This window comes from Pseudomonas sp. FW300-N2F2, assembly GCF_017351655.1.
Classification (GTDB): Bacteria; Pseudomonadota; Gammaproteobacteria; order Pseudomonadales; family Pseudomonadaceae; genus Aquipseudomonas; species Aquipseudomonas fluorescens_AA.
Genome location: NZ_JACNDQ010000001.1, coordinates 1,480,395 through 1,594,824 on the forward strand (window position 1 = coordinate 1,480,395; position 114,430 = coordinate 1,594,824).

General features: G+C 61.2%; 101 protein-coding genes, 1 other RNA gene and 2 pseudogenes (2 of these 104 only partly in view). 50 read left to right on the forward strand and 54 right to left on the reverse strand.

Annotation, left to right across the window (positions count from 1 at the left end):
• From J4E63_RS06720 to ffs, 6 genes are all read left to right on the forward strand, one after another.
• Positions 1-93: the end of a GntR family transcriptional regulator gene (locus J4E63_RS06720; protein ID WP_207281440.1), read on the forward strand. It extends 567 nt beyond the left edge of the window; 93 of the gene's 660 nt are visible here — the last part of the coding sequence; the start codon falls outside the window, past its left edge; it ends in the stop codon at positions 91-93.
• Between the two features lies 1 nt (position 94).
• The gene (gene smc / locus J4E63_RS06725; protein WP_207281441.1) at positions 95-3,583 is read left to right on the forward strand and encodes a chromosome segregation protein SMC; all 3,489 of its coding nucleotides are present in this window, start codon (positions 95-97) and stop codon (positions 3,581-3,583) included.
• 258 nt (positions 3,584-3,841) lie between these two features.
• The gene (zipA, locus tag J4E63_RS06730) at positions 3,842-4,687 is read left to right on the forward strand and encodes a cell division protein ZipA (RefSeq protein WP_092166671.1); all 846 of its coding nucleotides are present in this window, start codon (positions 3,842-3,844) and stop codon (positions 4,685-4,687) included.
• Between the two features lie 132 nt (positions 4,688-4,819).
• Positions 4,820-7,183 carry an NAD-dependent DNA ligase LigA gene (ligA, locus tag J4E63_RS06735; RefSeq protein ID WP_207281442.1) on the forward strand — a complete coding sequence of 788 codons (2,364 nt, stop codon included), beginning with the start codon at positions 4,820-4,822 and terminating at the stop codon, positions 7,181-7,183.
• Positions 7,184-7,402: 219 nt separating this feature from the next.
• Positions 7,403-8,563: a putative zinc-binding metallopeptidase gene (locus J4E63_RS06740; RefSeq protein ID WP_207281443.1), complete on the forward strand. Its 1,161-nt coding sequence runs from the start codon at positions 7,403-7,405 to the stop codon at positions 8,561-8,563.
• A 298-nt stretch (positions 8,564-8,861) separates the two neighbouring features.
• An RNA gene (gene ffs / locus J4E63_RS06745) (signal recognition particle sRNA small type) lies at positions 8,862-8,958 on the forward strand.
• Positions 8,959-9,139: 181 nt separating this feature from the next.
• On the opposite strand, the gene J4E63_RS06750 is transcribed toward ffs, so the two are convergent.
• Positions 9,140-9,646, reverse strand: a complete 507-nt coding sequence (locus tag J4E63_RS06750) for a DUF4823 domain-containing protein (RefSeq protein WP_207281444.1) — start codon at positions 9,644-9,646, stop codon at positions 9,140-9,142.
• Positions 9,647-9,845: 199 nt separating this feature from the next.
• Complete coding sequence (locus J4E63_RS06755) at positions 9,846-10,160, reverse strand: helix-turn-helix domain-containing protein (protein ID WP_053120652.1); 315 nt, start codon at positions 10,158-10,160, stop codon at positions 9,846-9,848.
• A 338-nt stretch (positions 10,161-10,498) separates the two neighbouring features.
• Between J4E63_RS06755 and J4E63_RS06760 the strand changes: the two genes are divergently transcribed.
• Entirely contained in the window at positions 10,499-12,247 is a 1,749-nt protein-coding gene (locus J4E63_RS06760; RefSeq protein ID WP_207281445.1) for a bifunctional diguanylate cyclase/phosphodiesterase, read from the forward strand.
• Here the strand turns inward: J4E63_RS06760 and J4E63_RS06765 are convergent.
• Positions 12,193-12,963 (reverse strand): ABC transporter substrate-binding protein, encoded by a 771-nt coding sequence (locus J4E63_RS06765; protein WP_207281446.1) that lies wholly within the window; start codon positions 12,961-12,963, stop codon positions 12,193-12,195. The genes J4E63_RS06760 and J4E63_RS06765 overlap by 55 nt on opposite strands.
• Before the next feature lie 142 nt (positions 12,964-13,105).
• Between J4E63_RS06765 and dnaX the strand changes: the two genes are divergently transcribed.
• From dnaX to recR, 4 genes are all read left to right on the forward strand, one after another.
• Positions 13,106-15,181 carry a DNA polymerase III subunit gamma/tau gene (gene dnaX / locus J4E63_RS06770; RefSeq protein ID WP_207281447.1) on the forward strand — a complete coding sequence of 692 codons (2,076 nt, stop codon included), beginning with the start codon at positions 13,106-13,108 and terminating at the stop codon, positions 15,179-15,181.
• Positions 15,182-15,245: 64 nt separating this feature from the next.
• Complete coding sequence (locus tag J4E63_RS06775; RefSeq protein WP_003183512.1) at positions 15,246-15,584, forward strand: YbaB/EbfC family nucleoid-associated protein; 339 nt, start codon at positions 15,246-15,248, stop codon at positions 15,582-15,584.
• Between the two features lie 275 nt (positions 15,585-15,859).
• A complete protein-coding gene (locus J4E63_RS06780; RefSeq protein ID WP_207281448.1) occupies positions 15,860-16,894 on the forward strand; it encodes an NADP-dependent oxidoreductase in 1,035 nt (344 codons plus the stop codon).
• Between the two features lie 66 nt (positions 16,895-16,960).
• Entirely contained in the window at positions 16,961-17,563 is a 603-nt protein-coding gene (gene recR / locus J4E63_RS06785) for a recombination mediator RecR (protein ID WP_060743061.1), read from the forward strand.
• A gap of 126 nt (positions 17,564-17,689) precedes the next feature.
• Here recR and J4E63_RS06790 read toward each other — a convergent pair whose 3' ends face one another.
• The 18 genes from J4E63_RS06790 to ccoN (J4E63_RS06875) all read right to left on the reverse strand — a co-directional run bounded on the left by J4E63_RS06790 (position 17,690) and on the right by ccoN (J4E63_RS06875) (position 34,159).
• Positions 17,690-18,238, reverse strand: a complete 549-nt coding sequence (locus J4E63_RS06790; protein WP_003183509.1) for an adenine phosphoribosyltransferase — start codon at positions 18,236-18,238, stop codon at positions 17,690-17,692.
• Between the two features lie 76 nt (positions 18,239-18,314).
• On the reverse strand, positions 18,315-19,049 hold the full coding sequence (fnr, locus tag J4E63_RS06795; protein ID WP_060738437.1) for a fumarate/nitrate reduction transcriptional regulator Fnr: 735 nt from the start codon (positions 19,047-19,049) through the stop codon (positions 18,315-18,317).
• Between the two features lie 94 nt (positions 19,050-19,143).
• Positions 19,144-20,526 carry an oxygen-independent coproporphyrinogen III oxidase gene (hemN, locus tag J4E63_RS06800; RefSeq protein ID WP_207281449.1) on the reverse strand — a complete coding sequence of 461 codons (1,383 nt, stop codon included), beginning with the start codon at positions 20,524-20,526 and terminating at the stop codon, positions 19,144-19,146.
• 182 nt (positions 20,527-20,708) lie between these two features.
• Entirely contained in the window at positions 20,709-21,392 is a 684-nt protein-coding gene (locus tag J4E63_RS06805; protein WP_060738435.1) for a sulfite exporter TauE/SafE family protein, read from the reverse strand.
• Positions 21,385-21,603, reverse strand: coding sequence for a cbb3-type cytochrome oxidase assembly protein CcoS (gene ccoS, locus J4E63_RS06810; protein WP_060738434.1), 219 nt, complete (start codon positions 21,601-21,603; stop codon positions 21,385-21,387). The genes J4E63_RS06805 and ccoS overlap by 8 nt, the downstream gene beginning before the upstream one ends.
• 24 nt (positions 21,604-21,627) lie before the next feature.
• Positions 21,628-24,078, reverse strand: coding sequence for a heavy metal translocating P-type ATPase (locus J4E63_RS06815; protein WP_207281450.1), 2,451 nt, complete (start codon positions 24,076-24,078; stop codon positions 21,628-21,630).
• Between the two features lie 179 nt (positions 24,079-24,257).
• The gene (locus J4E63_RS06820; protein ID WP_207281451.1) at positions 24,258-24,797 is read right to left on the reverse strand and encodes a FixH family protein; all 540 of its coding nucleotides are present in this window, start codon (positions 24,795-24,797) and stop codon (positions 24,258-24,260) included.
• An 11-nt stretch (positions 24,798-24,808) separates the two neighbouring features.
• Complete coding sequence (gene ccoG, locus J4E63_RS06825) at positions 24,809-26,224, reverse strand: cytochrome c oxidase accessory protein CcoG (RefSeq protein WP_207281452.1); 1,416 nt, start codon at positions 26,222-26,224, stop codon at positions 24,809-24,811.
• Between the two features lie 205 nt (positions 26,225-26,429).
• Positions 26,430-26,852: a type II toxin-antitoxin system VapC family toxin gene (locus J4E63_RS06830; RefSeq protein ID WP_060738430.1), complete on the reverse strand. Its 423-nt coding sequence runs from the start codon at positions 26,850-26,852 to the stop codon at positions 26,430-26,432.
• Complete coding sequence (locus tag J4E63_RS06835; protein ID WP_060738429.1) at positions 26,852-27,106, reverse strand: type II toxin-antitoxin system Phd/YefM family antitoxin; 255 nt, start codon at positions 27,104-27,106, stop codon at positions 26,852-26,854. The genes J4E63_RS06830 and J4E63_RS06835 overlap by 1 nt, the downstream gene beginning before the upstream one ends.
• A 149-nt stretch (positions 27,107-27,255) precedes the next feature.
• Positions 27,256-28,239 (reverse strand): cytochrome-c oxidase, cbb3-type subunit III, encoded by a 984-nt coding sequence (gene ccoP, locus J4E63_RS06840; protein ID WP_060738428.1) that lies wholly within the window; start codon positions 28,237-28,239, stop codon positions 27,256-27,258.
• Positions 28,236-28,421, reverse strand: a complete 186-nt coding sequence (locus tag J4E63_RS06845; RefSeq protein WP_003183474.1) for a CcoQ/FixQ family Cbb3-type cytochrome c oxidase assembly chaperone — start codon at positions 28,419-28,421, stop codon at positions 28,236-28,238. The genes ccoP (J4E63_RS06840) and J4E63_RS06845 overlap by 4 nt, the downstream gene beginning before the upstream one ends.
• 5 nt (positions 28,422-28,426) lie before the next feature.
• Positions 28,427-29,035 (reverse strand): cytochrome-c oxidase, cbb3-type subunit II, encoded by a 609-nt coding sequence (gene ccoO, locus J4E63_RS06850; protein WP_053120680.1) that lies wholly within the window; start codon positions 29,033-29,035, stop codon positions 28,427-28,429.
• Positions 29,035-30,477, reverse strand: coding sequence for a cytochrome-c oxidase, cbb3-type subunit I (ccoN, locus tag J4E63_RS06855; RefSeq protein WP_053120682.1), 1,443 nt, complete (start codon positions 30,475-30,477; stop codon positions 29,035-29,037). Before ccoN (J4E63_RS06855) ends, ccoO (J4E63_RS06850) begins: the two co-directional genes overlap by 1 nt.
• A gap of 482 nt (positions 30,478-30,959) precedes the next feature.
• A complete protein-coding gene (gene ccoP, locus J4E63_RS06860; RefSeq protein ID WP_103308821.1) occupies positions 30,960-31,913 on the reverse strand; it encodes a cytochrome-c oxidase, cbb3-type subunit III in 954 nt (317 codons plus the stop codon).
• Positions 31,910-32,110: a cbb3-type cytochrome c oxidase subunit 3 gene (locus J4E63_RS06865; RefSeq protein ID WP_060743060.1), complete on the reverse strand. Its 201-nt coding sequence runs from the start codon at positions 32,108-32,110 to the stop codon at positions 31,910-31,912. The genes ccoP (J4E63_RS06860) and J4E63_RS06865 overlap by 4 nt, the downstream gene beginning before the upstream one ends.
• A 5-nt stretch (positions 32,111-32,115) precedes the next feature.
• Complete coding sequence (gene ccoO / locus J4E63_RS06870; RefSeq protein WP_053120686.1) at positions 32,116-32,724, reverse strand: cytochrome-c oxidase, cbb3-type subunit II; 609 nt, start codon at positions 32,722-32,724, stop codon at positions 32,116-32,118.
• 10 nt (positions 32,725-32,734) lie between these two features.
• Complete coding sequence (gene ccoN, locus J4E63_RS06875; RefSeq protein WP_060738426.1) at positions 32,735-34,159, reverse strand: cytochrome-c oxidase, cbb3-type subunit I; 1,425 nt, start codon at positions 34,157-34,159, stop codon at positions 32,735-32,737.
• 96 nt (positions 34,160-34,255) lie between these two features.
• Between ccoN (J4E63_RS06875) and J4E63_RS06880 the strand changes: the two genes are divergently transcribed.
• On the forward strand, positions 34,256-34,942 hold the full coding sequence (locus tag J4E63_RS06880) for an alpha/beta family hydrolase (protein ID WP_207281453.1): 687 nt from the start codon (positions 34,256-34,258) through the stop codon (positions 34,940-34,942).
• Positions 34,943-35,110: 168 nt separating this feature from the next.
• Here J4E63_RS06880 and J4E63_RS06885 read toward each other — a convergent pair whose 3' ends face one another.
• From J4E63_RS06885 to acnA, 3 genes are all read right to left on the reverse strand, one after another.
• Positions 35,111-36,676 (reverse strand): PAS domain-containing methyl-accepting chemotaxis protein, encoded by a 1,566-nt coding sequence (locus J4E63_RS06885; RefSeq protein WP_207281454.1) that lies wholly within the window; start codon positions 36,674-36,676, stop codon positions 35,111-35,113.
• A 77-nt stretch (positions 36,677-36,753) separates the two neighbouring features.
• A complete protein-coding gene (locus J4E63_RS06890; RefSeq protein WP_207281455.1) occupies positions 36,754-37,542 on the reverse strand; it encodes a CPBP family intramembrane glutamic endopeptidase in 789 nt (262 codons plus the stop codon).
• Positions 37,543-37,972: 430 nt separating this feature from the next.
• A complete protein-coding gene (gene acnA / locus J4E63_RS06895; RefSeq protein ID WP_207281456.1) occupies positions 37,973-40,714 on the reverse strand; it encodes an aconitate hydratase AcnA in 2,742 nt (913 codons plus the stop codon).
• 173 nt (positions 40,715-40,887) lie between these two features.
• On the opposite strand from acnA, the gene rlmM reads away from it, so the two are divergent.
• Both rlmM and tusA read left to right on the forward strand, forming a co-directional pair.
• Entirely contained in the window at positions 40,888-41,961 is a 1,074-nt protein-coding gene (gene rlmM / locus J4E63_RS06900) for a 23S rRNA (cytidine(2498)-2'-O)-methyltransferase RlmM (protein WP_207281457.1), read from the forward strand.
• A 184-nt stretch (positions 41,962-42,145) separates the two neighbouring features.
• On the forward strand, positions 42,146-42,397 hold the full coding sequence (gene tusA, locus J4E63_RS06905) for a sulfurtransferase TusA (RefSeq protein ID WP_003183455.1): 252 nt from the start codon (positions 42,146-42,148) through the stop codon (positions 42,395-42,397).
• Here the strand turns inward: tusA and J4E63_RS06910 are convergent.
• Positions 42,394-43,797: an MATE family efflux transporter gene (locus tag J4E63_RS06910; RefSeq protein WP_310650695.1), complete on the reverse strand. Its 1,404-nt coding sequence runs from the start codon at positions 43,795-43,797 to the stop codon at positions 42,394-42,396. The genes tusA and J4E63_RS06910 overlap by 4 nt on opposite strands.
• A gap of 218 nt (positions 43,798-44,015) precedes the next feature.
• On the opposite strand from J4E63_RS06910, the gene pdxB reads away from it, so the two are divergent.
• A complete protein-coding gene (gene pdxB, locus J4E63_RS06915) occupies positions 44,016-45,158 on the forward strand; it encodes a 4-phosphoerythronate dehydrogenase PdxB (RefSeq protein ID WP_207281458.1) in 1,143 nt (380 codons plus the stop codon).
• Between the two features lie 182 nt (positions 45,159-45,340).
• Here the strand turns inward: pdxB and J4E63_RS06920 are convergent, their stop codons facing one another.
• A complete protein-coding gene (locus tag J4E63_RS06920; RefSeq protein WP_003199629.1) occupies positions 45,341-45,520 on the reverse strand; it encodes a PA1571 family protein in 180 nt (59 codons plus the stop codon).
• Positions 45,521-45,778: 258 nt separating this feature from the next.
• Between J4E63_RS06920 and J4E63_RS06925 the strand changes: the two genes are divergently transcribed.
• Positions 45,779-47,551, forward strand: a complete 1,773-nt coding sequence (locus J4E63_RS06925; RefSeq protein ID WP_207281459.1) for an ABC transporter transmembrane domain-containing protein — start codon at positions 45,779-45,781, stop codon at positions 47,549-47,551.
• Positions 47,552-47,706: 155 nt separating this feature from the next.
• On the opposite strand, the gene J4E63_RS06930 is transcribed toward J4E63_RS06925, so the two are convergent.
• Complete coding sequence (locus tag J4E63_RS06930) at positions 47,707-49,635, reverse strand: transglycosylase SLT domain-containing protein (RefSeq protein ID WP_060738417.1); 1,929 nt, start codon at positions 49,633-49,635, stop codon at positions 47,707-47,709.
• 214 nt (positions 49,636-49,849) lie between these two features.
• Between J4E63_RS06930 and J4E63_RS06935 the strand changes: the two genes are divergently transcribed.
• On the forward strand, positions 49,850-51,766 hold the full coding sequence (locus J4E63_RS06935) for an ATP-binding cassette domain-containing protein (RefSeq protein WP_192259800.1): 1,917 nt from the start codon (positions 49,850-49,852) through the stop codon (positions 51,764-51,766).
• Between the two features lie 168 nt (positions 51,767-51,934).
• On the opposite strand, the gene J4E63_RS06940 is transcribed toward J4E63_RS06935, so the two are convergent.
• The gene (locus J4E63_RS06940; protein ID WP_060738415.1) at positions 51,935-52,375 is read right to left on the reverse strand and encodes a universal stress protein; all 441 of its coding nucleotides are present in this window, start codon (positions 52,373-52,375) and stop codon (positions 51,935-51,937) included.
• Between the two features lie 101 nt (positions 52,376-52,476).
• Here J4E63_RS06940 and J4E63_RS06945 point away from each other — a divergent pair, with 101 nt between their 5' ends.
• From J4E63_RS06945 to J4E63_RS06975, 7 genes are all read left to right on the forward strand, one after another.
• Positions 52,477-52,914, forward strand: a complete 438-nt coding sequence (locus tag J4E63_RS06945) for a hypothetical protein (protein WP_207281460.1) — start codon at positions 52,477-52,479, stop codon at positions 52,912-52,914.
• Between the two features lie 571 nt (positions 52,915-53,485).
• Positions 53,486-55,633: a fatty acid oxidation complex subunit alpha FadB gene (gene fadB / locus J4E63_RS06950; protein ID WP_207281461.1), complete on the forward strand. Its 2,148-nt coding sequence runs from the start codon at positions 53,486-53,488 to the stop codon at positions 55,631-55,633.
• Between the two features lie 30 nt (positions 55,634-55,663).
• Positions 55,664-56,839, forward strand: a complete 1,176-nt coding sequence (gene fadA / locus J4E63_RS06955; RefSeq protein ID WP_060738412.1) for an acetyl-CoA C-acyltransferase FadA — start codon at positions 55,664-55,666, stop codon at positions 56,837-56,839.
• 108 nt (positions 56,840-56,947) lie between these two features.
• Positions 56,948-57,184 carry a DUF1653 domain-containing protein gene (locus tag J4E63_RS06960; protein ID WP_060738411.1) on the forward strand — a complete coding sequence of 79 codons (237 nt, stop codon included), beginning with the start codon at positions 56,948-56,950 and terminating at the stop codon, positions 57,182-57,184.
• Positions 57,185-57,299: 115 nt separating this feature from the next.
• Positions 57,300-59,912 carry a type I DNA topoisomerase gene (gene topA / locus J4E63_RS06965; RefSeq protein ID WP_207281462.1) on the forward strand — a complete coding sequence of 871 codons (2,613 nt, stop codon included), beginning with the start codon at positions 57,300-57,302 and terminating at the stop codon, positions 59,910-59,912.
• A 237-nt stretch (positions 59,913-60,149) separates the two neighbouring features.
• Entirely contained in the window at positions 60,150-60,674 is a 525-nt protein-coding gene (locus J4E63_RS06970) for a DUF6586 family protein (protein ID WP_207281463.1), read from the forward strand.
• Between the two features lie 106 nt (positions 60,675-60,780).
• A complete protein-coding gene (locus tag J4E63_RS06975; RefSeq protein ID WP_003183419.1) occupies positions 60,781-61,014 on the forward strand; it encodes a hypothetical protein in 234 nt (77 codons plus the stop codon).
• Between the two features lie 71 nt (positions 61,015-61,085).
• On the opposite strand, the gene sulA is transcribed toward J4E63_RS06975, so the two are convergent.
• Together sulA and lexA are read right to left on the reverse strand one after the other, a co-directional pair.
• Complete coding sequence (gene sulA, locus J4E63_RS06980) at positions 61,086-61,559, reverse strand: SOS-induced cell division inhibitor SulA (RefSeq protein ID WP_060738408.1); 474 nt, start codon at positions 61,557-61,559, stop codon at positions 61,086-61,088.
• A gap of 10 nt (positions 61,560-61,569) precedes the next feature.
• Positions 61,570-62,178: a transcriptional repressor LexA gene (gene lexA / locus J4E63_RS06985; RefSeq protein ID WP_207281464.1), complete on the reverse strand. Its 609-nt coding sequence runs from the start codon at positions 62,176-62,178 to the stop codon at positions 61,570-61,572.
• A 241-nt stretch (positions 62,179-62,419) separates the two neighbouring features.
• On the opposite strand from lexA, the gene J4E63_RS06990 reads away from it, so the two are divergent.
• Positions 62,420-63,127 carry a TetR/AcrR family transcriptional regulator gene (locus J4E63_RS06990; RefSeq protein ID WP_013692622.1) on the forward strand — a complete coding sequence of 236 codons (708 nt, stop codon included), beginning with the start codon at positions 62,420-62,422 and terminating at the stop codon, positions 63,125-63,127.
• A gap of 183 nt (positions 63,128-63,310) precedes the next feature.
• Entirely contained in the window at positions 63,311-64,309 is a 999-nt protein-coding gene (nagZ, locus tag J4E63_RS06995) for a beta-N-acetylhexosaminidase (protein ID WP_207282460.1), read from the forward strand.
• Positions 64,310-65,030: 721 nt separating this feature from the next.
• Here nagZ and J4E63_RS07000 read toward each other — a convergent pair.
• The 3 genes from J4E63_RS07000 to mfd are packed head-to-tail and all read right to left on the reverse strand — an operon-like array spanning position 65,031 to position 71,762.
• Positions 65,031-67,724, reverse strand: coding sequence for a DEAD/DEAH box helicase (locus J4E63_RS07000; RefSeq protein ID WP_060738406.1), 2,694 nt, complete (start codon positions 67,722-67,724; stop codon positions 65,031-65,033).
• An 11-nt stretch (positions 67,725-67,735) separates the two neighbouring features.
• Positions 67,736-68,302, reverse strand: coding sequence for a CsiV family protein (locus J4E63_RS07005; protein ID WP_060738405.1), 567 nt, complete (start codon positions 68,300-68,302; stop codon positions 67,736-67,738).
• A gap of 10 nt (positions 68,303-68,312) precedes the next feature.
• A complete protein-coding gene (mfd, locus tag J4E63_RS07010; protein ID WP_207281465.1) occupies positions 68,313-71,762 on the reverse strand; it encodes a transcription-repair coupling factor in 3,450 nt (1,149 codons plus the stop codon).
• Positions 71,763-71,930: 168 nt separating this feature from the next.
• Between mfd and J4E63_RS07015 the strand changes: the two genes are divergently transcribed.
• Positions 71,931-73,394 carry a glyceraldehyde-3-phosphate dehydrogenase gene (locus J4E63_RS07015; protein ID WP_060738403.1) on the forward strand — a complete coding sequence of 488 codons (1,464 nt, stop codon included), beginning with the start codon at positions 71,931-71,933 and terminating at the stop codon, positions 73,392-73,394.
• A gap of 167 nt (positions 73,395-73,561) precedes the next feature.
• Here J4E63_RS07015 and J4E63_RS07020 read toward each other — a convergent pair whose 3' ends face one another.
• Positions 73,562-74,860 (reverse strand): MFS transporter, encoded by a 1,299-nt coding sequence (locus J4E63_RS07020; RefSeq protein ID WP_192259813.1) that lies wholly within the window; start codon positions 74,858-74,860, stop codon positions 73,562-73,564.
• A gap of 227 nt (positions 74,861-75,087) precedes the next feature.
• On the opposite strand from J4E63_RS07020, the gene J4E63_RS07025 reads away from it, so the two are divergent.
• Both J4E63_RS07025 and sthA read left to right on the forward strand, forming a co-directional pair.
• The gene (locus J4E63_RS07025; protein ID WP_207281466.1) at positions 75,088-76,077 is read left to right on the forward strand and encodes an FAD:protein FMN transferase; all 990 of its coding nucleotides are present in this window, start codon (positions 75,088-75,090) and stop codon (positions 76,075-76,077) included.
• Between the two features lie 214 nt (positions 76,078-76,291).
• A complete protein-coding gene (sthA, locus tag J4E63_RS07030) occupies positions 76,292-77,686 on the forward strand; it encodes a Si-specific NAD(P)(+) transhydrogenase (RefSeq protein WP_003183399.1) in 1,395 nt (464 codons plus the stop codon).
• A 42-nt stretch (positions 77,687-77,728) separates the two neighbouring features.
• Here sthA and J4E63_RS07035 read toward each other — a convergent pair whose 3' ends face one another.
• The gene (locus tag J4E63_RS07035; RefSeq protein ID WP_092197333.1) at positions 77,729-78,451 is read right to left on the reverse strand and encodes a glycerophosphodiester phosphodiesterase family protein; all 723 of its coding nucleotides are present in this window, start codon (positions 78,449-78,451) and stop codon (positions 77,729-77,731) included.
• Positions 78,448-79,044, reverse strand: coding sequence for a PilZ domain-containing protein (locus tag J4E63_RS07040; protein WP_207281467.1), 597 nt, complete (start codon positions 79,042-79,044; stop codon positions 78,448-78,450). The genes J4E63_RS07035 and J4E63_RS07040 overlap by 4 nt, the downstream gene beginning before the upstream one ends.
• A 94-nt stretch (positions 79,045-79,138) precedes the next feature.
• On the opposite strand from J4E63_RS07040, the gene J4E63_RS07045 reads away from it, so the two are divergent.
• The 3 genes from J4E63_RS07045 (at position 79,139) to J4E63_RS07055 (ending at position 82,388) form a co-directional block, all read left to right on the forward strand.
• Positions 79,139-80,389: a lipoprotein-releasing ABC transporter permease subunit gene (locus J4E63_RS07045; RefSeq protein ID WP_092166585.1), complete on the forward strand. Its 1,251-nt coding sequence runs from the start codon at positions 79,139-79,141 to the stop codon at positions 80,387-80,389.
• A gap of 7 nt (positions 80,390-80,396) precedes the next feature.
• Entirely contained in the window at positions 80,397-81,080 is a 684-nt protein-coding gene (gene lolD, locus J4E63_RS07050) for a lipoprotein-releasing ABC transporter ATP-binding protein LolD (protein WP_162843734.1), read from the forward strand.
• 63 nt (positions 81,081-81,143) lie between these two features.
• On the forward strand, positions 81,144-82,388 hold the full coding sequence (locus J4E63_RS07055; RefSeq protein WP_072407805.1) for a lipoprotein-releasing ABC transporter permease subunit: 1,245 nt from the start codon (positions 81,144-81,146) through the stop codon (positions 82,386-82,388).
• A gap of 181 nt (positions 82,389-82,569) precedes the next feature.
• Here the strand turns inward: J4E63_RS07055 and J4E63_RS07060 are convergent, their stop codons facing one another.
• The gene (locus tag J4E63_RS07060) at positions 82,570-83,922 is read right to left on the reverse strand and encodes a heavy metal sensor histidine kinase (protein ID WP_207281468.1); all 1,353 of its coding nucleotides are present in this window, start codon (positions 83,920-83,922) and stop codon (positions 82,570-82,572) included.
• Positions 83,919-84,599, reverse strand: a complete 681-nt coding sequence (locus J4E63_RS07065; protein WP_207281469.1) for a heavy metal response regulator transcription factor — start codon at positions 84,597-84,599, stop codon at positions 83,919-83,921. The genes J4E63_RS07060 and J4E63_RS07065 overlap by 4 nt, the downstream gene beginning before the upstream one ends.
• Before the next feature lie 152 nt (positions 84,600-84,751).
• On the opposite strand from J4E63_RS07065, the gene J4E63_RS07070 reads away from it, so the two are divergent.
• On the forward strand, positions 84,752-85,273 hold the full coding sequence (locus tag J4E63_RS07070; protein ID WP_207281470.1) for a plastocyanin/azurin family copper-binding protein: 522 nt from the start codon (positions 84,752-84,754) through the stop codon (positions 85,271-85,273).
• A 61-nt stretch (positions 85,274-85,334) separates the two neighbouring features.
• Positions 85,335-86,165 carry an NADPH-dependent 7-cyano-7-deazaguanine reductase QueF gene (gene queF / locus J4E63_RS07075; protein ID WP_207281471.1) on the forward strand — a complete coding sequence of 277 codons (831 nt, stop codon included), beginning with the start codon at positions 85,335-85,337 and terminating at the stop codon, positions 86,163-86,165.
• 183 nt (positions 86,166-86,348) lie between these two features.
• Here queF and J4E63_RS07080 read toward each other — a convergent pair whose 3' ends face one another.
• Complete coding sequence (locus tag J4E63_RS07080; protein WP_192259818.1) at positions 86,349-86,612, reverse strand: DUF4404 family protein; 264 nt, start codon at positions 86,610-86,612, stop codon at positions 86,349-86,351.
• A 109-nt stretch (positions 86,613-86,721) separates the two neighbouring features.
• Positions 86,722-87,342, reverse strand: coding sequence for an HAD family phosphatase (locus tag J4E63_RS07085; protein WP_192259821.1), 621 nt, complete (start codon positions 87,340-87,342; stop codon positions 86,722-86,724).
• A 201-nt stretch (positions 87,343-87,543) separates the two neighbouring features.
• On the opposite strand from J4E63_RS07085, the gene J4E63_RS07090 reads away from it, so the two are divergent.
• The 3 genes from J4E63_RS07090 to rssC all read left to right on the forward strand — a co-directional run bounded on the left by J4E63_RS07090 (position 87,544) and on the right by rssC (position 90,243).
• A complete protein-coding gene (locus J4E63_RS07090; RefSeq protein WP_207281472.1) occupies positions 87,544-88,233 on the forward strand; it encodes a VacJ family lipoprotein in 690 nt (229 codons plus the stop codon).
• A gap of 346 nt (positions 88,234-88,579) precedes the next feature.
• Positions 88,580-89,761, forward strand: a complete 1,182-nt coding sequence (gene rssB, locus J4E63_RS07095; RefSeq protein WP_060738389.1) for a two-component system response regulator RssB — start codon at positions 88,580-88,582, stop codon at positions 89,759-89,761.
• Positions 89,761-90,243, forward strand: a complete 483-nt coding sequence (gene rssC / locus J4E63_RS07100) for an anti-sigma factor antagonist RssC (RefSeq protein ID WP_025212773.1) — start codon at positions 89,761-89,763, stop codon at positions 90,241-90,243. Before rssB ends, rssC begins: the two co-directional genes overlap by 1 nt.
• A 200-nt stretch (positions 90,244-90,443) precedes the next feature.
• On the opposite strand, the gene tal is transcribed toward rssC, so the two are convergent.
• Together tal and dusA are read right to left on the reverse strand one after the other, a co-directional pair.
• The gene (gene tal / locus J4E63_RS07105) at positions 90,444-91,370 is read right to left on the reverse strand and encodes a transaldolase (protein WP_092197315.1); all 927 of its coding nucleotides are present in this window, start codon (positions 91,368-91,370) and stop codon (positions 90,444-90,446) included.
• Between the two features lie 177 nt (positions 91,371-91,547).
• Entirely contained in the window at positions 91,548-92,558 is a 1,011-nt protein-coding gene (dusA, locus tag J4E63_RS07110; protein ID WP_207281473.1) for a tRNA dihydrouridine(20/20a) synthase DusA, read from the reverse strand.
• A gap of 100 nt (positions 92,559-92,658) precedes the next feature.
• Between dusA and J4E63_RS30775 the strand changes: the two are divergent.
• Positions 92,659-92,895: pseudogene (locus tag J4E63_RS30775) on the forward strand (site-specific integrase); the annotation flags it as partial.
• 453 nt (positions 92,896-93,348) lie between these two features.
• Positions 93,349-94,434: a hypothetical protein gene (locus J4E63_RS07115; RefSeq protein ID WP_207281474.1), complete on the forward strand. Its 1,086-nt coding sequence runs from the start codon at positions 93,349-93,351 to the stop codon at positions 94,432-94,434.
• Positions 94,435-94,462: 28 nt separating this feature from the next.
• On the opposite strand, the pseudogene J4E63_RS30780 reads toward J4E63_RS07115, so the two are convergent.
• The 4 genes and pseudogenes from J4E63_RS30780 to J4E63_RS07135 form a co-directional block, all read right to left on the reverse strand.
• A pseudogene (locus J4E63_RS30780) lies at positions 94,463-94,720 on the reverse strand (phage tail protein); the annotation flags it as partial.
• Between the two features lie 157 nt (positions 94,721-94,877).
• On the reverse strand, positions 94,878-95,726 hold the full coding sequence (locus J4E63_RS07125) for a metallophosphoesterase (RefSeq protein ID WP_259333597.1): 849 nt from the start codon (positions 95,724-95,726) through the stop codon (positions 94,878-94,880).
• Positions 95,692-96,291 (reverse strand): putative adenosine monophosphate-protein transferase Fic, encoded by a 600-nt coding sequence (locus tag J4E63_RS07130; RefSeq protein ID WP_207281475.1) that lies wholly within the window; start codon positions 96,289-96,291, stop codon positions 95,692-95,694. Before J4E63_RS07130 ends, J4E63_RS07125 begins: the two co-directional genes overlap by 35 nt.
• Positions 96,291-96,461, reverse strand: coding sequence for a YhfG family protein (locus tag J4E63_RS07135; protein WP_003199786.1), 171 nt, complete (start codon positions 96,459-96,461; stop codon positions 96,291-96,293). The genes J4E63_RS07130 and J4E63_RS07135 overlap by 1 nt, the downstream gene beginning before the upstream one ends.
• A 166-nt stretch (positions 96,462-96,627) precedes the next feature.
• Here J4E63_RS07135 and J4E63_RS07140 point away from each other — a divergent pair, with 166 nt between their 5' ends.
• Positions 96,628-97,848, forward strand: coding sequence for a putative DNA modification/repair radical SAM protein (locus J4E63_RS07140; RefSeq protein ID WP_103308883.1), 1,221 nt, complete (start codon positions 96,628-96,630; stop codon positions 97,846-97,848).
• The gene (locus tag J4E63_RS07145; RefSeq protein ID WP_207281476.1) at positions 97,839-98,717 is read left to right on the forward strand and encodes a TIGR03915 family putative DNA repair protein; all 879 of its coding nucleotides are present in this window, start codon (positions 97,839-97,841) and stop codon (positions 98,715-98,717) included. Before J4E63_RS07140 ends, J4E63_RS07145 begins: the two co-directional genes overlap by 10 nt.
• Before the next feature lie 15 nt (positions 98,718-98,732).
• Here the strand turns inward: J4E63_RS07145 and J4E63_RS07150 are convergent, their stop codons facing one another.
• Both J4E63_RS07150 and J4E63_RS07155 read right to left on the reverse strand, forming a co-directional pair.
• Positions 98,733-99,095 (reverse strand): DUF6364 family protein, encoded by a 363-nt coding sequence (locus tag J4E63_RS07150; RefSeq protein ID WP_207281477.1) that lies wholly within the window; start codon positions 99,093-99,095, stop codon positions 98,733-98,735.
• A gap of 4 nt (positions 99,096-99,099) precedes the next feature.
• Positions 99,100-99,378, reverse strand: a complete 279-nt coding sequence (locus J4E63_RS07155; protein ID WP_103308899.1) for a BrnT family toxin — start codon at positions 99,376-99,378, stop codon at positions 99,100-99,102.
• A 678-nt stretch (positions 99,379-100,056) separates the two neighbouring features.
• Here J4E63_RS07155 and J4E63_RS07160 point away from each other — a divergent pair.
• The gene (locus tag J4E63_RS07160) at positions 100,057-100,332 is read left to right on the forward strand and encodes a hypothetical protein (protein WP_103308880.1); all 276 of its coding nucleotides are present in this window, start codon (positions 100,057-100,059) and stop codon (positions 100,330-100,332) included.
• Positions 100,333-100,811: 479 nt separating this feature from the next.
• Here the strand turns inward: J4E63_RS07160 and J4E63_RS07165 are convergent, their stop codons facing one another.
• Positions 100,812-101,747 (reverse strand): LysR substrate-binding domain-containing protein, encoded by a 936-nt coding sequence (locus J4E63_RS07165; RefSeq protein ID WP_060738349.1) that lies wholly within the window; start codon positions 101,745-101,747, stop codon positions 100,812-100,814.
• A 180-nt stretch (positions 101,748-101,927) separates the two neighbouring features.
• Here J4E63_RS07165 and J4E63_RS07170 point away from each other — a divergent pair, with 180 nt between their 5' ends.
• On the forward strand, positions 101,928-103,223 hold the full coding sequence (locus J4E63_RS07170; RefSeq protein ID WP_207281478.1) for a dicarboxylate/amino acid:cation symporter: 1,296 nt from the start codon (positions 101,928-101,930) through the stop codon (positions 103,221-103,223).
• A gap of 10 nt (positions 103,224-103,233) precedes the next feature.
• Positions 103,234-104,748, forward strand: coding sequence for an amino acid racemase (locus tag J4E63_RS07175; RefSeq protein WP_207281479.1), 1,515 nt, complete (start codon positions 103,234-103,236; stop codon positions 104,746-104,748).
• A 143-nt stretch (positions 104,749-104,891) separates the two neighbouring features.
• Here the strand turns inward: J4E63_RS07175 and J4E63_RS07180 are convergent, their stop codons facing one another.
• The gene (locus J4E63_RS07180) at positions 104,892-105,809 is read right to left on the reverse strand and encodes an AraC family transcriptional regulator (RefSeq protein ID WP_207281480.1); all 918 of its coding nucleotides are present in this window, start codon (positions 105,807-105,809) and stop codon (positions 104,892-104,894) included.
• A 368-nt stretch (positions 105,810-106,177) separates the two neighbouring features.
• On the opposite strand from J4E63_RS07180, the gene J4E63_RS07185 reads away from it, so the two are divergent.
• Positions 106,178-107,395 (forward strand): MFS transporter, encoded by a 1,218-nt coding sequence (locus J4E63_RS07185; RefSeq protein ID WP_207281481.1) that lies wholly within the window; start codon positions 106,178-106,180, stop codon positions 107,393-107,395.
• Between the two features lie 144 nt (positions 107,396-107,539).
• Positions 107,540-107,776 (forward strand): hypothetical protein, encoded by a 237-nt coding sequence (locus J4E63_RS07190; RefSeq protein WP_177431751.1) that lies wholly within the window; start codon positions 107,540-107,542, stop codon positions 107,774-107,776.
• 45 nt (positions 107,777-107,821) lie between these two features.
• Here the strand turns inward: J4E63_RS07190 and J4E63_RS07195 are convergent, their stop codons facing one another.
• The 3 genes from J4E63_RS07195 to J4E63_RS07205 form a co-directional block, all read right to left on the reverse strand.
• A complete protein-coding gene (locus J4E63_RS07195) occupies positions 107,822-108,310 on the reverse strand; it encodes a hypothetical protein (protein ID WP_103311104.1) in 489 nt (162 codons plus the stop codon).
• A gap of 142 nt (positions 108,311-108,452) precedes the next feature.
• A complete protein-coding gene (gene nadS, locus J4E63_RS07200) occupies positions 108,453-108,740 on the reverse strand; it encodes a NadS family protein (protein WP_060738344.1) in 288 nt (95 codons plus the stop codon).
• Positions 108,741-108,742: 2 nt separating this feature from the next.
• Positions 108,743-109,057 (reverse strand): type II toxin-antitoxin system RelE/ParE family toxin, encoded by a 315-nt coding sequence (locus J4E63_RS07205; RefSeq protein ID WP_060738343.1) that lies wholly within the window; start codon positions 109,055-109,057, stop codon positions 108,743-108,745.
• Between the two features lie 127 nt (positions 109,058-109,184).
• Between J4E63_RS07205 and arsN2 the strand changes: the two genes are divergently transcribed.
• Positions 109,185-109,616 (forward strand): arsenic resistance N-acetyltransferase ArsN2, encoded by a 432-nt coding sequence (arsN2, locus tag J4E63_RS07210; RefSeq protein WP_207281482.1) that lies wholly within the window; start codon positions 109,185-109,187, stop codon positions 109,614-109,616.
• On the opposite strand, the gene chrA is transcribed toward arsN2, so the two are convergent.
• Positions 109,613-110,971: a chromate efflux transporter gene (gene chrA / locus J4E63_RS07215; protein WP_207281483.1), complete on the reverse strand. Its 1,359-nt coding sequence runs from the start codon at positions 110,969-110,971 to the stop codon at positions 109,613-109,615. The two genes, arsN2 and chrA, sit on opposite strands and share 4 nt — an antisense overlap.
• Before the next feature lie 322 nt (positions 110,972-111,293).
• On the opposite strand from chrA, the gene J4E63_RS07220 reads away from it, so the two are divergent.
• The 3 genes from J4E63_RS07220 to J4E63_RS07230 form a co-directional block, all read left to right on the forward strand.
• The gene (locus tag J4E63_RS07220) at positions 111,294-112,865 is read left to right on the forward strand and encodes a GGDEF domain-containing protein (RefSeq protein ID WP_207281484.1); all 1,572 of its coding nucleotides are present in this window, start codon (positions 111,294-111,296) and stop codon (positions 112,863-112,865) included.
• 102 nt (positions 112,866-112,967) lie between these two features.
• Positions 112,968-113,762: an exodeoxyribonuclease III gene (gene xth / locus J4E63_RS07225; protein ID WP_207281485.1), complete on the forward strand. Its 795-nt coding sequence runs from the start codon at positions 112,968-112,970 to the stop codon at positions 113,760-113,762.
• Positions 113,763-113,864: 102 nt separating this feature from the next.
• On the forward strand, positions 113,865-114,430 hold the 5' portion of the coding sequence (locus J4E63_RS07230; RefSeq protein WP_207281486.1) for an arylamine N-acetyltransferase. The gene runs 259 nt beyond the window's last position; only the first 566 of its 825 coding nucleotides appear in the window; the start codon lies at positions 113,865-113,867; its stop codon lies off the right edge, out of view.

A 114,430-nucleotide genomic window follows, 5' to 3' on the forward strand; every position in this document is an offset into this window, starting at 1 on the left:
CTGGCCCGTGATCTGCCGCAGATCCGCATCGTGCTCACGGCCTACGCCCAGCGCAGTTGCGATCTGGTGGTTTCTGCCCTGACGGCGGCCTGACGTGCGGCTCAAGTGCATCAAGTTGGCGGGGTTCAAGTCCTTCGTCGACCCGACCACGGTGAACTTCCCCAGTAACATGGCGGCGGTGGTCGGACCCAACGGTTGCGGCAAGTCGAACATCATCGACGCCGTGCGCTGGGTGATGGGCGAGAGCTCAGCCAAGAACCTGCGCGGTGAGTCGATGACCGACGTCATCTTCAACGGCTCCACCAGTCGCAAACCGGTAAGCCAGGCGAGCATCGAGCTGGTGTTCGACAACTCCGACGGCACCCTGGTGGGCGAGTATGCGGCTTATGCGGAGATTTCCATTCGTCGCAAAGTGACCCGCGACAGCCAGAACAGCTATTTCCTTAACGGCACCAAGTGCCGGCGTCGCGACATCACCGATATTTTCCTCGGTACCGGCCTGGGCCCGCGCAGCTACTCGATCATCGAACAGGGCATGATCTCCAAGCTGATCGAAGCCAAGCCCGAGGACCTGCGCAACTTCATCGAAGAGGCTGCGGGGATCTCCAAATACAAGGAGCGGCGACGCGAGACCGAAAACCGCATTCGTCGCACCCACGAAAACCTGGCGCGCCTGACTGACCTGCGCGAAGAGCTCGAACGTCAGCTCGAACGTCTGCACCGCCAGGCCGAGGCCGCCAAGAAGTACCAGGAATACAAGGGCGAGGAGCGCCAGCTCAAGGCCCAGCTTTCGGCCCTGCGCTGGCAGGCGTTGAACGAGCAGGTCGGCCAGCGTGAAGCGATCATCGGCAACCAGGAAGTCAGCTTCGAAGCCCTGGTGGCCGAGCAGCGTAATGCGGACGCCGCCATCGAGCGCCTGCGCGACGGCCATCACGACCTGTCCGAGCGCTTCAATCTGGTGCAAGGACGCTTCTATTCCGTGGGGGGCGACATCGCCCGGGTCGAGCAGAGCATCCAGCACAGCCAGCAACGGCTGCGGCAGTTGCAGGATGATTTGAAGGAAGCCGAGCGGGCGCGCCTGGAAACCGAATCGCACCTGGGCCACGACCGCACACTGCTGTTGACCCTCGGTGAAGAGCTGGACAGGCTCACGCCGGAGCAGGAAATCACCAGTGCCGCCGCCGAAGAGGCCGCCGCGGCCCTGGAAGAAGCCGAACTGACCATGCATGGCTGGCAAGAGCAGTGGGACAGTTTCAACCTGGCCTCGGCCGAGCCGCGGCGCCAGGCTGAAGTCCAGCAGTCGCGCATCCAGCAGTTGGAAACCAGTATGGAGCGCCTGGCCGAACGCCAGCGCCGGCTTTCCGAAGAGCGCGCCTTGCTCGCGGCGGACCCGGAAGACGCAGCGATCCTGGAACTGAGCGAACAACTGGCGACCAGCGAAGCCACCCTCGAAGACTTGCAGGCCAGCGAAGACGCCCAGGTCGAACGTCTTGAGCAACTGCGCCAGGCCTTGCAATTGGCCTTGCAGAACCAGCAACAGGGCCAGGGTGAGTTGCAGCGACTCAATGGGCGCCTGGCTTCGCTGGAAGCCTTGCAGCAAGCGGCGCTGGACCCGGGCACCGGCACCGCCGAATGGCTGCGCGACCAGCACCTGGCCGAGCGTCCGCGGCTGGCCGAGGGGCTGAAGGTCGATACCGGTTGGGAACTGGCGGTGGAAACCGTGCTGGGGGCCGACCTGCAAGCGGTGCTGGTGGACGACTTCGGCGGCTTCGACCTGTCGGGCTTTACCCAGGGCGATCTGCGCCTGCTCAGCCCGGCCGGCGATGGCGTACGCGTGCCCGGCAGCTTGCTGGATAAAGTCGAGGCCCAGGTGGACCTGTCGCCCTGGCTGGGACAGGTCAAGCCGGTGGACAGCCTTGAGCAGGCCTTGGCCCTGCGCGGGCAATTGGCGGCCGGCGAAAGCCTGATCAGTCGTGACGGGTATTGGGTCGGCCGGCATTTCCTGCGGGTGCGCCGGGCCAGCGAAGCCGAGAGCGGCATGCTCGCCCGTGGCCAGGAAATCCAGCGCCTGGGCGCCGAACGGGAAGAGCGCGAAGCCAGCGTCGAAGCCCTGGAAACCGAATTGCAAAACCTGCGGGCGCAACAGCGTCAACAGGAAAACGGCCGCGAACACCTGCGGCGGCTGTTGCAGGATGAGGCGCGCCAGCAAGGCGAGCTCAAGGCGCAGTTGTCGGCCGGCAAGGCCAAGGTCGAGCAACTGGCGCTGCGCCGCACCCGCCTGGAAGAAGAAATCGCCGAACTGGGCGAGCAGCGGGCGCTGGAGCACGAACAGATCGGCGAGGCGCGCTTGCAACTGCAAGAAGCCCTCGATGCCATGGCACTGGACACCGAGCAGCGTGAACTGCTGCTGGCCCAGCGTGACAGCTTGCGTGAGCGCCTTGATCGGGTGCGCCAGGAAGCACGCCAGCACAAGGACCACGCCCATCAGTTGGCGGTGCGCCTGGGCTCGCTCAAGGCTCAATACGATTCCACGCGCCAGGCCTTGGAACGGCTGGAAATGCAGTCCGAACGCCTGACCGAAAAACGCGAGCAGTTGAGCCTCAATCTGGAGGAGGGCGAGGCACCTTTGGAAGAGCTGCGCCTCAAGCTCGAAGAGTTACTCGACAAGCGCATGAGTGTCGACGAGGAGCTCAAGACGGCGCAGATCGCTTTGGAGGATGCCGACCGCGAACTGCGTGACGCCGAGAAGCGCCGCAGCCAGGCCGAGCAGCAATCCCAACTGATCCGCGGCCAGATGGAACAGCAGCGCATGGAGTGGCAAGCCCTGACGGTGCGGCGCAAAGCCTTGCAGGACCAATTGCTGGAAGACGGCTACGACCTCGACGGCGTACTCGCCACCCTGGTGGCCGGGGCGAATGAAAAGGACGCCGAGGAAGAACTGGAGCGCATCGCCCAGCGTATCCAGCGCCTGGGGGCAATCAACCTGGCGGCCATCGACGAGTACCAGCAGCAGTCCGAGCGCAAGCGCTACCTCGACGCCCAGAACGATGACCTGGTGGAAGCGCTGGAGACCCTGGAAAACGTCATCCGCAAGATCGACAAGGAAACCCGCAACCGCTTCAAGGATACCTTTGATCAGATCAACGGCGGTTTGCAGGCCCTTTTCCCAAAAGTTTTCGGTGGCGGCAGCGCCTATTTGGAACTGACGGGCGAAGATTTACTCGATACAGGGGTGACAATCATGGCGCGTCCTCCTGGCAAGAAGAACAGCACCATCCATTTGCTCTCCGGTGGCGAAAAAGCGCTGACCGCGCTGGCCCTGGTCTTTGCCATCTTCAAATTGAACCCGGCGCCGTTCTGCATGCTCGACGAGGTCGACGCGCCACTGGACGACGCCAACGTAGGCCGTTACGCACGGCTGGTGAAGGAAATGTCTGAAACGGTGCAGTTCATCTACATCACCCACAACAAGATCGCCATGGAAATGGCCGATCAGTTGATGGGGGTGACCATGCATGAGCCTGGCTGTTCGCGACTGGTGGCGGTGGATGTGGAGGAGGCCATGGCCATGGTGGATGCCTGAACAACCGGTTGTAGGGCTTCTACTTCGAACGCTGTAGGTATTTTTTACCCGGGGGGTTGATGTTCAATTCACAGATTGGGCACAAGCCTATGCGACAGACGGTGTAAAGTTATCTTTGGTCGTGCTAGTTTAATGTCAATTTTTCGTATGCGTGGGCAAAACGCCATTCAGAACATAGAGTTGGCGCCACGTTTTAAAGCGGTTTGCAAATAGCTAAGCCCCTTATTTTTCAGCATTTTTATAGAGGCACGGGATTACATGGAAATCGGTCTGCGCGAGTGGCTGATCGTCATCGGCATCATTGTCATTGCCGGTATTCTTTTCGACGGCTGGCGTCGCATGCGCGGCGGCAAGGGGAAACTGAAGTTTCGCCTGGATCGCAGCCTGTCGAACCTGCCTGATGAGGATGACAGCGCCGAACTGCTGGGCCCGCCGCGGGTGCTGGACACCCACAAGGAGCCGCAGCTGGACGAGCACGACTTGCCGTCGATGAGCGCACCTGTCCGTGAGCCACGGGAGTCGGGTTCCAAGCGCGGCAAGCGCAACAGCGAGCCGTCCCAGGGTGATTTGAACCTGAACCTCGACCTGGATGGTGGGCCGAGCTTCAGCAGTCGCGACGGTGACTTCCCGGACGAGACCAAGACCCCGAGCGCCGACAAGGACCAGGCCCAGGCTGAAGAAGTGCTGGTGATCAGCGTGATCTGCCGCGACCCGGCCGGCTTCAAGGGCCCGGCGTTGCTGCAGAACATCCTCGAAAGCGGCCTGCGTTTCGGCGAGATGGACATTTTCCACCGCCACGAAAGCATGGCCGGTAACGGCGAGGTGCTGTTCTCCATGGCCAACGCGGTCAAGCCCGGTGTGTTCGACCTCGACGACATCGATCATTTCAGCACGCCAGCGGTGAGCTTCTTCCTCGGTCTGCCGGGCCCGCGTCATCCCAAGCAGGCCTTCGACGTGATGGTGGCCGCGGCGCGCAAGCTGTCCCAGGAACTCAATGGCGAGCTGAAGGATGACCAGCGCAGCGTGCTGACCGCCCAGACCATCGAGCACTACCGCCAGCGCATCGTCGAATTCGAGCGTCGGGCGCTGACCCAGAAGCGCTGAGCGATGATGGCTCTCCTGCCCAGAGAGCTTTGTGTGGCGAGGGAGCTTGCTCCCGCTGGGGTGCGAAGCGCCCCCATGTATCAAGAAAATCGAGCAGCCTAGGCTGCTCTTTTGCTTTATGAGAGAACACCCATGAACGCCGTTGAAACCCGCATCCAAAAGCTGCGTACCGAGCTGGATCAGCACAACTACCGCTACCACGTCCTCGATGAGCCAAGCATTCCCGATGCCGAGTACGACCGCCTGTTCCACGAGCTCAAGGCCCTGGAAGAGCAGCATCCGGAACTGGTCACCAGCGATTCTCCGACCCAACGGGTCGGCAGCGTGGCGCTGTCGGCGTTCAGCCAGGTGCGCCACGAGATCCCGATGCTCAGCCTGGGCAACGCCTTCGACGAAACCACCATGCGTGAGTTCGACCGGCGGGTGACGGAAGGTCTCGACCTGCCCATGGGCGACTTGCTGGGCGGTGGCGCGGCGGTGGAGTACAGCTGCGAGCCGAAGCTCGATGGGCTGGCGGTCAGCCTGTTGTATCAGGACGGCATGCTGGTGCGCGGCGCCACACGCGGTGACGGCACCACGGGCGAGGACATCAGCGTCAATGTGCGCACCGTGCGCAACATTCCCCTCAAGTTGCAGGGCACGGGCTGGCCACCGCTGCTGGAAGTGCGCGGCGAGGTGTACATGTCCAAGGCCGGCTTCGAGCGCCTCAACGCCACGCAGTTGGAGGTGGGCGGCAAGACGTTTGCCAACCCGCGCAACGCGGCGGCCGGCAGCCTGCGCCAGCTCGATTCCAGGATCACGGCCAACCGTCCCCTGGAGTTCTGTTGCTACGGCATCGGCCAGGTGACGTCGGACATCGCCGACACCCACATCGGTAACCTCAAGCAACTCAAGGCCTGGGGCATGCCCATCAGCCGTGAGCTGAAACTGGCCCACGGCATCGACGAATGCCTGGATTACTACCGTGACATCGGCGAGCGGCGCAACGCGTTGCCCTACGAGATCGACGGCGTGGTGTTCAAGGTCAACAGCATCGCTTCCCAGCGCGAGCTCGGTTTCCGCGCCCGGGAACCGCGTTGGGCCATCGCCCACAAGTTTCCCGCCACTGAAGAACTCACCGAGTTGCTGGACGTCGAGTTCCAGGTCGGCCGCACGGGCGCGGTGACTCCGGTGGCCCGTCTCAAGCCGGTGAAAGTCGCCGGCGTGACCGTGGCCAACGCCACCCTGCACAACATGGACGAAGTGGCGCGCCTGGGCGTGATGATCGGCGACACCGTGATCATCCGCCGTGCCGGGGATGTGATCCCGCAGGTGGTGCAGGTCGTCACCGAGCGCCGTCCGGAAAACGCCCGCCCGGTGGAGGTGCCCCAGCAATGTCCCGTCTGTGGCTCCCACGTCGAGCGCACGCAATTGATCAAGCGCAGCAAGGGCCGCGAAACCGTCAGCGAAGGCGCGGTGTACCGCTGCGTCGGTCGCCTGGCCTGTGGCGCCCAACTCAAGCAGGCGATCATTCACTTCGTCTCGCGTCGGGCCATGGACATCGAGGGCCTGGGCGAGAAGAGCGTCGAGCAACTGGTGGATGAGGGGCTGGTGGGTTCGCCCGCCGATCTGTATGCCTTGACCTTCGAACAGGTGGTCGACCTGGAAGGCTTTGCCGAACTGTCGAGCAAGAACCTGCTGGCCGCCATCGTCGACAGCAAAAAACCAAGCCTGGCGCGGTTTATCTACGCCCTCGGTATTCCGGACGTGGGTGAAGAGACGGCCAAGGTCCTAGCCCGCTCCCTCGGTTCGCTGGAGCGCGTGCAGGCGGCCTTGCCCCAGGTGCTCACGTACTTGCCAGACGTCGGTCTGGAAGTCGCCCACGAGATCCACAGCTTCTTTGAAGACCCGCACAACCGCCAGGTGATCAAGGACCTGCTGCGCCATGGCCTCGAGATCCAGGACCAGGGCGAGTTGGGCGCCGAGTTTTCCGCCAGCACCACCCTGGGTGGCTTTCTCGACAAGTTGCACATTCCTTCGGTGGGGCCGGGCGGGGCGCAGAAACTGGCGGACAAGTTCGGCTCGCTCGAAGGCGTGATGAACGCCGATTGGCTGGACATGCGCCAGGCGCTGCCGGAAAAGCAGGCCAACGCCGTACGCGAGTTCTTCGCCATCGCCGCCAACCGTCAACAGGCCGAAGCGGCGCAACAGCAGTTGCGCGACTTCGGCATGCACTGGCAAAGCGAGAAGAAAGTCGTCGAAGGCTTGCCGGAGGCCGGGCACACCTGGGTGCTGACCGGTTCGCTGGAGCTGATGAGTCGTGACGTCGCCAAGGACAAGCTGGAGAGCCTGGGGGCGAAGGTGGCCGGTTCCGTGTCGGCGAAAACCCATTGCGTGGTGGCCGGGCCGGGGGCGGGTTCGAAATTGACCAAGGCAAACGAGCTGGGGCTCAAGGTGCTCGACGAAGCGGCGTTCGTGGCTTTTTTGAGTCAGCATGGCATCACGGTTCAATCGTGATCCGTGGCGAGGGAGCTTGCTCCCGCTCGGCGGCGCAGCCGTCGTAAAACCTCCTGTCGCGGTCTGTCTGGTAGGTTGAGTCGTTCCGATTGGGGCGGCTGCGCCACCCAGCGGGAGCAAGCTCCCTCGCCACGGTTTATTCGGTGCTGTGATGCAGTGCGGGGGAACGATCCGACACGGAGCATGATCTAGTCTTGCAGGCTCCAGGGAGAGATCGCCATGTACCGCTTCTTCGAACAACTGAGTTCACGCATCGCCGCGCCGTTCCTGGGTGATCGGTCACGTAACAGCAAGGTCTGGCCGTGTCGTTGCGGCCAGTCCCTGTTTTTTCGCAACAGCCAATGCCTGGCCTGCCTGGCGGCCCTGGGGTATCAGCCCGAGCAGAGTCGCCTGTCGTCCTTGCAGCCCGCTGAGCAGCCCGACACCTGGACGCTGGATGCCGATCCGCAAGCCGGGCTGTTCCGCCGTTGCGCCAACCTCGACACCCCGGCGGCCTGCAATTGGCTGCTGCCGGACAATGGGCGCGATACCCTGTGCATCGCCTGCAGCCTGAACCGCACCATCCCCGACCTGTCGATTCCGGAAAACCCTGAGCGCTGGCGCAAGGTCGAGACCGCCAAGCGTCGTCTGGTCGCGCAACTGATTACCTTTGGCTTGCCGGTCATCCCGAAAACCGTCGACGAAAACATCGGCCTGGCTTTCGACTTCATCGGCGTCGACCCCGACGGCAAATCGCCGATGACCGGCCATGCCAGCGGGCTGATCACCCTCGACATCAAAGAGGCGGACGATGCCCATCGTGAGTACGTGCGCCAGCAGATGCGCGAGCCGTATCGCACCTTGCTCGGGCATTTTCGTCATGAGGTGGGGCATTACTACTGGGATCGGCTGATTGCCAACAGCCACTGGCTCGAGGCGTTTCGCGAGGTGTTCGGCGATGAGCGCGCCAGCTACGCCGAAGCTCTGGAGCGGCACTACCAGCAAGGCGCGCCGCTGGATTGGCAAACCCGCTATGTCAGTGCCTACGCCACCATGCACCCTTGGGAAGACTGGGCGGAAACCTGGGCCCATTACCTGCACATGATGGACGCGGTAGACACTGCCCTGGGCTTCGGCATGAGTGCCCGGGAGATGGATTTCGACTACCAACCGTTCCCGCCCGAGACCTTGTACGACCCCGAACACACTGGCGGCGCGGCTTTCCTCTCGTTCGTCAACGCCTGGATCGAACTGGCCGGTATGCTCAACGAGTTGTCCCGCAGCATGGGCCAGCCGGATTTCTACCCGTTCGTCGTACCGGCGGCGGTGATCACCAAACTGCATTTCATCCATCTGGTGATCCAGGAAGAGGGCGGTCGGGCGGATGAGGTGTTGTTATAGTTTCCTGTGGAGGGCAGCTTGCAACCCTGTTGAATGTACCGACGCCTTCGCGAGCAAGCTCGCTCCCACACACACACACGAAGCGCAGATCCCCCTGTGGGAGCGAGCTTGCTCGCGATAGCGACAGGTTGGCGTGCAATCATGCCGGATGTGCCGACTTCATCGCAGACACGCTTTGTTCCCATAGCAAGTACTTGAACATCTTCAGTTTTTTAATCCGCCGCGAACGGTTGTAACTTCTTGCCAGATAGGTACAATGGCGCGGCTCGCCGTCAGGCGGGCGTCGTTATGGTGACCCCATCGGTCCCCCCGCAACGATTACCCGTGAACCTGGTCAGATCCGGAAGGAAGCAGCCACAGCGGGAACATTGTGTGCCGGGGTGTGGCTGGTGGGGTTGCCTCCATAACGCCCAAGCCTTCATTCGCAAGGTTTGCCAACTTCAAAATTTCTTGCTGTTTTGCTGATCGATACCGATCGGTGCTTTCTGCTGTCCAGGCTTTGGCCGGACAAGACAATCGAGCGTCAACGTCAACAAGCAGGCCGGTCCTGTGCATCGACAGGACCGGGCCCTGGGGTCAGTACTGAGCCTTCACATACTCAGTAATCGGCTCTTGCAAAAGATCCTGTGGATGATCCCCGCCGAAAGTCGCCCATTTGCTTTTACCGGACAAGATCGCAGACCCCAGCGGCTGTGCGCCAGTCGGGCCATAAATAGCGAGCTTCACTTCAATCTTGTCGGGGAGACCCGACCATTCCGTGGCGCGTTCTTCCCAGTGCAGGATTTCCGGGATGACGTAGTAGCCCGAAGGGCTGTTCTGTCTCAGGCAGCTCAATTCACGGCACGCGCCCACTACCGTCACACGGTTGGTGTAATAAGAGAAGGCCGTCTTGACGGCGGCAGCTGTCATATCGCCGGAGGCAGGGTAGGGCGTCGTTTCGTAGCGTCCGTCGACCGGTATGGCGATGGTGACGGGCATTTGTCGATCAAGTTTTCCCGGGTTGGGGAATACGTCTTGTTGCGAGTATTTGGCGGTGCAGCCGGTGGCGAGTATCGAGACCAGAATGATCGAAAGTTTATGCACGGAGTCCCCTGGGATTTTGTTGTGTCGACGAGTCGGTGGGCGTCATCGGGACGCAGGAATCAGCGCGTTGATAGTCCGGGTTCGTGGCAAGAGATGTCAACGTGACATTATGTCGTGCGTCATCCTCGGAATTGGGCAGGCGAGCAAAGAGAAGCCTGGCCTGTCTCGCCTCGACAGGCCAGGCTTCTCTTTCACTGCGTCAAGGCTTGGACAAGGCCTGGTCGACCGCTGCGATCAGCTTTCCCAGGTCCTTCGGGGTGGCTTTGTGTATGACACCGAACAGGTACGCCCGCTGTTCGTCCTCATCGGCCATGTCGGCAAAAAAGGCCTTCAGTTGCACATCCAGCACATTGGCAAGCAGGAACAAGGCTTCGACGCTGGGGGTGTAGGTGCCGGTTTCGAAGCGGCTGATGGTTTTAGGGTCAAAACCGGTTTTTTCGCCAAGTTCAGCCTGAGTAAGCCCCGCTACTTTGCGGTAGCGTCTGATGGCTGGACCCAAACTTGAAATTTGCATCGCTTAATTCCCATTTAGAATCAAGAACTTAACGATAGATTTTCGCATTAGGCAACCGCGTGATCCATCACCTTGCTTTGCAAAATGTGATGTGTTTCGTAGAATCGGCCTTTGGCACGGGTATTTGGTGACCTGCTTTTCGAAGCCAAGGTGTGTGCGGGGGCCGGGCCTTGTGTTCTTGCCACGATACAAGGCAAGGGCTGAAGCCCTCCCTTGGCATCGCCAGGGCCCGCGCTCCAGCTTCTCTCAGAGTGTTTGAGCCTAGTTGATTTTCGCCTGTCTTGAAGGCGGTGCAACCGCGCGCGACAAATGAGCCTGACTCATGGATGACTGCTTCGATGGATAAGAAGTACCGCAGGGCTGTTGACGCCGCCGCGATTTTTTCCGAGACCGATCTGAGCGGGCGCATCACCTACGTCAACGATCAATTTTGCAGTCTTTTCGGTTACCGGCGCGATGAGCTGCTGGGCGCGAACCATCGCCTGCTCAATTCCGGCCAGCACCCTGGCGAGTTCTTCAGCGCCATGTGGAGCACCATTGCCCTGGGTCAGGTCTGGAAAGGGGAAATCTGCAATCGGGCCAAGGACGGTACGCTGCACTGGGTCGACACCACCCTGGTGCCGGTGATCGACGACGAGACAGGCCAAATCGAGCGCTACCTGGCGATTCGCTTCGATGTCAGCGAAAAGCGTCGCCTGCTGCATTCGTTGCAATGGCGGGTCGGTCACGATGTGCTGACCGGTCTGCCCAATCGTACTTATCTGTCGGATCTGCTGGACCAGGCCCTGGAGTTTTCCCGAGCGGAAAACCTGCCCCTGGCGGTGTGCATGCTCGACCTCGATGGCTTCAAGGCGGTCAATGACGGCTATGGTCACGCCAGCGGTGATCGACTGTTGGTGGAGGTCGCCAGGCGCCTGCGCAGCATTGTGCGTGGCGAGGACGTGGTGGCGCGGCTGGGCGGGGACGAGTTCGTGCTGGTATTGCGCCATGTGCGTGGGATGGAAGAGCTGCATGCCGCGTTGAACCGGGTGTTGATCGCCGTCTCGATGCCGTATGCCATCGACGGCAAGGACATCAAGGTCTTCGCCAGTATTGGCGTCACGTTGTTCCCGTGGGACAACGAAGACGCCGAGACCCTGTTGCGTCACGCCGACCAGGCGATGTACGTGGCCAAGCAAAGCGGTCGCAATCGTTTCCACTTGTTCGATGTGTCCCGGGACAAGGAGGTGCGGGCCACTTACCAGACAGTCGAGCGGGTCCGCCAGGCACTGGCCGATAACGAACTGCGGCTGCATTTCCAGCCCAAGGTCAATATGCGTCATGGCACCGTGGTCGGCCTGGAGGCGCTGCTGCGCTGGAAGCATCCGCAACGTGGCCTGGTACCGCCTCGGGAATTCTTGCCCCTGGTGGAGGAGACTGACCTGATCGTCGAGATCGGCGAGTGGGTCATGGAACAGGTCTTGACCCAGTTGCAACAATGGCAGCAGGCGGGGCAGGGCTGGCCGGTGAGCATCAATATCTCGGCGCGGCATTTCCAGCGGGCGGATTTTGTCGAGCGGCTGCGACAGGTGTTGGAGCGGCATTCGGCGGTGCCGCCACGGCTGTTGGATCTGCAGATTGTCGAGTCCGTCGCCGTGGAGAACCTGGCCCACGTCAGCGCCTGCCTCCAGGCGTGCCAGGCGCTGGGCGTGGGGTTTTCCCTGGGCGGTTTCGGCACCGGCTACTGCTCGCTCAACGACCTCAAGCACCTGCGCACGCAAACCATCAAGATCGACAAGACCTTCGTGCGCGACATTCTCGATGACCGCGACGACCTGGCGCTGACCGAAGCGGTGATCGGCCTGGCTCGGGCGTTTGGCCGCGAGGTGGTCGCCGAAGGGCTGGACAGCCTGGAGCATGGCCAACTGTTGCTGCGCCTGGGCTGCGAGGTGGCACAAGGTTATTTCATCGCCCGGCCCATGCCGCCCGAACAGATACCCGGCTGGGTGCAGGGGTTCGTTCCGCCGTCGCAATGGCAGCAGCGGCCAGGCGATCAGGGCGAGGGCGCCTCGCTCTCGGCCCGTGATGCTTCACTGCGGCCGGTGTAGAGCTGGATGATCGCGTCGATTTCCCCGGACGTCTTCATGTTCAGCAATGTCCTCAGAATGCGCTGTGCGGGAATGCTCGGATCGTTGCGCACATAACAGCTCAACCGCTGTTCCTGCAGGACAGCCACCTCATGGAGTTGGCGATCAGCGGTATGACGTTGATTGAACCAGTCCAGCGCCCATTGATTACTGATCCCGTAGCGATAACGCCCGGCCAACAATTTCGCCAGCACTTGTTCCTGGCTGCGGGCATCGTCGCGGTACAGTTGACCGGCGTCGAACAAGGGTTGCAAGGTCGGGTAGCTATAGCCGAGCACCGTGCCGATGGGTTGGGGCGACAGCGTTGTTGGCGTTACCGTCGCAGGTACGCTTGCGGTGGCGACGAGCAGGTCACGTTGGAAAAACAACGGGATGCTCCACAGATAATCATCGTTGTCCTTCACCCAGTCAGGGCTGACATAGCAACGCATGTCGACTTCGCCGTGTTTCATGGCACCGTCGAGCCGGGCGCGGGAGAGGACGTGGAATTGCGCCGGCTTTCCTATCTGGGTCGCCAGGCTGATCATGATGTCGGGAATGATGCCCTGGGTCGGGCGGCCTCGTTCAATCTGCACCATGGGCATTGCCCAGCCATCGGTAACGGCGAAACGCAAGGGGGCTTCCTCGGCAAGACAGCCGGTACTCAACAACAGCAAAGCCCCCATGGCTGAGCGCATAAACTCTCCTGACTGTGTAAAACCGTGTCGACAACGAGTCCCGTAGCCTAGCTTAGTCACATTAGACGAGCACACCGGATGCAATTTCGCCCCTGCTCCGCTAGCATTAGCCGCTTATGTTCCTTCGTTGCGACGGTTTTCGATGAGTTATCAGGTTCTTGCACGTAAATGGCGTCCGCGCTCGTTCCGCGAAATGGTCGGCCAGACCCATGTGCTCAAGGCTCTGATCAATGCCTTGGACAGCCAGCGGCTGCACCACGCCTATCTGTTCACCGGTACCCGTGGCGTGGGCAAGACCACCATCGCGCGGATCATTGCCAAGTGCCTGAACTGTGAAACCGGTATCACTTCGACACCTTGTGGCGAGTGTTCGGTCTGCCGGGAAATCGACGAGGGCCGCTTCGTCGACCTGATCGAGATCGACGCCGCCAGCCGCACCAAGGTCGAAGACACCCGCGAACTGCTCGACAACGTGCAGTACGCCCCGAGCCGTGGGCGCTTCAAGGTCTACCTGATCGACGAAGTGCACATGCTCTCCAGCCATTCCTTCAATGCGCTGCTCAAGACCCTCGAAGAACCGCCGCCCTACGTCAAGTTCATCCTGGCGACCACCGACCCGCAGAAACTTCCTGCAACGATTCTGTCGCGGTGCCTGCAGTTCTCCCTGAAGAACATGACGCCGGAGCGGGTGGTCGAGCACCTGACCCACGTACTGGGCGTCGAAAACGTGCCATTCGAAGACGATGCGCTGTGGCTGTTGGGCCGGGCCGCCGATGGTTCGATGCGCGACGCCATGAGCCTGACCGACCAGGCCATCGCTTTCGGTGAAGGCAAGGTCATGGCCGCCGATGTCCGAGCCATGCTCGGCACCCTCGATCACGGCCAGGTCTATGACGTCTTGCATGCGCTGATCGAAGGCGATGCCAAGGCGCTGCTCGAGGCGGTGCGTCACCTGGCCGAGCAGGGCCCGGACTGGAATGGCGTACTCTCGGAAATCCTCAACGTGCTGCACCGTGTCGCCATTGCCCAGGCCCTGCCTGAAGGCGTCGACAACGGCCATGGCGACCGTGATCGCGTACTGGCCCTGGCCCAGGCGCTGCCGGCCGAAGACGTGCAGTTCTATTACCAGATGGGCCTGATCGGCCGTCGCGACCTGCCCCTGGCACCGGATCCGCGAGGCGGCTTCGAAATGGTCCTGTTGCGAATGCTGGCGTTCCGGCCAGCCGATACGGCGGATGCCCCGAGGCAAACGCTAAAGCCAGTGGGGATCAGCCAGGCCACAGCTGATTCCGCCAAGCCAGTGGCTGCCGCGCCCGTCGTTGCGCCGGCAGTGACTTCGGCTCCGGCAGCGGTGGCACCTGTAGCCCAGCCGGTGCCGGCGCCTGTGGTCGCGACGGCCGAGCCGGAACCCGAGCCGGTCGTCGAGGCACTGCCCGAGCCCGTCGCCGAAGAAGTCGTTGACCTGCCTTGGAACGACCCGGTCGAGCCGCCAGTGGTCCAGCAGCCGGTCGTCGAGCCCGTGTTGGAAACCGTCGCCGAGCAGCCCGAGTTGCCGCCGATGCCCCTGCCGACGCCCGACAGCGTGGTACCCGATGCGCCGGAATGGGTCGCAGCGCCCGTGCCCGAGCCGACGGTGGCCGACGTCGATATCGCCACGCCGGGCATCGACCTGGACGACGAGCCGCCGCTGGATGAGGATTACATCGAGCCGGACATGGATTCGGCGTACAGCTACCTGGACGACCTGGCCAGCGAGCACGCCGCCGAGCCAGCCCCGGAGCCCGAGCCGGAACCGGCGGCGATGCCGGCCACCGGGCTGGCCCTGCAGTGGCTGGAACTGTTCCCTAAACTGCCGATCAGCGGCATGACCGGCAGCATCGCCGCCAACTGCACGCTGATGGCCGTGGAGGGCGACCACTGGCTGCTGCACCTGGACCCGGCCCACAGCGCACTGTTCAACGCGACCCAGCAACGTCGCCTCAACGATGCACTGAACCAGTACCACGAGCGCACCCTGACGCTGACCATCGAGCTGATCAAGCCCGAGCAGGAGACCCCGGCCCAGGCCGCGTCCCGCCGCCGTGCCGACCGTCAGCGCGAAGCCGAGGAGTCGATCCACGGTGATCCATTCATCCAGCAGATGATGCAACAGTTCGGCGCCGTGGTCCGTCGCGATACTATCGAACCTGTCGAGGCCCCGGTCACCCAGGGCTCATAACTGAAGGCGCCGGGCCGAACGGGCCGGGCGTGTTGTTTATCCAAGTACTTTCGAGGTGATTCCCATGATGAAAGGTGGCATGGCCGGCCTGATGAAGCAGGCGCAGCAGATGCAGGAAAAAATGGCCAAGATGCAGGAAGAACTGGCCAACGCCGAAGTCACCGGCAAATCCGGTGGCGACATGGTGACCGTGGTCATGACCGGTCGTCACGACATCAAGCGTGTCAGCATCGACCCAAGCGTGGTCGAAGGCCTGAGCGAAGATGACAAGGAAATGCTCGAAGCCCTGTTCGCCGCCGCCGTCAATGACGCGGTGCGCAAGATCGAAGCCAACAGCCAGGACAAGATGTCCGGCATGACCGCTGGCATGCAACTGCCACCGGGCATGAAATTGCCGTTCTGATTCGCCATCCCGGTCGGGATGGGCTACACACAATGCCAGGCATCGCGCCTGGCATTTTTGTTTCTGCCATAGGCGCGAGCGGTGGTAGAAATCATACCTGTGGGAGCAAGGCTTGCCCGCGATGAACGATGGCGCGCCGCTCCGACACACCGAGGTGTCTGTATCGCGGGCAAGCCTTGCTCCCACAAGTGCCCGCTGAACAAACATCGAACGCTGCCCCCTCGGCAAGGGTCTGCTCCCTATACGTGCCACTCAACGATCAAGGAGACGCCTCCATGTCACAAGCATCGACCACCAGCCAGCGCATCGTCCTGGCCTCTCGCCCCCACGGCGCCCCGACCCCGGAGAATTTCCGCCTGGAGCAGGTGACCCTGCCGGACTTGGCACAGGGGCAGATCCTGCTCAAGACGCTGTTTCTGTCCCTGGATCCCTACATGCGTGGGCGCATGAGCGATGCACCTTCCTACGCCGCGCCGGTGGAAATCGACGAGGTGATGACCGGCGGCGCTGTCAGCCGCGTGGAGCGATCGATGCACCCGAAATTCCAGGAGGGTGATCTGGTGGTGGGCGCCACGGGTTGGCAGAGCCACAGCATCAGCGATGGGCGCAACGTGATGCCCATCCCCTCCGGGCTGCCCAGCCCGTCGATGGCCTTGGGGGTACTGGGCATGCCGGGCATGACCGCTTACATGGGGCTGATGGACATTGGCCAGCCCAAGGCCGGGGAAACCCTGGTGGTCGCGGCCGCCTCGGGTGCCGTGGGCTCGGTGGTCGGCCAGGTGGCGAAGATCAAGGGCCTGCGTGTCGTCGGGGTCGCAGGCGGCAGCGAGAAATGCAAGTACGTGGTCGACGAACTGGGCTTTGATGCCTGTGTCGATCACAGGAGCGCCAATTTTGCCGAAGAACTGGCGCAGGCCTGTGACAAGGGCATCGATATCTATTACGAAAACGTCGGCGGCAAGGTCTTCGATGCCGTCGTGCCGTTGCTCAACGCCAAGGCGAGGATCCCGCTCTGCGGCCTGATCGCCTCCTACAACGATCATCAAGCACCGAGCGGCCCGGATCGCTTGCCGCAACTGCAGCGCACGTTGCTGACCAAACGCGTGCGAATCCAGGGGTTTATTGTGTTCGACGACTATGGTGACCGTCAGCCGGAGTTCATCAGTGCCATGGCCCCTTGGGTGCGCGATGGCAAGGTCAAGTTCCGTGAGGACGTGGTCGATGGCTTGGAAAATGCGCCACAGGCGTTTATCGGCCTGCTGGAAGGGCGCAACTTCGGCAAGTTGGTGGTGCGGGTCGCGCAGGATTGAGTATTTGACGCTAACCGGAGGCGCGGGTATAAACCGCGTCTCGTTGTTATGTCGGACATTTCCTCCATGAGCTTCAGCCCTTTGATTCGCCAACTGATCGATGCCCTGCGAACGTTGCCGGGTGTGGGTCAGAAAACTGCCCAGCGCATGGCGTTGCAATTGCTCGAGCGTGATCGCAGCGGCGGTTCACGCCTGGCCCAGGCCCTGAGCCAGGCCATGGAAGGTGTAGGGCATTGCCGTTTATGCCGCACCCTCACCGAAGACGACCTCTGCCCGCAATGCGCCGACCCGCGTCGGGACGACACCTTGCTTTGCGTCGTGGAGGGGCCGATGGATGTGTATGCGGTGGAGCAGACCGGTTTTCGTGGCCGTTATTTCGTGCTCAAGGGCCATTTGTCCCCGCTCGACGGCTTGGGGCCGGAAGCCATCGGCATTCCACAGTTGATCGCGCGGATCGAAGAGGCGGGCACGTTCACGGAAGTCATCCTCGCCACCAACCCGACGGTCGAAGGCGAAGCCACCGCCCATTACATCGCCCAACTGCTGAACAACAAAGGCCTGGTCGCCTCCCGCATCGCCCACGGCGTGCCACTGGGAGGGGAGCTTGAGTTGGTGGACGGTGGAACGCTGGCGCATTCGTTTGCGGGCCGTAAGCCGATCGCGTTGTAACCGCTACCCCATACCCTGTGGGAGCGAGCTTGCTCGCGATAGCGGTGGATCAGTCAACATCCATGCGACTGATAAACCGCTATCGCGAGCAAGCTCGCTCCCACAGGTTCGATGGTTGCCTGGCAATTATTTTTCGCTGAGGGAGAACTGCGTCAGGCAGAACGTCGGGATCCCCATGTCTTCCAGGCGCTGGGAGCCGAGCAGTTCCGGCAAGTCAATGATCGCTGCGGCCTCGTGGACCTTGGCGCCCATGCGGCGGATCAGGTTGGCGGCGGCGATCAGCGTGCCACCAGTGGCGATCAGGTCATCGAACATCACCACCGAATCCCCCTCGCACAGGCTGTCGGCATGCACTTCAAGGAAGGCTTCGCCGTATTCGGTCTGGTACCCCTCGGCCAGTACGTCGGCCGGCAGCTTGCCTTGCTTGCGGAACAAGACCAGCGGTTTGTTCAGCTGATAGGCCAGGATCGAACCGATCAGGAAACCGCGTGCATCCATCGCGCCAATGTGAGTGAACTCGGCCTCGACATAGCGGTGGGCGAAACTGTCCATGACCAGGCGCAGGGCGGTCGGGGATTGGAACAGTGGGGTAATGTCGCGAAAGATCACGCCGGGCTTGGGGAAATCAATCACGGGGCGGATCAGGGATTTGATGTCGAAGGAGTCAAAGACCATCGTGGAGGTGTCCTGGCAGGGCTGCAAACGCGGCAGTATAGCGCGGCGGGGCAAATCCCTCAGCCGCGCTCGTCCATCAGCCGTCGATCGAGCCGCCGGCCAGGGCGCAGAGCTGGATCGGGTCGAGGATGTGAATTTCCTTGCCTTCGGCGGCAATCAATTCGTTCTGCTGGAAACGGGTGAACACCCGGGACACGGTTTCCACCGCCAGGCCCAGGTAATTGCCGATTTCGTTGCGCGACATGCTCAGGCGGAACTGGTTGGCCGAGAACCCGCGGGCGCGGAAGCGTGCCGAGAGGTTGACCAGGAAGGTGGCGATGCGCTCGTCGGCGGTTTTTTTCGAGAGCAGTAGCATCATCTGCTGATCGTCACGGATTTCCCGGCTCATGACCCGCATCAACTGGCGACGCAGTTGCGGCAACTGTAGGGCCAGCTCGTCCAGGCGGTCGAAGGGAATTTCGCACACTGAGGTGGTTTCCAGCGCCTGGGCCGAGACCGGATGGGTCTCGGTGTCCATGCCGGACAGGCCCACCAGTTCGCTGGGCAGGTGGAAACCGGTGAGCTGCTCTTCGCCGCCATCGCTCAAGTTAAAGGTTTTCAAGGCGCCCGAGCGCACCGCGTAGACGGAATCGAAGGTGTCACCCTGGCGAAACAGGAATTCACCTTTTTTCAACGGGCGGCCCCGTTTAACGATTTCGTCCAACGCCTCCATGTCCTCCAGATTCAATGAAAGTGGCAGGCACAGCGGGGCCAGGCTGCAATCCTTGCAGTGGGCCTGGTTGTGGGCGCGCAGTTTGACTGGCTCGGACATTTCTTCAATCCTTGTGGGAAAACACACATAGGCCGTAAGGGTACCCCAGCGTAGGCACTCCGGCCAGTGCGGTTTCGTCGTCAAATTGTCGCGCTCAGATAACTCGGGAGAAGCGCTGCCGGTTGTGCTGCTCCAGATAGGCATCGAAGACCATGCACACGGATCGCACCAGCAGGCGCCCGGCGGGCAGGACTTTGATGTGCGTGTCGTCGAGTTCGATCAGGCCGTCCTTGGCCATGGCCTGCAATTGCGGCCATAGCGGCGCAAAATATCCGCCGAAATCGATATTGAAGGTTTGCTCGATCTCGGCGAAGGCCAGGTTGAAATGACAAATCAATTGCTGGATCACCGCACGCCGCAGCCGGTCGTCGGCGTTGCATACCCAGCCGCGACTGGTTGCCAGTTGCCCGTCGGCGAGGGTGTTCTGGTAATGGTTCAGGTCGCTGCTGTTCTGGCAGTACAGGTCGCCGATCTGGCTGATGGCCGACACGCCGAGGCCGATCAGGTCGCAATGGCCATGGGTGGTGTAGCCCTGGAAGTTGCGCTGCAACGTGGCCTCTTCCTGGGCGATGGCCAGCTCGTCGTCGGGCAGGGCGAAGTGGTCCATGCCGACGTAGCGGTAGCCGGCGGCGGTCAGTTGTTCGATGGTGCCCTGCAGCATCGCCAGTTTCTGCTCCGGGTTCGGCAAATCCTGGCTGTTGATGCGCCGCTGGGGCATGAAGCGTTCCGGCAGGTGGGCGTAATTGAACACCGAGAGCCGGTCCGGTTGCAGGTGGATGACTTCCTCGACAGTGCGGGCGAAGTTGTCCGGGGTCTGCTTGGGCAGGCCGTAGATCAGGTCAATGTTGATCGAGCGGAACTGCAAGGTTCGGGCAGCCTCGACCACCGCGCGGGTTTCTTCCAGGCTTTGCGGGCGATTGACGGCACGCTGCACCGCCGGGTCAAGGTCTTGTAGGCCGATGCTGACCCGATTGAACCCCAGTTCACGCAACAGCCCCATGGTCGACCAGTCGGCCTCCCGGGGATCGATCTCGATGCCGTAGTCGCCGGAATCGTCGTCCAGCAGGTTGAGGTGCTTGCGCAGCGTGGCCATCAGTTGACGCAGCTCGTCGTGGCTGAGGAACGTCGGGGTGCCGCCGCCAAAGTGCAGCTGTTCCACGGGCTGGGTAGGGTCCAGGTGGCAGCCGATCAACTGGATTTCCTGTTCCAGGCGTTGCAGATAGGCATGGGCGCGGCCACGGTCCTTGGTGATGACCTTGTTGCAGGCGCAGTAGTAGCAGATGTTCGCGCAGAACGGCACGTGCACATACACCGACAGTGGCCGCCGGGCCTTGCGGCTGTCACGCAGGGCATGGAGCAGGTCGAAGGTGCCCACCTGGCCGCCGAACTGCGCCGCAGTCGGGTACGAGGTGTAGCGTGGTCCCGCCAGGTCGTAGTGGCGGATCAGGTCTGAGTCCCAACGGATGGCGTCGAGCATGCGGGTGTTCCCCGGGTAGGCTGGCATGGGGCGAGTCTAGGGGGGGAGGCGCGGGGTGGTCTTGATTTGTGTCAACAGGGCATGGGTGTTGTCGATGATGGCCTCATCGCGAGCAAGCTCGCTCCCACATTTGCTCGGCGGCGCCTGTGGGAGCGAGCTTGCTCGCGATGGGGGCGACTCGGTCAATGGCCCATGAGCCAATGCTGATGCGGCCCCGGCAGTGTCCAGATCCCGAAAACAATCACCAACAGCCCGCCGGCCATGCGCACGCTGCGTTTGCGCAGCAGGGCGGTGATGCGCTCGGCGGCCAGGCCAGTGGCGAGCAGCACCGGCCAGGTACCCAGGCCGAAGGCGAGCATCAGCAGGGCGCTGTCCAGGGCATTGCCCTGGCTGGCGGACCATAGCAGGGTGCTGTAGACCAGCCCGCACGGCAGCCAGCCCCATAGGGCACCGAGCAGCAAGGCCCGGGGCAGGCTCGACACCGGCAGCAAGCGGTTGGCGACGGGTTGGATGTGCCGCCACAAGCCACGCCCCACGCTTTCGATGCGGGTCAGGCCGCTCCACCAACCCGCCAGGTACAGGCCCATGGCAATCAACAGCAAGCCGGCCAGCACCCGCATGATCATCGCTGCTGGACTGTTGGACACGGCCCAACCGGCCAGGCCGATCAGCAGCCCGGCGGTGGCATAGCTCAGGATTCGCCCCAGGTTGTACGCCAGCAGCAACCGAAAGCGGCGGCTGCGCTGGTCCTTGGGAATCGCCAGGGTCAGGGCGCCCATCAGGCCGCCGCACATGCCCAGGCAATGACCGCCGCCCAGCAGGCCAAGGATAACGGCCGAAACCAGCAGTGGCGCCAGGTCAAGCATGGGGTGGGGCCTTGTCGTCCGCCTTGCGGACTTCGCCACTGGCTTCGTCCACCGCCGCCTTGTGGTTCGGGTCCTGATCGTCGAACAGGATGCTATGGGCCGGACCGTCGAGGTCGTCGTACTGTCCGCTGTCCACGGCCCAGAAGAAAATGTACACGGCGATGGCCACGATCAGCAGCGCGGCCGGGATCATCACGTAAAGAGCTGGCATGTCGGAACTCCATGCCCGCGCGGCTCAGGCCGGCAGCGGGCGGGTATCGGGCGTGGCGGTGAAAACCTGCGCCTTGGGCTGACGCGTCAGCCTCAGGGCATTCAACACCACGGTCAACGAACTGATGGACATGCCGACCGCGGCCCACACCGGTGTAATCCAGCCGAGGGCGGCGAACGGCAACATGAGGCCATTGTACAGCCCTGCCCACACCAGGTTCTCGACGATCACCCGGCGAGTGCGTCGAGCCAGGTCGAAGGCGTGGATCAGGGCGTCGAGGCGGTTGGACAGCAGCACGGCGTCGGCGCTGGTCTTGGCCAGGTCGGTGGCCGAGCCCATGGCGACACTGATGTCCGCCGCCGCCAGCACGGGCACGTCGTTCACGCCATCGCCGAGCATCAGCACCTTGCGGCCCTGTTGGTGCAATTGCTGCAACACCGCCAGTTTGTCGTCCGGGCGCAGGCCGCCCCGGGCCTCGTCGATGCCCAGTTCGGCGGCGACGCTGGCAACCATCGGCGAACTGTCGCCCGACAGCAGCAGCGTACGCCAGCCCCGCGCCTTGCAGGCTGCCAGCAGGGCCGGGGCGTCGGCGCGCAAGCGGTCATCGAGGACGAACCAGGCCAGCGGCCCGAGCTCATCGCCCAGCAACAGCCATTGCCCGGCTTCGTCCGGCATCTGCGGTATGGCCGCGCCACTCAGTTCGCAGACAAAACCGGGCTGGCCGATGCGTAGGCGTTGTTCGGCCACGAGGCCTTCCAGTCCCAGCCCCGGGGTGCTTTGCACCTGCTCGGCGGCCATTGGCGCGCGGCCAAAAGCACGGGCGATGGGGTGTTCCGAGCGGTTTTCCAGGGCTGCGGCCAAGCCCAGGCAGTGATCGCTGTCGAGGGCCGCCAGTGGTCGAATGGCGCGCAACGCCAGGCGGCCTTCGGTGAGGGTGCCGGTCTTGTCGAAAATGACCGTGTCGATCTGGTTCAGGCCCTCCAGTACATGGCCGCGCGTCAGCAGCAGGCCAAGTTTGTGCAAGGTGCCGGTGGCTGCGGTGAGGGCGGTCGGCGTGGCGAGGGACAATGCACAGGGGCAAGTGGCGACCAGCATCGCCAGGACGATCCAGAAGGCCCGCGAGGCATCCAGTTGCCACCACAACAGGCCGATGGCCGCCGCCGCGACCAGGGAGAACAGCAGGAACCATTGGGCGGCGCGATCGGCGATCTCCGCCAATCGTGGTTTCTCGGCCTGGGCCCGTTCCAGCAGGCGAACGATGGCCGACAACCGGGTATCTTGCCCGAGGGCCAGTACCTCGACGGTCAAGGCGCCTTCGACATTCAGCGTACCTGCGGTGACCGCGTCGCCCTCCTGCCGAGGTTGTGGCAGGTATTCACCGGTCAGCAGGGATTCGTCGATGCTGGACTGCCCCTCGAGGATTCTGCCGTCAGCCGGCAGGACCGCCCCGGGATGCACCAACACTCGGTCGCCGGTGCGCAACTCGCTGAGCAGGATGCGTTCGCTCTGGCCATCGTCCGCCAGGCGCAGGCACGAGGCCGGTAACAGATTGACCAGTTGGGCGGTGGCGGCGGCCGTGCGCTCCCGGGCTCGGCGCTCCAGGTAACGGCCGGCCAGCAGGAAAAGGGCGAACATGCCCACGGCATCGAAGTACAACTCGCCAACGCCAGTGATCGACGTCCAGATCCCGGCAATGTAGGCGCTGCCAATGGCCAGGGACACGGAAACGTCCATGGTCAGGTGGCGGGTGCGCAGGTCGCGCATGGCGCCTTTGAAGAATGGCGCGCAGCTGTAGAACACGATGGGCGTGGTGAGAAACAAGGCGACCCAGCGCAGGATGGTGTGCATCTCCGGGCTCAGGTCGATGTTGAATTCCGGCCAAGTGGCCATCGTCGCCATCATCGCCTGGAACCACAACAGGCCGGCCACGCCCAACTGGCGCAGGGCCAGGCGGTTTTGTGCGGCGAGTTGCTCGCACGCCTGGTCGGCTTGGTACGGGTGGGCGACGTAGCCGATCTGGCGCAACTCGGCGAGCAGCGTGCTCAGCGGCAACTGGGCGTCGGCCCAGCGCACATGCAGGCGATGACTGGACAGGTTCAATCGCGCCTCGGCCACGGCTGGCAGGCTGCGCAGCTGTTTTTCGATCAACCAGCCGCAGGCGGCGCAACTGATGCCTTCCATCAACAGGGTGGTTTCGGCCAATTCGCCCTCATGGCGCACGAACGACTGCTGCACGTCAGGGCGATCGTACAGCGCCAGTTCATCGGTCAACTGGACGGGCAGGGTCTCGGGATTGGCCGACGCTTCACTGCGATGCAGGTAATAGCTTTCCAGGCCACCGGCGACAATGGCCTCGGCCACCGCCTGGCAGCCCGGGCAGCACAGCTCGCGGGTTTCACCGAGGACAACGGCGGTGAAGCGACTGCCAGGAGGGACGGGCAGGGCGCAGTGGTAGCATGGCTGTGGAGTGGTCATGGTTGTCGCATGAAGGCCTTTTTGGCTGGGGCGTTTGCTGGTTTATGGGCGCTGTTGTGGCGGGGGAGCTTGCTCCCGCTCGGCTGCGTAGCAGTCGTAATCGGGTGAGCCGGTCACACGAAGAACGGGGCCGCTTCGCGACCCAGCGGGAGCAAGCTCCCTCGCCACAGAGAAGCGATTTACTTCTTCAGGTCTTCAGCGCCTTGCAGCGGTTCATCGCCGAGCAGGATGTCCTGGTCGTGGTTGATCTGTTCTTCTTCGAACAGGCGCCAGGTCTTGTCGTTCTCCACCCCCAGCAATTCGACAAAGCGCCGGCCTTCGACCTTGTCCGTCAACTGGCCGACGTAGCGCCCCGGTTCGCTATCGTTGCGGGTCAGGACGATCTTGCGGTCCTTCTCCGGCTGGGTCGGTGAGATCAGGCTCAGTTCCAGGGTCTGGGGGCGGCTGTCGCCGTTCAGGCGCAGGTTCACTTCGCCGGTCACGTCATCCAGTTGCACGTTGGCATGCAGTTGCAGGGTCTGGGCCAGCAGTTCGCGCTCCAGCGAACGGTTGATGCCCTTGCCGGCTTCGTAATAGTTGTCGTTGACCAGGTTGTCCGGGTTCTTCACCGCAATGGTCACCATCGTCAGGCTCAGTGTCACCGAACAGCTCAGGATCGCGATGATGATCCACGGCCAGAGGTGCTTGTACCAAGGGCTGGTGGCGGTTGCTGCAGGCATGTTCAGTTCTCTCAACGAGTTTGTGGGCCGATGAACCGGCTCTTGGCTTCGACATGTACGCTTTCGTCATCGGCGTCCTTGAGGATGAAGGTCACCTCGTTGGTGCTCGATGGCAATTGCTCCGGTGCGCTGGACAGCTCAACCGGCTGGCTGTAGATCTCGCCGGCCGCGACCTTGATTTCCCGACGGCCTTGCAGCTTGAGGTCGGGCAGGCCGGCGGCGTCCAGGACGTACGTATGGTCGCGTTGGTCTTTGTTCATGATCTTCAGGCTGTAGACGTTCTCGATCCGGCCTTCGGCGTTTTCGCGGTACAACACGCGGTCCTTGCTGACGTCGAACCCCACCAGCGAACGCATGAAGAATGCCGCCGCCAGCAAGCTGATCATGGTCAGCAGCACCAAGGCGTAACCGATCAGGCGTGGGCGCAGTTTATGGGTTTTCTGCCCCGACAGGTTGTGTTCGGTGGTGTAGCTGATCAGGCCGCGCGGGTAGTCCATCTTATCCATGATGCTGTCGCAGGCGTCGATGCAGGCTGCGCAGCCAATGCACTCGACCTGCAAGCCGTCGCGAATGTCGATGCCGGTCGGGCAGACCTGGACGCACATGGTGCAGTCGATGCAGTCCCCAAGGCCCAGGGCCTTGTAGTCCACACCTTTCTTGCGCGGGCCACGGCTTTCGCCACGACGCGGGTCGTAGGACACGATCAAGGTGTCCTTGTCGAACATCACGCTTTGGAAGCGCGCGTAAGGGCACATGTAGATGCACACCTGCTCACGCAGCCAGCCGGCATTGCCGTAGGTGGCGAGGGTGAAGAAGCCGATCCAGAAATACGACCAGCCATCGGCCTGGCCGGTAAAGAACTCGAACACCAGTTCACGGATCGGCGTGAAGTAACCGACGAAGGTCACGCCGGTGGCGAAGCCGATCAGCAGCCACAGGCTGTGCTTGGCGAACTTGCGCAGGAATTTGTTGGCGCCCATGGGGGCCTTGTCGAGCTTGATGCGCTGGTTGCGATCGCCTTCGGTGACTTTTTCGCACCACATGAAGATCCAGGTCCACACGCTTTGTGGGCAGGTGTAGCCGCACCACACCCGTCCGGCATAGACCGTGATGAAGAACAGGCCAAATGCCGCAATGATCAGCATCCCCGACAGCAGGATGAAATCCTGGGGCCAGAACGTCGCACCGAAAATGAAGAACTTGCGTTCCGGCAGGTTCCACCAGACGGCCTGGTGACCGCCCCAGTTCAACCAGACCGTACCGAAATACAGCAGGAACAAGAACGCTCCGCCCAGCATCCGCAGATTACGGAACAGGCCGGTGAAGGCGCGGGTGTAGATTTTTTCCCGAGAGGCGTACAGGTCGACGCTTTTGTTCGCGTCCTTGGCAGGCGGGGTAACGTCATGTACCGGAATCTGGTTGCTCATCAATTGCATCCCACGGCAGTGGAAAAGTGCCGGGGCCAGTACGTGCCGACCACGGTCAGAAAGGGTATTGCAGTGGCGCAATGATACGCCTGTCGCTCTGGCTCAAGGGTGCGACCTTTGGTCGCGTTGGGTGCTTGCACAGAATGGTGTAGCGGATGTAACAAGTCATGACCCAGATCAATTGACTATTGTAGGAGCTGCCGTCTCAAGCGGGTGGACTGGATGACCATGGGTTGAGCACCGCCACGCCGCTGCTCTGGAAATCATTCACGTTGCGGGTGACTACGGTCAGTCCGTGGACCAGCGCAGTGGCGGCAATCAGTGCATCGCATTCATTGCTGCGATCCGGAACGTGCAGGCGAGCGCAGCGCAGCGCGACGGCGCGGTCGACCGCCAGGATTCTTCCGGCGAATGCGGGCATGACATGGTTGTCCAGCCATGCGCGCAGGTGGCTGCCTTGCACCGGGTCCTTGCGTTCGAAGCGCAACACGCCGGTTTCCAATTCCAATACGGTAATCGCCGAAAGGTAAAGGCTGGGGGCGGGCACGCCACGGGCCCAGGCCTGTACATTCTTATCGGCTTGAGGCTTGCGCAGTTCCGAGATGACGTTAGTGTCGAGCAGGTACATCAGGACAGGTCCACCGGTCGAGGAGAGATGACGGCACGTTCGGTATCGAAATCAATATCCGGCGTGTCGGGCATGACCAGCAACTCGACAATGCTGGTGCCGATGCCGGTCAGTTTCTGGTACTCCTCAATGCTTAGCAGCACATGGGCCGGCTTGCCACGGTCGGTGATGATGACCGGCCCCTGGCGGGTGGCTTTTTTGGCACCACTTGTGTCGTGGTTGAATTCGCGGCTGGAAATAGTGGTGATGGACATGGCGGCGTCCTCGATAAAACTGAATGTAGGCACGTTACTACCGCTACTGATTGCGGGCAAGATAAAACAATTTCGTCCTGTCGCACCGGCAAACAAAAAGGCCCCGTCAACGTTGGTTGACGGGGCCTTTGGTGCATCAGGCGTTGGCTCTACTGGGCGTCAGCCGCTGGAGCTTTCTCGCCGTGAGACAGGCTGTAGACATAGGCGGCCAGCAGGTGGACCTTGTCGTTGCCTTGCAGGTCGGCCTGGGCCGGCATCTGGCCCTGACGACCGTAGCGGATGGTCTGCTGCAGTTGGGCGAAGCTCGAACCGTAGATGAAACCGGCCGGATGCGTCAGGTCAGGTGCGCCCATGGCGGGCGTGCCCTTGCCGGCAGGACCGTGGCAGGCCACGCAGTTGGCCGCGAACAGTTTCTGGCCGTTGGCCGGGTCGGCCTTGGCGCCTTCTGGCAGCTTGCGACCGTGCAGGCTGGTCACCAGGTAGGAAGCCACGTCGGCGACGCCTTGTTCACCCACCACGGCAGCCCAGCCCGGCATCACGGCGTGACGGCCGCCCATGATGGTGGTCTTGATGGTTTCCGGCTCACCGCCCCAGCGCCAGTCGGCGTCGGTCAGGTTGGGGAAGCCATAGGCACCCTTGGCGTCGGAACCGTGGCAGACCGAGCAGTTGGAGGCGAACAGGCGGCCACCCATCTTCAGGGCTTGCGGGTCCTTGGCGACTTCTTCGATCGGCATGGAGGCGAACTTGGCGAAGATCGGACCGAACTTGGCGTCCGAGCGAGCCATTTCCTTTTCCCACTCGTGAACGCCTGTCCAGCCGGTCTGGCCGTTGGCGAAGGCGGTCTGCTTTTCGTTGTCCAGGTAGTTATAGCCTGGCAGCAGGCCTTTCCAGTTGCCCAGGCCAGGGTAGAGCACCAGGTAACCGAGGGCGAACACGATGGTGCCCACGAACAACATGAACCACCATTTCGGCAGCGGGTTGTCGTACTCCTCGATCCCGTCGAAGGAGTGGCCAACCGTCTCTTCGGTGGCTTCGCTGCGCTGGCCCTTGCGGGTCGACAGCAGCAGCCAGGTCAGGGCGAAGATCGTACCCAGACTGAGGACTGTGACGTACAGACTCCAGAACGTAGTCATTCTTTGTTACTCCTAGAAGCTTGCTCGACGTGCTTGATGGCCTCGGGATCATCCGCGAACGGCAGCAAGGTCGCGTCGTCAAACTCCGACTTGCGCTTGGGGCTGAACACCCACAAGGCCAGGCCGATAAAGGCCACCATCACGACGACGGTGCCCAGGCCACGAATCATCCCGATATCCATCCAGATCACCGTTTGCTTTTGATGATGGTGCCCAGGCCTTGCAGATAGGCCACCAGCGCGTCCATTTCAGTCTTGCCCTTGACGGCATCCTTGGCACCGGCGATGTCTTCGTCGGTGTAAGGCACGCCCAAGGCGCGCAGGACTTCCATTTTCTTGGCGGTGTCTTTGCCGTCGAGCTTGTTTTCTACGAGGAACGGGTAGGCCGGCATTTTCGACTCAGGCACAACGTTGCGCGGGTTGTACAAGTGCGCACGCTGCCAGTCGTCGGAGTAGCGGCCGCCAACGCGGGCCAGGTCCGGGCCGGTCCGCTTGGAGCCCCACAGGAACGGGTGGTCCCAGACGCTTTCACCGGCAACCGAATAGTGGCCGTAGCGTTCGGTCTCGGCACGGAACGGACGGATCATCTGCGAGTGGCAGCCGACACAGCCGTTGGCGATGTAGATGTCGCGGCCTTCCAGTTCAAGGGCGGTACGCGGCTTCATGCCTTCGACCGGCTTGTTGGTGACATCCTGGAAGAACAGCGGAACGATCTGGGTCAGGCCGCCGATGCTCACGGCGATGACCATGAAGAAGGCCAGCAGGCCGATATTCTTCTCTACTGCTTCGTGCTTCATCAGTGAGCTCCAACTACGGCGATCTTGGCGGCGGCTTCAGCTTCAGCCGGGTCAGAGGCACGAACGGTGCGGTACACGTTGTAGGCCATGAACAGCATGCCGCTGGCGAAGAACGCGCCGCCCAGGGCACGTACGATGAAGCCAGGATGGCTGGCTTGCAGCGCTTCGACGAACGAGTAGGTCAGGGTGCCGTCGTCGTTGATCGCACGCCACATCAGGCCTTGGGTGATGCCGTTGACCCACATCGAGGCGATGTAGAGCACGGTGCCGATGGTCGCGAGCCAGAAGTGCGCGTTGATCAGGCCGGTGCTGTGCATCTGCGCACGACCGAACAGTTTCGGGATCATGTGGTAGATGGCGCCGATGGAAATCATCGCCACCCAGCCGAGCGCACCGGCGTGTACGTGGCCGATGGTCCAGTCGGTGTAGTGGCTCAGGGAGTTGACGGTCTTGATGGCCATCATCGGGCCTTCGAAGGTCGACATGCCGTAGAACGCCAGCGACACGACCAGAAAGCGCAGGATCGGGTCGGTGCGCAGCTTATGCCAGGCACCCGAGAGGGTCATCATGCCGTTGATCATGCCGCCCCAGCTTGGCGCCAGCAGGATGATCGACATCGCCATGCCCAGGGACTGCGCCCAATCCGGCAGTGCGGTGTAGTGCAGGTGGTGCGGACCGGCCCAGATGTACAGGGTGATCAGCGCCCAGAAGTGGACGATGGACAGGCGATAGGAATAGATCGGACGCTCGGCCTGTTTCGGCACGAAGTAGTACATCATCCCCAAAAAGCCGGTGGTCAGGAAGAAACCCACGGCGTTGTGGCCGTACCACCACTGGATCATCGCGTCGGTCGCGCCCGAGTAGGCCGAGTACGACTTGAAGAAGCTGACCGGCAGGGAGGCGTGGTTGACGATGTGCAGCATGGCGGTCACGACGATGAAGGCACCGTAGAACCAGTTACCGACGTAGATGTGCTTGGTCTTGCGCTTGACGATGGTGCCAAAGAACACCAAACCGTAGGTCACCCAGACGATGGCCAGCAGGATAGCCAGGGGCCATTCCAGCTCCGCGTATTCCTTGGTGGTGGTGAAACCCATTGGCAAGGTCACGATCGCACCGACGATGACCGCTTGCCAGCCCCAGAAGGTGAAGGCGGCGAGGCTGTCGGAGATCAGTCGCGTTTGGCAGGTTCGCTGCACGACGTAGTAAGAAGTGGCAAACAACGCACAACCACCGAAGGCGAAGATCACCAGGTTGGTGTGCAGCGGGCGCAGGCGTCCAAATGTCGTCCATGGCAGATCGAAGTTCAACTCCGGCCAGACCAGTTGCGAGGCGATGAAGACACCGAGCCCCATGCCAAGGATCCCCCAGACCACCGTCATGATGGCGAACTGGCGGACTACCTTATAGTTATAAGCAGTCGGACTGATTGCTGTGCTCATTCTAAGGTTCCACGGTTTGGGTGTTTTATTAGGATAAAAATCGGTCGCAAGTATGGAGAAAGCGGGGGGTCATTGCAACGCGCCATGACCTGGGTCAATGCTTTCCAAAGCTGATTCTGCGGCCTTTCCATGTGCTGAGTAGGGACAAAATTGGCCCTCGGCAAAATGTCGCAACGAAGGAAAGAGGCGAGGGGGTCAGGTCGGTTGTAACGGGGTGTGTTCGAACACGGCGTTCGGGTGATGCCAGGCAACTGTCGCAACAGCCGGTATTCACCTGCCTTTGCGGCCTTTTTATCGAACGATTGTCGAACGCATCGGGTCGGGTCGACCTGAAACCGGCAGTCGCCAGCGCACGCAGAGGCAAGCTTAGACCTGATTCCGGGGAACCGAAAGGAAGACGATGGGAGGGGTGCGACAATGCGTCGCGCAGGGGCACGAAGCAGCCGCATCCAGATGAATGCGGCTGTTTGTGTGGTCAGGATTTATTCGCTTTTGTGTTCCGCTTGCAGGCGCTCGGTGCGGGCACCCTGGGACAGGCTGTAGACGTAAGCGGCGAGCAGTTGCACTTTGTCATTGCCCAGCAACTCATTCTGCGCCGGCATGTGGCCCTGGCGACCATGGCGAATGGTCTGCTGCAACTGGGCCAGGCTGGTGCCGTAGATGAAACCGGCCGGTTGCGTCAGGTTCGGCGCGCCCATGGCTTCGGTCCCTTGGCCGTTGGCGCCGTGGCAGGCGACGCAGGTGGTGTTGAAGGCCTGCTGGCCGGCTTGCAGATCGGCACCGCTGTCTGCCGGCAACGGTAGGCCGGCCAGGTCGTGGCGTACATACGCGGCCACGTTCTTGACCCCCGCGTCCCCCAGCACTTCGCCCCAGGCCGGCATCGCCGCCATGCGGCCGCCCATGATGGTCGCCTTGATGGTGTCGGCAGCACCGCCCCAGCGCCAGTTGCTGTCGGCCAGGTTCGGGAAGCCAAAGGCACCCTTGGCGTCCGAGCCATGGCAGACCGAGCAGTTGGAGGCGAACAGGCGACCGCCCATTTTCAGTGCCTGCGGGTCCTTGGCAACTTCTTCCACTGGCATGGCGGCGAATTTGGCGAAGATCGGTCCGAATTTGGCATCGGCCTTGGCCATTTCCTTTTCCCATTCATGGGCCCCGGTCCAGCCGTTCTCGTAGCCGGGCAGGATGCCTTTCCAGTTGCCCAGGCCCGGATACAGGACCAGGTAACCGACGGAAAACACCAGGGTGCCGGCGAACAACAGGAACCACCACTGTGGCAGCGGGTTGTCGTACTCCTCGATGCCGTCGAAGCTGTGGCCCATGGTCTGGTCGACGCTGCCCTTGGTCTCGCCCTTGCGGGTGCCGATCAGCAGCCAGGTCAGGCCGATCAGGCTGCCGATGGTCAGTACGCAGATCCACGTACTCCAGAAGGTGGTCATGGCCGGGTACTCCTTGTCGCAGGGTCTTGGGGGGTGATGTCGGCGGGCGGTTCGTCGGCGAACGGCAGCAGGCGCGCCTGGGCGAATTCCGGGCCGCGCTTGCTGCTGAATACCCACAGGGTCAGGCCGATGAAGGCGATGAACACCACGACGGTGCCCAGGCCACGGATCATTCCAGTGCTCATTTCAAAGAACATCAGGCTCACCTCTTGCTCTTGATGGCAGTGCCGAGCACTTGCAGGTAGGCCACCAGCGCGTCCATTTCGGTCTTGCCCTTGAGCGAGGCCACGCTGCCGGCGATGTCGTCGTCGGTGTACGGCACGCCGAGGGTGCGCATGGCGCGCAGCTTGCCTTCGGTGTGGCTGCTGTCCACCGCCTGGGCTACCAGCCATGGGTAGGCCGGCATTTTCGACTCGGGCACGACGTTGCGCGGGTTGTACAAGTGGGCGCGGTGCCAGTCATCGGAGTAGCGCGCACCGACCCGTGCCAGGTCCGGCCCGGTACGCTTGGAGCCCCACAGGAATGGGTGATCCCAGACGCTTTCGCCGGCGACGGAGTAGTGGCCGTAGCGCTCGGTCTCGGCGCGGAACGGACGGATCATCTGCGAGTGGCAGCCGACGCAGCCTTCACGGATGTAGATGTCGCGGCCTTCCAGTTGCAGGGCGGTGTAGGGCTTCATGCCGTCCACCGGCTTGTTGGTCACGTCCTGGAAGAACAGCGGCACGATCTGGGTCAGGCCGCCAATGCTCACGGCCAGGACCATCAGCAGCATCAGCAGGCCGACGTTTTTTTCGATTGTTTCGTGTTTCATGGTGGACTCCTCAGGCCATCTGCGCGGCAGCGGCGGCTTCGGCAGGCTGGTAGGCCCGCACGGTGCGCCAGGTGTTGTAGGCCATCAGCAGCATGCCGAGAAGGAAGATCGACCCGCCCGCCAGCCGCACGACGAAGCCTGGGTGGCTGGCCACCAGGGTTTCGACGAAGGAGTAGGTGAGGGTGCCGTCCTCGTTCACCGCGCGCCACATCAGGCCCTGGGCGATGCCGTTGACCCACATCGAGGCGATGTACAGCACCGTGCCGATGGTCGCGAGCCAGAAGTGCGCGTTGATCAGGCCGATGCTGTGCATTTGTGGCCGGCCGAAGACTTTCGGGATCATGTGGTACAGCGCACCGATGGAAATCATCGCCACCCAGCCGAGCGCACCGGCATGCACGTGGCCGATGGTCCAGTCGGTGTAGTGGGAGAGGGCGTTGACGGTCTTGATCGCCATCATCGGACCTTCGAAGGTCGACATGCCATAGAACGCCAGGGACACCACCAAAAAGCGCAGGATCGGGTCGCTGCGCAACTTATGCCAGGCCCCCGACAGGGTCATCATGCCGTTGATCATGCCGCCCCAGCTGGGTGCCAGCAGGATCAGCGACATCACCATGCCCAGGGACTGTGCCCAGTCCGGCAGTGCGGTGTAGTGCAGGTGGTGCGGGCCGGCCCAGATGTACAGGGTGATCAACGCCCAGAAGTGGACGATGGACAGGCGATAGGAATACACCGGGCGCTCGGCCTGCTTGGGCACGAAGTAGTACATCATCCCCAGGAAGCCAGCAGTGAGGAAAAAGCCTACGGCGTTGTGGCCGTACCACCACTGCACCATCGCATCCGTGGCCCCGGCATACACCGAGTAGGATTTGGTGAGGCTCACCGGCAGTTCCAGGTTGTTGACGATGTGCAGGATCGCCACGGTCAGGATGAACCCGCCGAAGAACCAGTTGCCGACGTAGATGTGCTTGGTGTTGCGCTTGGCCACGGTGCCGAAGAACACGATGGCGTAGGCCACCCAGACGATGGTGATCAGGATGTCGATCGGCCATTCCAGCTCGGCATATTCCTTGGAACTGGTGTAGCCCAGGGGCAGGCTGATGGCCGCCAGCAGGATCACCAATTGCCATCCCCAGAAGCAGAACGCGGCGATTTTAGGCGCGAACAGCTGTGTCTGGCAGGTGCGTTGCACCGAATAAAACGAGCTGGCGAACAGGGCACAGCCCCCAAAAGCGAAGATCACCGCGTTGGTGTGCAGCGGGCGCAGGCGGCCGAAGCTGGTCCAGGGCAAATCGAAGTTGAGCTGCGGCCAGACCAATTGGGCGGCGAGAAAAACCCCGAGCCCCATGCCGACGATGCCCCACACCACCGTCATAATGGCGAATTGGCGGACCACCTTGTAGTTGTAGGCGGTACTGATAGAAGTGTTCATGGTTCCCCATCCACGGTTCAGCCGAAGTGAGCGCCTGCGCAAGGCAGTGCGGCGTTCTTCGCCTGGAGTTATAGGCAGACTAAAAGCGAGGCAAGCATGGACAAACAGCACAAGGCCAGTATTGACGGGGATCAATGGGCGCGGTGCGTGGAGCAACACGGTTGGCGGTGGACGGCCGCGCAACCGGGCGCGGGCGCGGAGCCGCCAACCCTGATCCTGGCCCACGGTGCCGGTGCACCGATGGACAGCGGCTTCATGGAGGAAATGGCCGCGCGCCTTGCCGTACGGGGCGTCAACGTGTTGCGCTTCGAGTTTCCCTACATGGCCCAGCGGCGCCAGGATGGGGGCAAGCGTCCCCCCAACCCGGCACCCAAGCTGCTGGAATGCTGGCGTGAGGTGTACGCCACGGTGCGGCCTTATGTCGCTGGGCGGTTGGTCGTTGGCGGCAAGTCCATGGGCGGGCGCATGGCGAGTCTGCTGGTCGATGAGCTGGGCGCCGATGCGCTGGTGTGCCTGGGCTATCCCTTCTATGCGGTGGGCAAGCCGGAGAAACCGCGGGTCGAGCACTTGGCAGGGTTAAAGACCCGGACCTTGATCGTCCAGGGCGAGCGCGATGCCTTGGGTAACCGGGAGGCGGTGCAGGGGTATGAATTGTCACCGAGCATTGAGGTGATGTGGCTGGTGGCGGGGGATCATGACCTCAAGCCGCTGAAGGCGTCGGGGTTCAGTCATGAGCAGCATCTGGAGGCGGCGGCGGGCAAGGTGGCGGCGTTTCTTCAATAAGCGCTTTGTTGATTGTCAGGGCCTCATCGCGAGCAAGCTCGCTCCCACACTGGATTTGTGGTGTTCACAACCCCCTTGTGGGAGCGAGCTTGCTCGCGATGGCGGCTGCTCAGGCAACAAAAAACCCGGAAGCGTTCGCTGTCCGGGTTTTTGGATTGCCCACTGAAATCAGCGGTTGAACCGCTCCACCAACGAGTACTGCGAATTCGCCGTGCGGGTCAGTTCTTCGCTCAGCAGCGCCGAGCTGTGGGCCTGGCCGGAGGTCTGGTCGGCCAGTTCCGAGATGTTGCTGATGTTGCGGCTGATCTCCTCGGCCACCGAGCTTTGCTCCTCGGTGGCGGCGGCGATCTGGGTGGTCATGTCGGTGATGTGGGCCACCGCTTCGCTGATGCCCACCAATGCCTGGTCCGCTTCCATGACCCGCGCCACGCCTTCTTCGGCCTGGCGGTGGCCGGCCTCCATGGTTTGCACGGCATTGTTGGCGGTTTGCTGGAGCTTGGCGATCAGGGCATGGATCTGCCCGGTGGATTCGCTGGTGCGTTGTGCCAGTTGTCGTACTTCGTCGGCCACCACGGCAAAGCCGCGCCCCATCTCACCGGCACGGGCCGCTTCGATGGCGGCGTTGAGGGCCAGCAGGTTGGTCTGGTCGGCGATGCCTTTGATCACGTCGACCACGCCACCGATCTCGTCGCTGTCCTTGGCCAACTGAGTCACGGTGTTGCCGGTCTCGCCGACCACCACCGACAGCCGCTCGATGGCTTCGCGGGTTTCCCCGGCGATGTCGCGGCCGCGGCTGGTCAGGCGATTGGCTTCCTGGGTGGCATCGGCGGTGCGCTGCACGTGACTGGCGACTTCCTGGGTCGTTGCCGCCATCTGGTTGACGGCCGTGGCGACCTGTTCGGTTTCCACCCGCTGGCGCTCAAGGCCGCTGGAGCTGTCATGGGCCAACGTGTTGGACTGGCGAGCCTGGTCGTTAAGGTGCTCGGCGGTGTCCTGCAGGCGCGTCAGGCAGGTTTTCAGGCGCGCTTGCTGGCTGAGGATCGACATTTCCAGGCGTGCCTGGACGCCGCGGCTGTCGGTGTACATCCGGGCGATCAGTGGGTCGGAGGTGGTTTGCTCGGCCAGGCGCAGCAGGCGCTTGATCCCGCGTTGTTGCCATTGCAGGCCCATCAGCCCCAATGGCACCGACAGCAGGGCGGCCAGGGCAAAGCCCCAGTGGGAGTTCAGGAAGGCGCCGACGACGAAACTGAGTTGGCTGACCAGGATAAACGGCAGCCAGTCCTGCAGCATCGGCAACCATTTGTCGCTGGCCGGAACCGCGGATTTGCCTTGGTTGATGCGCTGATACAGGGCTTCGGCGCGGGCGACCTGCTCGGCGGAGGGTTTGACCCGCACCGATTCATAGCCGACCACCTGATTGCCCTCGAACACGGGCGTGACATAGGCGTTGACCCAGTAATGATCACCGCTCTTGCAGCGATTCTTGACGATGCCCATCCATGGCAAGCCTTGTTTCAGCGTGTCCCACATGTGCGCGAACACAGCGGATGGGACATCGGGATGGCGCACGAGATTGTGCGGCGAACGGATCAATTCTTCCTTCGAAAACCCACTGATTTCAACGAACGCGTCGTTGCAGTAGGTGATCACACCCTTGGCGTCGGTGGTCGAAATCAATCGTTGCTGGGCCGGGAAGGTCCTTTCGCGTTGTGTGACGGGTTGGTTGTTACGCATGGTGTGTAGATCCGCAAGGCTTTGAAAGGTTGTCGGCGCCGTCAGGTTTTAGTTGAAGTTATTTTTGCCTGTCGCTATCACGCCAGCATCGGATAGGTAAATAGGGCGAAGTGAAGCAGGTTGAGCAGGAAGTGCGTGGCAATCGCCGCGCCCAGGCCGCCAAAACGATACGCCAGGCCGTAACCTAGCCCCGCCAGGCCCGACAGCAGCACCCATTGCCAACCCGCGCCCGCATGCACAAGGCCGAACAGCAACGAAGCCAGGAGCAACGCCAGGTTGTCGCCTTGGGCCATATGTTTGAAGCGCCGACTCAGGCCCCCCTGAATGTAGCCACGAAACAGCGCTTCCTCCACGAGCGTGACCAATAAAAGATTATTAAGTACCCACATCCAGGCATGGTCCGGCCATTTCGGCGCCCAGTGGATCATCCCCAGCAGCATCGCGCCGCCAAGGGCCAGTACCGCGCTCAGCGCCAGGCCCAGCGCCGTGGCCTGGGCCGACAGGCGCAATGAGCGCCGGCCGACGATCCAGGGGCAGGCCAGCAACAGCCAGAAGCCGATCAGCGGCTTGTCCTGGTTCAGGTACATGGCGAAGCGTGCCGCATCATCGGTGAAGCGTTGCGCCGGGATGGCCCGGCCGTTGAAGAAGCCTGGCATCCAGTGCATCGCCAGGGCCAAGGCCATCACCAGAAACAGGACGTGCCCGAGAAACCGGCCCACCGGCATTTCCTGCTGGCGCACCGCGTAACCGGCGAACAGCAGCAGCGCCACCGAGATGAGCGCGGTCCAGGCCAGATGGCCATAGACCAGCGCCAGACCATAGCCTGTGGAAAGAAGGGCCAGGTGAAGCCAGGGTAAAGCGGGCATACAACATCCTTTTAGCGGGAAAGCTCTGGGCGAGGGCGGCCGTCGGGGCTTCGACGCCACCGTGTCGCGCAAAGAGCACATTTGTGTCCATGCAGATTCATGCGCAGGAGGGGCAGGCAGTTGACTGACGCGGTTGCGTGAGTGCCGGCGGGATTATAGGCGGGCTCATACAAAACAGCGCCTGTTAAGTAGCCGTGGGAGCGAGCTTGCTCGCGATAGCGATGGGTCAGCCAACACTGATGCTGGCTGATCCATCGCTATCGCGAGCAAGTTCGCTCCCACAGGGGATCAGGGTCGAACGCTGCGTCTGTGAGCAGCCAGAATCTATTGTGGGAGCGAGCCTGCTCGCGATGATGGCGGAGCATTCAGCACAGATGCAGGCTGATCCACCGCTATCGCGAGCAAGCTCGGCTCCCACAGGGGGGCGTGCTTAACCTGCAATCAATTGCCGCAACACATAGTGAAGAATCCCGCCCGCCTTGAAGTATTCCACTTCATTCAAGGTATCGATCCGACACAACACTTCGATCCGTTCCTGGCGGCCATCCTCGCGGGTAATCACCAGGGGCAGGTTCATCCGTGGCGTCAGTTCGACGTCATTGAGCCCCAGGATGTCCAGGGTTTCCCGGCCCGTGAGGTTCAGGCTCTTGCGGTTCTGGTCGAGCTTGAACTGCAACGGCAGCACACCCATCCCCACCAGGTTGGAGCGATGGATGCGCTCGAAGCTTTCGGCGATCACCGCCTTGACCCCCAGCAGGTTGGTGCCCTTGGCCGCCCAGTCCCGGCTCGAGCCCGTGCCATATTCCTGGCCGGCGATCACCACCAGGGGCGTGCCCGTGGCCTGGTAGAGCATGGCGGCATCGTAGATCGGCATTCGTTCGCCACTGGGGATGTAGATCGTGTTGCCGCCTTCTTCGCCGTCGAGCATTTCGTTGCGGATGCGGATATTGGCGAAGGTGCCGCGCATCATGACTTGATGGTTGCCGCGTCGGGAGCCGTAGGAGTTGAAGTCCCGTGGCTCCACGCCCTGTTCGCGCAGATAGCGACCGGCCGGGCTGTCGGCCTTGATGTTGCCGGCCGGGGAGATATGGTCGGTGGTCACCGAGTCGCCCAGCAGGGCCAGGACCCGGGCGCCCTCGACGTTCCTGACAGCCGGTGGCGGCCCGCCGATGTCGTCGAAGAACGGTGGGTGCTGGATGTAGGTCGAGTTATCCTGCCAGACGTAAGTCGCCGCTTGCGGCACTTCGATGGCCTGCCATTGCTCGTCACCGGCAAACACGGCGGCGTATTCCTTGTGGAACATGCTGGTGTTGACCTGGGCCACGGCGGCGGCCACTTCCTGGCTGCTGGGCCAGATGTCCCGCAGGTACACAGGCTTGCCGTCCCGGTCGTTGCCCAGCGGCTCGCTGCTGATGTCGAGGCGCACCGTGCCGGCCAGGGCATAGGCGACCACCAGCGGCGGCGAGGCCAACCAGTTGGTCTTCACCAGTGGATGCACCCGGCCTTCGAAGTTGCGGTTGCCCGACAATACCGAGGCCACGGTCAGGTCGGCTTTCTGGATGGCTTTCTCGATGGGGTCCGGCAACGGCCCGGAGTTGCCGATACAGGTAGTGCAACCATAGCCCACCAAGTCGAAACCGAGTTTATCCAGGTACTCGGTCAGGCCGGCCGCGTTGTAGTAATCGGTGACCACCTTGGAGCCCGGCGCCAGGGAGCTCTTGACCCAAGGCTTGCGGACCAGGCCTTTTTCCACGGCTTTTTTCGCCAGCAGCCCCGCGGCCATCATCACGCTGGGGTTGGAGGTGTTGGTGCACGAGGTGATGGCGGCAATCACCACCGCGCCGTTTTTCAGGCGATGGGTGTGGCCTTCGAATTCGTACTCGGCTTCGCCCACCTGGTCGGCATTGCCCACCGCGACGCCACCGCCGCCTTCACTTTCCAGGCGGCCTTCTTCTTTGCTGGTGGGTTTGACCTGCAACCCCAGGAAGTCGCTGAAAGCCTGGCCGACATTCGGCAGCGAAACCCGGTCTTGAGGGCGTTTGGGCCCGGCGAGACTGGCCTCGACGCTGCCCATGTCCAGCTCCAGGGTGTCGGTGAAGACCGGCTCCTGGCCGGGCAGGCGCCACAGGCCCTGGGCCTTGCAATAGGCTTCCACCAGCTTCACGGTTTCTGCCGGACGCCCGGACAGGCGCAGGTAGTCCAGGGTCACCTCGTCCACCGGGAAGAAACCGCAGGTGGCGCCGTATTCCGGAGCCATGTTGGCGATGGTGGCGCGGTCGGCCAGGGGCAGGTCGGCCAAACCGTCGCCATAGAACTCGACGAATTTGCCCACCACACCTTTCTTGCGCAGCATCTGCGTGACGGTCAGCACCAGGTCGGTGGCGGTGATGCCTTCGCGCAGCTTGCCGATGAGTTTGAAACCGATGACCTCGGGAATCAGCATCGACACCGGTTGGCCGAGCATGGCCGCTTCCGCCTCGATCCCGCCGACGCCCCAGCCCAGTACGCCGAGGCCGTTGATCATGGTGGTGTGGGAGTCGGTGCCCACCAGGGTATCGGGGAAGGCGTAGGTGCGGCCGTCTTCTTCTTTGGTCCACACGGTGCGGCCCAGGTATTCAAGGTTGACCTGGTGGCAGATGCCGGTGCCTGGCGGCACCACGCTGAAATTGGCGAAGGCGCTCTGGCCCCAGCGCAGGAAGGCGTAGCGTTCGCCGTTGCGCTGCATTTCGATGTCGACGTTCTGCTCGAACGCCTGGCTGCTGGCGAACTTGTCTACCATCACCGAGTGGTCGATCACCAGGTCCACCGGTGACAGCGGGTTGATCCGCTGGGGATCGCCGCCGGCCTTTTCCACGGCGGCGCGCATGGCGGCCAGATCGACCACGGCGGGGACGCCGGTGAAATCCTGCATCAGCACCCGTGCCGGGCGGTATTGAATCTCGCGGTCGGAACGGCGTTCCTTGAGCCAACCGGCCAGGGCCTTGAGGTCGGCGCCGGTGACGGTTTTTTCATCTTCCCAGCGCAACAGGTTTTCCAGCAGCACCTTCAAGGACATGGGCAGCTTGTCCAGGTCACCCAGGCTTCGGGCGGCATCCGGCAGGCTGAAGTAGTGGTAGGTCCTGGCGTCGACTTGCAGTGTCTTAAGGGTTTTCAGGCTATCGAGGGACGGCATTGAAATCACTCCTTTGAGTCCGCACGGCTACGGACTGAGGGGGACGGACAGAGCCTTTAACCTAGCCCTGTTTTGAGCATATGACTAATCACTGGACTCTATAGCAAGGTTCGCGGTTCCGAACTCCGCTATCATGCGGCGGTTTTCGTGACAGGCTTTGCTACGGAGTTTCAATGAACACGCTTTTTATGCATTGTCGGCCCGGCTTCGAAGGCGAGGTCTGTTCCGAGATCGCCGAGCACGCGGCCCGGCTCAACGTGGCCGGCTACGCCAAGGCCAAACCGGCCAGTGCCTGCGCCGAATTTGTCTGTACTGAAGAGGACGGCGCCGAGCGGCTGATGCGCGGGCAGCGTTTTGCCGAGCTGATTTTTCCGCGCCAGTGGGCGCGGGGCACGTTCATTGAATTGCCGGAAACCGACCGTATCAGCGTGATCCTGGCTCACATGACGGCGTTCCCGACCTGCGGCAGCCTGTGGCTGGAGGTGGTCGACACCAATGACGGCAAGGAGCTGTCGAACTTCTGCAAGAAATTCGAAGGCCCGCTGCGCAAAGCGCTGAGCGGGGCCGGCAAGCTGGTGGACGACCCGCACAAGCCGCGCCTGCTGCTGACGTTCAAGAGTGGCCGCGAAGTGTTCCTGGGCCTGGCGGACGCGGATAATTCGGCGATGTGGCCAATGGGCATCCCGCGCCTGAAGTTCCCCCGGGAAGCGCCGAGTCGCTCCACGCTCAAACTCGAAGAGGCCTGGCACCATTTCATCCCTCGGGAGCAGTGGGACGAGCGCCTGCACAGTGACATGACCGGCGTGGACCTCGGTGCCGCGCCAGGCGGCTGGACCTGGCAATTGGTCAACCGTGGCATGCTGGTGACGGCCATCGACAACGGGCCGATGGCCGAAAGCCTGATGGATACCGGCCTGGTGCAACACCTGATGGCGGACGGTTTCACGTTCAAGCCCAAGCAGCCGGTGGACTGGATGGTCTGCGACATCGTCGAAAAGCCCGCGCGCAATGCGGCGATGCTGGAAGAGTGGATTGGCGAGGGCCATTGCCGCGAGGCCGTGGTCAACCTCAAGCTGCCGATGAAACAGCGTTATGCCGAGGTGAAGCGCCTGCTCGAGCGTATCGCCGATGGCTTCAAGGCCCGGGGCATCAAGGTCGAGATCGGTTGCAAGCAGCTGTATCACGACCGTGAGGAAGTGACCTGCCATCTGCGGCGGTTGGACACGAAAAAGCCGAAATCCCGCTAGCCCTCGGGAGATCGAAATCTTGTGGGAGCGAGCTTGCTCGCGATGAAGTCGGTCCATTCAATATGGATTCAAGCTGACCCACCGCTATCGCGAGCAAGCTCGCTCCCACAGGAGGCAGTGTGACGCCAGGGGTGACCGAACGCCGACATTGCGCGACAATGCCGGCCAGTTTCAGGAGTAGAACATGAGTGAAATGAACGACACGCCGGTCGACGGCACGCTGGATGCCACCGGCCTCAATTGCCCGGAACCGGTGATGATGCTGCACCAGCACATTCGCGACCTGGCCCCCGGTGGCCTGCTGAAAGTCATCGCCACCGACCCCTCGACCCGCCGCGACATCCCCAAGTTTTGCGTGTTCCTGGACCACGAACTGGTGGCCCAGCAGGAAGAGGCGGGCACCTACCTCTACTGGATCCGCAAGAAACTCGCTTAACCCGTCGAGCGGCTGAGGCGGATCTGCTTGCGCGCGCTACGTGCCAGACGGATCGACAGCATCAGTGCCGCGCAGCTCAATCCCACGATCAGGCCTTGCCACAATCCGCTCGGGCCGCTGGCCGCGCCGAGCCAGTCGGTCAGGCCCAGGGCGTAACCCACTGGCAGGCCGATGCCCCAATAGGCGAACAGGGTCAGGATCATCGTCACCCGGGTGTCCTGGTAGCCGCGCAATGCGCCTGCCGCCGTGACCTGGATCGCATCGGAAAACTGAAACAGCGCCGCATAGACGATCAGCATCGATGCCACCTCGATCACCACCGGATCGGCGGTATAGATCGCCGCGATAGGCCCGCGCAACGCGAACATCAGGCTCGCCGAGAGGCAAGCGTAGGCCAGGGCCGTGCCCATGCCCACTCCGGCGGCGAAGCGCGCTTCGCGAGGCTGCCGCCGCCCCAGGGCCTGGCCGACCCGCACGGTGACGGCCATGCCCAGGGAGTAGGGGATCATGAACACCAGGGAACTGAAGTTCAGCGCGATCTGGTGCCCGGCCACCACGGTGGCGCCGAGGCTGCCGATCAGCAGGGCGATCACCGCGAAAATACTCGACTCGGCGAACACCGCAATGCCGATCGGCAAGCCGATGCCCAGCAGGCGCTTGATGACCGCCCATTGCGGCCAGTCGAAACGGCTGAACAACCGGCTCGACTGATAGGCCGCTGCCCACCGCGCCCAACCGGCCATGCCCAGGGCCATGACCCACATCACGATGGCCGTGGCCCAGCCGCAACCGACGCCGCCCATGGCGGGCACGCCCAGGTGCCCATAGATGAAGATGTAATTGAGCGGAATGTTCAGCGCCAGCCCGCACAGCCCCAGCACCATCGCCGGTCGCGTGCGACCCAGGCCGTCGCTGAAGCAGCGCAGTACGTGATACAGCGCCACGGCCGGCAGGCCCGTGCCGATGCCCCGCAGGTATTCCATGCACGGGCCGATCAATTCGGGATCGACTTTCATGATGTGCAGGATCGGCTCGGCGCTGAACAGCGCCAGTGTCGCGATCAACCCCACCACCAGCGCCAGCCACAGCGCCTGGCGTACCAGCGGCCCGATCTCGTCGAACGTACCGGCACCGAAGCGCTGGGCCACTTTCGGGGTGGTTGCCAGCAGGGTGCCAGTCATCAACAGGAACACCGGCACCCAGATCGAGTTGCCCAGGGCCACGGCCGCCAGGTCCCGTGGACCGACCCGACCGGCCATCACCGCATCGACGAAGCCCATGGCGGTGGTTGCCAGTTGCGCCACCATGATCGGCAAGGCCAGGGCCAGCAACGTCTTGAATTCCAGGCGTACCCGGGCCGGGCGGGAGAGGGGAGCGGGGGTGTCGATGACAGGATTCACAGGGCAAGCGTCCGAAAGGGTTAAGCGCGAGGCGGCGAATTCTACGCCTTGACGCAGTAGTCAGGAAAAAACCTGTGTTGTGGATTTGTAAGCGTTCCAGCTTTTACCCGTGGCGAGGGAGCAAGCTCCCTCGCCACACCATCGTTCACTGAAGTAATGCGCTGGCCCATTGAGGCGAGGAACGCCTACACTGCCCATCCCGCCAAAGGAGCTCTGCCATGCTGATCGTCGCCGACGAAAACATCCCCCTGCTTGATGCGTTCTTCCAAGGATTCGGCGAAATCCGCCGGGTACCGGGCCGGGGGATCGACCGGACGATGGTCGAGCACGCCGATGTATTGCTGGTACGTTCGGTCAGCCAGGTCAATCGGGCCCTGCTGGAAGGCAGCAAGGTACGCTTCGTCGGCACTTGCACCATCGGCACCGACCACCTGGACCTGGATTATCTTGCCGAGGCGGGGATCCGCTGGGCCAGTGCACCCGGCTGCAATGCCCGTGGCGTGGTGGACTACGTGCTGGGCAGCCTGATGACCCTGGCAGAAATCGAAGGTGCGGCGCTGGAACAGCGGACCTTCGGCGTGGTCGGTGCGGGCCAGGTGGGCGGACGGTTGATCGAGGTGCTCAAGGGGCTGGGCTGGGCCGTGAAAGTCTGCGATCCACCGCGTCAGGCCGCCGAGGGCGGCGACTATGTGAGCCTGGAGCAGATCATCGAGCAGTGCGATGTGATCAGCCTGCACACCCCGTTGACCCGCGACGGCGAGCAACCGACCTGGCACCTGTTCGACGAAACGCGCCTGAACCAGCTCAAGCCCGGGACCTGGCTGATCAATGCGGCTCGAGGGCCAGTGATCGATAACGCCGCGCTGCGCGAGGTGTTGCTGGAGCGCGAAGACCTGCAAGCGGTGCTGGATGTCTGGGAGCAGGAGCCCACCGTGGATGTGGACCTGGCCGATTTGTGCGTGATCGCCACCCCGCACATTGCCGGTTACAGCCTCGATGGTCGCCAGCGTGGCACGGCCCAGATCTACCAGGCCTTGTGCGCGTTCCTGGAACGACCGGTTGAAGTCAGCCTCAGTGACCTGTTGCCTCGGCCGTGGCTGGGTGGCATCACCCTGGATGCCGAAACCGACCCGGCCTGGGCCTTGGCGGCGTTGTGCCGGAGCGTGTACGACCCACGTCGCGACGATGCGGATTTTCGCCGCAGCCTGGTGGGCACCGTCGATGAGCAACGCCGCGCCTTCGATGCCTTGCGCAAGCATTATCCGCCACGGCGGGAGATCGACAGCCTGAAGGTGCGTATCGAAGGGCAGTCGGCGGCTTTGCAACAGATCGTGACGGCGCTGGGTGCCGCGCTGGTTTAGCCACGGCTGTTGTGGCGAGGGAGCTTGCTCCCGCTCGGCTGCGCAGCAGTCGTCGCTTTTAGAGCCTTAAGGATAGGGTTGCTTCGTAACCCAGCGGGAGCAAGCTCCCTCGCCACAGGTGTCTGTCCGGCAGGCATAAAAAACCCGACATCAACGTCGGGTCCAATTGAAGACGGGCTGTATCACTTTTGTTCGGCAGGCTTGACCAGTCGTTTTTCCAGCTCGCTGCAGGCTTTCTGGATCATGTCTTCGGTGATCGGTACTTCGCGCCCTTGGGCATCGATGAACGAGCAGCCCAGAGACTGGTCCGGTTGCGTGCGGATTACTTGAATCTTGTCGTCGCTGCTGTGTTGCAAGGACATGGCCTGTCTCCTCATCAGGTTGTGTGCCTACTTTAATGTCGCCAGGTGACCGAGCCATGACACTCCTTGTAGGTTCATGGCGACACCTCCACTCAATCAGAAACACAGTTGCGTTTCCAGCCAGACTTTAGACCGATAACATCTAGCCGCTAGTCATAGTGGTCATATTTAACCTGACTCATTGCGATTCAACTTGGTTCCGCTGCGTTTCGGCGTCGCGAGCTGGCTTTTTTCCTGCTGCATTATCGGACGCCTTTGATGCTTTCTTCCCGACATCGCCGTGCCATACGCCTGGCCAGCGGCTTCATCGCCCCTTATCGCAAACAGGTCGCCGGCGCTTTGCTGGCGTTGATTGTCACCGCGGGCATTACCTTGTCCATGGGCCAAGGCATCCGCTTGCTGGTGGACCAGGGGTTCATGACCCGCTCACCGCACCTGCTCAATCAATCCATCGGCTTGTTCATGGTGCTGGTGGTGGGGCTGGCGATCGGTACCTTTGCCCGTTTCTACCTGGTGTCGTGGATCGGCGAACGGGTAGTGGCGGATATCCGGCGGCAGGTCTTCAACCATCTGGTGTACTTGCACCCCGGTTTCTACGAAAACAACCGCAGTTCGGAGATCCAGTCGCGACTGACCACCGATACAACCTTGTTGCAATCGGTGATCGGTTCGTCGCTGTCGTTGTTTTTGCGCAATGTCTTGATGGTGGTGGGCGGCATCGTGCTGCTGTTCATCACCAATCCCAAACTCACCAGCATCGTGGTGATCGCATTGCCGCTGGTGCTGGCGCCGATCCTGGTCTTCGGCCGGCGGGTGCGCAGCCTGTCGCGCCAGAGCCAGGACCGCGTTGCCGACGTCGGCAGCTATGTCTCCGAAACCCTCGGCCAGATCAAGACCGTGCAGGCCTACAACCATCAGGTCCAGGACGAACAACGTTTTTCCGTGACGGTGGAGCAGGCCTTCGACACCGCTCGCAAGCGCATTGCCCAGCGGGCCTGGTTGATCACGCTGGTGATCGTGCTGGTGCTGGGGGCGGTGGGGGTGATGCTCTGGGTCGGTGGCATGGATGTGATCGCCGGGCGGATTTCCGGTGGCGAGCTGGCGGCGTTCGTGTTCTACAGCCTGATCGTCGGCAGTGCCTTCGGGACCCTGAGCGAAGTGATTGGCGAGTTGCAGCGGGCAGCCGGTGCGGCAGAGCGCATTGCCGAGCTGCTGCGTTCGGAAAACATCATCCAGCCGCCGGCTTCAGGCCTCGTGACCTTGCCGGCGCGGGTCCGCGGCGATTTGCGTCTCGAAGGCGTGCGTTTCTCCTACCCGTCCCGGCCGGACAGTTATGCGGTCGACGGCCTCGACCTGAGTATCAAGGCCGGTGAGACCCTGGCCCTGGTCGGGCCTTCCGGCGCGGGCAAGTCGACGGTCTACGATTTGCTGCTGCGTTTCTATGATCCCGTGCAAGGGCAGATCCTGATCGACGATGTACCGTTGACTCGACTCGATCCGCTGGACCTACGCCGGCATTTCGCCCTGGTTTCACAAAGCCCGGCGCTGTTTTTCGGCACGGTCGAAGAGAACATCCGCTATGGCAACCCGGAGGCGACGTCGGAGCAGGTACGCGAGGCCGCGCAGATCGCCCACGCCCACGACTTCATCGAAAAAATGCCCGACGGCTACCAGACGCACCTGGGCGACGGCGGCCTCGGGTTATCCGGCGGCCAGCGCCAACGCCTGGCCATCGCCCGAGCGTTGCTCGTGGATGCTCCTATCCTGCTGCTGGACGAAGCCACCAGCGCCCTCGATGCGCAAAGCGAACACCTGATCCAGCAAGCCTTGCCCAGCCTGATGAAAAACCGCACGACGTTGGTGATCGCCCATCGCCTGGCCACGGTGAAAAATGCCGATCGGATCGCGGTGATGGACCAGGGCAAGGTGGTTGCCGTGGGCACTCACCAGGAGCTTGTCGCCAACAATGCGCTGTATGCGCGATTGGCGGCGTTGCAGTTCAATGTGGGGGCGGAGGCAGCAACCGACTGATACTGCGTCCACAGGGGATGCTGTGTTTGATGCAGAGCCTGTGGGAGCGAGCTTGCTCGCGATAGCGGTGAGTCAGCTTGCATTCATGTTGCAGGTGCCGACGCCATCGCGAGCAAGCTCGCTCCCACAAGAAGAGGGCTTTGTGGGAGTGTTAATCACTGATCGTCGAAATACCGCTCATGCCAGTCCACCAGCGGTTGCGGCGAGTTGAGTTTCTGCCCGTAGATCACCGAATAAGACAACACGTTCTGCACGTATTGGCGGGTTTCGTCGAACGGGATGCTCTCGACCCAGACGTCGAAGCTCAAGTGGTCGGCGCCGCGCAGCCACTGGCGCACGCGGCCGGGGCCGGCGTTGTAGGCGGCCGAGGCCAGGACGCGGTTGCCGTTGAACTGGCTATGAACCTGGCTCAGGTAGGCCGCACCCAACTGGATGTTCTTGTCCGGGTTCAACACTTGCTGTGGCGAGGCCAGGGGAATGCTGAACTTGCGCGCGGTTTCCTTGGCGGTGCCAGGCATCAGTTGCATCAGGCCGGCGGCGCCGACGCTGGAGCGGGCATCATCCATGAACGCACTTTCCTGGCGGGTAATGGCGAACGCCCAACTTGGATGCAAACCGCGGATCTTGGCTTCGCGCACCAGGGTCTCGCGGTGGGCCATCGGGAAACGGATGTCCAGGTCGTCCCAGTACTTGGCCTGGCTGATGGTGCGAATGGCCGGGAAATACCATTTCAGGTCGTAAGCCAGTTTCGCCTGGGCGACCATTTCGTCCCGGTTGAAATGACGGCTGACGTGATACCACTCACGACGTCCGTCGACAATGTCGCCACGGGCATGAAATTCCAGCGCCCGGCGCACGCCAGGCGTATTGCGCACCTTGTTGATCAGCGCCTGGCTCATCACCAGTGGCTTGTTGACGAGCGAATATGGGGACTGGGATCGGTCGGCAGCCAGGAAGCCATAGAAGTCCCGCTCACGGGCCAGGTGCTTGTAGAGCGTCAGGGCTTCCGGGTTCTGCGGCTGCGCCAGTTCCAGCGTGCGGGCTTGCCAGTACCGCCAGCGATTGGTGCTGGACAGCGACTCGGGCAGGCGGCGGGTCAACTGATAGGCATCGTCCCAGCGAGCGAGGCGCAACAGCAGGCGCAAGCGCCATTCCGAAACAGTGTCATCGCGCAACTCCGGGTCGTATTTCGTCATCACGTCCAGGGCGCGGCTGTCGAAGCGCTTGGCCAGGGTCAAGCCGATCTCGCGGGCGATCGCGACTTTTTCATCCCGGGAAAAATGCATGGTGCTGGCGTAGCCATCCAGCAGCGCCATGGCTTTTTCCGGGTCCTGGCGGGCCAGGCGACGCAGGCCGAGACTGACGATATCGGACATCGGTTCATCGGCTGGCACGAAGCGCGAGGGCTGGTTGAGCAACTCGGGCTTTTGCGCCACGTCCACCAGCAAGTTGCCACGGGGAGCGAGGGTGGTCAGGCCGCTGACCAGGCTGTTGGCCAGCGGGTAGTTGCGTGCCTGGGCGGCCAGCTTGGCGCGCTCCCAGCGCTTCTGCTCGGTCAACTGGCCCTGGGATGCCCACAGGCCGAACAACGCATCGCACGCCTGGGGCTGGGACTTGCCGGTGAGCCACAGCTTTTCGGTGTTGGCATAGCCCTCGGCCTTCAGGCCATGGCTGAGTTGGTACTGAGCGTTGAGACAATCCAGCTCGGTGAAATTGAGCTTGGGGTCGTAATACTTGACGAAGGTCTCCCAGTCGCCGCGCTCGGTCAGCCAACGCAGCCAGCGCAGCTTCATCCAGTTGGCCTGGGGCAGGTCACCGTGCTCGGCGAGGAATTTCTCGATTTCGGCGTTGCTGGCGCTCTTGAGGCGAGCGGTCAATTCGTCGTAGGCCAGGTACGGCTCCAGCGGGTAATCGCGCAGGGCCTGGCTGTAGCGAAAGTAGGGGCCGGAATCACCCTTGGCCAAGGCACGCTTGGCCTCGTCGTAGTATTGGCGCTGAGTGGAGATATCCACCGCCTGAGCGGATTGAACGGCAGTGGCACATACAAAAAGACACGATAAAACACTGAAAAGGCGACTGCGCATGAGACATCCGGGCAGAAAAAAACATGACAAGCCCAAGGGTTAACCCAGGGTAACTGTCTGTAGCTTAGCCTTTTGCCAGCAGCCGGCGAAAGCTTTGCGGGGCCGTCGGTGCAAGTTCGCAACATTTGTTATGCAGAGTGCTTCAGTGGCGAAATTGGCGGACCCTTGAGGCCTCATCTCAGGTAGAATGCGCGCCCGGTTTTTGGAGAAGCTCATGACCCTGCTCAAATTCAGCGATGTGTCCCTTGCGTTCGGCGCTATGCCGTTGTTGGACAAGGTGTCCTGGCAGATCGCCCGTGGTGAGCGGGTGTGCATCATCGGCCGAAACGGCACTGGCAAGTCCAGCATGATGAAGCTGGTCAAGGGCGATCAGAAGCCTGACGACGGCTCGGTCTGGCGTGCGCCAGGCCTGAAAATCGGCGAATTGCCCCAGGAACTGCCGGTGGCCGACGAGCGGACCGTGTTCGATGTGGTCGCCGAAGGCCTGGACGGTGTCGGCGCGCTGTTGGCCGAGTATCACCACCTGAGCCAGAACATCGTCACCGATGCCGACCTGGACAAGTTGATGCACGTGCAGCACGACCTTGAGGCCCGAGACGGCTGGCGCTTGCAGCAACTGGTCGACAGCACCCTGAGCCGCCTGCAACTGCCGGCCGACAAGACCCTCGCCGAGTTGTCCGGCGGTTGGCGTCGCCGCGTCCTGCTGGCCCAGGCCCTGGTCTCCGAGCCAGACCTGCTGCTGCTCGACGAACCGACCAACCACCTGGACATTGGCGCCATCGCCTGGCTTGAAGAAGCCCTGAAAGACTTCCAGGGTGCGGTGCTGTTCATCACCCACGACCGTTCCTTCCTGCAGAACCTGGCGACGCGCATCCTTGAATTGGACCGCGGCGGCCTGATCGACTGGAACGGCGACTACGCCAGCTTCCTGGTGCACAAGGAAGCGGCGTTGGCAGCGGAAGAAACCGCTAACGCGCTGTTCGATAAGAAACTGGCCCAGGAAGAAGTCTGGATTCGCCAGGGCATCAAGGCGCGTCGCACCCGCAATGAAGGCCGTGTGCGCGCGCTCAAGGCTTTGCGCATGGAGCGAAGTGAGCGTCGCGAGCGCACCGGCAAGGCCAACATTCAGTTGGACACCGCTGACAAGTCCGGCAAGCAGGTGATGGTCCTGGAGAACGTGAGTTTCGCGCACCCTGGCGGCCCGTTCCTGATCAAGGACTTTTCCATGGTGCTGCAGCGTGGCGATCGCATCGGCCTGCTGGGCGCCAACGGCACTGGCAAGACCACTTTGCTCAAGCTGATGCTCGGCGGCCTGGTGCCCACCAGCGGCAAGGTGGAAGAGGGCACGAAGATCGACGTCGCCTACTTTGACCAGTTGCGTCATCAACTGGACCTGGAAAAGACCGTGATCGACAACGTGGCCGAAGGCCGCGATTTCATCGACATCGATGGCCAGAGCCGCCATGTGCTGAGCTACCTCGGCGATTTCCTGTTCAGCCCCCAGCGTGCCCGTACGCCAGTCAAGGCATTGTCGGGTGGTGAGCGCGCCCGTCTGTTGCTGGCCAAGTTGTTCAGCAAGCCGGCGAACCTGCTGGTGCTCGACGAGCCCACCAACGACCTGGACGTGGAAACCCTGGAATTGCTGGAAGAGGTGCTGCTGACCTTCAACGGCACCGTGCTGATGGTCAGTCACGACCGGGCATTCCTCGACAACGTGGTCACCAGCACCCTGGTGTTCGAAGGCGAAGGCCTGGTTCGCGAATACGTCGGTGGCTATCAGGACTGGCTGCGCCAGGGCGGCTCGCCGCGTCTGCTGGGGGTCACCGAGAGCAAGTCCGGCAAGGCCGACCTGAACTCGGCCGTGGTCAAGGCCGAGCCTGCGCCGGTTGCCGCAGCAGCCCCGGCCCCCGCGAAGAAAAAGCTCAGCTACAAGCTGCAGCGTGAACTGGAAGCCTTGCCGGGTGATATCGACGCGAAGGAGCAGCAGATCGCAGCGGTAGAAGCCGAAATGGCCGACACCGGGTTCTACCAGCGACCTGCTGCCGAAACCGCCAAGGTGATTGCGCACCTGGAGCAACTGCAGGCCGAACTGGATGCATTGGTCGAGCGCTGGGCTGAACTGGACGCTTGATCCACTGTCGAGAAAAATCCCTGCGTTCAGCAATGAGCGCCGGGATTTTTTACTTGAAACGCCATCCCCTTGTGGGAGCGAGCTTGCTCGCGATAGCGGTGTGACAGTCAGCATCAATGCTGCTGATCTACCGCGATCGCGAGCAAGCTCGCTCCCACAGGTTTAGGTTTATGTGCGCTTGACCAGGTGTACTGCCAGCACATCGCAAGGCGCGCCATGCAGCACATCGTTGGCGGTCGAGCCCAGCAGCAGCGCCAGACCGTGGCGACCATGGCTGCCGACGACAATCAGGTCGCAACCCTGTTCCTTGGCCAGGTGATGGATCTCCTGGCGCGGCTGGCCGTAGGTCAGGTGGCTGAATTCCTTCTTCAGGGCCGGGTATTTCACGATCAGTCGGTCAAGGCGTTCCTTGGCCTGGTCGAATTGCTGCTGCTGCAACTGGGAAAGGTCCATCGGCACGTCGCCGCCGAAGGCCATGGCCATCGGTTCGACGATATGCACCAGTGACAGCTGGGTGTCTCGGCCTTCGCAGAGGGCGAGGGCGCGCTTGACGACCGGATCGCATTCTTCAGTGAGGTCAACGGCGACCAGAACGTGGTTGTAGTACATGGAAGGCACTCCAGAGAATTGCGATACGGTAAGTATGGCTGGTTTCAAGCGCATTGACGCGACCTGGGTCAATGGGCTCATCAGAATCGGGGAGTACGAATATGACGGTCTGGATAGTGCTGTCAATCCTGTTGGTGGTGTTAAGTCCGCTGGCATGGTTGCGTCCGTCCCGTGTACAGAGCGGTCGCATGGCCCTGCGCATGGAAGCGCGACGCCTGGGCCTGGCCATGCAACTGGCGCCACAAGAGTGGCCGCACTGGCTCGACCAACAGCCGCCAAACCCCTGTGCCCAGTACTATCGGCCCCGGCGCGGCAGCCAGCCGGCCTGCTGGAGCTACTGGCAAACTGCGCCTGGCGTCTGGGCCAATCAGTGGCGGGAAATCTGCCTGGATGAGTCCCTGCTCAATCATTTCGAAAAATTGCCAGCCAACGTCTACAAAGTTGAAGCCGACCGGCAAATGATTGCCTTGTATTGGGGCGAGAAAGGCGAGGCGAGTGTTTTACAGGACATTTCCTCGGTGCTGAAGGCGCTGGCCTGAAGCGCCGCGAGGCTGCGATCTGTCCAGGCTCAATTGAATCTTGAGTGAAAGATCAAAAGATCGCAGCCTTCGGCAGCTCCTACGGGCATAAAAAAGCCCGACAGTCTCATCGGGCGGGTTGGCCAGGCAGGCCGGTAATCCATCTCATGTCAGGGCGTGCGTTCGCAGCGCCCTTCATTCCGCAAAATTCAAGCGTACCCCGACAGCGTAGCCGGCTGGATCCGATCTGTCTGGAATTAGGGCGATTTTTCTAATTATTGATTCTATGAATGGCTTCTCATGCGGCGCCGTGTTGCGGATCCGTAGGGTACGGAAATGACCGTAAAGTCGCGTTCACGCCGGTGTTTAGGGCGATTGACAATTGTCGGAAATTCCGTGAAGGTGACGTACCCAAATCAAACGGGCGTATGAATTGAGCGTTTGTATTTTCAGACGGCTCCTACAGACCCCGACTATCGCGTTGACGGGTGTGCCTGGCGGATTGGCGTAGCATCGACGGTAACGTCAATGCCGAACCAGCAGCCAGCGTCCAACGTGTACTGTTCAGCTTCCATATCGTGGAGATCAGTTGATGATTTACGAAGGTAAAGCCATCACGGTTAAGGCTCTTGAAAGTGGCATCGTCGAACTGAAATTCGACCTCAAGGGTGAGTCCGTCAACAAGTTCAACCGTCTAACCCTGAATGAATTGCGTCAGGCCGTAGACACTATCAAGGCAGATACTTCGATCAAGGGTGTGATCGTCAGCAGCGGCAAGGACGTGTTCATCGTCGGTGCCGACATCACCGAATTCGTCGACAACTTCAAGCTGCCCGATGCCGAACTGATCGCTGGCAACCTCGAAGCCAACCGTATTTTCAGCGATTTCGAAGACCTCAACGTACCGACCGTCGCGGCCATCAACGGCATCGCCCTGGGTGGCGGCCTGGAAATGTGCCTGGCGGCGGATTACCGCGTCATGGCCACCACGGCCAAGATCGGCCTGCCGGAAGTCAAGCTGGGCATCTACCCGGGCTTTGGCGGCACCGTGCGCCTGCCGCGCCTGATCGGTGCTGACAACGCTATCGAGTGGATTGCCGCGGGCAAGGAAAACCGTGCCGAAGACGCGCTGAAAGTCGGTGCCGTGGATGCCGTGGTCGAACCTGGCAAGCTCCAGGAAGCGGCCCTTGAAACTATCAAGCGTGCCATCAGCGGCGAGTTCGACTACAAGGCCAAGCGTCAGCCGAAGCTGGAAAAGCTCAAGCTCAACGCCATCGAACAAATGATGGCCTTCGAAACCGCCAAGGGTTTCGTGGCCGGTCAGGCAGGCCCGAACTACCCGGCGCCGGTCGAAGCGATCAAGACCATCCAGAAAGCCGCGAACTTCGGTCGCGACAAGGCACTGGAAGTCGAGGCCGCCGGCTTCGTCAAGCTGGCCAAGACCTCGGCGGCACAAAGCCTGATCGGTCTGTTCCTCAACGACCAGGAACTGAAGAAAAAGGCCAAGGCCTACGACGAAATCGCCCGTGACGTGAAGCAGGCCGCCGTGCTCGGCGCCGGTATCATGGGGGGCGGCATCGCCTACCAGTCGGCGTCCAAAGGCACGCCGATCCTGATGAAGGACATCAACGAACACGGGATCGAGCAGGGCCTGGCCGAAGCTGCCAAGCTGCTGGTCGGCCGCGTCGACAAAGGTCGCATGACCGCCGCGAAGATGGCCGAAGTGCTCAACGGCATTCGTCCAACCCTGTCCTACGGCGATTTCGGCCATGTCGACCTGGTGGTCGAAGCGGTTGTCGAGAACCCGAAGGTCAAGCAGGCGGTACTGGCTGAAGTCGAAGACAAGGTCAAAGAGGACACCATCCTCGCCTCGAACACCTCGACCATTTCCATTTCGCTGCTGGCCAAGGCCCTCAAGCGTCCGGAAAACTTCGTCGGCATGCACTTCTTCAACCCGGTGCACATGATGCCGCTGGTGGAAGTGATCCGTGGCGAGAAGTCCAGCGAACTGGCCGTAGCCACTACCGTGGCCTACGCCAAGAAAATGGGCAAGAACCCGATCGTCGTCAACGACTGCCCGGGCTTTTTGGTCAACCGCGTGCTGTTCCCGTATTTCGGCGGTTTCGCCAAGCTGGTCAGCGCCGGTGTGGACTTCGTGCGCATCGACAAGATCATGGAAAAATTCGGCTGGCCGATGGGCCCGGCGTACCTGATGGACGTGGTTGGCATCGACACCGGCCACCACGGTCGCGACGTCATGGCTGAAGGCTTTCCGGACCGCATGAAAGACGACCGTCGTTCGGCCGTCGACGTGCTCTACGAAGCCAAGCGCCTGGGCCAGAAGAACGGCAAGGGCTTCTACGCCTACGAGACCGACAAGCGCGGCAAGCAGAAGAAAGTCGCCGACTCGTCGGTACTGGAAGTGCTCAAGCCGATCGTCTACGAGCAGCGCGAAGTCACCGACGAGGACATCATCAACTGGATGATGATCCCGCTGTGCCTCGAAACCGTGCGTTGCCTGGAAGACGGCATTGTCGAAACCGCCGCCGAAGCCGACATGGGTCTGGTCTACGGTATCGGTTTCCCTCCATTCCGTGGCGGTGCGCTGCGTTACATCGATTCGATCGGTGTGGCCGAGTTCGTTGCCCTGGCTGACCAGTACGCTGATCTGGGCGCGCTGTACCACCCGACCGCGAAGCTGCGTGAGATGGCCAAGAACGGCCAGCGTTTCTTCGGTTAAGCGCCCAACGACTAGAGCGAGAGAACATTTATGAGCTTGAATCCTAGAGACGTCGTGATCGTCGACTTCGGTCGTACGCCGATGGGCCGCTCCAAGGGCGGCATGCACCGCAACACCCGCGCCGAAGACATGTCGGCGCACCTGATCAGCAAGCTGCTGGAGCGCAACGTCAAGGTCGACCCGAACGAAGTCGAAGACGTGATCTGGGGCTGTGTGAACCAGACCCTGGAGCAGGGCTGGAACATCGCCCGCATGGCCTCGCTGATGACCCAGATTCCTCACACTGCGGCGGGCCAGACCGTCAGCCGCCTGTGCGGTTCGTCCATGAGCGCACTGCACACCGCCGCCCAGGCGATCATGACCGGCAACGGTGATGTGTTCGTCGTCGGTGGTGTCGAGCACATGGGCCACGTGAGCATGATGCACGGCGTCGATCCGAACCCGCACATGTCGCTGTACGCGGCAAAAGCCTCGGGCATGATGGGCCTGACTGCGGAAATGCTCGGCAAAATGCACGGCATCAGCCGCGAACAGCAGGACGCCTTCGGCGTGCGCTCCCACCAGCTCGCCCACAAGGCGACCGTGGAAGGCAAGTTCAAGGATGAGATCATCCCGATGCAGGGCTACGACGAGAACGGCTTCCTGAAGCTGTTCGACTACGACGAAACCATTCGTCCGGAAACCACCCTGGAAAGTCTGGCGGCCCTCAAGCCGGCCTTCAATCCGAAGGGCGGCACCGTGACAGCCGGTACTTCGTCGCAAATCACCGACGGTGCCTCGTGCATGATCGTGATGTCGGCCCAGCGTGCCCAGGACCTGGGTATCCAGCCGATGGCGGTGATCCGGTCGATGGCCGTGGCGGGTGTGGACCCGGCGATCATGGGCTATGGTCCAGTACCGGCCACGCAGAAAGCCTTGAAGCGCGCAGGCCTGGGTATTGCCGATATCGACTTCTTCGAACTCAACGAAGCTTTCGCCGCACAGGCCCTGCCTGTGCTGAAAGATTTGAAAGTGCTCGACAAGATGAACGAGAAGGTTAACCTGCACGGCGGCGCGATCGCCCTGGGTCACCCGTTCGGTTGCTCCGGTGCGCGTATCTCCGGCACGCTGCTCAACGTCATGAAGCAGAATGGCGGCACCTTCGGTGTGTCCACCATGTGCATTGGCCTCGGCCAGGGCATCGCCACTGTCTTCGAACGCGTCTAAGCGTTGCGTCGATGGAAGCCGGGGCCAAGTGCCCCGGTTTTTGTTTTTTCCGGGTTTAGTAGAAAAATTTTGTTTTTATTTTGAAAAGATTTGAGTGAGGGCCAAGACATGCCGATACAACCTGGGCTCTACCAGCATTACAAAGGTCCGCAGTACCGTGTATTCAGCATCGCGCGGCATTCCGAGACCGAAGAAGAAGTGGTGTTCTATCAAGCCCTGTATGGCGATTACGGCTTTTGGGTGCGTCCCTTGAGCATGTTCCAGGAGTCCGTCGAGGTTGACGGCGAACAGGTGCCACGCTTTGCTTTGGTGCAGGCCGAGGAGAGCATTTTTTCCACGCCTTGAGGCCGGTATGCGGGCAACCCTGCGCTTGACCTTACCTTGCAGCCACTATATATAGCGGTGCCGCGTCAGGCGCCAACCGCCTTTCACTTTTTAGAATTCAGGAATTTTCTGATCCATGGGCAAATCGCTGGTCATTGTGGAATCCCCGGCTAAGGCCAAGACCATCAACAAGTATCTGGGCAACCAATACGTGGTGAAGTCGAGTATCGGCCATATCCGAGACCTGCCCACCAGCGGTTCGGCTAGCGCCAGCAAGGAGCCAGCCGCCAAGCGCGGCAAGGCTGCTGCCGGTGAAGCGCCGGCGCTGTCGCCCAAGGACAAGGCGCGCAAGCAGCTGGTTTCCCGCATGGGGGTCGATCCGGAACACGGTTGGAAAGCCAAGTACGAGATCCTCCCGGGCAAGGAAAAGGTCATCGAAGAGCTGCGCCGGCTCGCCAAGGATGCCGACACCATCTATCTCGCGACGGACTTGGACCGCGAAGGGGAAGCCATTGCCTGGCACCTGCGCGAAGCCATCGGTGGGGATGACAGCCGCTACAAGCGCGTGGTGTTCAACGAAATTACCAAGAAGGCCATCCAGGAAGCCTTTTCCCAACCGGGCGAGTTGGATATCGATCGGGTCAACGCCCAGCAGGCGCGTCGCTTCCTCGACCGCGTGGTGGGCTACATGGTCTCGCCGCTGCTGTGGGCCAAGATCGCCCGTGGCCTGTCGGCTGGTCGCGTACAGTCGGTTGCGGTGAAGCTGGTGGTGGAGCGCGAGCGTGAGATCCGCGCGTTCATCCCTGAAGAGTACTGGGAAGTCCACGCCGACCTTGGCACCGCCAAAGGCGCGACCGTGCGCTTCGACGTGGCCCGCGAGAAGGGCGAAGCCTTCAAGCCTCTCAACGAAGCCCAGGCCATGGCGGCGCTGGAGAAGCTCAAGGCTTCCAGCTACAGCATCGTCAAGCGCGAAGACAAGCCGACCAGCAGCAAGCCGTCGGCGCCGTTCATCACCTCCACGCTGCAACAGGCCGCAAGCAACCGCCTGGGCTTTGGCGTGAAGAAAACCATGATGATGGCCCAGCGTCTGTACGAAGCCGGCTACATCACCTATATGCGTACCGACTCGACCAACCTTTCGGTCGATGCCGTGGCGATGGCGCGCACTTATATAGAAAGCGAGTTCGGCAAGAAGTACCTGCCGGACACGCCGAATGTCTACAGCAGCAAGGAAGGTGCGCAGGAGGCTCACGAAGCGATTCGTCCGTCCGACGCCAACACCGAGCCAAGCAAGCTGTCGGGCATGGAGCGCGATGCCGAGCGTCTCTACGAGCTGATCTGGCGCCAGTTCCTGGCTTGCCAGATGCTGCCGGCGCAATACCTGTCGACCACGGTCAGCGTTGGTGCCGGTGACTTCGAGTTGCGTGCCAAGGGCCGCATCCTGAAGTTCGACGGCTACACCCGCGTCATGCCGCAAATCACCAAGCCTGGGGATGACGACGTCCTGCCGGACATGGCCCAGGGCGACGTGATGAAGCTGATCAAGCTCGATCCGACCCAGCACTTCACCAAGCCGCCGGCCCGTTACTCCGAAGCCAGCCTGGTCAAGGAAATGGAAAAGCGCGGCATCGGTCGTCCTTCGACCTACGCCGCCATCATTTCCACCATCCAGGACCGCGGTTATGTGGCGCTGCACAACCGTCGTTTCTATTCGGAAAAGATGGGTGACATCGTCACCGAGCGTTTGTCCGAGAGCTTCTCGAACCTGATGGACTACGGCTTCACCGCCGGCATGGAAGAGAACCTCGACGATGTGGCCCAGGGCGAGCGGGACTGGAAAAACGTTCTCGACGAGTTCTACGGCGACTTCAAGAAAAAACTTGAAGTGGCGGAGAGCCCGGACAACGGCATGCGGGCCAACCAGCCGGTCATGACTGACATTCCATGCCTGACCTGCGGCCGTCCGATGCAAATCCGGACCGCCTCGACCGGTGTCTTCCTCGGTTGCTCGGGCTACAGCCTGCCGCCCAAGGAACGCTGCAAGGCGACGGTCAACCTGGTGCCGGGCGACGAAATCGCCGCGGACGACGAGGGCGAATCGGAATCCCTGGTGCTGCGTGGCAAGCATCGCTGCCCGATCTGCAGCACGGCGATGGATGCCTACCTGCTGGATGAGAAGCGCAAGCTGCACATCTGCGGTAACAATCCGGACTGTGCCGGCTACGAGATTGAAGAGGGCACTTATCGCATCAAGGGTTACGAAGGCCCGAGCCTGGAATGCGACAAGTGTGGCAGCGAGATGCAGCTCAAGACCGGCCGTTTCGGCAAGTTCTTCGGCTGCACCAACCCAACCTGCAAGAACACGCGCAAACTGCTCAAGAGCGGTGATGCGGCGCCGCCGAAGATGGATCCGGTGAAAATGCCGGAGCTCAAGTGCGAGAAGGTCAACGACACCTATATCTTGCGTGACGGTGCTTCCGGCCTGTTCCTGGCAGCCAGCCAGTTCCCGAAAAACCGCGAGACCCGTGCACCGTTGGTGATGGAAATCCTCCCGCACAAGGATGAGATCGATCCGAAGTACCATTTCCTCTGTGAGGCACCGCAGAAGGATCCGGACGGGCGCCCTGCGGTCATTCGCTACAGCCGCAAGACCAAGGAGCAGTACGTGCAGACCGAAGTCGACGGCAAGCCGACCGGCTGGAAGGCGTACTACGATGGCGGTAAATGGACCGTTGAAGACAAGCGCTGATCGCCAGGGGCTTGTCTGGAGGGCGGGGTTGAGGCTCTTGTGGCGAGGGAGTTTGCTCCCGCTGGCGGCGCAGCCGCCCTCTACAATCGCTAAATCCGCATAGACCTGACAAAAAGGCCGCATGACAACCCACAGGTTTTCATGCGGCCTTTTTGTTTTTGGCTTGCAGTGGCCTCGGTTGATCCACGACACTGTCGCACTTGCGTGAAGCTTTCATTTCGTTGGGGAGATGCCGCCATGGCCCACGAACTCTATACCCGCACCAATCAGAAAATCTATTTCGCCGGCCTGTCGCTCGAAGCACTCAGCAGGGCCGAGGACGGGCGTGCGATGAATTCCCCGGCGCTGCTCCAGGCAGGGCGTGAGTCCGCGCTGTTTCACCTGTACGGTGCATTGTTGGGGTTGTGCCATGAAATCGCCGGTTTCTATCGCCTGCCACAAGCGAATGCCCCGCGAGCCGAGCTGCTGTTGACCCGCGAAGTGCTGGAAACCATCGCGATTCCGGAGCTGGCCGAAATGGTCGAGTTGGCGCATAACCCGGAAACCTGGCTTGCGAAGTTATTGGCGGCCCATGCGGCGCTGTTCGAGCCGCCCCGGGCCCCGCGCAAGCCCAAGGGGGACGTGACCCAACCGTTGATCGTGGCGGTCAATCTGGATGAGCAAGACCCGGAGCAGGAGCTGAGCCGGGAGGAACTGGAGAGCTGGCGCCAGAACCTCAAGAGCCTGGCGATACGCTTTCGTGAAGGGTTGAGCGAGTGCTGAGTTTCTCCTCGGCCCGTTACGTTCGTTGATAACGCTTGGTCAAGATCCCGAGCGGAGCCTGGCCGATGACTATATAATCCTCGCCTTTCGTGGAGAACAGACTTTTATGCCTACGTCCTTTCTAGAAATTGTCGAACTTCCTGATGGCCGCATCGAGCTGCGCAGGGCCGAGGACGAGGGTTCTCTGGTTACCTTGAACTTCTCCGAAGATGCCAAGGTATTCCTCCAGGGCCAACACGTCGAAGTCGCCAAGGCGATGCTGAGCGTGGGCGTCCAGATGGCAGGTCGCCTGGTTGAAGGCGAATTCAACAAGGAAGAGGGACCGCGGGTTCTTCACTGATCCCGTCTGTCGGCTTTTTTGAATAGTGTGGCTGGTCGGCTTCTCTACTTTGGAGAAGCCCCGCGTTTGTCTTAGCCCAATCGAATATTCAGGCTTTGTGCGTCCCCGGTGCGGGCGGCGCTGATCAACTGTTGCCGTGCGGCCGTGGTCAATGGGTTGAGCCAGCTGACCACGGTGTGGCTACGGCCCAGGCGCAGGGCCTCGCAAGTCAACTGTTGGGCGCTTTGGGTGCCTCGCGGCTGCAGCAACAGGATGCGCTCACGGTTCAGGCCGGCGTCCCGCAGCCAGGCCTGGGTAACGCTGGCCGGTGGGGCGATCAGCGTCAACCAGCGAGCATCCTGGTCCTGGCTGAGTTCTCGCAGAATCGGCGCCAGCAGGTTCAGGCAGTTTCCGGCCGCACCACGTAACGACAGTTCGCTGAAGGCCTCGGGTTCGACGCCCCAGGGCGATTCGATGACCTCTTTCAGGACTGGAACCAGCGGTTGGGCCATGAATGCCTCGAACAGCGGAAGTTGTGTGTGTTGTGGTGTGTGAGGGAACTGCATAAAGCCTCCTTTAGCGGCGAATGACGCCGACGCTCAAACCTTCGATGACCAGGTCCTGATCTTTCAGGTTCACTTCGATGGGGGCGAACTCCGGGTTCTCGGCAATGAGCCAGACCTTGCTGCCGTCGCGCTTGAAGCGCTTGACGGTCACCTCGTCGCCGATTCGCGCCACCACGATCTGGCCATTGCGGGCTTCGCGGGTGGTGTGGACGGCCAGGAGGTCACCGTCGAAGATGCCGATGTCCTTCATGCTCATGCCGTGTACACGAAGCAGGTAATCGGCCCGGGGATGAAAGAACGAAGGGTTGATGTTGCAGGATTCCTCGACGTGCTGCTGGGCAAGGATCGGTGCGCCCGCCGCGACCCGGCCGATGATCGGCAGGCTGGTTTCGTCGGCCTTGGCTTCGAAACCGGGGATACGAATGCCACGGGATGCGCCCGGGGTCATTTCGATTGCGCCCTTGCGCGCCAGCGCCTTGAGATGTTCTTCAGCGGCGTTGGGCGACTTGAAACCCAGTTCCTGGGCGATTTCCGCACGGGTCGGCGGGTAGCCGTTGTCTTCGAGGCAGCGTTTGATGAAGGCCAGAATCTCTGCTTGGCGTGGCGTCAGCTTTAGCATATTGATCGCTCTGTCTTTTTATACAGTGACTGGGATTATATACAGTGAACGCCACTTGGCAATCCTCCTTTTTCCACAGGCCGCTGGACGGTCGGTCGGGTTGTTGGATGGGGCAGGGCTACCCCTTGTGAAAAGGTGTGGTTAAATACGTGACCGGGCGTTCGCAAAACGCCCCGGCAGGCTTGACAACCCCTAGGCTGAAACGTATGTTTCAAACAAGTGTTTGTCAGGCGGAGTAACCATGGCCCAGTCGGAAACCGTTGAACGCATTCTCGATGCTGCCGAGCAGTTGTTCGCGGAAAAAGGTTTCGCCGAAACCTCATTGCGTCTGATCACCAGCAAGGCCGGGGTCAACCTGGCGGCGGTGAATTATCACTTCGGCTCGAAAAAGGCCTTGATCCAAGCGGTCTTCTCGCGCTTCCTCGGGCCTTTCTGCCTCAGCCTCGATCGTGAACTGGAGCGGCGCCAGGCCAAGCCTGACGTCAAGCCTACCCTGGAAGAGCTGCTGGAAATCCTGGTCGAGCAAGCCCTTGTCGTGCAACCGCGCAGCGGTAACGACCTGTCCATTTTCATGCGCCTGCTGGGCCTGGCCTTCAGCCAGAGCCAGGGCCACCTGCGGCGTTACCTGGAAGACATGTACGGCAAGGTGTTCCGTCGCTATATGCTGTTGGTCAACGAAGCCGCACCGCGCATCCCGCCCATCGAGTTGTTCTGGCGAGTGCACTTCATGCTCGGCGCCGCCGCGTTCAGCATGTCCGGGATCAAGGCGCTGCGGGCCATCGCTGAAACCGATTTTGGCGTGAACACCTCGATCGAGCAGGTGATGCGCCTGATGGTGCCGTTCCTGGCGGCCGGCATGCGTGCCGAAAGCGGCGTCACCGATGAGGCCATGGCGGCCGCGCAACTGCGTCCACGCAGCAAATCGACGCCGGCGCTGGCCAAGGCTTGAGTGCACGGGTGGGCGCGGCTGCCCACATCCGCTAAGCTAGCCGCCCATGCCGACTCTCGTTTCGAACCCGTTCCATTCTTTAGTGCATGACCGCGACCTGCCGGGCCTTGGGCCTGGCAGTTTGCTCATGCCTGTGTCACTGCGCGGGTTCATCGTTATTAAGGAAATGCTATGACTGCTGGCCTGCAAGGCTCGTTGATGGTGGACGTCGCCGGTACCTGGCTGACGGCCGAAGATCGCCACCTGTTGCGCCAGCCAGAAGTAGGCGGCCTGATCATTTTTGCCCGCAATATCGAGCATCCGCGGCAAGTGCGCGAGCTGAGCGCGTCGATCCGCGCCATTCGTCCTGATCTTCTATTGGCTGTGGACCAGGAAGGTGGCCGCGTTCAGCGGCTGCGCCAGGGCTTTGTGCGGTTGCCGGCGATGCGGGCGATAGCCGACAACCCGAACGCCGAATACCTGGCCGAGCAGTGCGGCTGGATCATGGCCACCGAAGTGTTGGCGGTCGGTCTCGACTTGAGTTTTGCCCCGGTGCTGGATCTCGACTACCAGCGCAGCGCCGTCGTCGGCAGTCGTTCCTTCGAAGGCGACCCCGAGCGCGCGGCGTTGCTGGCCGGTGCCTTCATCCGTGGCATGAGCTCCGCCGGCATGGCCGCCACCGGCAAGCACTTCCCGGGGCATGGCTGGGCCGAGGCCGATTCCCATGTGGCGATTCCGACCGATGAACGCAGCCTCGAACAGATTCGGGCCAACGACCTGGTACCGTTTGCCAGGCTGAGCAAGCAACTGGCCGCCGTGATGCCGGCCCATGTCATCTATCCGCAGGTTGACGCCAATCCAGCCGGGTTTTCCCGCCGCTGGTTGCAGGACATCCTGCGCGGCGAGTTGCAATTCGAGGGCGTGATCTTCAGTGATGATCTGTCGATGGCCGGTGCGCATGTGGTCGGTGATGCCGCCAGTCGTATCGAGGCGGCGTTGACGGCGGGTTGCGACATGGGGCTGGTGTGTAATGATCGCGCCGCCGCGGAGTTGGCCTTGAGCGCTGCCCAACGCCTGAAGGTCAAGCCTTCGGCGCGGATCGCCCGTATGCGCGGCCAGGCCTATGCTTCAACGGAATATCGCCAGGACCCTCGCTGGCTGGCGGCGCTCGGCGCGCTGAGGGCTGCCCAGCTGATTGATTAGCGCTGAGCAATGTGGGAGCTCGGCTCCCACATTGGAAGTGTGGTGGGCCAGGTTATGTGAACACCACAACTCCCCTGTGGGAGCCGAGCTTGCTCGCGATGACGGCAGTACAGTCAACATCCGCGCCCGCTGAACCACCGCTATCGCGAGCAAGCTCGCTCCCACATTGGAAGTGTGGTGGGCCAGGTTATGTGAACACCGCAACTCCCCTGTGGGAGCCGAGCTTGCTCGCGATGACGGCAGTACAGTCAACATCCGCGCCCGCTGAACCACCGCTATCGCGAGCAAGCTCGCTCCCACATTGGAAGTGTGGTGGGCCAGGTTATGTGAACACCGCAACTCCCCTGTGGGAGCCGAGCTTGCTCGCGATGACGGCAGTACAGTCAACATCCGCGCCCGCTGAACCACCGCTATCGCGAGCAAGCTCGCTCCCACATTGGAAGTGTGGTGGACTCAGGTTATATGAACACCGCCTCTCCCCTGTGGGAGCCGCGCTTGCTCGCGATGACGGCAGTACAGTCAACATCCGCGCCCGCTGAACCACCGCCATCGCGAGCAAGCTCGCTCCCACATTGGAAGTGTGGTGGGCCAGGTTATGTGAACACCACAACTCCCCTGTGGGAGCCGCGCTTGCTCGCGATGACGGCAGTGCAGTCAACATCCGCGCCTGCTGAACCACCGCCATCGCGAGCAAGCTAGGCTCCCACAGGAATTGAGGGGGTCAGCGCTTTTCCAGTTTGTCCGGCAACGGCGCGAACAACGCCTCGATATCGTCGCTCTGCAATTTCCAATCTCCGGCCACGCGTCCGTCCAGCACGCCGGCCGCGAGGTCGGACTTTTCCTTTTGCAGCAACTGGATCTTCTCTTCCACCGTGCCTCGGGCTATCAGCTTGTAGACGAACACCGGCTTCTCCTGGCCGATGCGGTAGGCTCGGTCGGTCGCCTGGTTTTCGGTGGCCGGGTTCCACCACGGGTCGTAGTGAATCACCGTGTCGGCCTCGGTCAGGTTCAGGCCTACACCACCGGCCTTCAGGCTGATCAGAAAGATCTGACGCTTGCCACTCTGGAATTCCTTGACGGGCGTGCGACGGTCCCGGGTCTGGCCGGTCAGGATGGCGTAATCGACGCCGCGTTTCTTCAGCTCATCTTCAATCAGCGCCAACATGGACGTGAACTGGGAGAACAGCAGCACCCGACGGCCTTCTTCAAACAGCTCGTCGAGCATTTCCATCAGGCTGTCGAGCTTGCCCGAGGTGCTGCCTCGGGCGGGCAGGGTGGCGTCGTTGATCAGGCGCAGGTCGCAACACACCTGGCGCAGCTTGAGCAGCGCCTCAAGAATGATGATCTGGCTGCGGGCCACGCCTTTGCGCGTGATCTCGTCGCGGACCTTCTTGTCCATCGCCAGGCGCATGGTTTCGTAGACGTCGCGCTGGGCATCGCTGAGTTCGACCCAATGGATGATCTCGGTCTTGGGCGGCAGCTCGGTCGCCACTTGTTCCTTGGTCCGGCGCAGCAGGAAGGGTTTTATCCGACCGTTGAGGTGCTGCAGTCGTACATCGCTGCCGCGCTTTTCGATCGGTACGCGGTAATCGCGGTTGAAACTCTTGACGTCCCCGAGCCAGCCCGGCAGCAGGAAGTGAAACAACGACCACAATTCGCCCAGGTGGTTTTCCAGGGGCGTACCGGACAGGCACAGCCGCTGGCGGGCGTTCAGCTCGCGGGCGGCCTGGGCGGCTTTGCTGGTGGGGTTCTTGATGTACTGGGCTTCATCGAGGATCAGCACGTGCAATGGCTGCGCGGCCAGGCGCTCGACATCCTTGGGTAGCAAGGCATAGGTGGTGAGGACCAGGTCGTAATCGGCCAGTCGTTCGAAATGTTTTTTGCGCCCGGCGCCATACAGGGCCAGTACCTTGAGTTGCGGCGTGAAGTGAGCGGCCTCGTCGAGCCAGTTGGGGATCAGGCTGGTGGGCATCACCACCATGCACGGGCGATCGAGGCGCCCGGCGTTTTTTTCGCTGAGAATGTGCGCCAGGGTCTGTAGGGTCTTGCCCAGGCCCATGTCGTCCGCGAGGATGCCGCCGACTTCCAGTTGTCGCAGTGATTGCATCCAGCTCAAGCCTTCGAGTTGATAAGGCCGTAGCGTCGCGTTCAGGCCTTCCGGCGCGGTGGTGGTGTAATCCTTGATATCCCGCAGGCGCTGGGCCAGGCCGCGAATGTGTTCGCCACCTTCCCAGGTCAGTGGCATGTCCTGCAGCGGGTTCAGGCGCAAGGCGTCCGCGCTGTTGAGGCGCAGTTTGGTGGTGCCGGGTTCTTGCAGGTAGAACTCGCCCAGGGTCGCCAGCACCGGTTTCAGGCGGCCATAGGGCAGGGCCACCTGCTGCGGGCCGAACTCCGAGTTCGGACGGTTGGGCAGGTTGACCAGAATCAGTTCATCGTCCCGACGCCTGGCCAAGCGTTCCGGGTTGAACAACTCGATGTGCGAGCGCATCAGGTTCAACAGGATCGGCAGCAGGCTCAGGCGCTCGCCGTTAACGATGATCCCCAGTTCCAGGTCGAACCAATCCCGTTCCGGTGTTTCCTCGACCGTGGCGTACCATTCGTCCACGGCCGTCAGGTCGAAGCCGAAGTCCTCGTCGATCTGCAATTCCCAGCCCTGGGTGCGCAGTTTCGGCAGGTCGTTGAGGGTGAACGTCAGCCAGGCGCTGTCGTTGACCATTTCGTACAGTTCGCCAGCGCTTTCCGGCAGGGCCTTGCTTTGTCGGGTCGCGACCTTGAAACCGAGGATTCGCAGCTGTTCGCGGTAGGACTGTTCCACATCGGTGTGGCGTTTTATCCGCAGCGTCTGGGTTTCCTGGCGAATCAGCACGTCGGTGTTGCGCTGGCCGCTGACGTACTCGTCCAGATAGCTGAAGGACAAGGCTGCGCGGTGCTGGATGTAGCGTTGCATCTTGCCGTTGCGTGGCTCGAAGGCGCTGAACTCGATACTGGCCAGCCACAGGCGCGGCACCGGTTGTATGTTGTCCACCAGCACTTGCGGTGGGGCCTTGGGGCTGCGGTTGTCCAGCACGGCCTGGAGTTTTTCCAGCAATTGCGCGTCTTTTTCGGCGGCCGGGTAGGCCAGGGTTTCCTGGACTTGCAGCAACACCGCCGCGCAGTGCTTGCAGTTGATGCGCACCGGGCAGGAGCACGCGGCTTCGAGCAGAATCAGCGCGCCCTTGGCTGACTCTTTAAGGCGAATGGTCTGACGGTAGACGTTGCCGCCAGAGCCTTCGCAACTGGCGGTGATGGTGCTGTCGCCGGCCTCGACGATCCTGACGCGGTTTTCCAGCGCATAACGGCGCCCGCGCTCCAGGCTCTGTTCCTTGAATCGATTGACCCAGGAAGGTGCCAGGGGTTTGCTCAGGGGCGAGGGCATAGGCGCGCCAATCAGTCCGGAATGACTTCAGGTGCCTGCCGTGGCGCGGGCGCGGTCAGCGAGGTGATCTTGATCAGCAGGCCGAGGTGGCCGTTATCGAGGAAATTCAGTTGGCCATTCTTGGTATGGCTCTGCTGTTTGAGGCGCTCGCTGGCAGTGACCAGGCCATTGGCGTCGATCTGGTTGATCCAGAAATCGGCATCCACGTCGGTGAAACGGCCCAGTTTCAGTTCCAGAGTGCCCTCGATGGGAAATTGCCCAAACTGTTCGGCACCATCGCTGATGGCGACTTTGCGGCCCTGTTCACCGAGGGTCTGCTGCCAGGCCTTGTGCATCAATACCGTGTATTGGCCGCTGGCGGTGAGTTTCTCGACGATGTTGCCCAGGGCCGGCGTGCGCTGGCTGTCCGCGCCCAGGCGTTGCGCGCCGGCGTCCCAGTCTTCCGGTGCGGCACGGCTGACAATCGCCGGTTCGGCGTTCTGGCGGACCAGAATCATTTCAACCTGATACAGGTCATCGGCAAACGCCAGGGGAGCGACCAGGGTCAACAGCAAGGTCAGTGAGCGAAACAGGCGCATGGGGCGTCCTTCAAGCAGTGGTCGGAGTGAGGCGCTCGAACAGCGCCTCTACGGTATTGAAACGCTCTTCCGCGCGTTCCATGGGCACCATGAATTTGAACATCGTGGCCCCTTCGAACTTGTAGCGTTTGGGCTGGCCTTGGATCAACTTGATCAGCACCAGTGGGTCGACCGGAGTCTGGGCTTCGAATTCGATCCGGCCGCCGTTGGGGCCGCCATCGACTTTCTTGATGCCCAGTTGCTCGGCCTTGAGCTTGAGCAGTGTGGTGCGCACCAGGTTCTTGGTCGGTTCCGGCAGCAGGCCGAAGCGGTCGATCATCTCCACCTGCAGGTCCTTGAGGCCTTCCTCGTCGCTGGCCGAGGCGATGCGTTTGTAGAGAATCAGCCGTGCGTGGACGTCCGGCAGGTAGTCTTCCGGGATCAGCGCCGGCACGCGCAGATTGATTTCCGGTCCGCCGCCCAGGGGTTGATCGAGGTTCGGCTGTTCGCCCTTGCGGATCGACTTGACCGCGCGTTCGAGCATTTCCATGTACAGGGTGAAGCCGACGGCCTGGATCTGGCCGCTCTGGCCGTCGCCGAGCAATTCGCCGGCGCCACGGATTTCCAGGTCGTTGGTGGCCAGCACGAAGCCGGCGCCGAGGTCCTGGGTGTTAGCGATGGCTTCCAGGCGCTTTTCCGCATCCGGGGTGATCTGCTGGCGCGGTGGCGTCAACAGATAGGCATAGGCCTGGTGGTGGCTACGACCGACCCGGCCGCGCAACTGGTGCAGTTGGGCCAGGCCGAATTTGTCGGCGCGCTCGATGATGATGGTGTTGGCGCTCGGTACGTCGATGCCCGTCTCGATGATGGTCGAGGCGATCAGCACGTTGAAACGCTTGTGGTAGAAGTCGCTCATCACCTGTTCGAGTTCACGTTCGCGCATCTGCCCGTGGCCGATGCCGATGCGCGCTTCCGGTACCAGCTCGGCCAGGTCGGCGGCGCATTTCTCGATGGTCTTCACGTCGTTGTGCAGGTAATAGACCTGGCCACCACGCAGCAGCTCACGCAGCAAGGCTTCCTTGACCGTGCTTTTGTTCTGCTCCATGACAAAGGTGCGCACCGACAGGCGTCGGGCCGGCGGCGTGGCGATGATCGACAGGTCGCGCATGCCCGAGACCGCCATGTTCAGCGTGCGGGGGATCGGCGTGGCGGTCAGCGTCAGGATGTCGACTTCGCTGCGCAGGGCCTTGAGCTGTTCTTTCTGGCGCACGCCAAAACGGTGTTCTTCGTCGATGATCACCAGCCCCAGGTTCTTGATCTTCACGTCGTCCTGCAGCAGCTTGTGCGTGCCGATGACGATGTCGATCTTGCCCTCGGCCAGTTCGGCCACGGCGGCGTTCACTTCCTTGGTGGATTTGAAGCGGCTCATCACTTCCACGGTCACTGGCCAGTCGGCGAAGCGGTCGCGGAAACTGTTGTAGTGCTGCTGGGCGAGCAGGGTGGTCGGGACCAGGATCGCCACCTGTTTGCCACCGTGCACGGCAATGAACGCGGCGCGCATCGCCACTTCGGTCTTGCCGAAGCCCACGTCGCCGCACACCAGTCGGTCCATGGGCTTGGGCGCGAGCATGTCGGCGCGCACGGCTTCGATGGTGGTCTGCTGGTCGACGGTTTCTTCGAACGGGAAACCGGCGCTGAAGGTTTCGTAGTCGGCTTTCGGATCGGCGAAGGCGTAGCCCTCGCGGGCGGCGCGACGGGCATAAATGTCCAGCAGTTCGGCGGCCACGTCGCGCACCTGTTCGGCCGCCTTGCGCTTGGCTTTCTGCCAGGTTTCCGAGCCCAGGCGATGCAGTGGAGCGAGGGCGTCGTCGCTGCCGGTGTAGCGGGCGATCAGGTGCAGGTTCGCCACCGGCACGTAGAGCTTGGCGCCCTCGGCGTATTCCAGGGTCAGGAACTCGGCGGCCTGGTTGTCGATTTCCAGTGTCGCCAGGCCCAGGTAGCGGCCCACGCCGTGGTCGATGTGCACCACCGGCGCGCCTTCGCGCAGCTCGGTGAGGTTCTTGATGACGGCGTCGTTGGCGGCGTCGGCGCGTTTCTCGCGACGGCGGCGCTGCATGACACGCTGGCCGAACAAAGGGCTTTCCGCCACCAGTGCCAGGGCCGGGTCATCCAGGACCAGGCCGTCGTTCAACGGCGCGATGGTGATCGCCAGGCGATCCTTGCCGGCGACGAAGTCCGGCCAACTGTCCACTGTCTTCGGCCGCAGCTTCAGGCGTTCGAGCAGTTCCAACAGCACTTCGCGACGCCCCGCGGATTCGGCGGTGAACAGGACGCGACCGGGGAATGCGTCGAGAAAGCTCGCCAGTGCCGCCAATGGCTGCGTGGCCTTGGCTTCGATGGCCAGGTCCGGCAACGCCTTGGCCGGGAAGCGTTCGCGGCCGACGCCGGTTTCCACGTCCTGCTGACTTGCCACCACCCGCGGCCAGCTCTTGAGGCGGGCAAAGCAGTCTTCCACCGGCAGGAACAGTTCGGCCGGCGGTAATAAAGGCCGGGAAGGATCGACGCGACGCTCTTCGTAGCGGTTGCGCACGTCGTTCCAGAAGTTTTCCGCCGCCTGCTCGATGCCCGGCAGGGAGAACACCTGGGTGTCCTGGGGCAGGTAATCGAACAGGGTGGAGGTTTCTTCGAAAAACAGCGGCAGGTAGTACTCGATACCGGCGGGGATGATCCCGCTGCTCAGGTCCTGGAAGATCGGGCAGCGGCGGAAATCCACATCGAAGCGCTCGCGAAAGCGCGCCTTGAAACGGGTCACGGCGTCTTTCTGCAGCGGGAATTCCTTGGCCGGCAACAGGCGGATCGACTGCACTTTGTCGATGGAGCGCTGGTTTTCCGGGTCGAAGGTGCGCAGGGTCTCGATTTCGTCATCGAACAGGTCGATGCGATAGGGCAGTTTGCTGCCCATCGGGAACAGGTCGATCAAGGCGCCACGCACCGCGAACTCGCCGTGCTCGTACACCGTGTCGACGCAACGATAGCCACTGGCCTCGAGGCGGGTGCGCATTTGCTCGACGTCGAGCTTCTGGCCGATGTCCAGCACCAGGCTGCTGCCGAGCAGGAATTGGGTCGGAGCCAGGCGATGTAGGGCCGTGGTGATCGGCACTACCAAAACGCCATGACTGAGCTCCGGCAGCCGATAAAGGCTGGCGATTCGCTGGGAAATGATGTCCTGGTGCGGTGAAAAAAGATCGTAGGGCAGGGTTTCCCAGTCCGGGAAATGCAAGACCGGCAAATCCGGAGCGAAAAAACTCAGCTCCTGTTCCAACCGTTCGGCGCTTTGGCTGTCGGCGGTCAGCAGCAGGGTAAAACGCTTTGCAGCGCTGGCAGCCTCGGCGATGGCCAGGCTGAGGGCGGCACCGGGCAGGTTGCCCCAGTGCTGTTTACCTGCCGCGGCAGGGAGAAGCGGAAGACGCAGAACGGGCACGGAAGATTGAGCTCCAGCATTGCGACAAAGTCGACAATTGTAGCGGGGGAAGGGGGCTGCTGTCAGTCGCAGACTACCCTGGCCGGCAGGAAAACCACGGCGCGACGGGCGCGCATTGCTCCGCCGAGGACTCGGCGGCATAATGTAGCCCCTTTTTTCAGCCCCTACATGTGGAAGGTTACCGTGACTCAGAAGCCCGACCAGTGTCTTGGTGAATGGATTGATCGTGAAGCGCTCGCCGAAGCGATGATCCCTCTCATCGGTCAGCTCTACCGCAATAACAACGTGGTGAGCTCGATCTATGGCCGCAGCCTGATCAACCAGTCTGTCATCGCGATCCTCAAAGCCCACCGCTTTGCTCGCCACCGTTCTTCCGACGACAGCGAACTCTCCGTCCACGAAACATTCCCTCTGCTCAAGGCCATGAGCGAGCTCAAGCTCGGCGCGGCTTCGGTAGACCTGGGCAAGTTGGCGTTCAAATTCCGCAACGAAGGCAATGGCCGTAGCGCCGAGCAGTTCGTGCGCGAAGAGATGGCTGACGTGGTTGGCCAGCAGAACGTTTCGGCTCGCAAAGGCACTGACGTGGTCCTGTACGGCTTCGGTCGTATCGGCCGTCTGCTGGCGCGCATCCTGATCGAAAAAACCGGTGGCGGCGACGGCCTGCGCCTGCGGGCCATCGTGGTGCGCAAGGGCGCCGAGAACGACCTGACCAAGCGTGCCAGCCTGCTGCGCCGTGACTCGGTCCATGGTTCGTTCAACGGCACCATCACCATCGACGAAGAAAACAACACCATCACCGCCAACGGCAACCTGATCCAGGTGATCTACGCGAAGAACCCGACCGAGGTGGACTACACCCAGTACGGTATCAAGGATGCGCTGCTGGTGGACAACACCGGTGTATGGCGTGACGCCGAAGGCCTGGGCCAGCACCTGGCCTGCCCGGGTGTCGACCGCGTTGTCCTGACCGCGCCAGGCAAGGGCAAGCTGAAGAACATCGTTCACGGCATCAACCACGGCGACATCACCGCTGACGACAAGATCGTCTCCGCCGCCTCTTGCACCACCAACGCCATCGTGCCGGTGCTCAAGGCAGTGAATGACAAGTTCGGCATCGTCAACGGTCACGTCGAAACGGTTCACTCGTACACCAACGATCAGAACCTGATCGACAACTTCCACAAGGGCGATCGCCGTGGCCGCAGTGCCGCGCTGAACATGGTCATCACCGAGACCGGTGCCGCCACCGCCGCTGCCAAGGCCCTGCCTGAACTGGCCGGCAAGCTGACCGGCAACGCGATCCGCGTGCCGACGCCGAACGTGTCGATGGCGATTCTCAACTTGAACCTTGAGAAAGCCGCCACCCGTGAAGAGATGAACGAGTACCTGCGCTACATGGCGCTGCACTCCGATCTGCATAAGCAGATCGACTTCGTCAATTCCCAGGAAGTGGTGTCCACCGACTTCGTGGGCTCGCGCCACGCCGGTGTCGTGGATGCCGAGGCAACCATCAGCCAAGACAACCGCGTTGTCCTGTACGTCTGGTACGACAATGAGTTCGGTTACAGCTGCCAGGTGGTTCGCGTGATGGAAGACATGGCCGGGGTAAACCCGCCAGCGTTTCCGCGCTAAGCCTTAGCCGCTTGTCAAAACGCCCCGACTTGTCGGGGCGTTTTTTTGTCCGGGTTTTGTGGTGTCTGGGCTGGCCTCATCGCGAGCAAGCTCGCTCCCACAGTTTGATCGTGTACATCCTGTGGGAGCGAGCTTGCTCCGGGCGGCGATCCGACGATAGTGATCTGTCAGGCGCCGCCGATGACTGAGGCCTGTGCGGTCCGCAATTCATGCCGATTGCCCTTGAACAACACCAGGGTCGCAATCAACCCCAGCACCGCCGCCCCACTGAGCCATATCCCCGGTGCAGCCTTGTTGTCGAGCACATGGATCAGGTAGGTACAGGCCGCCGGGGTAAATCCGCCGAACGTTGCCGTCGCCAGGCTGTAGGCCAGGGAGAAACCGGTGGTGCGTACCTCGACCGGCATGATTTCCGTCAAGGCCACCACCATGGCACCGTTGTAGGATCCGTACAGGAACGACAGCCATAGTTCGACGATCAGCAAATGGCTGAAACTGGGGTTGGCTACCAGCCAGGACAGCGCCGGATAGGCCGTCAGGATCGCCAGGATCGTCGCACCGAGCAGCAGGGGTTTGCGTCCGATCTTGTCGGAAAACGCCCCCATCACAGGCAGCCAGAAGAAATTCGACAAGCCGATGCACACCGTGACCAGCAGCGCATCCAGGTCCGACAGGTTCAATTCGGCCTTGCCGAAGGTCGGTGTGTAGGCGGTGATCAGGTAGAACGACACGGTAGTCATCACCACCAGTGCCATGCCGGCCAAGACAACTCCGAAGTTCTGACCGATGGAGCGGACAATTTCCGACAGGCTGGGGCGGTGTTTTCTTGCTTGGAACTCAGGTGTTTCTTCCAGCGAACGACGAATCATGAAGATGGCCGGGACAATCATGCAGCCCACCAGGAACGGTACGCGCCAGCCCCAGTCGCCCATCTCCTGGGGGCTCAGCCAGTGATTGAGGCCAACCCCCAGCAGGCCGGCAAACACCACGGCCGCCTGTTGGCTGGCGGATTGCCAACTGACAAAGAAACCCTTGCGTCCCGGCGTGGAGATTTCCGCCAGGTAGACCGACACACCGCCCAGCTCCACGCCTGCGGAGAAGCCTTGCAGCAATCGGCCCAGCAGCACCAGCAAGGGGGCCGTCACGCCGAGGGTCGCATAGCCTGGCACGCAGGCGATCAGTATGGTGCCCATGGCCATCAGCGCCAGGGTGATGATCAAGCCTTTGCGGCGGCCATGGCGGTCGATGTAGGCACCGAGAAAAATCGCCCCCAGGGGACGCATCAGGAACCCGGCACCGAACGTGGCCAGGGACAGCATCAGCGAGGCGAACGCACTGTCGGCGGGGAAGAACGTCTTGGCGATGGCCGTGGCGTAGAAGCCGTAGACCATGAAGTCGAACATCTCCAGGAAGTTGCCGCTGACAACGCGAAAAATCGCCTTGCCGTTGCTCGTGGTGGAAGACATGGGTAGGTACTCACTCTGGCAAATCTTGTATGGGGGCGTTGTATCCCCTGTGGGAGCGAGCTTGCTCGCGATAGTGGTGGATCAACCAGCATCGATGTAGCTGACACGCCGCCATCGCGAGCAAGCTCGCTCCCACAGGTTCGCGCATGCACGCGCTGAAGCTCATAATGGCCGGCGCGGTTTTGAGGGGAGATGAAGATTTGTTAACTGGACGGTGGGGAAAGCTTGTGGTGCTGGCCGGCGTGTTGTCCTGTTGTGGCAGCGGCGACACCCTGGAGCGTTTCGACGGCCCGACCATGGGCAGCCATTACTCCATTCAGTACGTCAGGCATTCCGCCGGGCCCGCGCCGAAAACGGTGCAGGTCGAGGTGGAAAACATCCTTGCCGAAGTGGATCGGCAATTCTCGACTTATCGCAGCGATTCGGACGTTGAGCGCTTCAACGCATTGCCGGCCAACAGTTGCCAGGTCATGCCTGGGCCGGTCCTGGAGTTGATCCGCGTGGGCGAGCAGTTGTCGGTTCAAAGCGATGGCGCCTTTGATCTGACCGTGGAGCCGCTGTTGAACCTGTGGGGCTTCGGGCCCCAGTCCCGGGAAGAGAAAGTGCCGACTGCAGAAGTCTTGGCCTTGGTGCGCCAGCGCGTCGGTCATGGTCATTTGCGTATTGAGGGCGACCGGTTGTGCAAGGACGCCGCGGTGGAAGTCGACTTCAACAGTATCGCCGCCGGTTATGCCGTCGACCGCATCGCCGCCAGGCTCCAGGCCCTGGGCATCGACAGTTACCTGGCCGAAGCCACCGGGGAACTCAAGGCGGTCGGGCGCAAACCCGATGGTTCGGCCTGGCGCATCGCCCTGGAAGAGCCCCGGGATGACCGGCAGGTGGCGGAGCGTATCATCGAGGTCAACGGCTACGGCGTTTCCACCTCGGGTGACTACCGTCATTATTTCGAACGGGACGGTCGGCGTTATTCCCACACCTTTGATGCACGTACTGGTGCGCCGGTCCTACATAACCTGGCGTCAGTCACGGTGATTCATCCTTCGGCGCTGATGGCCGATGGACTATCGACGCTGTTGCTGATTCTCGGCCCTGAACGGGGTTGGGACTATGCCGAAAAACAGGGTGTCGGGGTATTTTTCGTGCTCCGGGACGGCGAGCGGTTTGTCACGCGGACCAATGATGCGTTTGAACGGATCAGCGGCGGGAAAACCCAATGATGACAGTCTTCAGGATGTAGGTGACCTGTGGCGAAATAGCGCAGGCAAAACTAGCCTACGACGCGACCAAGGGGTAATGTGCGCGGCGTTGACGCTTCTATAGACTGTGGCCGGGCTCGTGAACCGGCCCCAAATTGTTCCTTCATGCCGCAGGCCGGCATGATTTAGCCGTCGATGCCTAGTGAGGCGTCGCGGCCTGTTCTGAGGAGTACGCATGGCTGTCTACAACTACGACGTGGTGGTACTGGGCTCCGGCCCGGCGGGGGAAGGCGCGGCAATGAACGCGGCCAAGGCAGGGCGCAAGGTGGCGATGGTCGACAGCCGTCGGCAGGTCGGCGGCAACTGCACCCACTTGGGTACCATCCCGTCCAAGGCCTTGCGTCACTCGGTCCGGCAGATCATGCAGTTCAACACCAACCCGATGTTCCGGGCCATCGGCGAGCCGCGCTGGTTCTCCTTCCCGGACGTGCTCAAGAGCGCCGAGAAGGTGATCTCCAAGCAAGTGGCCTCGCGCACCGGCTACTACGCCCGCAACCGCGTGGACGTGTTCTTCGGCACGGGCAGCTTTGCCGACGAGCAGACGGTCGAAGTGGTCTGCGGCAATGGCGTGGTCGAGAAGCTGGTGGCCAAGCACATCATCATCGCCACCGGTTCGCGCCCGTACCGCCCGGCCGACATCGATTTCAACCATGCGCGGATCTACGATAGCGACACCATCCTGAGCCTGGGTCACACCCCGCGTAAGCTCATCGTCTACGGTGCCGGCGTGATCGGTTGCGAATACGCCTCGATCTTCAGCGGCCTGGGTGTGCTGGTGGAACTGGTGGATAACCGCGGCCAGTTGCTGAGCTTCCTGGACTCGGAAATCTCCCAGGCCCTGAGCTATCACTTCAGCAACAACAACATCACCGTGCGCCACAACGAAGACTACGACCGGGTCGAAGGCGTCGACAATGGCGTGATCCTGCACCTCAAGTCCGGCAAGAAAATCAAGGCCGATGCCTTGCTCTGGTGCAACGGCCGTACCGGCAACACCGACACCCTGGGCCTGGAAAACATCGGCGTGAAGGTCAACAGCCGCGGCCAGATCGAAGTCGACGAGAACTACCGCACCTGCGTGCCGAACATCTATGGTGCCGGTGACGTGATCGGTTGGCCGAGCCTGGCCAGTGCCGCCCACGACCAGGGCCGCTCGGCCGCCGGCAGCATTGTCGACAACGGCAGCTGGCGCTTCGTCAACGACGTGCCGACCGGCATCTACACCATTCCGGAGATCAGCTCGATCGGCAAGAACGAGCAGGAGCTGACCCAGGCCAAGGTGCCGTACGAAGTGGGCAAGGCGTTCTTCAAGAGCATGGCGCGCGCGCAGATCGCCGGCGAGCCGCAAGGCATGCTGAAGATCCTGTTCCATCGCGAGACCCTGGAAGTGCTGGGCGTGCACTGCTTCGGCTACCAGGCGTCGGAGATCGTGCACATCGGCCAGGCGATCATGAACCAGCCGGGCGAGCTGAACACGCTGAAGTATTTCGTCAACACCACGTTCAACTACCCGACCATGGCCGAAGCCTATCGGGTAGCGGCCTATGACGGACTCAACCGGCTTTTTTGAGCGGCTCCGGCCGGTGGCCTGAGCCGGCCGGGGAGACCGATTTCAGCCCTTCCCGAGGGTGGCAGTGGCCAAACCGGGAAAGTCTGTAATCAGGCTGTCAGCGCCAAAGTCGGCGAGCCTGCGCATCAGCGCGGGCTCGTTGACGGTCCACACCGACACATGCAGCCCCTGGCGCTGCGCCTTGATCAGGCGCTCCGGCGTGCACAGGGTCCAGTTCAGCGCCAGAATCTCGCAGCCGTAGCTCTGGGCGACCTTCAACGGGTCGAGCCAGGCGTATTCGGCCACCAGTCCGCGGGAGATGTCCGGGGTCAGGTCCAAGGCCGCCTTGAGCACTTCCCGGGAACTGGACGTGATGGTGATCTTGTCCAGCAGCCCGAAACGCTGGGCCATTTCGCGGATGCCCAACACGGTGGCCGCAGCGCGGGTGCGCGAAGCACTCTTGACCTCCAGTTGCCAGTGCTCGAAATCACATTTCTCGAACAGCTCCTCCAGGCGTGGGATCGGGCACGGCTTGATCCAGCCCGGGCCACCCTTGCGCGCATCGTAGGTCACCAGCTCGGCGGCGGAATGTTCCACCACCTTGCCGCGGCGGTCCGTGGTGCGCTTGAGGGTCGGGTCGTGGATGACCATCAACTCGCCGTCCATCGAAAGATGCAGGTCCAGCTCGCAACGGCGTACGCCGTGCTTGAGGCACTCCTGAAAACCGGTCAGGGTGTTTTCCGGCGCTTCGCCCTTGGCGCCGCGGTGGCCATAAATGAGGGTCACGGTTCTTCCTTATTGATACCTGATTCGTTCAGTTCCCGGGCCAGGCGCCGTTCTTGCGCCTGTTTCTGCAGGATGTAGCGGGCCAGCAACTGGCGCTGGGCATCGGTGGGGCGCTCGAATTCGGTGCCGACGTCGTAGCCGCCGCCCTTGGGGTCACAGTGGGTGACCCGCGCCCGCAGCAGCAAACCGAGGGCCTGGGGCATCAGCACCAGCTTGACCGACAGGTGCGCGCCAACGGCGATGGGGGTAGGGAACTGGAAGTCGATACCGCCTTCGGAAATGATCACCGGTTGCGGTTCACCGATCTCGCCGAGCACCGTCAGGGCGATGACCTGGCTGAGCAGGTCCAGGCGTTTGTTCATCACCTTGAGGTAGGCCGCGATGCTGCGTTCGCGCTCGCTGATCTGGCGCAGCAGGTGCTGTGACTCGAATTCGCTCAGGTGCAGTTCACTGAGCAGGTTGAACAGTGGAGAAGCATCCTGCAACACTTCCTGGCCAGCAGCTTCAGGAATGGAGAGGGGCCGAATTTCCAGTGCGATCGTGTCCTCGATACGGTAGTATTCGCGGCGATCTTCTTCATCTAATGTCGACATGGCGAACCCATGGTAGCGGCGGTGGTCTGAGTGTAAAGCTGGTTTGTGACCCCCGCCACAAGGACGTTCCTTTTCCCTCCGAACAAGCCCCGACATGTTCAGACCTCTCTTCGTATTTATCGGCACGCGTTATACCCGTGCAAAGCGTCGCAATCATTTCGTATCGTTCATTTCCCTGACGTCCATCATCGGACTGGCCCTTGGCGTGGTCGTGATGATCGTCGTGCTCTCGGTGATGAATGGCTTCGACCATGAGATGCGTACCCGCGTGCTGGGCATGGTGCCCCACGCGACCCTCGAAACCGGCGAAGCCATCAGCGACTGGCCGAGCCTGGCCGCCAAGGTCAAGCAGAACCCGCAGGTGCTGGCCGTGGCGCCATTCATCCAGATGCAGGGGTTGCTGACCAACGACGGCAAAGTGTCCAAGGTGTTGCTCAATGGCATCGACCCCGGGCTCGAGCGGCAGGTGTCGATCATCGATAACTTCATGCAGCAGGGCAAACTCGACGACCTGGCGCCCGGCAGCTTCGGCATCGTCATCGGCGACAAGGCCGCGGCCAAGCTCGGCGTGGCCATCGGCGACAAGCTGACCTTCGTCGCTCCGGAGGTCACCGTGACCCCGGGCGGCATGTTCCCGCGCATGAAACGCTTTACCGTGGTCGGCATCTTCCATGTCGGCGCCGGCGAGCTGGACGGTTACCTGGGGGTCACCAACCTCCAGGACCTGGCCCGCCTGCATCGCTGGAAACCGGATCAGGTCCAGGGCCTGCGGTTGAAGTTCGATGACCTGTTCCAGGCCCCGCGTGTGGCCTGGACCATCGCCCAGCAGCTTGGCGAAGACCGCTACTACGCCCGGGACTGGACCCGTACCCACGGCAACCTGTACCAGGCGATCCGCATGGAAAAAGCCATGATCGGCCTGCTTCTGTTGCTGATTGTCGCCGTGGCGGCGTTCAACATCATCTCCACGCTGGTGATGGTGGTGAACGACAAGAAGGGCGACATCGCGATCTTGCGCACCCTCGGTGCCACGCCAGGGCAGATCATGCGGATCTTCATGGTCCAGGGCACGGTCATTGGCGTGATCGGTACGTTCGTGGGGGCCCTGGTCGGGATGTTCGCTGCACTTAATGTCAGCGCCGCGATCGCCGCCCTCGAAGGCCTGATCGGGCACAAGTTTCTCAACGCCGACGTGTACTTCATCGACTACCTGCCATCGCAGTTGCAGTCCGATGACGTGTTGATGGTCTGCGGCGCCGCGTTGGTCCTGAGTTTCCTCGCCACCCTGTATCCTGCCTGGCGTGCCGCGCGCACCCAGCCTGCGGAGGCGTTACGTTATGAGTGAGTCGGGCATGAGTGAAAAAGCAATCTTGAGCTGCCGCAACCTGGGCAAATCCTACGAGGAAGGCCCGGAGTCGGTGGTGGTGTTGTCGGGCCTGCAACTGGAACTGCACCCGGGTGAGCGCGTGGCGATTGTCGGCACCTCCGGGTCGGGCAAAAGTACTTTGCTCAACCTGCTGGGCGGCCTGGATACGCCAACCGCCGGCAGTGTCTGGCTGGCCGGCGAAGAACTGTCGGCGCTGAACGAGAAGGCCCGTGGCCTGCTGCGCAACCGTTCCCTGGGTTTCGTCTACCAGTTCCACCATTTGCTGCCCGAGTTCACCGCGCTGGAAAACGTCTGCATGCCGCTGTTGATCGGCCGTACGGCGATTCCCGAGGCCCGTCAGCGCGCCACGGCGTTGCTGGAGCGGGTAGGGCTGGGGCATCGCCTGGAACACAAGCCGGCCGAACTGTCCGGTGGCGAGCGCCAGCGCGTGGCGATTGCCCGGGCCCTGGTCAACAAGCCTGGTCTGGTGATGCTCGATGAGCCGACCGGCAACCTCGACTCCCACACCGCACAAGGCATCCAGGACTTGATGCTGGAGCTCAGCACCTCGATGCGCACGGCGTTCCTGGTGGTGACCCACGACATGAACCTGGCCCGGCAGATGGACCGCGTCCTGCACTTGCAGGAAGGTTGCCTGACGCCCATCTGACCGACCGAAACCCGACACTTGGAAACAGTGCCGGGTCTTTTATTTTCATACGGTGCCCCGCGAATGTTCAGACCGTTATCGATCTTTATCGGCACGCGCTATACCCGCGCCAAGCGCCGCAATCGCTTTGTTTCGTTCATCTCCATGACCTCGATGATCGGCCTCGCCCTGGGTGTGCTGGCGATGATCGTGGTGCTGTCGGTGATGAACGGCTTCCAGCGCGAGATGAGCTCGCGCATCCTCGGCATGGTGCCCCACGCCACGATCGTCGGGGTGAATCCGATCGACGACTGGCAGCCGGTGGCCGCCGCGGCGCTGAAGAATCCTGAAGTGACCGCCGCCGTGCCGTTTACCGAGATGGAAGGCATGCTGAGCCATAAAGGTTCGATGCAGCCGATCCAGATCAGCGGCATCGATCCGGCCCAGGAAGGCAAGGTGTCCATCGTTGCCCAGCATATCGTCCAGGGGCGTCTCGATGCCTTGAAACCGGGCGAATACGGTGTGGTCATCGGCGAGATCACGGCCCGGCGTTTCCGTTTGAATGTCGGTGACAAACTGACGTTGATCGTGCCGGAAGTCAGCACCGCGCCGGGGGGCATCACGCCGCGGATGCAGCGCTTGAACGTCGTGGGTGTGTTCAAGGTCGGCGCCGAACTGGACGGCTCCATGGCCCTGATCCACCTGGCCGACGCCGCGCAGATGCAGCATTGGCAGCCGAACCAGGTGCAAAGCGTGCGCCTGGCGGTGAAAGACTTGTACGCGGCGCCGAAGGTCTCCGGTGATATCGCCACTGGCCTTGGCGCGGATTACAAGGCTGACGACTGGACTCATACCCAGGGCAGCCTGTTCAGCGCCATGAAAATGGAAAAAACCATGATTGGCTTGCTGTTGCTGATGATCGTCGCGGTGGCGGCGTTCAACATCATCGCCACGCTGATCATGGTGGTGAACGACAAGGGCGCGGACATCGCGATCCTGCGTACCATCGGCGCCACGCCGCGGCAGATCATGGCGATCTTCATGGTCCAGGGCACGGTGATTGGTGTCGTCGGCACGCTCATCGGTGGCGTGCTGGGGGTAATCGCGGCGTTGAACGTCAGTGCGCTGGTGGGCTGGCTGGAACGGGTCAGCGGCCAGCACATCTTCAGTTCCGATGTGTATTTCGTCAGCAACCTGCCGTCGGAGCTGCAGCGTGGCGACGTCGTGCTGATCTGCTCGGCCGGGTTCATCCTGAGCTTCCTCGCCACCGTCTATCCGGCATGGCGCGCGGCGAAGATCGAACCGGCGCAGGCGTTGCGGTATTCCTGATACCCCGTAGGTCTGGATGCTTGCCAGGCCTGTGGCGAGGGAGCTTGCTCCCGCTGGAGCGCGAAGCGCTCCCAAAAAAAGCCGGAGGCCTGCCTATCATCATGGGTAAGCCCACAGCGTTTGGGGCTGCTGCGCAGCCCAGCGGGAGCAAGCTCCCTCGCCACAAGGGGTTGCGTCGGGCTTAATCCCCCTTCGGCAATTCGATCAGGAACCGCGTCCAGCCATCGGCCGATTCACAACGGATCTGCCCGCCATGGGCGCGGATGATCGAGCGGGTGATGGCCAGTCCAAGTCCCGCGTGTTCGCTACTGCCTTCCTGGCGGGCCGGGTCGGCGCGGTAGAAGCGGTCGAACAGGCGTGGCAGCAAGTCCGCTGGAATCTCCTCGCCACTGTTCTCCACGCTTACCCTCACTTCTTGAGTCCCATCGACCATTCGCACCCGCACTTCGCCGTCGACGGGGGTGAAGCGCAGGGCGTTGTCCAGCAGGTTGGAGAGCGCCCGGCGCAACATGTTGCGGTCACCTTCGATGCGGCCGTCGCCCTCGCGGCTCAAACGGACCTTGGCGTCTTCGGCCAGGGGGGCGAAAAACTCCAGCAGCACATCCACTTCCTCGCCCAACTGCAGCGGTTCGCGATTGAGCGCCAGCAGGCCATGGTCGGCCTTGGCCAGGTACAGCATGTCGTTGACCAGTTGCGCCATCCATTGCAGTTCTTCGAGATTGCTGTGCAGCGCCTCGCGGTAATCCTCCAGGGGGCGTTCGCGGGTCAGTGTGACCTGGGTGTGGGTCAGCAGGTTCGACAGCGGCGTGCGCAACTCATGGGCGATGTCGGCAGAGAACGCCGAGAGCCGCTGAAACGCATCGTCGAGGCGTCCGAGCATGGCGTTGATGCTGTGGGCCAATTCCGCCAGTTCGGCGGGCATCTGCTCTTCGGGCAGGCGGGCGTTGAGGGAACGGGCCGAGACGTTGCCGGCGATGGCGCCCATACGTCGCAACGGTCGCAAGGCCCGCCGGGCGGCCCAGGCACCGAGCAGGGCGGTGGCCAGGGCCGAAAGGCCGACGGTCAGCCAGATCAGCCTTTGCATGCGTTGCAGGAAGTGTTGGTGATGGGTGATGTCCAGCAACAGGGTCAGTTGCGGTGAATCGGCTCGGTCGGGATACAGCGGCGCATTCAACACTCGGTAATCGTTGTCGGCATCGCTGAGGGTCGACAGGCCGGGCCGCTCCGGCAACTGAGCTGGAATCCGGATCGAACTGTCGTACCAACGCACGCCATCGCTGCCTTTGATGCGCAGCGCCAGGTCGGCCTGACGGCTCAGCTCATCTTCCAGCCGGCGCTGGGTCTGCTTGGCGTTAAGGTCTTGCAGGGCGCGGCGCAGGCCGATCAGCTTGCCTTCGAGCAGTTGCTGGTCCAGCTCGATGAAGTGGGCCTCGCTGCCACGGCTGAACAGCACGCCGGCAAACAACGACACCACTGCCGTGCAGGCGGCGAACAGCAGCGCCAGGCGGCTGCTCAGCGACCACCGGCCCCTCACAGGCTGCGCTCTTCAAGCACATACCCCATGCCCCGCACGGTGTGGATGAGCTTATTGGGGAACTCATCGTCGATCTTGATTCGCAGGCGCCGGATGGCGACTTCGATGACGTTGGTGTCGCTGTCGAAGTTCATGTCCCAGACCTGGGACGCGATCAGCGATTTGGGCAGCACTTCACCCTGGCGGCGCAGGAGCATTTCCAGCAAGGCGAACTCCTTGGCGGTGAGGTCGATGCGCCGACCGCTGCGTTCGACGCGACGGCGGATCAGGTCCAGGCGCAAGTCGGCCAGTTGCAGGCTGGTTTCCTGTTGCGTCGAACCGCCTCGGCGCAACAGGCTGCGCACCCGCGCCAGCAACTCGGAAAAAGCAAAGGGCTTGACCAGGTAATCATCGGCGCCCAGTTCCAGCCCGTGGACCCGATCCTGTACCGCGTCCCGCGCGGTGAGGAACAGCACCGGCGTATCCAGGCCAGCCTCGCGGACGGCTTGCAGGATCTGCCAGCCATCGCGGCCGGGCAACATCACGTCGAGGATCAGCAAGGCGTATTCACCGCTCAAGGCCAGCTGCTGGCCGGTGATGCCGTCGGCCACCAGGTCGGCGTTGAACCCGGCTTCGCCCAGGCCTTGGCGCAGGTATTGGCCGGTTTTGGTTTGGTCTTCGACGATCAGCAGTTTCATGGGCGGCTCAAGGCAGGGTTGGGACGAGGGCGTTATACCGTGGCAGGCGGGCTCGTGGCGCAACCTGACAAAGTTGTAATCGAGCTGTCAGCCGACTGGCAGGGCTGCAGCGATAGAGTTTCCCACACGCTGAATCCGATTGGAGTATGGACATGTTGATGGGAACCCGCTTGATCCTGGCTGCTTGTGCACTGGCCCTCAGTGCGCCGCTGTGGGCATCGCCCGGTCATTTCGATTTTGGCCAGCCCGCGCCGGCGGCCAAGGCCAGTCGCAGCATTGACGTGGTGATGGGCGACATGACGTTCGATCCCGGAGCCCTTGATATCAAGGCCGGCGAGACGGTTCGGTTCGTGCTGATCAATAAGGGCCAGTTGCTCCACGAATTCAACCTGGGCAACGCGGCCATGCACGCCGACCATCAACAGGAAATGCTCAAGATGCAGCAGAGCGGCCAGTTGATGCCAACCGCCATGAAGCCGGGGATGGATCATGCCGCCATGGGCCACGACCAGGCGAGCATGCGCCACGATGACCCCAACAGCGTGTTGGTGGAGCCGGGCAAGACCGCCGAGCTGACCTGGACCTTCAGCAAGGCCACGCGCCTGGAGTTTGCCTGCAATATTCCCGGCCACTACCAGGCAGGGATGAAGGGCGACCTGACAGTCAGTCAGTAAGCACTCAAAGGCTGCGGCAAAGGCTGATAGAATCCGCTGATTCTTCAGTCAGGTTTCCGTCATGCATCCCGCAGCCGAACATTCGCCGCTGGGCAAATCCAGCGAATACATCGCCACGTACACGCCGTCACTGCTGTTCCCGATCCCGCGCACCGCGAAATGGGCGGAACTGGGCCTGACGGCCGAGACCCTGCCGTACAAGGGCGTGGATTTCTGGAACTGTTTCGAGCTGTCGTGGCTGTTGCCGTCCGGCAAGCCGGTGGTGGCCATCGGTGAATTCGCGATTCCGGCGGATTCGCCAAATATCATCGAATCCAAATCCTTCAAGCTGTACCTCAACTCCTTGAACCAGACCCCGTTCGCCGACACCGCGAGCCTGGAAGCCACCCTGTGCCAGGACCTGTCGGCCGCGGCCGGCAAGGCGGTGGGTGTGCGAATCCGCAGCCTCAAGGACGTGGAGCGTGAAGGCATCGTGGCGCTGCCCGGTACCTGCATCGACGATCTGGACATCAGTGTCGACTCCTACGCACACCCGCGCCCGGAGCTGCTGCGCTGCGATGCTTCACGCATCGTCGAGCAAAGCCTGCACAGCCACCTGCTCAAATCCAACTGCCCGGTGACCAGCCAGCCAGACTGGGGCAGCGTGGCGGTGGAATATCGCGGCGCTGCCCTGGACCCGGCCAGCCTGCTGGCCTACATCGTCAGCTTCCGCCAGCATTCCGATTTCCATGAGCAATGCGTGGAACGGATCTTTCTCGACCTGCAGCGCTTGCTCAAACCGGAGAAATTGACGGTGTATGCGCGGTATGTAAGGCGTGGTGGGCTGGATATCAACCCGTACCGCAGTACTGAAGACGTTCAACTGCCGAACCATCGTCTGGTCCGTCAGTAAACTTTTCTTGTGGAGGTGAGCTCTTGTGGGAGCTTGCTCGCGATGAGGGCAGCACATCCAACATTGAGGTTGGCTGATACACCGCTATCGCGAGCAAGCTCGCTCCCACAGGGGATTGCATTGCAGACATGTGAAACTAAAAAGCCCTGCTAGCGATAGCAGGGCTTTTTGCATGCGACGGGTTCAGATCCCCATGTTGCCCAAGGCTTGCACGATGTTGCGCAAGGTCCCGGCCAGCGTGGGGTGCTCCAGCTCGAAGCGTTCGACAGCCAGGTTCACATTGTCAGCGAGGTTGGTGTCCTGTGTTTGGGTTTCCAGTTCAAGCTCAAATTCGATCTGTTCCATCAGCGCCTGCAGGTCGGCGCGTTCGGCTTCGGACAGGGGTGGATTCTGGTCCAATTGCTCGCGCAGTGTGTTGAGCTGTTCTTGCAATTCGCGGGCAGGCATTGGCGTACTCCCTTTATTGATAGGCACAGCCATGGACCGCGACGCTGCGTCAAAAGTCCATGGCCTGCCTTAAGAGTAATCCACACTCACGCGCCCTGCATGATCCCGGTCAGGGCTTCTCGCCTTTAATGCGGCGCAGGCAGATATCGGCCAGGCAAGTATCGAGTTCGCCCAAGTGATCGATCACTGAATGCACCCCAAGGCCGAACAATTGCACGGTGGCCTTGGCGCGTTTGGTTTCCCGCGCCTGTTGACTCAATGCCTGCCACTCGGCGGGCGCCAGGCCACACAAAGAGCCGCAGGATGCCAGTCCGATCGTCCATAAACCTGCGTTGAGCCCTGACTGCAACAACCGTGGTTCGCCGCTGACCAGCACGCAGCCGTCCAACTGCTGGACGTTCAGCGCCATCAGTGCTTGCCAGCAGGCATGCGGCGCAGGCCATGGATAATTTGTTGCAGGAAGTTGCGGCGCTTTGATGGACGCGGGCAGTGAGGCCGCCAGGCTATGGCTGATGGCGGGAGGCAATTCGTCGAGCCATGCGCAGGGGATATTCAGATGTTGCAAGCGTTGCAGGCTTTCCAAGGCACCGGGTGTCGGCTGGGCGTGATCCGCTGGCGCTGCCCCTGGCTGACGAATGCGCGCCCCGAAATCCACCAGGCATCCGCTGAGGCCAAACAGTACGGCGGTCAGGCTGGGGGCGGGGAGGGGCAGGGCTTCGGCGCGGGGCATGGGAACGTCCTTGAAATAACCAGCAGCCTAATGGGCTCCGATGACAGTCCGGTGACAGTGAGGTGAAGGGTGCCAGTCGCGGAAAAGTCCTACGGCCTGGGTGTTTTTCGGTGCTGCCTATCCACGCGTTCCGTCTTATACTAGCCAGCTTACCGCCTGGGCTCGGCGCCCTTGCCTGAATAATCCAAGGAGTTCTTCCCTATGCGCTGGAGCCATCGTCTAGCTCAGCTGTGTCTTTCCGCCTGTGTCCTGCTGGTTCCGTTCGCCACTCAGGCCGCGACGGAAGAAGATCCTTGGGAAAGCATCAACCGTCCAATCTTCACCTTCAACGACACCCTCGATACCTATGCGCTCAAGCCACTGGCCCAGGGTTATCAATACGTGACGCCGCAGTTCCTCGAAGACGGCATCCACAACATGTTCCGTAACATCGGCGACGTCGGCAACCTGGCCAACAACGTGCTGCAGGCCAAGCCGGCCGCCGCCGGGGTCGACACCGCCCGGTTGATCTTCAACACCACCTTCGGCCTGCTGGGCTTCTTTGACGTGGGCACCCAGATGGGGCTGCAGCGCAGCGATGAAGACTTCGGCCAGACCCTTGGCTACTGGGGCCTGGGCAGTGGTCCGTATGTGATGCTGCCGCTGCTGGGGCCAAGCACCCTGCGTGACGCGCCGGCCAAGCTGGTCGATGACTACACCGCTCCTTATCGTTATATCGATAACGTCTCGGTGCGTAACTCCATTCACGGCCTGAACATCGTCGATACCCGCGCCAGCCTGTTGTCGGCCGAGAAGATGGTGAGCGGCGACAAATACGTCTTCATCCGCAATGCCTACCTGCAGAACCGCGAATTCAAAGTCAAGGACGGCCAGGTCGAAGACGATTTTTGATTTCGATTTGTAAAAGCACAGAAGGCGGCCCAAAAGGCCGCCTTCTGTGCTTTGGCGTCGTGTTTGAGCGGGTTTGATCCTTCCATTGAGTTACGCTTCGCTCGGTTCTTATAACTCTCTGTGCTTTGACAAATAAAGACGGCAAGCGGCTATCTGCATGAGCTTGAAACGCCCCGCGGATGGGAGTACCGTCTGCGCCTTAGAAGGGCACCTCTGATGTAAGGGCGTGTAGGGCAAAGGCCTGAAGCCGGTACGACAGAGAGGCTAGAAAGCGAATCCAGTAGTGCGTGCCAGGCCAGACCGCCCAGCCCGCTACGCCAACCTAATTCTGGCGCCGTTTGCCCACATGCCAAAAACCAGTGCCACGCTGCTGATAATCGATGATGACGAAGTGGTGCGAGCCAGTCTCGCAGCCTACTTGGAAGACAGTGGTTTCAGCGTCCTGCAGGCCAGCAATGGCCAACAGGGTCTTCAGGTATTCGAGCAAGACAAGCCCGACCTGGTCATCTGCGACCTGCGCATGCCGCAGATGGGCGGACTCGAACTCATTCGCCAGGTGACCGAGCTTTCCTCGCAGACCCCGGTGATCGTGGTATCGGGCGCGGGCGTGATGAACGATGCGGTCGAGGCATTGCGCCTGGGCGCGGCGGATTACCTGATCAAGCCCCTTGAAGACCTTGCTGTGCTCGAGCACTCGGTGCGCCGGGCCTTGGACCGTTCGCGGCTGTTGGTGGAAAACCAGCGCTACCGCGAGAAGCTGGAAACCGCCAACCGCGAGCTGGAAGCCAGCCTGAACCTGTTGCAGGAAGACCAGAACGCCGGGCGCCAGGTGCAGATGAACATGCTGCCGGTCAGCCCCTGGACCGTCGACGATTTCCGTTTTGCCCACCAGATCATCCCGTCGTTGTACCTGTCGGGCGATTTCGTGGACTATTTCCGCGTCGATGAGCGGCGAGTGGCGTTCTACCTGGCGGACGTTTCCGGCCATGGCGCGTCCTCGGCCTTCGTGACGGTGCTGTTGAAATTCATGACCACGCGGCTGCTGTTCGAATCCAAGCGTAATGGCACGCTGCCAGAGTTCAAGCCTTCGGAAGTCCTTGGGCATATCAACCGAGGCCTGATCAGTTGTAAGCTGGGCAAACACGTCACAATGGTCGGTGGAGTCATCGACGAGGAGACTGGTTTGTTGACCTATAGCATCGGCGGTCACCTGCCGTTGCCTGTGTTGTATACGCCAGACAGTGTTCGTTACCTGGAAGGGCGTGGTTTGCCGGTGGGCCTGTTCAACGAGGCCACCTACGAAGACCACGTACTGGAATTGCCACCGACATTCAGCCTGACGCTGATGTCTGATGGCATTTTGGACCTTTTGACAGAACCTACACTCAAAGAGAAAGAAGCGGCCTTGCCTGAACGGGTAAGCGCAGCGGGCGGCAGCCTGGAAGGCTTGCGTCAAGTGTTTGGATTAGCCACGCTCGGGGAGATGCCGGATGATATCGCCCTGTTAGTGTTGAGCAGGAACCTTTGATGAGTACCGGTAGAATCCAGTTCGCCGAGCAGGACGGCACCTTCGTCCTGAAGTTTGTCGGTGAAGTGCGCCTGACCCTGTGTTCGGCGCTGGATGCGACTATTGAGCGGATCTTCACCGCGCTGAACTTCAGCGCCATCGTGATCGACCTGACCGAAACCCGCAGCATCGACAGCACCACATTGGGCCTGCTGGCCAAGCTGTCGATCCTGTCGCGGCAAAAGGTCGGCCTGCTGCCGACCGTCGTCACCACCCACAATGACATCACCCGTCTGCTGCAATCGATGGGCTTCGACCAGGTGTTCAACATCGTGGGCGACCCTGTGCCGTGTCCGGAATGCCTGGACGACCTGCCTGACCAGGATCAGTCCGAAGAGGAAGTGCGGATCAAGGTGCTTGAAGCCCACAAGATCCTCATGGGGCTCAACGATTCCAATCGTGAAGCGTTCCATGATCTGGTGAATGCGCTGGAGCGGCCTTGAGTCCTGGGCTTCGTGTAGGCTGCACCGGCTTTATCGCGAGCAAGCTCGCTCCCACAGGTTTTGTGACGTTCTGACATCCCTTGTGGGAGCGAGCTTGCTCGCGATGGCGTTTGCCGACCCGCCACATCGCTTAAGCCAAGCCGCATAAAAAAGGGCGAACCCAACCAGGTTCGCCCTTTTTGCATGCCGGCTGAATCAGCTCAAAGCTTGGCTTGCAGCAACGCCTCCAGCTTCTCCTGGTCCCGGGCAAATTGACGAATGCCTTCGGCCAGTTTCTCGGTCGCCATGGCGTCCTCGTTGGACAACCAGCGGAACTGCGCTTCGTCGAGGATCAAGCGCGCTTCTCCGGCTTGCCCTGGCGCCAGCTTGCGCTCCAGCTTGCCTTCGTCGGCGGCGAGTTTTTCCAGCAGGTCCGGGCTGACGGTCAAGCGGTCGCACCCGGCCAGTTGCTCGATCTGGTTGAGGTTGCGGAAGCTCGCGCCCATGACCACGGTCTTGTAGTCATTGGCCTTGTAGTAGTTGTAGATGCGGGTCACCGACTGCACGCCCGGATCATCCGCGCCGGTGTAGTCGTTGCCATTGGCTTTCTTGTACCAGTCGTAGATGCGGCCCACGAACGGCGAAATCAGGAACACCCCGGCATCGGCGCAGGCCGCGGCCTGGGCGAAGGAGAACAGCAGCGTCAGGTTGCACTGGATGCCTTCACGCTCCAACTGTTCGGCTGCACGAATGCCTTCCCAGGTGGAGGCAATCTTGATCAACACCCGATCCCGGCCAATACCGGCCTTTTCGTACAGATCGACCAGACGATGCGCACGCTTCAACATGGCCTCGGTATCGAACGACAGGCGCGCGTCCACTTCGGTGGAAATGCGCCCCGGGATCACTTTCAGGATTTCTTGCCCGACCGCTACGGCAAAACGGTCGCTGGCCAGGCCCACATCGCCCTTGCAGTCCGCCACGCAGGCGTTGAGTTGCTCGGCATAGCCCTGAATGGCCGACGCCTTGAGCAGCAGGGAAGGGTTGGTGGTGGCGTCCACGGGTTTGACGCGGGCGATGGCCTCGAAGTCGCCGGTATCGGCCACGACGGTGGTGAATTGTTTGAGTTGTTCCAGCTTGGAAGTCATGAGCGTGCTCTGTCCTATGGGTCCGTTGACATTACCCGAGGGCCGGCAGCCACTCAAGGGCATGAAGAGGTATCGACGGCCCCAGCGGCAACAACCTGAAAACGGCTGTTTGAAAGGCCGGGGCGGTATCGGTAGATACGATGCCAAAACAGCGCGCAGGTTCAAAGCAAGTGACGGTTAACGCCCTTCCAGCAGTTGCCCCGCCTGATCCAGCAACGCCAACGGATCCTTGGTTTTGTGGATGTCCACCGACAACAACTGCCGAAACCGCCGCGCCCCCGGAAACCCGGTGCCCAGCCCCAACACATGACGGGTGATGTGATGCATCGCCCCGCCAGCGGCCAGGTGATCGGCAATATAAGGCCGCAACTGCGCCAGCGCCTCGGCCCGGGTGATGATCGGCGCAGTGCTGCCAAACAACTGCTGATCCACTTCGGCCAGTAGATACGGGTTGTGATAGGCCTCGCGCCCCAGCATCACTCCGTCGAACGTCTGCAGATGCTCGTGGCAGGCCTCCAGTGTCTTGATCCCACCGTTGAGCACAATCTCCAACTCCGGAAAATCCGCCTTCAACCGCGCGGCCACGTCATAACGCAGCGGCGGGATGTCGCGATTCTCCTTCGGCGACAGCCCCTCCAGAATCGCAATCCGCGCATGCACGGTAAAACTCGTGCAACCGGCCTCGCGCACCGTCCCGACGAACTCACACAACTGCTCGTAACTGTCCCGCCCATTGATCCCGATGCGATGCTTGACCGTCACCGGAATCGACACCGCATCACGCATCGCCTTCACGCAATCAGCCACCAACCCCGGATGCCCCATCAGGCACGCGCCGATCATATTGTTCTGCACCCGGTCGCTGGGGCAGCCGACGTTGAGGTTCACCTCGTCGTAGCCGTGCTCCTGGGCCATACGGGCGCAGGCGGCCAGGTCGGCAGGCACGCTGCCGCCCAGTTGCAGGGCCAGGGGGTGTTCGGATGGGTGATGGCGCAGGAAGCGTTCGTGGTCACCGTTGAGTAGAGCGCCGGTGGTGACCATTTCGGTGTAGAGCAGGGCGTGCTTGGAGAGGATGCGTAGGAAGAAGCGACAGTGGGCGTCGGTCCAGTCCATCATGGGGGCGACAGAAAATCGCCTAGACAGCGTAGGGCTTGATTTTACTGAGTATGTAGCTGTTTTTAGTAACATTTTGCCTTACGTTTTCTAAGCTGGATTAGGGGTGGTTTGAGGGCGTTTTTGAGGTGGGTTGGTACGATGTACCACTCAGTTTTCTATTGTACCAGTGACCATCGCCACGATCAGAGCACGCAAACGCGCCGACGGCAGTAGCAGTGACACAGCACCGATACGCCTCTTCCGCGATGGGGTGCAAGTCTACCAAGAGAGCCAGACCTTCGCCCGGAAACAGACCGCGCAGGCCTGGGGCCGCAAGCGAGAGTCTGAGCTGGATGAGCTGGGTGCGATTGAGCGGGCGGGTCGCAAATGTTCATGTGGTACGGCGCTTCGTATGGCGAGGCGACAATATCGACCCAATCCGCAGCAGGATTTTCGCACGTCCTCGACATGCGGGAGGGGCATATGGACGGCGATGATGGTGCCATAAAGGATGGCGTTCTCAAGTTGGCGGGCGAGGGTAGCTAGATCGTACATGGCGTAGATGGTGGCGCCATGCATTGGTAAGCGCAGCTCCTATTACTTGTATAGCTACGTATTACAGCCGATTTTTTAGGGCTGACGTATTGAAGGGTGTGTTGAAACTAAGTCAAAAGTAGACAAAGTCATATCAAGTAGGTAGTGTCATTGTGCCGCTGTTGAGTTGTTGCAACCGTAGAGGGTGTTCAATAATCCATCTCTCTCATGCTCGACTCATAACTTTTTATGTCCCACTGTGACAAAGCAATTTTTCCTATCGAATGAGGATGTGCGTTCGAAAAATAATCACAGTGTCGTCTTACGTGCCTTTCCGCAGGATGCAAGCATGAGTAATGAGAAAAAAATCAATACGCAAAAGTCGGCATCTGAAAAAACTGTATACGTAGGTTTTGTATGGCTATGTGCTGGGGTCGCGGCTCTATGGGCGGGCTGTACCTTAGTTGTATATTTGTTGTTGCCTGATTGGCAAGCTCGTGGAACAGTTGGAGACTCTTTTGGTGCTGTTAATGCGCTTTTTTCAGGGCTCGCATTCGCAGGTGTGATTTATGCACTGAACTTGCAGCGCAGAGAGCTTACTTATCAGCGTGAAGAGATGTTAGCCACCCGGGCGGTATCTGAAGCCCAGTTAGCTGAAATGAAAATATCTAGAGAGTTATTGGCTCAGCCGCTTCCGATTCCAAAGATTAATGTCTTGAAAATTGAGCGTCCTCGATTTTTTTATTCACCACCTGAGGATGAACATAGTGTTCAGTCTCGGTATTTTGTTCATGCGGAATTAAATAATCCTACACAGTATCCTGCTGTTGGACTGAGTTTGAGTTGCTCTATTCAGGTTGGGAAGCCATTGAAGGCTCTTGGGTGGTCGGATAGTTATATATCTATACTTGCGCCAGGTGCCGTTCTGAATGATCCGTCTGAAATACAGAGCTTTTTATTTAACGGAGATACGTCTGGCCGGTTGTTTGATTCCTTGCGGCAGAATGATCCTAGGCAGCTCCCGGCAATATTAATAGTTATTTACTTTAAAAATGTCGTGGGTGCTCACTTTCGTTTGGTTCAGGCATTTCGCGTGCTTGCCAATACCCCTAACATTGAAACGCTTAGGGCTTGGCACACGGCTGTTGTAGGTTCTGAAGCCCGATTTAAACAGCATCTTACTTCCCTTAAAGAGCTAAAGCGCAAAAACAGAGATCAAGAATGGAGTGCTATGTTTGACTCTGTTAAGACTGAGTTTTCTGAGTCTGTACCAGGTGAGGATTTTCTGCTAATGGATACTGAGTCAGTTCCAGCCTCTTTTTCTCTAGTGCAAGTTTCGGAGGATGACTACAATGTTGCTATGAAAAAATCATCCTATCCTCGTATGATGAATATTCTCTATGATTGTCCAGCAGAAATAGACAGTCGCCACTAATAGCTGATATGTGCACCTCATATGGCGTATCGTACAATACATTACGCAATTTGATGCCATCGGCAGGCTTGTCGAGGTTTTCCATCAGTTCGATTGGTTGAGCTTCAGCCTGCCGAGCAGGGGCAGCATGACGCTGTCCGGATGGTCGGCGGCGTCGGTGAGGATGACCTGCAGGAGTGCAACGGATCTTGCCGTTGTCGATGAAGATCAACAGCCGGTCTGGGTTGTGCTTGAGTTCAGCCACGGTTGCGAGCAAGTGAGCGCGTAGGCTTTCGAGTGTATTTATGCAGCAAAGATGGGCCGCAAGATGAAGCTGCACCTAGACGCCATGGGGATAAAGACCGCAATGTACCTTGGCGAAGGCTGACCCGGACCGGACCCGTCGAAGTAGGAGATTTGCTGTATCCGGATGTTAGGCAAGCGGCTCATGGAGCTCGCACCGATTACTCACCCATGCTGATGCTCACGACGGTTTCGAATTGGATGTCTATCAGGCTTAACGCGCCATCAGCAAACCCACAGCCCGTATCGATATAGACGACATTGCCCAGTCTCATGACGCCGGGTACGGTTGAGTGCCCTACATAGAGCTGGCTTATTCCATTGATGGAGGAGTGGTCTTGCCGCTCGATTTTTTTCCTGGCATACAGCGCTGTTTTCAGGGCTTGTCGTTGATTCGACTTTCCAGATTTTCCGCTAATAGCGTCCTTTGCTTCCTGCCAACCATCGTTATTTTTAATGATTGGAGCTTCGGCATGTACTACTCCAACTGTTTGATCGCTTGATAGATTGATTTCAATGATCAGCGGAAGCGCTTGCAAGGCTTGCAGGAGTTCATGTTGACGAGTGGGTTGTAACTCGTAGAGCCAGGCCCCACCATTTCGGATATGCCTAGGTATATTCCCATGGCCGGAGATGCTGTCAATGAGCATCTGCTCATGATTACCGCGCACGGCATGGAACCACGATTTCTCAAGCCAATTGAGTACATCCATGGAGTCGGGGCCTCGGTCGATGAGGTCGCCCACAGAAAAGATACGGTCTGCTTCGGTATTGAAATTTACTTTGCCCAAGGCTTTTTTCAGAAGCGTGAAATGCCCGTGAATATCGCCCACTACAAAGTCACGACCTTTTTCGTTGGGTGGGAAGGATTTTGTCGTGAGCATTTTCAGTGCTTTAGCAGATGTTAGTTGCTGACAACTGTAGCACTTTGACGGAATGCACCGTAAGGCGCTGAGCAGGGTGATGTCGAGGCGATCAAAGTTGAATCGTTTGCCCGATACATTTCTCAAAAACCTGCTCCATAGGCTCCATGACGCAGTTATAAGCCGCGATATTGGCGTAGATCCACTCGTCCTTCTCAATCCCCCACCAACTGATTTCAAACCCGGCATTCATGATGAGGTGTTCAAACAGGATGCGTTGCGCACGACCGTTGCCTTCGCGGAAGGGGTGTACGACGTTGACGTCGGAATAGGCCTCTGCAACGGCGACGATCAGGTCTGCCCTGTCCAGCCCTTCGAACCAGTTGGCCGCCGCCATGTTCATGAAGATCTTGTTGGCTTCCGCCTCCATGTACTGGGGTTGGCAAAAGCGGGTGGCTTGTTTGGACATGCCAACGGTGCGCAGCTCTCCGGCCCATTCGAACAGGTCTGAAAAGAGGATTCGATGAATGTTTTGAAGGTAGGCCAGGCTGTAGGGAGGAGGGCTGAATTCGACGTTGTCCGCTGCGATGGCCGAGAGTTGTTGTTCGGCTTCGCTAAGGGTCGGTTCGTCTCGAATATCGAGCTTGTTGCGAAGGACCGCGGAGCAGGGGTAGCAGTAAGCGTCCTCTCCGACTCCATATTTGTCAGGCATCAGGTTCTGGTCTGGGTGAAGGCCTTCAAGACCTCTTCGCGCGTTGGCATTTTGCGTTCGCCGTCCGCGAAGGTCGTTTTGAAGCCTTCCAGGCGCAGGCTAGCCGCGTAGTTGGATCTGCGCGTCCTGGCGGCATAGGCCTTTTTGGTTTCAAGGCTGACATTGCCCATGGGGCTGGACCTCAATCGCGTTGGTTGGCCGATTATAGCCCATCCCACCGGCATGGCCTACGTCACGGCCTGGGCGACTCATGGCAGGTGTTGAATTGACCAATGGCGCTTGCATCGCGGCGCTTCTCAAAATACTGTGTTTATATCCAGTATTTGAGTTCACTTCATGCAACTTATCGCCAAGCTCGGCATTCTTGCCGATGCTGCCAAGTACGACGCCTCCTGCGCCAGCAGCGGTGCCCCCAAGCGTAGCTCCCGTGGTCGTGAGGGGCTGGGGGCCACCGATGGCATGGGCATTTGCCATAGCTATACGCCGGATGGGCGCTGCGTTTCGTTGCTGAAGGTGTTGCTGACCAATTTTTGCCTGTACGACTGCCAGTACTGCGTCAACCGTCGTTCCAGCAATGTGCCGAGGGCGCGCTTCACGCCGGAGGAGGTGGTGCGGCTGACCTTGGATTTTTATCGTCGCAACTGTATCAGTGGGTTGTTTTTGAGTTCGGGCATCATTCGCTCGGCCGATTACACCATGGAGCAGTTGATACGAGTGGCGCGGTTGTTGCGGGAGGAGCACCAGTTTCGTGGCTATATCCACCTCAAGACCATTCCCGATGCCGATCCGCTATTGATCGAGGAAGCGGGGCGGTTGGCTGATCGCTTGAGCGTGAATATCGAGTTGTCCTCCGATATCAGCCTCAAGCGTCTGGCACCGGAAAAGCAGTTGACGACCATCCGCCAAGCCATGGGCACTATCCACCAGGGGCAACAGGCGGTGGCCGGTGAGCCGCGGGCGCCTCGCTTCGCTCCGGCCGGGCAGAGCACGCAGGTGATTGTGGGGGCGGATGCCACCGATGATCACGCCATCCTGAGCAACGCCGAGTCGCTCTACCAGGGGTACGGTTTGCGACGGGTTTACTATTCAGCGTTCAGCCCGATTCCCGACAGCCCCGCCAGTGTGCCCCTGGCAGCGCCGCCGTTGCTGCGCGAGCATCGGCTGTATCAGGCCGATTTTCTCATGCGCGGTTATGGCTACAAGGCAGGCGAGCTTTTGAGCGAAACCCACAACCTGGACTTGGATATCGACCCCAAGCTGGCGTGGGCGCTTGCCAATCGCGAGGTGTTCCCGTTGGATATCAATCGCGCTGAACCCGCATTATTGGCGCGTATTCCGGGAATTGGCCTGCGTAGCGTGCAGCGCCTGGTTGCGTTGCGCCGGGAGCGGCGGGTGCGTTATGACGACTTGGTGCAGTTGCGGTGCGTGCTGGAGAAGGCGCGACCGTTCATTGTCACCAGCGATTACCGGCCTGCCGACGCCCAGGTGCGTAGTGGTCTGCTGCGGGCGCGGTTGCGTGATCCCCAGCGGCCGGTGCAGATGGGGCTTTGGTCGTGATTGCCCTGGATTGCGAGGATGATTTCTCTACGTGGCGGGACCAGGCTCGAACGCTGCTCGGCCACGGCATCGACCCGAGCGATGTCACATGGGCCCAGGGCCCGATGGCCGACTTGTTGGCCGTGCCGGCGCCGCTGCCCCAAGGGCCGGGCCCGTTCCGTACGCGGGTTCCCGCGGCCTTGCTGACCCAACTCGAACAGGCTGGTCGCTACCAGGGCGAACAGCGTTGGAATCTGCTGTATGAGGTGCTTTGGCGGGTTGCCCACGGCGACCGCACGGCCATGCTCGCGGGCGACCGCCTGGGCAGTGAGCTGCAGCGGCGGATCAAGCAGGTCCAACGCGAGGCTCATCACCTGCATGCCTTCGTGCGCTTCGTTCCCTTGCCGCAAGCATTGGCCGAGCAACTGCAACTGGAGCTGGTCGCCTTTCATCAACCAGCCCATGACATCCTCGAAAGTGCCAGCGGCCATTTTGCCGAGCGGTTGGGGCAACAACGCTGGCTGATCGCAACGCCTCGCGACGGTATCCGTTTCGATGGGCGGTCGTTGGATTACCAGCGACGTTGCCCCGAGCAGTGGCAGCATTGGGCACGTCACGCTGAAGATCCCGGCGCCGAGCTGTGGCGGACCTATTACAGGCATATCTTCAATCCGGCGCGGCTCAATCCCCAGGCGTTGCGTCAGCACATGCCGGGGCGATTCTGGCAGCACTTGCCGGAAGGAGAGTTGATTCCGCGCCTGATGGGTTTGGCGCGACGGGGGAAGCAGCGGGATGGGCAGGCGTTGGAGGTGGGGGAGAAGATGGGCAAGCGGATTATTGTGGGTGTGGGTGAAGGCACTGAGTTAAGACAGTGCCTTGCTCCTGAGTGAATCGATCTTCTCTGTTCATACCGATGCTTTGGCTTTACCGGGCTTGGATGCGTCCACCATCTTGTACAGCTCCTCAGTCATGGCGGCTAGGCGCTTTTCCAGATCCTTCACATCGGACCGGGTAATACCGTTTGCATAGGGTTTAACTGTTCGGGTTCGCTTTTGGGCTGCCGGTGAAAGATTGTGGGCAGTTTCAGATATCAAAGCCTGACGCAGTAGATTGTTGATGAGTGTCTGATATCCAGTACCAGCACTTTCGGCGCGTTCGCGAGCGGCCTCGATCACGTCCTCATCAAGCATGATGGTTATGCGGGTTTTGCCTTTGCTGCTTGCAACCGCCCCACGCTTGGCTGTGCTGAAATCGTATTCTTCTTTCATGGGTTCAACCTCCCAGGTACTGACGTAGTTCTTTTTTGGAGGCTAGTCGTGCGCTGATAAGACGAACGAAATCTGGCTCACGGTAGGTGTATGCAACGACGAGTACACGACCGCAGGCGTCTTGCCCCATGATAATCCACCGCTTTTCATCATGATCATTATCCTCACGCTCAAGAGCCATTTCGTCATAAAACACAGCTTCGGCATCGGCCAGGCTCACCTTGTGTTTCTTCTTGTTAGCGACGTTTTTTGCTGGATCATACTGAGTTATGAATGTTGTAATTATGCATATTCTATATGTATAAAAAAGACCCTGTGTCAGCCCTTTCGTTTGACTTGCAGCCAGGACGGGTGTGCTCAACCATACGATGAAACCTCAGCCCTTGCTTATGGCGCTGAGCGCTCATTCGTATCGAAATCATTCTTTGCATCCCACCGCCTGAACTGCTGAGTCCAGCTCCGGACACCTCCATCGGAAATTTCCCTCAAGCTGCGTCGCTCCCCGCTGACTATCCACCCAATCACCCCGTGCGCTAAGTTCTTTCCGTCGCTGCAAATTCAGCGAGAGGGTGTGGAAGCCCTTGTGAAAACCTAGCGCGTTGCACCGCTAAATTAAAAAGCAGACGCTTTTCCTAGGTCTGCTGTTAAATTACGGCGGCTGTACGCGGGGCGCCTTCGGGTGCGCCGGGTCCTAGGTTCTCGGTCTTCCACACCCGCGTACAGCTGCCACCCACCAGGTGGAAGTGGTGAAGGCAGTTCCTTTACATAACCTAGGTACAAGCCAATGAAAAAGCTCACCCCCAGCCCTCCGAAAACCACAGCCAATCCAAGGTGGCTTTCGTCTAGCGTCACCCAAGAATATCTCCTGCCAAATATCCGAATCTCGATCCCGGATTCACTCCCTTTGCCAGCGGCATCTCAATCCGCCACTGACCTCCCATCCCCGCAGGAGTAACCCCTCATGTCCCGCTACATGCCTATCACCGGTATCGAAAACAATTTCCACGCGCTGCTGATCGACACGGAAGCGCCGTTGGACGTGTTGCACGACACCGCCGCTTACCGCATCGCCGCTGTCACCCAGTTGCTGGAAAACCTCGCCATGCGTTCCGACATCAGTACGGACGCGGTGGTACTCCATGATTTTGCCCAAGTGTTGGCGATCCCCCTGCGCGATGGGTGTGATTTGCTGGATGTGATCGGGCGGCGGTTGCAGGCGCAGGTTCTGGCGTTGTAATGAAAGTGGGCGACTTCATGAGGTCGCCTGCACTGTCTTGCTCATCCACCCTGTGCAGTCTGCAACCCTGTGGGAGCGAGCCTGCTCGCGATAGCGGTGGGGCAGTTGATGGTGATGTCTGATGTGCTGCCGCCTCGCGAGCAAGCTCGCTCCCACAGTTTTTTCCGAGTTGTTCATAGATATTGCGTTCACCACAAATCCCTGTGTGGGAGCGGGCTTGCTCGCGAAAGCGGTGTGTCAGTTTGCAGGATGCTGGATGTGCTGCCGTCTTCGCGAGCAAGCCCGCTCCCACAGTTTTTTCCGAGTTGTTCATAGATATTGCGTTCACCGCAAATCCTCTGTGGGAGCGAGCTTGCTCGCGATAGCGGTGGGTCAGTTGGTGAGGATGTTGGATGTGATGCCGTCATCGCGAGCAAGCTCGCTCCCACAGTCAATCGGCGTGTACCTACCCTTTGCGAACAACGCTTGGGTGGTGTTGATCAGTTCGCACTCGGTGCGCTGCCCAGCCGATGCAACGAAGCACCCTCCAATGTCTTCCACAACTTGCGCATCGTCGGATTGCGATTGGCAATCGCACAATACGAGCGAATCTCCAATCGCGTGCTCCATTGCTCGCCGCCGGCCCGCACCAACAGCCCACGCTCCAACTCATCGGCCACCGCACTCTGCGGCAACCAGGCCACGCCGTAGCCCTCGATGGCCATGCGCATCAGCAGCATCGCCATGTCCGCTTCATAACAGCGCTCCAGCGCGATGGGTTCAGGGCCGTTGTTGATGACGATGTCGGCGACGCGCCCGAGGAATGTCGTTGCCGTATAGGCCAGGTAGGGCACCGGTTTGCCGGCGCGACCGGGCAGGCGGAACAGCGGTTCGCCCTTGCGGTTGGGCGCGCATAGGGGGATGAACGCGTCGTGGCCGAGCACCAGGCTGCCAAAACGCTCGGCGTCCAGCAGGATGGGCGCAAGCGGGTGATGGTAGACCATCATCAAGTCGCAACTGCCTTCCTCCAAGGCAATGACGGCGTCATGAATGTTGGCGGCCACCACCCGGGCGTTGAACTGCTCGTTGTGTTGCTGGAACTGCGAGAGCCACTTGGGCAGGAAGGTCATCGACAGGCTGTGGCCGGCGGTGATCTGGATGGAACGCCCCGGCATTCGTTCCACGTCCCGCAGCGTCGAGCGCAACCTCAGTAATCCGGCGAGGGCCTCTCGGCTTTCATCGCAGAAGGTGACTCCCGCGGGGGTGAGTTGGACAGGGTAGGTGCCCCGGTCCACCAGCTTGACGCCCACCCATTCCTCAAGTGAACGGATACGCCTGGACAAGGCCGATTGCGTCACGCATCGAACCTCGGCCGCGCGGGAGAAATTTTTCCATTCGCCAATCGCCAGAAGATCATCCAGCCATTTGAGTTGCATATCGAGACCCCCCTCTGAGAGCGCAACTTTACTGCGCAATCTCCCGGCATAGCGCGACCTTTCGCTAACTATTCCAAAAGCGCATGGGGTTAGCCGGATTACTCATCATCCTCCCGGATCCGCTCCTTAGAATCGATCCTGCCAAGTAAAAAACTCCAAGAACTACTTGAGGACAGCACCGTGAAGAAAAATAAGCTCCCACGTCGAATTGCAATGGGCATAGCCCTGGGCGTGCTGGTCGGTTGGGCGTGTCACCATTTCGCAGGGAGCGAGCAAAGTGCCAAAGAGATCGCCAGTTACTTCTCGATGGTCACTGATATTTTCCTGCGCATGATCAAGATGATCATCGCGCCGCTGGTGTTCGCGACGTTGGTGGGCGGTATCGCCAGCATGGGCAATTCTCGCTCTGTCGGCAGGATCGGGGCCCGGGCGATGGCCTGGTTTGTCACCGCCTCGGTCGTCTCGCTGCTGATCGGAATGGGGCTGGTCAACCTGTTTCAACCCGGTGCCGGGCTGAACATGGACGTGGCCCAGCACGCAACGGCGGACGTGCCGGTCAATTCCGGCGACTTCAGTCTCAAGGCGTTCATCGGCCACGTGTTCCCCCGCAGCATTGCCGAAGCGATGGCTAACAACGAGATTCTGCAGATCGTGGTGTTTTCGCTGTTTTTCGGCTTTGCGTTGGCGGGGGTGAAGCGGGCGGGTTACACCCGGATCAGCGATTCCATCGAAGAGTTGGCGAAGGTGATGTTCAAGATCACCGACTACGTGATGGCCTTCGCGCCGATTGGGGTGTTTGCCGCCATCGCCTCGGCAATCACCACCCAGGGGCTTGGCTTGCTGGTGGATTACGGCAAGCTGATCGCCGAGTTCTACCTGGGGATCCTGATCCTCTGGGCGTTGCTGTTCGGTGCCGGCTACCTGTTCCTCGGTCGCTCTGTTTTCCACCTCGGCAAGCTCATCCGTGAGCCGATTCTCCTGGCCTTTTCCACCGCCAGCAGTGAGTCCGCCTACCCGAAAACCATCGAGGCGCTGGAGAAGTTTGGCGCGCCAAAACGTGTGTCCAGCTTCGTGTTGCCCCTGGGCTATTCGTTCAACCTTGATGGCTCGATGATGTACCAGGCGTTCGCCATCCTGTTCATCGCCCAGGCCTACAACATTGATCTGAGTTTCACTCAGCAGTTGCTGATTCTTCTGACACTGATGATCACCAGCAAGGGCATGGCCGGTGTCGCCCGGGCTTCGGTGGTCGTGGTCGCGGCCACGTTGCCGATGTTCAATCTTCCCGAGGCGGGGCTGCTGTTGATCATCGGCATCGACCAGTTCCTCGACATGGCCCGTACGGCCACGAATGTGGTGGGTAACAGCATTGCGACGGCGGTTGTCGCCAAGTCCGAACCCCACGAAGACGCTGACGAGGAAGAGGGTGGACATGCTCCGGCTCGGTCGCGATCCGAGCCGGTGCCGGTGGCTTGAGGAGAGACTCATGAAGGCTAAAGCGAAGTCGAGCCACAAGGCTTCTGTGGTGCGCAAGTTGGGGATCGTCGGTGGGCTTGGGTCACTGGCCGGGGGCGATCTGTTCTACAAGTTGGTCAAGTCCCGGGCGGTGCTCGAGGATCAGGGGCGCTACCATTTCCTGTTCGAGCAGCACCCCTTCAAGGATGTGCTGCTGCCGCTGGACCAGGGCGCGAACATGACGTCGCGCAAGTTCTATGTGTTCCAGGTGTGCAAGTCGTTCGAGGACAGTGGCTTCGATGCGGTGATGCTTCCATGCTTCGCCAGCCATACGTTTCGCGCTGAAATCGAGGAGGCGCTGGGCATTCCCGTGCTGGACATGATGGCCGCCTTGACCCAGCACGTCAGCCACACGGTGCCGTCCCAGGCGACGTTGGGGGTGATCGCCTCCGACTTTGTGCGCCATTGCGGATTGTTCGAGCGACATTTTGGCAAAGACTTTCAGATCGTTTACCCCGACGCAGACGCTCAAGCGGGTTTGATGGAGGCGATGTACGGCCTCAATGGCATCAAGGACGGTCATCTCGAAGGCGTGCCGCTTGAGGCGGTCTATCGGGCGTGTCTCTCATTGCAGGCCCAGGGTGCGACGGTGATCCTGCCCGGCATGACCGAGCTTTCCCTGGTCTGTGCCGACTTGCAGCGTCGCGGGGTCACCGTGCTGGACATCAATGAGATCTACGCCGACTTCGCGACGCTGGACCAGCAGCCCAGGCGCCCACCCTTCAAGCTGGGTATCGTGGGGGGCGTCGGGCCTGCCGCCACGGTGGATTTCATGGCCAAGGTGGTGGCCAATACGCCAGCGGGAAAGGACCAGGACCACATCAAGATGGTGGTCGAGCAAAACCCGCAGATACCGGACCGGACGGCGAACCTGTTGCGGGATGAGACCGATCCGACGATGGCGATGTACGCCACGTGCAAACGTCTCGAAAGCGCCGGTGCCAACGCCATCGCAATTCCCTGCAACACCGCCCATGCCTTCGTCGAGCGGATCCAGGCGCACCTGAGGGTGCCCATCGTGAACATGCTGAGCGAGACGGTGGCATGGATCGCGCGCACTTATGGTTCGGACAAGGCGATTGGCCTGCTGGCGACGTCCGGTACGGTGCAGAGCCAGGTTTATCACCAGGCGGCGCGTCATGCCGGGTTCCAGCTCCTTACGCCAGGTGTCGATTACCAGGCGATGGTCATGGACGCCATCTACGGACCGCGGGGTATCAAGGCTGGCTTCACACAGGGGCTCTGCAGGGAGCAGTTGTTGCTGGCGGCTGAGCACCTGTGCGAGTTGGGGGCTGGGGTGTTGATCCTGGGATGCACGGAGTTGCCGCTGGTGCTGGCGCATTGCGAGGCGTTCGATATCAATGGGCACAGGGTGGCGCTGGTTGATCCGACGATGATTCTGGCGTTGAGGTGTGTGACGTTGGCGCAGAGGGCTGACAAGCCGATGAGCGTTCTGAAAACGTCGAAGGATGTTGCTGCTATCTGACGGTTGAAATTTGGCCCTTGTGGCGAGGGAGCTTGCTCCCGCTTGAGTGCGAAGCGCTCACAAAAGGGGCTGCTACGCAGCCCAGCGGGAGCAAGCTCCCTCGCCACAATGAGTCAGACCACAATGAGTCAAACCTGAATCTATCAAACCGCCTTGGTGTGGTTGGCCGGCCCGCGCAACGCCGCAATGTCCCGCTTGGGTGGCACGCCAAACAAACGGGCGTATTCGCGGCTGAATTGTGAAGGGCTTTCGTAGCCCACCTTGAAGGCCGCACTCGCGACGTCCACGTGTTCGTTGAGCATCAAGCGTTTGGCTTCGTTCAACCGCAGCCACTTCTGGTATTGCAGCGGGCTCATCGCCGTGAGCTGGCGGAAGTGGTGGTGAAACGTCGGCGCGCTCATTTGCACCCGCGCCGCGAGGTCGTCCACGCGCACGGGCTCGGTGTAGTTCAATTTCAGCCAGTCGATGGCCTTGGCGATCCGGTAGCCCTGGCTATCGACCGAGGCGATCTGCCGCAGCCGGGCGGCCTGGTCGCTGAGCAGCAGCCGATAGTGGATCTCGCGCTGGATCAACGGTGCCAGTATGGGAATCGCTTCCGGTTCGTCGAGCAACGCCAGCAGGCGTGCGCACGGCGCCAAGAGGTCTGGCGTCGCGGTGCCGGTTCCTGCGCCGATCCCGACCGCTCGATCATGCGGCGGCGACAGGCTGCCTTGGGCGATCAGGTCGGCCACCATGCGCAAGTCGAGCCTCAGGACCAGGCCCAGGCAGGGTTGCTCCGGGCTTGCCTGCAGCACTTCGGAATTGGCCGGGATGTCCAGGGAGGTCATGAGGAACCGGCCGGTGTCGTAGCCATAGGCTTCGCCACCGATCCATACCTGCTTCTCGCCTTGGGCCACCAGCACGATGCTCGGTTCGATCATGCAAATCACCGGCGGTGCCGGGGCTTCACGCCGGAAGAAGACGAGGCCGGGAATGGGCGTTTCGAAGTCGCCCGGGTGTGGTGTCCAGGCGCCAATGACGGCGGTCAATGTCTCTTGTACGGATCTGCGTTGGACGACCATGTCGGCTCCGGGTGTCATCTCGGCTCAAGCGCTATAGGCAGAACATTAACGCGCTAAACGAAGCGCTGCCTATGTGCGATGGAAGAACTCATAGGATCAGGCAAGCATCTCAGCGTAATGCGTTACCGACCGGCCGGATCGAGCGCTGAAAATACTCCCTCACTCAATCCACCAAAGAATCGCGAGCAAGCTCGCTCCCACAGGGGAGGTGTGGCGGGCACGAAATATGTGAACACCCCATTCAAAACTGTGGGAGCGAGCTTGCTCGCGATAGCGGTCTGCCTGAGGCGCTGGTGTCGGATGTGCCGCCGTCATCGCGAGCGAGCTCGCTCCCACAGCTCCATCAAGCACCACAGGATTGTCATTCAATGACCGATAACTCATTGCCACAAGACCCGCCCGCCTGGGGCGCGGTATTTGCCATGGCGCTCGCCGCATTCGTGCTGGTTGCCTCGGAGTTCATGCCAGTCAGCTTGCTGACGCCGGTAGCGGCCGATCTTCATGTCAGTGAAGGACAGGCCGGTCAAGGCATTGCCGTCTCTGGCGCGTTTGCCCTGATCACCAGCCTGTTCATCGCCTCGATTGCCGCCCGGGTCGACCGCAAATGGCTCCTGCTGGGTCTGACCTTGCTGATGATCGTTTCAGGCACCGTGGTGGCGTTCGCACCGAATTACCCGGTATTCATGGTCGGTCGCGCGTTGATCGGCGTGGCGATTGGCGGCTTCTGGTCGCTGTCGGCGGCCACGGCCATGCGGCTCGTGCCGGACGCTCAGGTTCCGCGGGCACTGGCCGTGGTCAATGGCGGCAATGCCTTGGCGACCGTGGTCGCTGCGCCGCTGGGCAGCTTCCTGGGGGCGATCATCGGTTGGCGTGGCGCGTTTTTCTGCATTGTGCCGGTCGCCGCCATCGCCCTGGTCTGGCTGCTGTTGCGCCTGCCCTCCATGCCTTCGAAGGCGAAGCAGGGCAGTACCAACGTCTTCAAGTTGATGACCCGGGCACCGGTCGCGCTGGGCATGCTGGCGGTCAGCACGTTTTTCATGGGCCAGTTCATGTTGTTCACCTACCTGCGCCCGTTCCTTGAAACAGTGACGCAAGTGAGCGTTTCAAGGCTGTCCTTCATGTTGTTGGTGATCGGTGTGGCGGGGCTGCTGGGCACCTTCCTGATCGGGACCTGCTTGAAAAACAACCTCTATCGGACGCTTATCGTCATCCCCCTGTTGATGGCCGCGATTGCCATTGCCCTGGTGGGGTTCGGCGGCTCGGTCACGATCACGACCCTCCTGCTCGGCCTTTGGGGGCTGGTGGGTACGGCAGCGCCCGTAGGCTGGTGGACCTGGCTTTCGCGAACGCTACCGGAAGATGCCGAAGCCGGTGGCGGCCTGATGGTAGCGATCGTCCAGCTCGCCATCGCAGCGGGCGCGACAGTGGGTGGCCTGCTGTTTGATCTGAGTGGCTATCGCGCGACCTTCGAAACCAGTGCGGCCGTGTTGGCCATGGCCGCTGTGCTGACGGTGCTGGCTGCTCGGTCAGCGGTCCGGGAGTCGTTATCGACTGGGGCGGCGGCGTCCTATGGCGCGGCGGGTTGAGGCGGATCATCCACGCCAGGAAGGGCGACCGTTGGGCGCTTGAGTTTGGTGGCACATTGATGGCTTGTTATGCTCTGGGTTTGTCATTCATCACGTTGGTTCATTGTGACAACAGAGCGAATTTCCCAATTAGAGCAAGCCCTTATGGCCGTGATCGCCGCGGCCGGGAAGATGGGCATCAGCCGCGATGAATTGTGCGTACAGGCCGTGGGTGGGCTGATATCCGATCCGTACTGGAGCTGGGCGGATGTTCGATACGCGCAAGGCGCGGCTGACGAAATCGACAATGCCTTGAATTTACTTGTAGGAAGACCGGCCCAAGAACTGACGCTACCGGTGCCCGGAAACGATCCAGCACTCGAATCAGCGCCGCAGATCTAGCGTGCCCTCCAATGAAAATGGGCGATCAAGGATCGCCCGTTTACGTTATAGGCCAAGGCCTTCTTCTACCAGCGAGAGCAAGGCGTCCTCGTCCAGAATGGTAGGTTCAGCGGGCTGTTGCCCTGTCGAGTGCAGGGCATGGATATGCCAAAGCGATTCGCCATGCTCACCGAGTGTGCGCACGATGCAGTGTTCCTGCCCTTTCATATGGACTTCAATGCAGCCCTCTCCCTTGGCCGAGAAGCGCGCAATCGGGTCGAATGAAATGCGGCGATGATTGCCTTCGATCATCAGTTGGTCGATGGCGTAGTTGTACGTCGAACCGCTGGAGTGACTTTCAAAGACGTGGGTGGGGTTGCGCCGAATGTCCAGGCCCGCCTCGCACACGGGAGCCAGCCAGGTTTCGATCTGGCGATACAGCTCGTAGACCTGGGCCGGCCAGTGCTCGATCGCCAGGTCGGCGCAGTTGTCGGTATCGGCGCGGGTCTGCTGGGTTTTCCTCAGTTTGGCCGCTAGCTCGTCTGCCTTGCTCATGTCGATTCCTTGTCGTGATGATAGGTTTTGAGCTTAGCTGATGGGGTGGGGTGTTCATTTGCGCCAGGTCATGGCGGGCCGGGAGCAAGCGCCTTCGCCACATGGAAGCACTGCCTGAGCGTTCTGTTCATTTCGACAATGCTTAAACGGCTAAGGCGCTGATCACGTGTTTCGGATCATTGTGAATCGCCCGCAGCAGCGCTTTAGCGGGGCCGGTAGGCTCGCGCCGTCCCTGCTCCCAGTTGCGAAGCGTGCCCAGTTGGACATCGATCAGTGCTGCAAATTTGGCTTGGGTCAGGCCGGTAGCCTTGCGTATCGCCTTCACTTGCAGTGCATCGACGATGAATTCCCGTGATGGCTGGCGTTCGCCTCGGACGATTTCATCCATCTGCTGCACGCTTTCCATCAGCTCATCGAAAAATTTGCTCATGGTTATCTCCAGTGCTCGACAATCAATTTCAACGCTTTTCGTTGATCGACAGTCAAGTCTTGCTGTTCATTTTTCGGATATATCATCAGTAACGCGATCCGCGAAGCATGGACGAAGTGGTAGTAGATCACCCTGGCTCCCCCCCGTTTGCCATGGCCTTTGGCTGCGATACGAATCTTTCGGATCCCCCCGGTGGCTTCCATAACTTCACCAGCGGAAGGATTGCAGACCCGTATTTTCTGTAGGACAGCGAAATCATCGTCATCCATCAGTTCTTTGACCCGACGGGTAAAAATTGGAGTTTCAATAAAAATCATTGCTAATGTACGCCAGTGGCTTACTTTCGAGCAATCCTATTGAAGCCCGACCTCCGACGCACTCCGTGAGTTGTAACCAAATTCGGGGTGCCCGATGATCAAGGCAAGACGTAGACGAGCACCCACCATGCACATGACAGCTCTAAGCAATAACGATCTGGGACCCTTGCGCGATGCACTCACCCAAGCCGGGCTACCCGTGGACGACCTGACATATTCCGGTCGCCAGTTCTTCAGCTTCAACCACCAGGGTGTCGACGTGGGGTTTGCTGGCATCGAGGGGGAGGGGGCCGAGCGGTTGCTGCGCTCGTTGGTTGTCCTTGAGGGGCAGCGGGGCCGGGGTGCTGGTGTGGCGGTGCTCGCCGCTGTCGAAGCGTTTGCGAGACGCGAGGGGGTGGAGCGGCTCCACTTGTTGACCGACAGTGCCGCGGCGTTTTTTACCGGCCAGGGCTATCAGCAGGAGGATCGCTCGCTGGCGCCCGCGTCAATCAGCGCGACGGCCCAGTTCAAGACCTTGTGCCCGGCCTCGGCGACCTACCTGAGCAAGCGCCTCGTCTAGCGCAACAAATGCACCGCCAGCCCGGCCAACCCGCACGCCAGCAACACCTGGATCACCCCGCGCTTGTAGCGAAACAGCGCCACCGCCGCCGCGATCGCGATGATCGCTGACGGCCAGTCCAGGGCACCTGCAAAACCGTTGGGCCAGAGCACGTGATAACCGAAGAAGCAGGCCAGGTTGAGGATTACCCCGACCACCGCCGCGGTAATCGCCGTCAGCGGTGCGGTGAATTTCAACGCGTTGTGGGTCGATTCCACCAGCGGGCCGCCGGCCAGGATGAACAGGAACGAGGGCAGGAACGTGAACCAGGTCACCAGCGTGGCCGCGACGACCCCGGCGAGGAAGGCCTGTTCGGGACCGAATACCTGCATCACGTAACCTCCGACGAAACCGACGAAGGCCACGACCATGATCAGCGGCCCGGGCGTGGTTTCGCCCAGGGCCAGGCCGTCGATCATTTGTGTCGGCGTCAGCCAGCCGAAGTGCCCGACGGCGCCCTGGTACACGTAGGGCAAGACCGCATAGGCACCGCCGAAGGTCAGCAGCGCGGCCTTGGTGAAGAACCAGGCCATTTGCGTCAATGTGCCGCCCCAGCCGAACACGGCGGTCAGCAGGCCCATGGGCACGATCCACAACAGGGCACCGACGACCACCAGGCGGACCAACCTGGCGGCGCTGAACCGGGCATGCTCCGGGGTTGGCGTGTCGTCGTCGATCAAGGCGGGGCCGAAGGATTTGTGTTGGGTATCGTGACCGCCCAGGCTGAATTTTTCCGGTGCCCAGCGACCGCCGAAGTAACCGATGGCAGCCGCACCCAGCACGATCAATGGGAAGGGGAGATCAAGGGCGAAGATCGCGGTGAACGATGCCGCCGCGATCGCCCACAGCCAATTGTTCTTGAGTGCGCGGGAGCCGATCCGGTGGGCGGCATGCACCACGATGGCCGTCACGGCCGGTTTGATGCCATAGAAAATACCCGCCACCACCGGCACTTCGCCAAAGGCGATGTACAGCCACGACAAGGCGATGAGAATGAACAGCGAAGGCAGCACGAACAACGCGCCGGCGATCACTCCACCCCAGCTTCGGTGCATCAACCAGCCCAGGTACGTCGCCAATTGTTGGGCCTCAGGCCCCGGCAGCAACATGCAGTAATTGAGGGCGTGCAGGAAGCGCCGCTCGGAAATCCAGCGCCGCCGTTCCACCAGTTCCTGGTGCATGATCGAGATCTGCCCCGCTGGGCCGCCGAAACTGATGAAGCCCAGTTTGAGCCAGAACCAGAACGCCTCGCGCAGACTGACGGCGCCGGGTCGGGTCAGGGCCTGTTCATCATCGATTCGGGTCGGTTGGCTCATGGTCGATGGGGCACTTGGAAGTCAAAGGCGACCATACGTTATGGGGCGTTACGCAATTTAGATAGCCCCAGGAAGGTTTGCTTGTAAAAAACAGTCCTTCAACGCTGTCGCAAGTGCGGGTGTGCATGCTCTCGCCACGGGAATTTCTTCGTTCTGAATCGGGCATTTTTGCAAGCCCAGGGGCGGGGTTTTGGATCCACTCCAGCCACCCATCGGCTCCGCTGCACGGGCAAATTGCCGCCTCACAAGCGGTAGGCTAAGCTCACGAATATTGGGGGTTATGCGCGAATTCGCGCATGCTTTGCCCTCTTCAGGAATTCGCTTGCCAATCTCCATCTACGATCCTTTTCATATCCCTGCCGGTGCCTTGAAACGCCTGCCGCTGCTCAAGGCTGCGGTTATGTTTATCGCGGCGGTGTGCCTGTGCCTGTGCGGTTTGCTTTACCTGCAGTTGGAGCAGTCCCGCAGCCACGACGTGGCGTCGGCCCGCATCGCCTCGGCCACCCTTACCCGGGCCATGGCCCAGCAGGCCCAGGACACCTTCATCCAGGCCGATCTGGTCCTGGCCAGTCTGGCGGATTGGATCCAGGTCGACGGTTTTGGGCCTGCGGTTCAGCCACGCTTGCAGCAAACCTTTGCCCGCCGCGTGCAATCGCTTGAGCAGTTGCATGGCCTGTTCCTGTTCGACAAGCGCGGTCATTGGGTCATTACCTCCTTCGAGGACCTGCACAGGGGGGCAGGGGTGGCGGATCGAGAGTATTTCGTTTTCCACCAGCAGAACGCCTCCCTGGTCCCCCATATCGGCCCGGCGATCCGCAGTCGGCAAAACGGTGAGTGGATCATCCCGGTTTCCAGGCGCTTGAATGACCGAGACGGCAACTTCCAGGGGGTGTTGCTGGCCGGCATCAAAATGTCCTACTTCGACCGGTTCTTCAAAAGCTTCAGCCTGGATGAGCAAGGCGAGATGGCCCTGGCCTTGTCCGACGGGACGCTGTTGGCCCGGCGCCCCTTCGATGAGGCGCGGATCGGTCGCCCGTTGGCCGAGGAAGGGATCTACAACCATACCGCGGCCAACGGGATGTCTGGCGATGCGATCATCCGTTCAGATGTCGACGGTGTCGTCAGGTTGTATGGGCATCAACATTTACAGGCTTATCCGTTGGTGGTCATCGCGGCGATTTCCGAAGAATCGATCCTGGCGGGCTGGCATGACCGGGCCTTCCAATCCAGCCTCATCGTGGGCTTGGTGGTCCTGGGCATTTGCTTGTTCGGCTGGGTCTTCGTGCGCCAGGTACGCAACAGCGAAAAGATCGAAGCGGACTTGCGCAAGGCGCAGGAGGCGTTGGAGCTGATTGCCACCCATGACAGCCTCACCGGGCTGGCGAACCGGCGTCTGTTCGAACGGGCCCTGGACATCGAGTTCGGTCGGGGCGCTCGTCAGCGCAGTCCCTTGAGTCTGATCATGCTCGACATCGATTTTTTCAAACGCTACAACGACGCCTATGGGCACGTGGCCGGGGATCACTGCCTGGCGGAAGTGGCCAAGGTGCTCAAGAGTTGCTGTCATCGCAAGGCCGATCTGGCGGTACGGTATGGCGGCGAAGAGTTTGCGGTACTGCTGCCCGACACGAACCTTTCGGGGGCCATGGCGTTGGCCGAGCAGATCCGCCGCAGCGTCATCGACAAGCACATCACCCATTCCGGCTCCCCGACCGGCTTCCTCACGGTGAGCCTGGGTTGCTATGCCTTTGTGCCCAGCAGCCTGGACAGCATCGAAGTCTTCATCCAGCGCGCCGATGCGGCGCTTTACCAGGCCAAGCACAGTGGCCGCAACCGAGTGGCGGTGTTATCGACAGAAGGCGGGCTGGATACGCTGGCGCGCTCGGATCGTTGAGAGCGATTGGAACATCGGCCATGGGCTGACGAAGACCCGTTGCAACCACCGCGCCGGGTTGACGGTCACAGCCAGTAACGTGACGTTTCGAGTGCTGGCTCTATGAAAAACCTGCGGATCGCGACCTTCAACATCAATGGCATCCGTGCACGGCTGCCCAACCTGCTGGAATGGCTGGAGCGGGAAAAACCCGACATTGTCTGTTTGCAGGAGCTCAAGGCCGTGGACAAGGATTTCCCGGCGGCGGAGTTGGAATCGGTGGGGTACGGGGCAATCTGGCAGGGGCAGGCGTCCTGGAACGGTGTCGCGATCCTGGCCCGTGACGCGCAGCCGTTGGAGAGCCGCCGAGGCCTGCCCGGTGGGGACGACGACAGCCACAGTCGCTATCTGGAGGCGGCGGTGCACGGCGTGCTGGTGGGGTGCCTGTACCTGCCCAACGGCAATCCGCAACCGGGCCCCAAGTTCGACTACAAGTTGGCCTGGTTCGAACGGCTGATCGAGTACGCCCAGGGGCTACAGGCCAGTGACCATCCCGTGGTGCTCGCCGGTGACTACAATGTGGTGCCCACCGACCTGGACATCTACAACCCGCGCTCCTGGCTCAAGGATGCGCTGTTGCAGCCCGAAAGCCGCGAGTGTTACCAGCGGTTGCTGGACCAGGGCTGGACCGATTCGCTGCGCTATCTGTATCCGGACGAGCGCCTCTACACCTTCTGGGACTATTTCCGTCAGCACTGGCAAAAGAACTCCGGACTGCGCATCGATCATCTGCTGCTCAATCCGGTCGCCAGCGCCTACTTGAGCGAGGGCGGGGTGGACGCCTGGGTCCGGAACCAGCCTCACCCCAGCGACCATGCGCCCACCTGGATCCGGCTGGCTTCGCGTAAACGGCGCTGACGGGGCCGATTGTTGTCTCTGTGAAGGGAATGCCTTATACCTGCGCCCATTAGCCGTGCGCTTGTTGTGAGCGCTGGCCGCCCCCGGAAAAGGACAACCGTCATGAGTCATCCCCAACTGAGCGATACGAGCCGTTATCTGCGGCGCCTGGGTTTCGACGCACCACCGGTGCCGACGCTCGATACATTGCGCCAACTGCAATGGCGCCATACCGCTGAATTCCCCTTTGAAACCCTGTCGACATTGCTGCGTCAGCCTGTGCCCATCGACCTTGAATCGGTCGAGCGCAAGGTTTTCGAAGAGGGGCGTGGTGGCTATTGCTATGAACTCAACCAGCTATTCCTGGCGCTGTTGCAGACATTGGGTTTCGATGCCCGTGGCATCACTGGGCGCGTGGTGATGAATGCGCCAGAGGACGCCTGGCCTGCCCGGACCCATCGGCTGAGCCTGGTGACGATCGACGGTGTGCGCTATATCACCGACGTCGGTTTTGGCGGCATGGTGCCCACTGCGCCGCTGCTGCTGGACAGCCGTGATACCCAAGTCACGCCCCATGAGCCGTACCGCATCGAGACCCCTGCGGACGGCTATCTGTTGCGCGCAAACGTCGCCGGCGAATGGCGGCCGATGTACCTGTTCGACCTGCAACGCCAGGAAGACATCGATTA

Excerpts from the sequence above, each read along its gene's own strand:
- zipA (WP_092166671.1), top strand. The coding sequence starts at position 3,842 with ATGGAAATCGGTCTGCGCGAGTGGCTGATCGTCATCGGCATCATTGTC.
- ligA (WP_207281442.1), top strand. The coding sequence starts at position 4,820 with ATGAACGCCGTTGAAACCCGCATCCAAAAGCTGCGTACCGAGCTGGAT.
- J4E63_RS06740 (WP_207281443.1), top strand. The coding sequence starts at position 7,403 with ATGTACCGCTTCTTCGAACAACTGAGTTCACGCATCGCCGCGCCGTTC.
- J4E63_RS06755 (WP_053120652.1), bottom strand. The coding sequence starts at position 10,160 with ATGCAAATTTCAAGTTTGGGTCCAGCCATCAGACGCTACCGCAAAGTA.
- J4E63_RS06760 (WP_207281445.1), top strand. The coding sequence starts at position 10,499 with ATGGATAAGAAGTACCGCAGGGCTGTTGACGCCGCCGCGATTTTTTCC.
- J4E63_RS06765 (WP_207281446.1), bottom strand. The coding sequence starts at position 12,963 with ATGCGCTCAGCCATGGGGGCTTTGCTGTTGTTGAGTACCGGCTGTCTT.
- dnaX (WP_207281447.1), top strand. The coding sequence starts at position 13,106 with ATGAGTTATCAGGTTCTTGCACGTAAATGGCGTCCGCGCTCGTTCCGC.
- J4E63_RS06775 (WP_003183512.1), top strand. The coding sequence starts at position 15,246 with ATGATGAAAGGTGGCATGGCCGGCCTGATGAAGCAGGCGCAGCAGATG.
- J4E63_RS06780 (WP_207281448.1), top strand. The coding sequence starts at position 15,860 with ATGTCACAAGCATCGACCACCAGCCAGCGCATCGTCCTGGCCTCTCGC.
- recR (WP_060743061.1), top strand. The coding sequence starts at position 16,961 with ATGAGCTTCAGCCCTTTGATTCGCCAACTGATCGATGCCCTGCGAACG.
- J4E63_RS06790 (WP_003183509.1), bottom strand. The coding sequence starts at position 18,238 with ATGGTCTTTGACTCCTTCGACATCAAATCCCTGATCCGCCCCGTGATT.
- fnr (WP_060738437.1), bottom strand. The coding sequence starts at position 19,049 with ATGTCCGAGCCAGTCAAACTGCGCGCCCACAACCAGGCCCACTGCAAG.
- hemN (WP_207281449.1), bottom strand. The coding sequence starts at position 20,526 with ATGCTCGACGCCATCCGTTGGGACTCAGACCTGATCCGCCACTACGAC.
- J4E63_RS06805 (WP_060738435.1), bottom strand. The coding sequence starts at position 21,392 with ATGCTTGACCTGGCGCCACTGCTGGTTTCGGCCGTTATCCTTGGCCTG.
- ccoS (WP_060738434.1), bottom strand. The coding sequence starts at position 21,603 with ATGCCAGCTCTTTACGTGATGATCCCGGCCGCGCTGCTGATCGTGGCC.
- J4E63_RS06815 (WP_207281450.1), bottom strand. The coding sequence starts at position 24,078 with ATGACCACTCCACAGCCATGCTACCACTGCGCCCTGCCCGTCCCTCCT.
- J4E63_RS06820 (WP_207281451.1), bottom strand. The coding sequence starts at position 24,797 with ATGCCTGCAGCAACCGCCACCAGCCCTTGGTACAAGCACCTCTGGCCG.
- ccoG (WP_207281452.1), bottom strand. The coding sequence starts at position 26,224 with ATGAGCAACCAGATTCCGGTACATGACGTTACCCCGCCTGCCAAGGAC.
- J4E63_RS06830 (WP_060738430.1), bottom strand. The coding sequence starts at position 26,852 with ATGTACCTGCTCGACACTAACGTCATCTCGGAACTGCGCAAGCCTCAA.
- J4E63_RS06835 (WP_060738429.1), bottom strand. The coding sequence starts at position 27,106 with ATGTCCATCACCACTATTTCCAGCCGCGAATTCAACCACGACACAAGT.
- ccoP (WP_060738428.1), bottom strand. The coding sequence starts at position 28,239 with ATGACTACGTTCTGGAGTCTGTACGTCACAGTCCTCAGTCTGGGTACG.
- J4E63_RS06845 (WP_003183474.1), bottom strand. The coding sequence starts at position 28,421 with ATGGATATCGGGATGATTCGTGGCCTGGGCACCGTCGTCGTGATGGTG.
- ccoO (WP_053120680.1), bottom strand. The coding sequence starts at position 29,035 with ATGAAGCACGAAGCAGTAGAGAAGAATATCGGCCTGCTGGCCTTCTTC.
- ccoN (WP_053120682.1), bottom strand. The coding sequence starts at position 30,477 with ATGAGCACAGCAATCAGTCCGACTGCTTATAACTATAAGGTAGTCCGC.
- ccoP (WP_103308821.1), bottom strand. The coding sequence starts at position 31,913 with ATGACCACCTTCTGGAGTACGTGGATCTGCGTACTGACCATCGGCAGC.
- J4E63_RS06865 (WP_060743060.1), bottom strand. The coding sequence starts at position 32,110 with ATGTTCTTTGAAATGAGCACTGGAATGATCCGTGGCCTGGGCACCGTC.
- ccoO (WP_053120686.1), bottom strand. The coding sequence starts at position 32,724 with ATGAAACACGAAACAATCGAAAAAAACGTCGGCCTGCTGATGCTGCTG.
- ccoN (WP_060738426.1), bottom strand. The coding sequence starts at position 34,159 with ATGAACACTTCTATCAGTACCGCCTACAACTACAAGGTGGTCCGCCAA.
- J4E63_RS06880 (WP_207281453.1), top strand. The coding sequence starts at position 34,256 with ATGGACAAACAGCACAAGGCCAGTATTGACGGGGATCAATGGGCGCGG.
- J4E63_RS06885 (WP_207281454.1), bottom strand. The coding sequence starts at position 36,676 with ATGCGTAACAACCAACCCGTCACACAACGCGAAAGGACCTTCCCGGCC.
- J4E63_RS06890 (WP_207281455.1), bottom strand. The coding sequence starts at position 37,542 with ATGCCCGCTTTACCCTGGCTTCACCTGGCCCTTCTTTCCACAGGCTAT.
- acnA (WP_207281456.1), bottom strand. The coding sequence starts at position 40,714 with ATGCCGTCCCTCGATAGCCTGAAAACCCTTAAGACACTGCAAGTCGAC.
- rlmM (WP_207281457.1), top strand. The coding sequence starts at position 40,888 with ATGAACACGCTTTTTATGCATTGTCGGCCCGGCTTCGAAGGCGAGGTC.
- tusA (WP_003183455.1), top strand. The coding sequence starts at position 42,146 with ATGAGTGAAATGAACGACACGCCGGTCGACGGCACGCTGGATGCCACC.
- pdxB (WP_207281458.1), top strand. The coding sequence starts at position 44,016 with ATGCTGATCGTCGCCGACGAAAACATCCCCCTGCTTGATGCGTTCTTC.
- J4E63_RS06920 (WP_003199629.1), bottom strand. The coding sequence starts at position 45,520 with ATGTCCTTGCAACACAGCAGCGACGACAAGATTCAAGTAATCCGCACG.
- J4E63_RS06925 (WP_207281459.1), top strand. The coding sequence starts at position 45,779 with ATGCTTTCTTCCCGACATCGCCGTGCCATACGCCTGGCCAGCGGCTTC.
- J4E63_RS06930 (WP_060738417.1), bottom strand. The coding sequence starts at position 49,635 with ATGCGCAGTCGCCTTTTCAGTGTTTTATCGTGTCTTTTTGTATGTGCC.
- J4E63_RS06935 (WP_192259800.1), top strand. The coding sequence starts at position 49,850 with ATGACCCTGCTCAAATTCAGCGATGTGTCCCTTGCGTTCGGCGCTATG.
- J4E63_RS06940 (WP_060738415.1), bottom strand. The coding sequence starts at position 52,375 with ATGTACTACAACCACGTTCTGGTCGCCGTTGACCTCACTGAAGAATGC.
- J4E63_RS06945 (WP_207281460.1), top strand. The coding sequence starts at position 52,477 with ATGACGGTCTGGATAGTGCTGTCAATCCTGTTGGTGGTGTTAAGTCCG.
- fadB (WP_207281461.1), top strand. The coding sequence starts at position 53,486 with ATGATTTACGAAGGTAAAGCCATCACGGTTAAGGCTCTTGAAAGTGGC.
- fadA (WP_060738412.1), top strand. The coding sequence starts at position 55,664 with ATGAGCTTGAATCCTAGAGACGTCGTGATCGTCGACTTCGGTCGTACG.
- J4E63_RS06960 (WP_060738411.1), top strand. The coding sequence starts at position 56,948 with ATGCCGATACAACCTGGGCTCTACCAGCATTACAAAGGTCCGCAGTAC.
- topA (WP_207281462.1), top strand. The coding sequence starts at position 57,300 with ATGGGCAAATCGCTGGTCATTGTGGAATCCCCGGCTAAGGCCAAGACC.
- J4E63_RS06970 (WP_207281463.1), top strand. The coding sequence starts at position 60,150 with ATGGCCCACGAACTCTATACCCGCACCAATCAGAAAATCTATTTCGCC.
- J4E63_RS06975 (WP_003183419.1), top strand. The coding sequence starts at position 60,781 with ATGCCTACGTCCTTTCTAGAAATTGTCGAACTTCCTGATGGCCGCATC.
- sulA (WP_060738408.1), bottom strand. The coding sequence starts at position 61,559 with ATGCAGTTCCCTCACACACCACAACACACACAACTTCCGCTGTTCGAG.
- lexA (WP_207281464.1), bottom strand. The coding sequence starts at position 62,178 with ATGCTAAAGCTGACGCCACGCCAAGCAGAGATTCTGGCCTTCATCAAA.
- J4E63_RS06990 (WP_013692622.1), top strand. The coding sequence starts at position 62,420 with ATGGCCCAGTCGGAAACCGTTGAACGCATTCTCGATGCTGCCGAGCAG.
- J4E63_RS07000 (WP_060738406.1), bottom strand. The coding sequence starts at position 67,724 with ATGCCCTCGCCCCTGAGCAAACCCCTGGCACCTTCCTGGGTCAATCGA.
- J4E63_RS07005 (WP_060738405.1), bottom strand. The coding sequence starts at position 68,302 with ATGCGCCTGTTTCGCTCACTGACCTTGCTGTTGACCCTGGTCGCTCCC.
- J4E63_RS07015 (WP_060738403.1), top strand. The coding sequence starts at position 71,931 with ATGTGGAAGGTTACCGTGACTCAGAAGCCCGACCAGTGTCTTGGTGAA.
- J4E63_RS07020 (WP_192259813.1), bottom strand. The coding sequence starts at position 74,860 with ATGTCTTCCACCACGAGCAACGGCAAGGCGATTTTTCGCGTTGTCAGC.
- sthA (WP_003183399.1), top strand. The coding sequence starts at position 76,292 with ATGGCTGTCTACAACTACGACGTGGTGGTACTGGGCTCCGGCCCGGCG.
- J4E63_RS07040 (WP_207281467.1), bottom strand. The coding sequence starts at position 79,044 with ATGTCGACATTAGATGAAGAAGATCGCCGCGAATACTACCGTATCGAG.
- J4E63_RS07045 (WP_092166585.1), top strand. The coding sequence starts at position 79,139 with ATGTTCAGACCTCTCTTCGTATTTATCGGCACGCGTTATACCCGTGCA.
- lolD (WP_162843734.1), top strand. The coding sequence starts at position 80,397 with ATGAGTGAAAAAGCAATCTTGAGCTGCCGCAACCTGGGCAAATCCTAC.
- J4E63_RS07055 (WP_072407805.1), top strand. The coding sequence starts at position 81,144 with ATGTTCAGACCGTTATCGATCTTTATCGGCACGCGCTATACCCGCGCC.
- J4E63_RS07065 (WP_207281469.1), bottom strand. The coding sequence starts at position 84,599 with ATGAAACTGCTGATCGTCGAAGACCAAACCAAAACCGGCCAATACCTG.
- J4E63_RS07070 (WP_207281470.1), top strand. The coding sequence starts at position 84,752 with ATGTTGATGGGAACCCGCTTGATCCTGGCTGCTTGTGCACTGGCCCTC.
- queF (WP_207281471.1), top strand. The coding sequence starts at position 85,335 with ATGCATCCCGCAGCCGAACATTCGCCGCTGGGCAAATCCAGCGAATAC.
- J4E63_RS07080 (WP_192259818.1), bottom strand. The coding sequence starts at position 86,612 with ATGCCTGCCCGCGAATTGCAAGAACAGCTCAACACACTGCGCGAGCAA.
- J4E63_RS07085 (WP_192259821.1), bottom strand. The coding sequence starts at position 87,342 with ATGCCCCGCGCCGAAGCCCTGCCCCTCCCCGCCCCCAGCCTGACCGCC.
- J4E63_RS07090 (WP_207281472.1), top strand. The coding sequence starts at position 87,544 with ATGCGCTGGAGCCATCGTCTAGCTCAGCTGTGTCTTTCCGCCTGTGTC.
- rssB (WP_060738389.1), top strand. The coding sequence starts at position 88,580 with ATGCCAAAAACCAGTGCCACGCTGCTGATAATCGATGATGACGAAGTG.
- rssC (WP_025212773.1), top strand. The coding sequence starts at position 89,761 with ATGAGTACCGGTAGAATCCAGTTCGCCGAGCAGGACGGCACCTTCGTC.
- tal (WP_092197315.1), bottom strand. The coding sequence starts at position 91,370 with ATGACTTCCAAGCTGGAACAACTCAAACAATTCACCACCGTCGTGGCC.
- dusA (WP_207281473.1), bottom strand. The coding sequence starts at position 92,558 with ATGTTACTAAAAACAGCTACATACTCAGTAAAATCAAGCCCTACGCTG.
- J4E63_RS07115 (WP_207281474.1), top strand. The coding sequence starts at position 93,349 with ATGAGTAATGAGAAAAAAATCAATACGCAAAAGTCGGCATCTGAAAAA.
- J4E63_RS07130 (WP_207281475.1), bottom strand. The coding sequence starts at position 96,291 with ATGCCTGACAAATATGGAGTCGGAGAGGACGCTTACTGCTACCCCTGC.
- J4E63_RS07135 (WP_003199786.1), bottom strand. The coding sequence starts at position 96,461 with ATGGGCAATGTCAGCCTTGAAACCAAAAAGGCCTATGCCGCCAGGACG.
- J4E63_RS07140 (WP_103308883.1), top strand. The coding sequence starts at position 96,628 with ATGCAACTTATCGCCAAGCTCGGCATTCTTGCCGATGCTGCCAAGTAC.
- J4E63_RS07150 (WP_207281477.1), bottom strand. The coding sequence starts at position 99,095 with ATGAAAGAAGAATACGATTTCAGCACAGCCAAGCGTGGGGCGGTTGCA.
- J4E63_RS07160 (WP_103308880.1), top strand. The coding sequence starts at position 100,057 with ATGTCCCGCTACATGCCTATCACCGGTATCGAAAACAATTTCCACGCG.
- J4E63_RS07165 (WP_060738349.1), bottom strand. The coding sequence starts at position 101,747 with ATGCAACTCAAATGGCTGGATGATCTTCTGGCGATTGGCGAATGGAAA.
- J4E63_RS07175 (WP_207281479.1), top strand. The coding sequence starts at position 103,234 with ATGAAGGCTAAAGCGAAGTCGAGCCACAAGGCTTCTGTGGTGCGCAAG.
- J4E63_RS07180 (WP_207281480.1), bottom strand. The coding sequence starts at position 105,809 with ATGGTCGTCCAACGCAGATCCGTACAAGAGACATTGACCGCCGTCATT.
- J4E63_RS07185 (WP_207281481.1), top strand. The coding sequence starts at position 106,178 with ATGACCGATAACTCATTGCCACAAGACCCGCCCGCCTGGGGCGCGGTA.
- J4E63_RS07190 (WP_177431751.1), top strand. The coding sequence starts at position 107,540 with ATGGCCGTGATCGCCGCGGCCGGGAAGATGGGCATCAGCCGCGATGAA.
- J4E63_RS07195 (WP_103311104.1), bottom strand. The coding sequence starts at position 108,310 with ATGAGCAAGGCAGACGAGCTAGCGGCCAAACTGAGGAAAACCCAGCAG.
- nadS (WP_060738344.1), bottom strand. The coding sequence starts at position 108,740 with ATGAGCAAATTTTTCGATGAGCTGATGGAAAGCGTGCAGCAGATGGAT.
- J4E63_RS07205 (WP_060738343.1), bottom strand. The coding sequence starts at position 109,057 with ATGATTTTTATTGAAACTCCAATTTTTACCCGTCGGGTCAAAGAACTG.
- arsN2 (WP_207281482.1), top strand. The coding sequence starts at position 109,185 with ATGCACATGACAGCTCTAAGCAATAACGATCTGGGACCCTTGCGCGAT.
- chrA (WP_207281483.1), bottom strand. The coding sequence starts at position 110,971 with ATGAGCCAACCGACCCGAATCGATGATGAACAGGCCCTGACCCGACCC.
- xth (WP_207281485.1), top strand. The coding sequence starts at position 112,968 with ATGAAAAACCTGCGGATCGCGACCTTCAACATCAATGGCATCCGTGCA.